At 56.5% G+C, this 91,712-nt stretch carries 72 protein-coding genes, 2 pseudogenes and 1 riboswitch; of the genes and pseudogenes, 60 read left to right on the plus strand and 14 right to left on the minus strand.

Annotation, left to right across the window (positions count from 1 at the left end):
• A pseudogene (locus PEL01S_RS19605) lies at positions 1 to 412 on the plus strand (bifunctional 3-deoxy-7-phosphoheptulonate synthase/chorismate mutase); the annotation flags it as partial.
• Positions 413 to 471: 59 nt separating this feature from the next.
• Here PEL01S_RS19605 and PEL01S_RS19610 read toward each other — a convergent pair.
• Positions 472 to 1,389, minus strand: coding sequence for a LysR family transcriptional regulator (locus tag PEL01S_RS19610; protein ID WP_127461499.1), 918 nt, complete (start codon positions 1,387 to 1,389; stop codon positions 472 to 474).
• A 215-nt stretch (positions 1,390 to 1,604) separates the two neighbouring features.
• Between PEL01S_RS19610 and PEL01S_RS19615 the strand changes: the two genes are divergently transcribed.
• The 8 genes from PEL01S_RS19615 to PEL01S_RS19650 all read left to right on the plus strand — a co-directional run bounded on the left by PEL01S_RS19615 (position 1,605) and on the right by PEL01S_RS19650 (position 15,259).
• Entirely contained in the window at positions 1,605 to 2,519 is a 915-nt protein-coding gene (locus PEL01S_RS19615; protein WP_127461500.1) for an NADP-dependent oxidoreductase, read from the plus strand.
• A 114-nt stretch (positions 2,520 to 2,633) separates the two neighbouring features.
• Complete coding sequence (locus PEL01S_RS19620) at positions 2,634 to 8,024, plus strand: OmpL47-type beta-barrel domain-containing protein (RefSeq protein ID WP_127461501.1); 5,391 nt, start codon at positions 2,634 to 2,636, stop codon at positions 8,022 to 8,024.
• Between the two features lie 364 nt (positions 8,025 to 8,388).
• Positions 8,389 to 9,501, plus strand: a complete 1,113-nt coding sequence (rpoD, locus tag PEL01S_RS19625; RefSeq protein WP_127461502.1) for an RNA polymerase sigma factor RpoD — start codon at positions 8,389 to 8,391, stop codon at positions 9,499 to 9,501.
• A gap of 329 nt (positions 9,502 to 9,830) precedes the next feature.
• Positions 9,831 to 10,874, plus strand: a complete 1,044-nt coding sequence (add, locus tag PEL01S_RS19630) for an adenosine deaminase (protein ID WP_127461503.1) — start codon at positions 9,831 to 9,833, stop codon at positions 10,872 to 10,874.
• Positions 10,875 to 11,118: 244 nt separating this feature from the next.
• On the plus strand, positions 11,119 to 11,886 hold the full coding sequence (locus PEL01S_RS19635; protein ID WP_127461504.1) for a DeoR/GlpR family DNA-binding transcription regulator: 768 nt from the start codon (positions 11,119 to 11,121) through the stop codon (positions 11,884 to 11,886).
• 169 nt (positions 11,887 to 12,055) lie between these two features.
• Positions 12,056 to 12,910, plus strand: coding sequence for a DMT family transporter (locus PEL01S_RS19640; RefSeq protein WP_239551354.1), 855 nt, complete (start codon positions 12,056 to 12,058; stop codon positions 12,908 to 12,910).
• Positions 12,911 to 12,948: 38 nt separating this feature from the next.
• On the plus strand, positions 12,949 to 14,070 hold the full coding sequence (locus tag PEL01S_RS19645; protein ID WP_127461505.1) for a metallophosphoesterase family protein: 1,122 nt from the start codon (positions 12,949 to 12,951) through the stop codon (positions 14,068 to 14,070).
• 172 nt (positions 14,071 to 14,242) lie between these two features.
• Positions 14,243 to 15,259 carry an acyltransferase family protein gene (locus PEL01S_RS19650; RefSeq protein WP_063179366.1) on the plus strand — a complete coding sequence of 339 codons (1,017 nt, stop codon included), beginning with the start codon at positions 14,243 to 14,245 and terminating at the stop codon, positions 15,257 to 15,259.
• 262 nt (positions 15,260 to 15,521) lie between these two features.
• On the opposite strand, the gene PEL01S_RS19655 is transcribed toward PEL01S_RS19650, so the two are convergent.
• A complete protein-coding gene (locus tag PEL01S_RS19655; protein WP_127461506.1) occupies positions 15,522 to 16,589 on the minus strand; it encodes a right-handed parallel beta-helix repeat-containing protein in 1,068 nt (355 codons plus the stop codon).
• A 393-nt stretch (positions 16,590 to 16,982) separates the two neighbouring features.
• Here PEL01S_RS19655 and PEL01S_RS19660 point away from each other — a divergent pair, with 393 nt between their 5' ends.
• From PEL01S_RS19660 to PEL01S_RS19725, 14 genes are all read left to right on the plus strand, one after another.
• Entirely contained in the window at positions 16,983 to 17,873 is an 891-nt protein-coding gene (locus PEL01S_RS19660) for a LysR substrate-binding domain-containing protein (RefSeq protein WP_127461507.1), read from the plus strand.
• A gap of 154 nt (positions 17,874 to 18,027) precedes the next feature.
• Positions 18,028 to 19,041, plus strand: a complete 1,014-nt coding sequence (locus tag PEL01S_RS19665) for an LLM class flavin-dependent oxidoreductase (RefSeq protein WP_063179372.1) — start codon at positions 18,028 to 18,030, stop codon at positions 19,039 to 19,041.
• 26 nt (positions 19,042 to 19,067) lie between these two features.
• Entirely contained in the window at positions 19,068 to 20,417 is a 1,350-nt protein-coding gene (locus PEL01S_RS19670) for an LLM class flavin-dependent oxidoreductase (RefSeq protein WP_127461508.1), read from the plus strand.
• Between the two features lie 83 nt (positions 20,418 to 20,500).
• On the plus strand, positions 20,501 to 22,111 hold the full coding sequence (locus PEL01S_RS19675; RefSeq protein WP_063179376.1) for an ABC transporter substrate-binding protein: 1,611 nt from the start codon (positions 20,501 to 20,503) through the stop codon (positions 22,109 to 22,111).
• Positions 22,112 to 22,132: 21 nt separating this feature from the next.
• Positions 22,133 to 23,059, plus strand: coding sequence for an ABC transporter permease (locus tag PEL01S_RS19680; RefSeq protein WP_063179378.1), 927 nt, complete (start codon positions 22,133 to 22,135; stop codon positions 23,057 to 23,059).
• A gap of 33 nt (positions 23,060 to 23,092) precedes the next feature.
• On the plus strand, positions 23,093 to 23,989 hold the full coding sequence (locus tag PEL01S_RS19685) for an ABC transporter permease (RefSeq protein WP_127461509.1): 897 nt from the start codon (positions 23,093 to 23,095) through the stop codon (positions 23,987 to 23,989).
• 64 nt (positions 23,990 to 24,053) lie between these two features.
• A complete protein-coding gene (locus PEL01S_RS19690) occupies positions 24,054 to 26,105 on the plus strand; it encodes an ABC transporter ATP-binding protein (protein WP_127461510.1) in 2,052 nt (683 codons plus the stop codon).
• A gap of 17 nt (positions 26,106 to 26,122) precedes the next feature.
• Positions 26,123 to 26,608 (plus strand): DinB family protein, encoded by a 486-nt coding sequence (locus PEL01S_RS19695; protein WP_082866860.1) that lies wholly within the window; start codon positions 26,123 to 26,125, stop codon positions 26,606 to 26,608.
• 103 nt (positions 26,609 to 26,711) lie between these two features.
• Positions 26,712 to 27,539 (plus strand): transporter substrate-binding domain-containing protein, encoded by an 828-nt coding sequence (locus PEL01S_RS19700; RefSeq protein ID WP_127461511.1) that lies wholly within the window; start codon positions 26,712 to 26,714, stop codon positions 27,537 to 27,539.
• Positions 27,540 to 27,572: 33 nt separating this feature from the next.
• A complete protein-coding gene (locus PEL01S_RS19705) occupies positions 27,573 to 28,274 on the plus strand; it encodes an amino acid ABC transporter permease (protein ID WP_127461512.1) in 702 nt (233 codons plus the stop codon).
• Positions 28,275 to 28,307: 33 nt separating this feature from the next.
• Positions 28,308 to 29,018, plus strand: coding sequence for an amino acid ABC transporter permease (locus PEL01S_RS19710; protein ID WP_127461513.1), 711 nt, complete (start codon positions 28,308 to 28,310; stop codon positions 29,016 to 29,018).
• Positions 29,015 to 29,767 (plus strand): amino acid ABC transporter ATP-binding protein, encoded by a 753-nt coding sequence (locus PEL01S_RS19715; RefSeq protein ID WP_127461514.1) that lies wholly within the window; start codon positions 29,015 to 29,017, stop codon positions 29,765 to 29,767. The genes PEL01S_RS19710 and PEL01S_RS19715 overlap by 4 nt, the downstream gene beginning before the upstream one ends.
• Before the next feature lie 25 nt (positions 29,768 to 29,792).
• On the plus strand, positions 29,793 to 30,293 hold the full coding sequence (locus PEL01S_RS19720) for a GNAT family N-acetyltransferase (RefSeq protein WP_127461515.1): 501 nt from the start codon (positions 29,793 to 29,795) through the stop codon (positions 30,291 to 30,293).
• Between the two features lie 18 nt (positions 30,294 to 30,311).
• Positions 30,312 to 31,475 (plus strand): amidohydrolase, encoded by a 1,164-nt coding sequence (locus PEL01S_RS19725; protein WP_127461516.1) that lies wholly within the window; start codon positions 30,312 to 30,314, stop codon positions 31,473 to 31,475.
• Here PEL01S_RS19725 and PEL01S_RS19730 read toward each other — a convergent pair.
• Positions 31,472 to 32,332 (minus strand): aldo/keto reductase, encoded by an 861-nt coding sequence (locus tag PEL01S_RS19730; RefSeq protein ID WP_127461517.1) that lies wholly within the window; start codon positions 32,330 to 32,332, stop codon positions 31,472 to 31,474. The two genes, PEL01S_RS19725 and PEL01S_RS19730, sit on opposite strands and share 4 nt — an antisense overlap.
• Before the next feature lie 92 nt (positions 32,333 to 32,424).
• On the opposite strand from PEL01S_RS19730, the gene solA reads away from it, so the two are divergent.
• Positions 32,425 to 33,579, plus strand: a complete 1,155-nt coding sequence (gene solA / locus PEL01S_RS19735; RefSeq protein WP_127461550.1) for an N-methyl-L-tryptophan oxidase — start codon at positions 32,425 to 32,427, stop codon at positions 33,577 to 33,579.
• 671 nt (positions 33,580 to 34,250) lie between these two features.
• Here solA and PEL01S_RS19740 read toward each other — a convergent pair.
• Positions 34,251 to 35,612, minus strand: a complete 1,362-nt coding sequence (locus PEL01S_RS19740; protein WP_127461518.1) for an MFS transporter — start codon at positions 35,610 to 35,612, stop codon at positions 34,251 to 34,253.
• Between the two features lie 314 nt (positions 35,613 to 35,926).
• On the opposite strand from PEL01S_RS19740, the gene PEL01S_RS19750 reads away from it, so the two are divergent.
• From PEL01S_RS19750 to PEL01S_RS19760, 3 genes and pseudogenes are all read left to right on the plus strand, one after another.
• On the plus strand, positions 35,927 to 37,906 hold the full coding sequence (locus tag PEL01S_RS19750) for an elongation factor G (protein WP_127461520.1): 1,980 nt from the start codon (positions 35,927 to 35,929) through the stop codon (positions 37,904 to 37,906).
• Between the two features lie 589 nt (positions 37,907 to 38,495).
• Positions 38,496 to 39,206: a TrkA C-terminal domain-containing protein gene (locus PEL01S_RS19755; RefSeq protein WP_063179402.1), complete on the plus strand. Its 711-nt coding sequence runs from the start codon at positions 38,496 to 38,498 to the stop codon at positions 39,204 to 39,206.
• Between the two features lie 110 nt (positions 39,207 to 39,316).
• A pseudogene (locus PEL01S_RS19760) lies at positions 39,317 to 40,891 on the plus strand (endonuclease); the annotation flags it as partial.
• Between the two features lie 114 nt (positions 40,892 to 41,005).
• Here the strand turns inward: PEL01S_RS19760 and PEL01S_RS19765 are convergent.
• The 4 genes from PEL01S_RS19765 to PEL01S_RS19780 form a co-directional block, all read right to left on the minus strand.
• Entirely contained in the window at positions 41,006 to 41,707 is a 702-nt protein-coding gene (locus PEL01S_RS19765) for a TerC family protein (RefSeq protein WP_127461522.1), read from the minus strand.
• 304 nt (positions 41,708 to 42,011) lie between these two features.
• Positions 42,012 to 42,590, minus strand: a complete 579-nt coding sequence (gene clpP / locus PEL01S_RS19770) for an ATP-dependent Clp endopeptidase proteolytic subunit ClpP (RefSeq protein WP_036681016.1) — start codon at positions 42,588 to 42,590, stop codon at positions 42,012 to 42,014.
• 32 nt (positions 42,591 to 42,622) lie between these two features.
• A complete protein-coding gene (locus PEL01S_RS19775; protein ID WP_127461523.1) occupies positions 42,623 to 42,949 on the minus strand; it encodes a hypothetical protein in 327 nt (108 codons plus the stop codon).
• Positions 42,949 to 43,560: a helix-turn-helix domain-containing protein gene (locus tag PEL01S_RS19780; RefSeq protein WP_164824299.1), complete on the minus strand. Its 612-nt coding sequence runs from the start codon at positions 43,558 to 43,560 to the stop codon at positions 42,949 to 42,951. The genes PEL01S_RS19775 and PEL01S_RS19780 overlap by 1 nt, the downstream gene beginning before the upstream one ends.
• Positions 43,561 to 43,902: 342 nt before the next feature.
• Between PEL01S_RS19780 and PEL01S_RS19785 the strand changes: the two genes are divergently transcribed.
• Genes PEL01S_RS19785 through PEL01S_RS19795 form a run of 3 tightly spaced genes read left to right on the plus strand, consistent with a single transcriptional unit; the run spans position 43,903 to position 47,970 of the window.
• Positions 43,903 to 44,769 (plus strand): helix-turn-helix domain-containing protein, encoded by an 867-nt coding sequence (locus tag PEL01S_RS19785; protein WP_163768015.1) that lies wholly within the window; start codon positions 43,903 to 43,905, stop codon positions 44,767 to 44,769.
• 43 nt (positions 44,770 to 44,812) lie between these two features.
• The gene (locus PEL01S_RS19790) at positions 44,813 to 45,832 is read left to right on the plus strand and encodes a glycoside hydrolase family protein (protein ID WP_127461525.1); all 1,020 of its coding nucleotides are present in this window, start codon (positions 44,813 to 44,815) and stop codon (positions 45,830 to 45,832) included.
• 41 nt (positions 45,833 to 45,873) lie between these two features.
• On the plus strand, positions 45,874 to 47,970 hold the full coding sequence (locus PEL01S_RS19795) for a glycoside hydrolase family 31 protein (RefSeq protein ID WP_127461526.1): 2,097 nt from the start codon (positions 45,874 to 45,876) through the stop codon (positions 47,968 to 47,970).
• Positions 47,971 to 48,008: 38 nt separating this feature from the next.
• Here the strand turns inward: PEL01S_RS19795 and PEL01S_RS19800 are convergent, their stop codons facing one another.
• Positions 48,009 to 48,353: a winged helix-turn-helix transcriptional regulator gene (locus PEL01S_RS19800; protein ID WP_063179423.1), complete on the minus strand. Its 345-nt coding sequence runs from the start codon at positions 48,351 to 48,353 to the stop codon at positions 48,009 to 48,011.
• A 147-nt stretch (positions 48,354 to 48,500) separates the two neighbouring features.
• Here PEL01S_RS19800 and PEL01S_RS19805 point away from each other — a divergent pair, with 147 nt between their 5' ends.
• From PEL01S_RS19805 to PEL01S_RS19845, 9 genes are all read left to right on the plus strand, one after another.
• Positions 48,501 to 49,262 carry a DODA-type extradiol aromatic ring-opening family dioxygenase gene (locus PEL01S_RS19805; protein WP_108530614.1) on the plus strand — a complete coding sequence of 254 codons (762 nt, stop codon included), beginning with the start codon at positions 48,501 to 48,503 and terminating at the stop codon, positions 49,260 to 49,262.
• A 34-nt stretch (positions 49,263 to 49,296) separates the two neighbouring features.
• Complete coding sequence (locus PEL01S_RS19810; RefSeq protein WP_127461527.1) at positions 49,297 to 49,716, plus strand: DoxX family protein; 420 nt, start codon at positions 49,297 to 49,299, stop codon at positions 49,714 to 49,716.
• Positions 49,717 to 49,896: 180 nt separating this feature from the next.
• Entirely contained in the window at positions 49,897 to 52,329 is a 2,433-nt protein-coding gene (locus PEL01S_RS19815) for an EAL domain-containing protein (RefSeq protein ID WP_127461528.1), read from the plus strand.
• A 127-nt stretch (positions 52,330 to 52,456) separates the two neighbouring features.
• Positions 52,457 to 52,540, plus strand: a riboswitch (cyclic di-GMP riboswitch).
• 62 nt (positions 52,541 to 52,602) lie between these two features.
• A complete protein-coding gene (locus tag PEL01S_RS19820) occupies positions 52,603 to 52,998 on the plus strand; it encodes a response regulator (RefSeq protein ID WP_063179582.1) in 396 nt (131 codons plus the stop codon).
• A 136-nt stretch (positions 52,999 to 53,134) separates the two neighbouring features.
• Positions 53,135 to 53,824, plus strand: coding sequence for a metal-dependent hydrolase (locus PEL01S_RS19825; protein ID WP_063179429.1), 690 nt, complete (start codon positions 53,135 to 53,137; stop codon positions 53,822 to 53,824).
• Positions 53,825 to 53,842: 18 nt separating this feature from the next.
• The gene (locus PEL01S_RS19830) at positions 53,843 to 54,286 is read left to right on the plus strand and encodes a GNAT family N-acetyltransferase (RefSeq protein WP_127461529.1); all 444 of its coding nucleotides are present in this window, start codon (positions 53,843 to 53,845) and stop codon (positions 54,284 to 54,286) included.
• Positions 54,287 to 54,417: 131 nt separating this feature from the next.
• On the plus strand, positions 54,418 to 55,500 hold the full coding sequence (locus PEL01S_RS19835) for a VanZ family protein (RefSeq protein WP_127461530.1): 1,083 nt from the start codon (positions 54,418 to 54,420) through the stop codon (positions 55,498 to 55,500).
• Between the two features lie 143 nt (positions 55,501 to 55,643).
• Positions 55,644 to 57,464: an ABC transporter ATP-binding protein gene (locus PEL01S_RS19840; protein WP_371860718.1), complete on the plus strand. Its 1,821-nt coding sequence runs from the start codon at positions 55,644 to 55,646 to the stop codon at positions 57,462 to 57,464.
• Entirely contained in the window at positions 57,461 to 59,224 is a 1,764-nt protein-coding gene (locus tag PEL01S_RS19845; protein WP_127461532.1) for an ABC transporter ATP-binding protein, read from the plus strand. The genes PEL01S_RS19840 and PEL01S_RS19845 overlap by 4 nt, the downstream gene beginning before the upstream one ends.
• Positions 59,225 to 59,718: 494 nt before the next feature.
• On the opposite strand, the gene PEL01S_RS19850 is transcribed toward PEL01S_RS19845, so the two are convergent.
• Positions 59,719 to 61,446: a sulfatase-like hydrolase/transferase gene (locus PEL01S_RS19850; RefSeq protein ID WP_127461533.1), complete on the minus strand. Its 1,728-nt coding sequence runs from the start codon at positions 61,444 to 61,446 to the stop codon at positions 59,719 to 59,721.
• A 316-nt stretch (positions 61,447 to 61,762) separates the two neighbouring features.
• Between PEL01S_RS19850 and PEL01S_RS19855 the strand changes: the two genes are divergently transcribed.
• From PEL01S_RS19855 to PEL01S_RS19910, 12 genes are all read left to right on the plus strand, one after another.
• Entirely contained in the window at positions 61,763 to 61,987 is a 225-nt protein-coding gene (locus PEL01S_RS19855; protein ID WP_127461534.1) for a hypothetical protein, read from the plus strand.
• 49 nt (positions 61,988 to 62,036) lie between these two features.
• On the plus strand, positions 62,037 to 62,762 hold the full coding sequence (locus tag PEL01S_RS19860) for an FHA domain-containing protein (protein WP_174806978.1): 726 nt from the start codon (positions 62,037 to 62,039) through the stop codon (positions 62,760 to 62,762).
• A gap of 29 nt (positions 62,763 to 62,791) precedes the next feature.
• Positions 62,792 to 64,084, plus strand: coding sequence for a UDP-N-acetylglucosamine 1-carboxyvinyltransferase (murA, locus tag PEL01S_RS19865; protein ID WP_127461535.1), 1,293 nt, complete (start codon positions 62,792 to 62,794; stop codon positions 64,082 to 64,084).
• Positions 64,085 to 64,956: 872 nt separating this feature from the next.
• Positions 64,957 to 67,662, plus strand: a complete 2,706-nt coding sequence (gene ppdK / locus PEL01S_RS19870) for a pyruvate, phosphate dikinase (protein ID WP_127461536.1) — start codon at positions 64,957 to 64,959, stop codon at positions 67,660 to 67,662.
• A 185-nt stretch (positions 67,663 to 67,847) separates the two neighbouring features.
• Complete coding sequence (ndk, locus tag PEL01S_RS19875) at positions 67,848 to 68,291, plus strand: nucleoside-diphosphate kinase (RefSeq protein WP_063179443.1); 444 nt, start codon at positions 67,848 to 67,850, stop codon at positions 68,289 to 68,291.
• 145 nt (positions 68,292 to 68,436) lie between these two features.
• Entirely contained in the window at positions 68,437 to 69,552 is a 1,116-nt protein-coding gene (locus PEL01S_RS19880; RefSeq protein WP_108530604.1) for an aminopeptidase, read from the plus strand.
• Positions 69,553 to 69,653: 101 nt separating this feature from the next.
• Entirely contained in the window at positions 69,654 to 70,037 is a 384-nt protein-coding gene (locus tag PEL01S_RS19885; protein WP_127461551.1) for a YmaF family protein, read from the plus strand.
• A gap of 156 nt (positions 70,038 to 70,193) precedes the next feature.
• On the plus strand, positions 70,194 to 71,570 hold the full coding sequence (locus tag PEL01S_RS19890; protein ID WP_127461537.1) for an extracellular solute-binding protein: 1,377 nt from the start codon (positions 70,194 to 70,196) through the stop codon (positions 71,568 to 71,570).
• Positions 71,571 to 71,850: 280 nt separating this feature from the next.
• Positions 71,851 to 73,134 (plus strand): sugar ABC transporter substrate-binding protein, encoded by a 1,284-nt coding sequence (locus PEL01S_RS19895; RefSeq protein ID WP_127461538.1) that lies wholly within the window; start codon positions 71,851 to 71,853, stop codon positions 73,132 to 73,134.
• Between the two features lie 86 nt (positions 73,135 to 73,220).
• Entirely contained in the window at positions 73,221 to 74,153 is a 933-nt protein-coding gene (locus tag PEL01S_RS19900) for a carbohydrate ABC transporter permease (RefSeq protein WP_174806979.1), read from the plus strand.
• A gap of 27 nt (positions 74,154 to 74,180) precedes the next feature.
• Positions 74,181 to 74,993, plus strand: a complete 813-nt coding sequence (locus PEL01S_RS19905) for a carbohydrate ABC transporter permease (RefSeq protein WP_036681062.1) — start codon at positions 74,181 to 74,183, stop codon at positions 74,991 to 74,993.
• Positions 74,994 to 75,034: 41 nt separating this feature from the next.
• Complete coding sequence (locus PEL01S_RS19910) at positions 75,035 to 76,033, plus strand: zinc-dependent alcohol dehydrogenase (protein WP_127461539.1); 999 nt, start codon at positions 75,035 to 75,037, stop codon at positions 76,031 to 76,033.
• Between the two features lie 104 nt (positions 76,034 to 76,137).
• Here PEL01S_RS19910 and PEL01S_RS19915 read toward each other — a convergent pair whose 3' ends face one another.
• The 3 genes from PEL01S_RS19915 to PEL01S_RS19925 all read right to left on the minus strand — a co-directional run bounded on the left by PEL01S_RS19915 (position 76,138) and on the right by PEL01S_RS19925 (position 79,644).
• Positions 76,138 to 77,427 carry a right-handed parallel beta-helix repeat-containing protein gene (locus tag PEL01S_RS19915; protein WP_127461540.1) on the minus strand — a complete coding sequence of 430 codons (1,290 nt, stop codon included), beginning with the start codon at positions 77,425 to 77,427 and terminating at the stop codon, positions 76,138 to 76,140.
• A gap of 193 nt (positions 77,428 to 77,620) precedes the next feature.
• Positions 77,621 to 78,556, minus strand: a complete 936-nt coding sequence (locus PEL01S_RS19920) for an MraY family glycosyltransferase (RefSeq protein WP_063179465.1) — start codon at positions 78,554 to 78,556, stop codon at positions 77,621 to 77,623.
• Positions 78,557 to 78,720: 164 nt separating this feature from the next.
• Entirely contained in the window at positions 78,721 to 79,644 is a 924-nt protein-coding gene (locus PEL01S_RS19925; protein WP_127461541.1) for a DUF2167 domain-containing protein, read from the minus strand.
• Positions 79,645 to 79,858: 214 nt separating this feature from the next.
• Here PEL01S_RS19925 and PEL01S_RS19930 point away from each other — a divergent pair, with 214 nt between their 5' ends.
• Complete coding sequence (locus tag PEL01S_RS19930; protein ID WP_010500805.1) at positions 79,859 to 80,005, plus strand: DUF4023 domain-containing protein; 147 nt, start codon at positions 79,859 to 79,861, stop codon at positions 80,003 to 80,005.
• Between the two features lie 179 nt (positions 80,006 to 80,184).
• A complete protein-coding gene (locus PEL01S_RS19935; protein ID WP_127461542.1) occupies positions 80,185 to 81,801 on the plus strand; it encodes a glycosyl hydrolase family 18 protein in 1,617 nt (538 codons plus the stop codon).
• On the opposite strand, the gene PEL01S_RS19940 is transcribed toward PEL01S_RS19935, so the two are convergent.
• The gene (locus PEL01S_RS19940) at positions 81,730 to 82,044 is read right to left on the minus strand and encodes a hypothetical protein (protein WP_127461543.1); all 315 of its coding nucleotides are present in this window, start codon (positions 82,042 to 82,044) and stop codon (positions 81,730 to 81,732) included. The two genes, PEL01S_RS19935 and PEL01S_RS19940, sit on opposite strands and share 72 nt — an antisense overlap.
• Before the next feature lie 149 nt (positions 82,045 to 82,193).
• Between PEL01S_RS19940 and PEL01S_RS19945 the strand changes: the two genes are divergently transcribed.
• From PEL01S_RS19945 to PEL01S_RS19975, 7 genes are all read left to right on the plus strand, one after another.
• Positions 82,194 to 82,574, plus strand: coding sequence for a DUF2188 domain-containing protein (locus tag PEL01S_RS19945; protein WP_127461544.1), 381 nt, complete (start codon positions 82,194 to 82,196; stop codon positions 82,572 to 82,574).
• Positions 82,575 to 83,048: 474 nt separating this feature from the next.
• A complete protein-coding gene (gene pckA / locus PEL01S_RS19950; RefSeq protein ID WP_127461545.1) occupies positions 83,049 to 84,632 on the plus strand; it encodes a phosphoenolpyruvate carboxykinase (ATP) in 1,584 nt (527 codons plus the stop codon).
• Positions 84,633 to 84,835: 203 nt separating this feature from the next.
• Positions 84,836 to 86,569, plus strand: coding sequence for an efflux RND transporter periplasmic adaptor subunit (locus PEL01S_RS19955; protein WP_127461546.1), 1,734 nt, complete (start codon positions 84,836 to 84,838; stop codon positions 86,567 to 86,569).
• A gap of 22 nt (positions 86,570 to 86,591) precedes the next feature.
• Positions 86,592 to 87,311, plus strand: coding sequence for an ABC transporter ATP-binding protein (locus PEL01S_RS19960; RefSeq protein ID WP_063179479.1), 720 nt, complete (start codon positions 86,592 to 86,594; stop codon positions 87,309 to 87,311).
• A complete protein-coding gene (locus PEL01S_RS19965) occupies positions 87,308 to 88,486 on the plus strand; it encodes an ABC transporter permease (RefSeq protein WP_127461547.1) in 1,179 nt (392 codons plus the stop codon). The genes PEL01S_RS19960 and PEL01S_RS19965 overlap by 4 nt, the downstream gene beginning before the upstream one ends.
• 38 nt (positions 88,487 to 88,524) lie before the next feature.
• Positions 88,525 to 90,882 (plus strand): hypothetical protein, encoded by a 2,358-nt coding sequence (locus PEL01S_RS19970; protein WP_127461548.1) that lies wholly within the window; start codon positions 88,525 to 88,527, stop codon positions 90,880 to 90,882.
• A gap of 312 nt (positions 90,883 to 91,194) precedes the next feature.
• Positions 91,195 to 91,712 (plus strand): chromate transporter (locus PEL01S_RS19975; RefSeq protein ID WP_255320139.1); only part of this gene is annotated, 518 nt, incomplete at its 3' end.

Below are 91,712 nucleotides of genomic sequence, written 5' to 3' on the forward strand. Positions count from 1 at the left end.
GGGCGACGTGCGCAAGCCGATTCTGCTCAAGCGCGGGCTGGCGGCGACGATCGACGAATTCCTGCATGCGGCCGAGTATATTTTGGCTCGCGGCAACACGCAGGTCATGCTCATCGAACGCGGCATTCGCACATACGAAAAGGCGACCCGCAATACGCTCGATATTTCCGCCGTGCCGATCCTAAAGCAGGAAAGCCATTTGCCGGTGCTGGTCGACGTCACGCATTCCACAGGACGCAAAGACATTCTTGCCCCATGCGCGAAAGCGGCTCTAGCTGCCGGTGCCGACGGGGTCATGGTCGAGGTGCATCCGGACCCGGCCACGGCATTGTCCGATGCCGCCCAGCAGCTCAATATTGAGGAGTTCGGGAACTTTTACGCTCAAGTGCGGGAGTCCGGGCTTCTTGGGTAGATGATATCGATTGGTAAAGCAAAACCGTCTGGAGATGTCCGGACGGTTTTTTTCTATCTTTATTTAACGGCGGCTTCCAGCTTGGGTGTCACGACCTGCTTCTGCTGCCCGGTAAAGTAGTCGACGACGAAATCGCGAAAGTTGCGGGCCGCCTTCGATAAATAACGCTTCTCATGCCATGCGAGCTGGAACGTGCGCTGACATACGGGCTGTTCGATATGCAGCAGCGTAAGCGGCACGGAGGTTGCGTTAATGTTGCATCCCCCTGCAAAAGCGACGCCCAACCCGGTGCGTACCAAGCTTGCTACGGCGGCAGGTTCGTCAACCCGGCAGACGAAGTTCGGCGAGATCCCCGCTTCGCGACAGAACGCATCGTTCATCTTTTGGAAAATAAACCCTTCCTTATACCCGATAAACGGCTCATCGGCTACCTCGCTTAACGCAATGCTGCCACGGTGCGCCAGACGGTGCCCCGGAGGCACGGCCAGATACACTTCTTCATGCAGGATAGCCACGGCATCGATGTCCGGCCCTTCGATGGGCATCGCCGAAAAGCAAAAATCGACCTCTCCGGCTTCGAGTAACTGTGCCATTTCATCCATGGAAGCTTGGGTCATGCGAAAGTTCACATTTGGGTAAACCGACAAAAACGCGCTTAAAGGGTCCGTCAGGCGATTCAGCGTGGACATGGCCAAGCTGATGCTTCCCTGCTCGCTGCCGGCCATATCGGCCACTTCCCGACGGCCTTCTTCCAACGCGTTCAGCGCGGTTTCCACTTTGTCCAGAAACGCTTTGCCGAACGAGTTAAGCCGGATTTGCCGGCCCTCGCGGTCGAACAACGGCACGCCCACATCGGCCTCCAGCCGGGAAATCGTTTTGCTGAGCGCCGGCTGTGCGATATGAAGCTCTTGCGCTGCTCTCGTCATATGCTCCAGCTTGGCGACCGTGCGAAAATAATGGAGCTGCAGCAGTTCCATCCTCGTTCACTCCTTTTCATTCCCATTCATTCATATACTCAAGGTTATATAATCTATGAGATAAGATGTATTTTTGTTTATTTATGTTCCAGTATAAAATAAATGCTGCAAGCGGGCAAATTCCGCGGAAAAAGATTTGTGGATAGGCACAAAGAGAAGCTGCGCGGGAACGGACCGTTCCTGCGGGCGGCGATAAAAAAGAGGAGGGGTTTGGTATGAAAGCAGCGGCGTTTTCTTCTCCGGGTACACCGGATGTGCTGCAAACGATGGAATTTGACGATCCTCAAGCGGGAGCGGGGCAGGTGAGGGTGCGCGTCAAGGCGGCTGGCGTGCAGCCGTTCGATCTGGCGCTGCGAAGCGGCTGGAGCCCTCCGCCCGGTATAACGGTACAGTTCCCGCAAATCCCGGGCAACGAATTCGCCGGGGTTGTCGATCAAGTCGGGGAAGGGGTCACCGGTTTTGCCATCGGCAGCGAGGTGATCGGTTACAAAATGCTGACCTGCTATGCCGAGTATGTGACGGTCGATGCCAGTCAAATCGTCGTCAAACCGCAGAGCATGCCTTGGGAGGTGGCGGGCGGCCTGTCCGGGGCAGGACAAGCGGCGTATACCGGGCTGAAGGAGATTGGTGCAGGTCATGGTGACACCGTATTGATCCATGCCGCTGCAGGAGCTGTCGGTACGATCGCCGTGCAGTTGGCCCAGGCTTGGGGAGCGACGGTCATCGGCACCGCCAGCGAGCGCAACCATGACTACCTGCGTTCGCTCGGCGCCATACCCGTCGCCTATGGAGAAGGTCTGGCCGACAGAGTGCGAGCTCTCGCTCCGCATGGAATCGATGCGGTGCTTGACGGGGCCGGAGGCGACGCCCTGCGCGTCTCGGTGGAATGGGTCCGGAACCGGGAGCGCATCGGTACCCTCGTCGGCTTCGACTTGGCCGAGGAATTGGGTATCCGCCCGATTCGCAGCCAGCGGTCGGCTGCCCGGTTGGCGGAACTCGCCGATCTGTACGAGCAGGGCAAGCTGCGCCTCCTCATTCGCAGCACATTCCCTCTGCACCAAGCCGCCGATGCCCACCGCGAAGTCGAAACCGGGCACGGGCGCGGCAAAGTTGTTCTAACGTTCGATTAGGGACGGGGAAAAAGAGGGCGGGCGGATTCCGCAAGTTTTTCCGTTTTTAACCGGTTTTAAACTCTCCGCGTTATGCTGTTAGGGTTAGCTTGATCATTCACAGGCGGAGAGGAGTTGTCGAACACGTTGTTGTCGCAATCATGGAACGGAAGAATACGGGGCCGGCCCGCGGTCATTCTGGCGGCTGCCGGGGTGTTGGTGCTGGCCGGACTGTGCGGCGAACGGCCGGCGATAGCGGCAGAGGGCTACCCGCCCCATCCGCTGCCCAAATACATCGTCACCCAGCTAGACTATACATTGGGGCTTAATCCCGATGGAACGGTGTCCGGTGACGGTCAAGTCCAATCCTTCAAGGTGTGGGGCTGGACGGACGTAGCGTCGCTCGATGCGGGACTGAAGCATGCCGTCGCGGTCACGAAGGACGGAAGGGTGTATGCGGCGGGGAAAAACGATGACACCGCTTGCTACTCCAGCGACGACTTGACCCAAAGAGCGACGCAATGGACGCAGATGAAGTCTGTGGCTGCAGGAGATTGCTTTACGGTGGGGCTGAAAAACGACGGAACCGTCGTCGGCCTCGGCAGGATGAACGGCTACGGCCAAATCAGCGATTTGTCGGAATGGTCCGGCATCAAGCAGATTGCCGCCGGCGATATGTTCACGGTCGGTTTGACCAATAGCGGCAAGGTTGTCATGAAGGGCAACACGGCTTATGGGCAGGGAAATGTCGGCGGCTGGACCAATGTCGTGCAGATCGCTGCCGGCGATACTTTCATTTTGGGGCTTCGAGCCGACGGAACGGTCGTATCGACGGGAGGTCCCGACGTATCCGGATGGAAAGATATCGTATGGATTTCTGGAGGCTCCTCGGTTGCGGCAGGCGTTACGAAGGACGGCAAGGTTGTCACGGCAGGCGATGTGTTCCCCGAAATTCAAGCGGAAATGGATAAGTGGACGGATATCATTCAGGTCTCGATCCGCCGTCAATCTCACGCCGTCGCCGTTCGTAAAAACGGACAGTCGGTGGCTGCCGCCCAAGCGCAAGGCTTCAATTACAAACCGAAGTTGAAATGGGTCTTGAAGCAATATGCGCCACAGACGCCTGGCTCGGTTGCTACTCCGTCGTCCCCTCGAAAAAAAGGGCCTGTCTCGCTGCAGTGGACACCCCCGGAGTGGGGGCTCGGCAGCGACCGCTACTATCAGGTGGAGTTTTACGACGGGAGCGCATGGACGCAAATTGGAGATCGGGTGACCGGTACTGAATTCACCTATGATATACCCGCAAGCGTCAATACCTCCGACGCCAAGTTTCGGGTGCGGGCAGGAACCGAATACGGCTTGTCGGAATATGTGACGACGAATCCGATTGTGATCGACAATCAACCGCCGCAAGCGCCGGTGATCACGGTCAGCTCGGAAGCGTGGAGCGAGCAGCCTATTCAGGTTACGATTGCGGAAAGTCCGGCGGTAAGCGGAGTGGACCGCACGGAATACCGGCTGAACGGCGGCTTGTGGCAGACCTACACGGCGCCGTTCACGATTGAAGCGGACGGAGAGACGAAGGTCGAGGCGAGAACTTGGAACAAGCTGGGGGAAGTCAGCGAAGCAAGTGCCAAGACGGTCCGGATCGACCGGCTTGGACCGGAGCCCCCGGTCGTGACAGCGGATGCTTCCGGCTGGACCCGCGCGGAGCAGGTAACGGTTACCGTGGCGGACGGCGCGGATGCGGGAATCGGCGTATTGCGCTCCGAGGTTCGGCTCGTTGCCTCCGACGGCACCGTCATATCGGATTGGGCCCCTTACGTGTCGCCCCTGACGATCCGGGAAGAAGGACGCTGGACCGTCCGCGCGCGGACGGTCGATAAGCTGAATCATGTAAGCGAGGAGAGCGCCTTCACCGTACTAATCGACCGGACCAAGCCGAGCGCTCCGGTCGTGACCCCGCAAACGTCCGACTGGATTGATGCGCCTGGCGTATCCGTCGCCGTCTATGGCGAGGACGGATTGTCAGGCTTGCAGCGTCTGGAGTATAAGCTCAGCGGCGGAGCGACCGCAGACTGGACGGAATATACCGGTCAGCTTCGGATCGAAGCGGAAGGTGAAATCGAGGTCCGGGTGCGCGCCATAGACAAAGCGGGCAACGTGAGCGACGAATCGTCCGCTATCGTCCGAATCGACCGGTCCGCCCCGGAGGCGCCGACGGTTACGGTCAGCGAATCCGGATGGACCCGCCGGGACGTCAAGGTTGACTTCGCAGGCACGGACCGCCTGAGCGGGCTGCTGAAATACCAAGTTAAGCTGGGGCCGGACAGCCCTTGGCAGGATGTGACTCCCGGCGATTCCGTTACCGTTACCGCCGAAGGCGAAACGACGGTTACGGCACGTGCGATTGACCGGCTGGGCCACGTCAGCGGGGAGGCTGCCGTTCGGGTCCGGATCGATCGTACGGCACCTACGGTTCCGTTCGTTACAACCGATGCACCCGGCTGGACGACCGGGAATGTGACGGTGGCCGTTTACGGAAGCACGGATGCCGTTTCCGGGACAGTCAAGTATCAGTACAAGCTGGGCCCGAACGGCGCATGGACCGATGTTCCGGGAACCGGCTTCACCGTGAGTGCCGAAGGCGAGACGCCCGTCTACGTGAGGGCATCGGACGAAGCGGGCAACGTGAGCGAAGAGGCGTATACTGTCGTTCGGATCGACCGGACGGCTCCGACCGCCCCGGTCTTGGCGCCAAGCGCGACAGGCTGGACAAACGATAAGGTTACCTTTACCGTGAGCGGCGGTGCGGATGCGGGCAGTGGGGTCGCGCGCTTGCAGTATCGAATCGGCCAAGGCGGGAGCTGGACCGATTACACGGGCACCGCGGTGACCGTCGAATCGGAAGGCGAAACGGCCGTTTTCGCCCGGGCCATAGACCGGGTCGGTTTGATCAGCGAAGAGGCTAGCGCGATCATCCGTATCGATCGGACGCCGCCGAACGTGCCGATCTTGTCGCTAAGCGAAAGCGGCTGGACGAACCGTCCCGTCACGTTCGAGGTTTACGGCAGCTCGGATACGGGAAGCGGTCTTGCGAAGTATATGGTGAAGCAAGGCGCGAACGGACCTTGGGCGGAATACCCGGGCACCCCGGTTGAAGTAAGCTCGGATGGAGAGACGCCGGTGTTTGCGCTGGCCGTCGACGCGGCGGGCAACCGGAGCACTGAAGCCCACGCGGTAATCCGGATCGACCGGGGGAAGCCGGTCATTTCGTTAAAAGGGGACAATCCGATGCTGCTGGAAGTTGGCACCCCCTATGCGGAGCCGGGCGCTGAGGCTCTGGATGCGCAGGACGGCGATCTGACCCGGCAAATGACCGTGACGGGTAGCGTCTATTCGGCCAAGCTTGGCACCTATGAGCTCCGGTACCGCGTATCGGACCGGACGGGGAATACCGCGGAAGCGACAAGAATCGTGCACGTTGTCGATACGACGAAGCCTGTAATCACGATCAGGGGAGCGAACCCGGCCATCGTCGCTTTGGGAGACTCCTACACCGATGCCGGCGCGACAGCGATGGACAATTACGACGGCGACTTAACGAGCCGGATGACCGTGACGGGCAGCGTATATACGAAGCAAATGGGAATCTACATGATCCGTTACAGCGTCAGCGACAGCTCCGGCAATGTGGCGGAAGCCGTCCGCACCGTTCATGTCGTGGACAAGGAAAGCCCTTATATCGTGCTGCTTGGCGAAAATCCGCTGGATTGGCAGGCCGGTACGGCCTATGTCGATCCGGGAGCCAAGGCGTTCGATCCGCAGGACGGTGACCTTACGGGCCGGATCGCGGTAACAGGCCATGTCGACGTAACGCGGCTCGGAAGCTACGTGCTCCAATATGATGTGACGGATCGGGCCGGAAATCCGGCGATTCCCGTAACCCGTACGGTACGGGTGAAGGATACGATCCCGCCGGTCATTACGCTGCGAGGAGAGCCGGAGATGTCTATAAGCTACGGCGCCTCCTTCGTCGATCCGGGCGCTGTAGCCATGGATAACTATGACGGGGATATCAGCGGCCGCATTCGGGTGGTCGGGACCATCGATTCCCGCAAGCCCGGAGTTTACGAGCTGCGCTATCAGGTCGAGGATTCGTCCGGCAACCGTGCGCTTGAAGTCGTACGCAAGGTCCGGGTACGTCCGGAAGAGGAAGAGAGCGGAAGCTCCGCTCCAAGTTCGCCGACGCCCGCCACTACGGCGCCAAGCGTTTCGGGACCTGGGCCTGCGGGCCAGCCGGATGCTGCCAGACCAGGCTTGTTCGAAGTCAACAGCCGGGCGGCTGAGCCGGATCTGTGGCTAACCGTCCGCGGAGAGGCATTCGCCGGGGCGCTTGCCCAAGCCCGCGGGACGGACGTAGTGCTGCCAATCGACGCTTCGCATGAAGCGGGCAAACGTTCGATCCGCGTCGATCTGCCTGCGGAATCGATTGTGGCGGCCGCGCAGGCGGCTGGGAAAAGGATCGTACTGCAAGGTGCGGAAGCCGGGTATATTTTACCTCCTGACGCCGTCGATCTGTCGTCGCTCGCCAAGCAGCTCGGGAGCGGTATCAAGGAATTGACGATCTCGGTGACGATGAGGCCGGTCACGGACCCCGATAGGCTGCAGAGCTTCAAACGGCAAGCGTCGGAAGCCGGCTATCGGCTTATAGCCCCGATTATGGATTTCGACGTAAGGGCCCGTACCGGTGGATCTGCCGCGTCGCTGAATGTTTTCTCCGTTTACGTTCCGAGGACGATCACACTTCAGGGAGCGGCAAATCCGGATGAAACGACGGTGATCCGTGTCCTGCCGGACGGTTCGATCAGCTTCGTCCCGGCGGTATTCTCCGGCGGTCAGGCGACCGTATTCAGCCGGATGAACGGCACTTACATGGTGCTTGTCCGGGAGAAAGGGAAGTTTCCCGATATAGCCGGACATTGGGCGGAAAAGGAAATCGACCGGCTAACGGCCAAGCTGCTCGTCCAAGGGATGACGGAAAGTTCCTTTAACCCGAATGCGGAAATCACCCGGGCGCAGTTTGCGGCTTTGTTGACGCGTGCGCTCGGCTTGCAGCCGATACCACCGCAAGGACGGTTCAAAGACGTGGCCGGAGCCGATTGGCATGCCGGAACGATTGAAGCCGCTCTGGAGGCCGGATTGATCGGCGGCTTCGACGACAGCACGTTCCGGCCGGATGCGCCGGTGACGCGGGAGCAAATGGCTGTTATGATTGCCCGGGCGATGACCCTTTCGGGCCTTAAGACGGACGGGTATGCTGACAAGGCTGAGGAGATGCTGCAGGGCTTCCGGGACCGTGAAAGTATCTCTTCATGGGCCCGAGACGGGGTGGCGAGAAATGTGAAGGCAGGCGTCATTACCGGCTTCACCGATACGAGCTATGCTCCGAATCGAAAGGCCAGCAGGGCGGAAGCCGCCGTGATGATCAGCCGCTGGCTTACCCTTGCCCAGTGGATCAATTAACGGAAACAGCAAGCATACGATGGAACAGGAGCGAAGGAGCCCCGCAGATGCGGGGCTCCTTTTTCTCATGGGGAAAGGCTAGACCCGAGACCCGGGCGGGGCCGTTTTCCTCTTGCCGCCGTAAGCCGGAATAAGGCTTCCTGCATCTCCGGTCGGATACGGTAAAAGCAAAAAACCGGCGTCCGCAAGAGCGAACGTCGGTTTCTATAGAAGGAGTTGAATTTCGATGGATTTTGTGTTAGAATGACGGTTAGCAGTTGAAAAAATGTGATATTCATCACTAATATCCAATATTATACTATCACATCTTCACGGCTTTGTCAAGATTTAATAAAGAGTGGGTTCGGAGAAGAGGGGGCAGCATATGGCGAACGATCAGCACAAGGAAGCGGAGACAGAGCTTACCTTAGATCGGGTGAAACAGCAACTCATCGCGCAAGGCAAAGAGCAAGCTTCGCTCACTTACAAAGAAATTACGGAGAAACTCGCTCCGTTCGATCCCGATCCGGAACAAATCAGCGAGTTCGTCGAGAAGCTTATCGAGCTGGGCATCGAGGTAGGCGGGGAACCGGAAGAGGACCCCGCATTCAGACCGGAGCACGAGGAACACGAACTGCTTCACGACGACCTGTCGCTCCCGCCGGGGATCAAGATCAATGACCCTGTGCGTATGTACTTAAAGGAAATCGGACGGGTGCCCTTGCTTTCGGGGGATGATGAAATCGAGCTGGCGGAACGGATTCAGCGCGGAGACGAAGAAGCGAAGCGCAGACTGGCCGAAGCCAACCTCCGTCTGGTCGTCAGTATCGCCAGACGCTATGTCGGCCGGGGCATGCTGTTCCTTGATTTGATACAGGAAGGCAACATGGGGTTAATCAAAGCGGTGGAAAAGTTCGACCACACCAAGGGCTTCAAATTCAGTACGTATGCTACATGGTGGATTCGTCAGGCGATTACGCGTGCGATTGCCGATCAGGCGAGAACGATCCGGATACCGGTACATATGGTGGAAACGATCAATAAGCTCGTACGCGTGTCCAGACAGCTGCTGCAGGAGCTTGGCCGGGAAGCGACCCCGGAAGAAATTGCGAAGGAAATGGATTTGACGCCCGATAAAGTACGGGAAATTATGAAGATCGCGCAGGAGCCCGTTTCGCTCGAAACGCCGATTGGCGAGGAGAACGATTCAAACTTGGGCGACTTCATCGAAGACCAGGAGGCGCTTGCGCCGGCGGACGCGGCGGCTTACGAGCTGCTGAAGGAGCAACTGGAGGATGTGCTTGACACGCTTACGGAGCGGGAGGAGAACGTGCTGCGACTTCGTTTCGGACTCGATGACGGCCGCACGCGAACGTTGGAAGAAGTGGGCAAGGTATTCGGTGTGACCCGGGAGCGTATCCGGCAGATTGAAGCCAAGGCGCTGCGCAAGCTCAGACATCCGAGCCGCAGCAAGCGGCTGAAAGATTTTATGGATTGATCTTTATTCGTGCGGCGAACGCAGGAAGTCGTGCTCTTGGAGCACGGCTTTTTTTGTCCAATGATTTGGGCGAATAAATTCTCATTAAACCTGAGGAGGATGTCATGAGAAGCACGAAGAAAAGCCGGATCGGGAAAGCGTTACTGTAATTGCGATGAGCCTGTCGGTTGCCGACTTTTTAAGTGTTATATAAATGTCAGATTTTTCGAAAAAAATAAGCTGCATGCAATTTATGTAAGTTATATTGACATTCACATAACGCCGACATATAGTATAACTCAATAACTGAACTGAGGAGATAAACAAAGTAAAGGGAAAGGGTGAACGGAATGAAAACGAGCGACCGTATGGAGTGGCTGCGCTTGCTGCCGAAGGTTGACCTGCACTTGCATCTGGACGGCAGCGTCAAGCCGGAGACGGTTCTTGAGCTAGCCGCCGCGGAGGGAATCCGGCTGCCCGCCGATACGCCGGAAGGCCTGATTCCTTACATGCAGGTTGATGAGCCTTGCGACAGCTTGCGGGCGTACCTCGGGAAATTCGAGTTTGTCGGGCGGTTCCTGCATCGGCACGAAGCTCTGGAACGGGTGGCGTTCGAGGTTGTGGAGCAGGCGGCGGTGCACGGGTGCCGCTATATCGAGGTACGATTCGGCCCGCAGCTGCATCGCAATCGCGGCATGACGCTGGATGAAGTCATTGCCCGCGTCATCACCGGGTTGAACCAAGGGGAAGCGCAGTTTGGCGTGAAAGCCAACGGGATCGTCTGCTGTCTGCGGCATCATGGGCAGCTCGATAATATGGAAGTCATCGAAGCCGCTTCGCGTTTCCAAGGCAGAGGGATCGTGGGCGTGGATTTGGCCGGCGACGAAGGGACATACCCTGCCCGGCTTCATCGCGAGCTGTTTGCCCTGGCCCGCCGCAAAGCGCTGCCGGTGACAATCCACGCCGGGGAAGCGGCCGGAGCCGATAGTGTGTACGAAGCGGTCGATTGTCTGGGGGCGGCCCGGATCGGGCATGGCGTCCGAATGAAGGAAGATCCTGCTGTTCTGGAACTGGTCAAGGAGCGGCAGATTCCGCTTGAAATGTGTCCGGTGAGCAACATTCAGACGAGAGCCGTCTCCGGATGGGATGCTTACCCGATCCGCGAATACTTCGATCAAGGAATACCGGTGACGATCAACACCGACAATCTCACGGTATCTGGCACGAATCTCACGAAGGAATATTATATCCTGACGGAAAAGTTCGGGTTTACCCCGGTAGAGATCGGCAAGCTGCTGTTAAACGGGCTGGAAGCGGGCTTCATGGAAGAGGCGGACAGACGCGAGCTGCGCCGGCACTTTCTTCAAGTGTTGACCGAGCTGAATATTGCCTGATAGGCTGCGGCCCGTATGGCGGCGGACTCCCGAGCGGAGACCGCTGCTTTTTTTTGCGTGGAAGGGTAATCCCGTTTGTATCCAGAAACGGATACCGTCATACAAATGCTCTAGGAGGGGCGTTTCCTTCCGTAAGCGGAATGCCGTTCGATGTGCAAATGTTTGTGTTTGCTTTTATTTATGGTAGACTACTTGCATAGAGAAGTGCGGCGTGCCCGTCATTTCACGGAGAGGAGGGAGCGGGTTGTTCGCTGAGCAAAGGCATCAAGCGATTATTCAAAAAATAAACCACGAGAAGTCGATCAAGGCGTCAGACTTGATAGAGCTGTTCGGCGTATCGTTCGAAACGGTCCGGCGCGATCTGGAGCATTTGGAGAAGGCGGGGTACTTGAAGCGCGTCCATGGCGGCGCGATCCTGAAGGAGTGGGATTACCGCGAAGAGATTCCGATGACCGTCCGGGAAAAGGTCCATTTGGACGGGAAAAACGAGCTGTCCGAAATTGCCGCGCGGTATGTGACAGAGGGGCAGTCCATCGCCCTTGACGTTAGCACGACCAATACGCAATTCGTCAAAGCGCTGAAGAAAAAAATCGAACGGTTGACGATCATTACGAATTCGCTGCCGATCGCAAACGAGCTGGTCCATATGCCGGGATATACGATCATTTTGATCGGGGGCGTGATCCGCAACGAAGAGCAGGGCATGATCGGGGATTTGGCCGAGGAGTTCGCTTCCCGGTTCCATGCCGATTTATTTTTTATGAGCATGAGCGGCGTCACGTTGACCGAAGGCGTCACGGACTACGGTCTCGGCGAAGTGCAGATGAAGAAAATCATGCTGAAGAACGCCAAACGGACGATTGCGCTCGCCGACAGCAGCAAGTTCGAGGCGGTTTCGCTGATCAAAGTGTGCGGCTGCGCGGAGATCGAACGGTTCGTGACCGATTCGAACATCGATCCGGCTATCGTGAACAAATATAAAAAGCACGGCGTCGAGATCGTCTATAAATAGACGAAACCGTCCCGGCAAATAAGCAGTAAGCCTGAAGTCCCGGAGCTTGTCCGGGACTTTTTGTTTTGGCTGTGGCGGGTTCGGTTTGTGGAGAAAATAATATAAGTCGTTGTAAATGTGTGTATATGTGTGTTATTATGTTGGAAAAGTTGAAAATCTCGGGAGGTGCTTGAAAATTTTACTTTCATTGCTCCTTGTGATCGGATCGGGCATGTCGCACGCGGTGTGGAATTTGTTCGCCAAGCAAAGCGAGGATAAAAGCGCGTTTCTGTGGGCGATCTTCATGCCTACGACGCTCGGACTTATACCTTACCTTGTTCTTGAGCTTATCCGGACGGGGATTCCGGCCGAAGCCTTTCTTTTCATCGTTGCATCCTTGCTTGCGCAAAGCGCTTACGCTCTGCTGCTGTCCCATACCTACAAGCTGGGGGACTTGTCGCAGGTGTACCCGGTGATGCGGGGAACGTCCACGCTGCTCATTCCCGCGACGGGAGTCCTCTTCTTGGGGGAATCGTTACCGCCCTGGGGGTGGCTGGGGATCGGCTGCATGCTTCTGGGCTTTGTCGTCATGAGCGGGCGGAAGCAGGAAACGGAACGCGGGCCTGCGGTCTGGAAGCCTGTCCTGTTCGCGCTGTCGGTCGGACTCTGCATTACCTGCTACACGCTGATCGACAAGCAAAATTTACAGTATTTGTCGCCACTGTCGCTTCTCGCCGTCTCCAATATCGGATTCGTACTCGGTTTGACCCCGGCCGCTTTGTCTTCCGGGAGATTGAAACGAGCGGTGCGCGGGCAGGGGAAGATCGTGCTGCTCGGATCGCTTTTGTCTCCGGGTTCGTATTTGTTGTTTTTGCTCGCGATGAGGCATGCTCAAGTGTCCTATATTGCGCCGCTGCGGGAAATCGGCATCGTTTTCGGCACGCTGCTGGGCCTGACCGTGCTCAAAGAACGGCAGGGGGCAAGAAGGCTCGCCGCATCGGTCATCGTCGTCGCAGGGATCGTCATGATCGCCAGTTCCGGGTAACCGATATCCTCATTTCGACTTGAAGGGAAGCGCTGGACATGAAAACGAAAACCGTCTACGAAACGAAGATCGGGCCGCAGCTGCCCGATTATATGAACGCCGAAATGGATCGTGTCGTTAAGCGATGGGACGAGCTGCCGCAGGAAGAAGCGCTCCGTCTTCTCTTCGTCACCGATCTTCATCACTGGAAAGGCGGGAACCAGCTTCGCACGGCCCGGGCCATTCAAGAGCTGACGCGCCGGCTGCCGCTTGACGCGGTCGTCTGCGGCGGCGACCACAGCTTGAACGGGCCGCTGGACGATTTTATGGAGTCGCAGCGTGAAATTATGCGCGAGCTGTCGGCAGCGGCATGCCCGGTGCTGCCGCTCAAGGGCAATCACGACGACAATTCGATTCACGACTTCTATCATCATCCGGGGAGCGCGGGTCACGTGGTCTTTCCGGGGGACAGCTTTGACTTATACGTGCAAGAACGGCAGGACGCCGTTACGCTGGACCCGGAGCATCCGCTGGGCTTGTACTATTTCTGCGACATCCCGGAGAAGCGGGTGAGGATTGTCGTGCTGAACATCATCGACATCCCTTACTGCGTGACGGAAAAGGGGAATTTGCAGGTTAACGGCCAGTGGAAGTACGCCTTCTCGGACAGGCAGCTCAACTGGGTGGCGCATAAAGCGTTTGACTTCAGCAGCAAGGCTGATGCGCAGAACTGGCGCGTCGTTTTGTTCTCGCACGCGTCTGCTTTGCAGGAGGGTGTATTCGGGGGCGATCACGGCATCGAGAACGACGAAGCGATGTGGGGTATTATGAAAGCGTTCCGGAACGGTACGGCTTACCGTTCATCCCGCGAAGGGGAGTTCGGTTACGACGTGGAGGCCGATTACTCCCAGCAGGGTCCCGGGGGGCTGATCGCCAGCTTTTTCGGCCATGTGCATTTTGATCAAATGCTGCTCAAAGACGGCATTCGCGTCATCTCCACCTTGAACGCGTATACGAAGCAAGATTTCGAAGAGGCTCCGGCCCGGACGGAGGGGACGGTTAGCGAAACGGCGTTCGATCTGATCACGATTCCGGTACGGGGGAGCGAAGGCAAGGTGTATTTGACCCGCTTCGGCGCAGGCGAGGATCGGGTGGCGGATTATCGGCTGCACGGGCAGTAAAATGAATAAGCCATTCGGATTAGCTTTCTGCGTCTGACTGGGGAGTGGCTTCCGGTGGCTGTCCACATCCCATTCGGAAGACCTACAGTTTTCGACAAATGAACCTATTTTATCCTCCTTCCAAATTTAGTATCGTTTTAGCAGGGTTACGAAACTGGAAGGAGGAACGGTCGTGCAGGAGCGCAGAAAATGGATTGACGTATCCAGGGGGTTAAGTATCATCCTGGTCGTATTGGGGCATTCGGGGAATGAGTTGATCGACGATTATCTCGGTTGGTTCCGTATGCCGTTGTTTTTTCTGGTGAGCGGGCTTTTGTTCAAAAGCGTTATGCCGGACAAGTACATATCGTGGGCGCTGAGACGTATTCGAATGTTCATGATTCCCTATTTCGCCTATGGGATTGTCATTGCAATGCTGGTCGCAGCCAAGCTGAGAGATCCGTTATCCGTTCCCCGCGATATTTGGAATCTCATTTACGGAGGAACGGTGTTAGGCGGATGGTACGGCGTCTTCTGGTTCATCACCTGTTTGCTGCTTGTGCATCTTTTGATGGGGTTTCTTACCCGATATCCGGTTAAGGTACAAGCGGCAGCGGTGCTTATGTCCTATATCGCCGCTCATTTCGTCAGCATGACGCCTTTGGCCGAAGTGGACATCCCTTGGAATGCGGATGTGGCGCTTATGGCGATAGCGTTCTTTTTTCTGGGCTATACCTTTAAGTCCCAGTTGGCTGCCGGATTGGAGGGGGGGATCTGGTTTATTCCAGCGGTGCTCATTTCGGCAGCTGCTATTGTTCTTGATAAAGAACAAATCTTGATTTTCCGAATGGATATGAAGATGAAGCTTTATACCCAGCCGGTGCTGGATCTTATTATTCCGCTGGCGTGCGTCCTTGTCGTGCTTCAATTGTGCTACTGGATATCGCGCTGGCCGGTATCGTCCGCTCTGGCGTTTTTAGGAACCGTGACCATTACGATCATGTACCTGCACATTCCGATCAATATCGTGCTAAAGTACGGCTTAGGCTTGGAGTACGGCTCGTTTGTGTTTACGCTGGCCGGCGTCTTGCTTCCGTTAGGGGCCGCTTGGCTCATGTCCAAATCGTCCTTGCTGACCATGCTTTTCCTGGGTCAACAGGGCTTCGGAAGGAAGGATAAGATCCAAGGCAAGCTGAAGGCGGCAGGTTGAGCTTATCGAGAAAGTGGTCAATGAGGTAATAGAGGTTAGGAGGTGGCGGGGTATCTACTTCCGGTCGCTGCTCCACCCCACAAAGTGAAGTTGAATCGAGGAAGCTTAATCCGATTACTTTGCGGGGACCCCGGGTCCGCGGGAAATTTGATTTGAAGCCGCTTAATAGCGGGTATTTCCCGCAGACAAAGGCGAACGCTATCGCTCCTACAGTAGATACCCGCTCAAGGCCAGCCGAATGGCTGGCCTTTGCTCGTGAATCTTACTGGTACGTATCACCGCCCTCGCCGTTCCAGGTCATCTCTGTGAAGGCGGACGGCGCGACGGTGGTGATCGTGGCGGAGCCCGACGTTTTAAGCCCTCCCGCGACGCCGGTCATCGTATAATCCGAATACAGCTTCGTCGAGCCGAAGTTCGTATGAATCATCGCGCCGCCGAGATTCGAAGCGGTCACGGCTTTGAGCTCAAGATTGCTGCCGTACGATACGCCGTCGGAAGCGGTCATTTTGTTGGCGCGGAAAGCTTGGCCGGTCCCGGCGTTGTTTTTTACTGTCGTACCGATCACCTGCACGTTGTTCGCGCGGATGAACAAGCCGTTGTTTCCTAAGGTGGACTCCAGCACGGTGTTTTTGAAATCGACCGTGCTTCCGATCACCTTGATGTGGTGCGTGCCTTCCTTGAAGTCGAATCCGTCGTTTTTGGTCAGAATGGCCTTGCAGTTCAGGAACGTGATGTAGCCGCTCCGGTCCGCATCCGGCTTCGTCTGCCAGTTCTGATCGGCATCCCCTACGTAGAACCCTTCCCCGAATTTCCCGCTTTGCCCGGTAGATTCCGCCGTGCAGTTTTCGAGAAGCCAGTATTGACTGTTTTTGCGGATTTTAAAAGCCTCGCCCAGCGTATTCTTCACCGTCACCTTCGTAAGATAGCCGTGCGAGGCTTCGATCAGAATACCTTTGTTCGATTTGGCATTCGAGTCAATCGTGATGTTCTCCAGCTTGTAATAGTTGTTTTTAATATGAAAAGCCGCATTGCCCGCAGTTTCGGTAAAGTTGAAGACCGCGCCGCTGCCCGTTCCCCGGATCGTAATATATTTGCCCGCGCTACCGTTGACCGACGTCGCAATCGTGCCGTCCGATACGGCATACGTGCCTGATACTTCAAGGATATCACCCGGCTGGGCGCCGGCCAAATAGCTGCGCAGAGCGGCTACGTCGCCGGGAGGTACGGTTTTGGTCGCAGCCCATGCGATATGCGCGGGCGCTTCGAAAGCGAGAAAGGCAAAGCATACGATAAATGCTAATGAGAGTACTGCGTATTTTCTAACGAACATCAGAACACGTCCTTTCGAATGAATAGCTTTATAGACTGTAAAGCTTTGTCAAAGTTCCGCACCGGCCGGCCGGTTGTGCTGCGGACTTTCGAACCGTCACCCCTTTCGCGAACCGTGCTGCCAAAGACGACACGTCGGAAGCGTTTTCGTTAAACGCCGCCAATTTTCGGATCGAATCCGCCGTTCGGACCGCTTGGAAAAAACAGGCCGCCTTTCCTATAGCTTAACGGATTTGCGCATCTGCCGAAATGGCGGAAACTCAACTACAATTGACGGATATTGCTTTGTTCGTCAATTTCGTTCGAACATAAATTACACTATTCCTAATGGAATACTTGTGATATATTGATTTTTAACAAGTTCGCCAAGAGCTGGAAGGAGGAGGGAGCGCTCGTGAATATTGAGAATCTCGAGGCGTTCGTCTATGTCATTCATTTCAACAGCTTTAACAAAGCGGCCGACGCATTGTTCTTGTCCCAACCGTCCATTACCGCCAGAATCCAGTCGCTGGAGCGCGAATTGGACGTCAAGCTTTTCGATCGGGAGGGCAGACATTTCTCGCTGACGGACAAGGGCAAGCAGTTTTTGCCCTACGCCCAGCAAGTGCTGCAGACCTACAAGAAAGGCAAGCAGCAGCTGCGGCAAATGAACGCCGCGCCTCACGAGCTTCGGATCGGCTGCACCGTATCCGTAGCCAATTATATGATCCCGGAGCTGGTGCCCCTCTTTAAGCAAAAATACCCCGATCTCCAGTTAAAATTAGTGACGGCTTCGAGCGAGTTGATCCTGGAAAAGCTGCTGAACAAGGAAGTGGACGTCGGGCTTGTGCGCAACATTACGCACCCGCATGTGGACTCCGTCCGATTCTACGAGGACCCGATCCGCCTCTTCGTATACCAGGGGCATCCGTTTACGAGTCAGGACCGCATTGCGCTGGAGGAGATCGGGAGCGAGCCGATCGTGTTTTTCGAATGTGGAGCCCTTGATTGGATGAAAATTCACCGGCTGTTCGATACGCTCGACCGCCCGCCGAATATCGAGCTTCAGCTCGACAACCTGGAGACGGCCAAGAAGCTGGTGCTGAAAGAAATGGGAATCAGCTTCCTGCCGGAGCTGTGCGTGCGTAAGGAAGTGAAGGAAGGGCTGCTGTGGCCGGTCGACATTCCTTCCCTCGCCGGCATCACCCTGCGCACCAATCTCGTTTCGCTCAAAGGGGAAGGCTCGGCTCTCGGCAAAATGGTGCTGGAGCTCAGCCGGGAGATCGATTGGAAACGAAATGCTTAAATCGAATTGTTCGATATAAGAATAGAAATCCTCTATTACGTACCCCGTTGACGGACTACAGGGGGCGGTGATAGACTTTTTTTAACCAAATAAAACCGACAAAACCTATTGGATTATATTTAATTCAATAGCCGGATTACAGGAGGGATGGACGATGGGGCTGAAGCTTAGCATCTTGGATCAAAGTCCGTTTGACGAAGGAAAAACGGCAGTCGACGCGTTCCGGCATACGGTGGCTTTGGCGCGCAAAGCGGAGGAGCTCGGCTACCACCGGTTCTGGGTGTCCGAGCATCACGATTCGGCCGCCGTCGCAGGCTCTTCCCCGGAGGTGCTGATCGCTCACTTGCTCGCGCAGACGGAGCGGATTCGTATCGGCTCCGGCGGGGTCATGCTGCAGCACTACAGTCCGTACAAGGTGGCGGAAAATTTCAATGTGCTTGCCTCGCTCGCCCCGGGACGGGTGGACCTCGGCATCGGCCGGGCGCCGGGAGGACTTCCCCGCTCGACGAAGGCGCTCCAGCAGGAGACGGCCGGGCAAAGCAGGCCGCTGGCGGATAAGCTGATCGAGCTGGAGCAGCATTTGACCGATACGATCCCCGGCGATCATCCGCTGCATGGGCTTAAAGCGATTCCGCTGCCGGCCCAGCCCGCGGACTTGTACCTGCTCGGAACGACGCCGGCCAGTGCGGAGCTTGCGGCGAGCCGGGGCATCCCCTACGTCTTCGCGCAGTTTATTAACGGGGACGAGACTGTCGTCCGGCAATCGCTGGACACGTACCGGAACCGGTTTGCTCCCCGAAAGTCCGCCCGACCGGAGGCCATTCTCGCACTGTCGGTCATTGTGGCGGATACGGACGAGGAAGCGAAACGCCTTGCCGCCGACGCCAAGCTCGTGAAAATTCATCTGGAGAGCGGAAGGACGATCACCGTCAAAACCGTAGAGCATGCGGAAGAATTCGGACGGCAAAGCGAGGAGAAATATACGATCGAAGTTAAGGATGCCGACGTCGTGCACGGCTCCAAGGAAACCGTGCGCGCCAAGCTGCTGGACATCCAGCGGAAGTACGGCGTGGACGAACTGATTTTGATCCTCGCCCTGAAGGAATTCGAACAGCGGCTTCAGGCGCTGTCGCAGCTCAAGGAAGCATTCGCCGAAACGGTCGTATAAACGAGGAGAACGAGGGAGGAATCGGTATGACAAGCGCAAGAAAGCTGAAATTGGGCGCAATCATCCACGGCGTCGGGGGGAATATGGCGGCTTGGAGACACCCGGATATTCGGTCTGACGCCAGCGTCAGCTTCGAGTTTTACACGCAGCAAGCCCGCAAGGCCGAAGAAGGCAAGTTCGATCTGGTGTTTATCGCCGACGGCTTGTTCATTAACGAAAAGTCGATTCCGCACTTTCTGAACCGGTTCGAGCCGATTACGATTTTATCCGCGCTCGGCGCGGTCACTTCGAAGATCGGGCTCGTTGGCACCTTGTCGACCTCCTACAGCGAACCGTTTACGGTCGCGAGGCAGTTCGCTTCCCTCGATCATATCAGCGGAGGCCGGGCCGGTTGGAATGTGGTCACCTCTCCGCTGGAAGGCTCCGCCCTCAACTACGGCAAAAAAGAGCATCCTTCGCACGATTTGCGCTACAAGATCGCCGAGGAATTTTTGGAGGTGGCCCGCGGGCTATGGGACTCCTGGGAGGACGACGCGTTCGTGCGGGATAAAGCTTCGGGTGTATTCTTCGATTCGGACAAAATGCACCGGCTCGACCACAAGGGACAATTTTTCTCCGTACAGGGCCCGCTGAACATTGCCCGCTCCAAGCAGGGGCACCCGATCGTATTCCAGGCGGGTTCGTCGGACAGCGGACGCACCTTGGCGGCCAAGACGGCTGACGCGGTATTCACCGGGCACGAGTCGATCGAGGACGCCAAGCGCTTTTACCAGGACGTGAAGACGCGTGCCGCCGCATACGGCCGCAGCGCCGACGATATTCTCATCTTCCCGGGCATCGGGCCGATCGTCGGGCGGACGCAGGAGGAGGCCGAGCGAAAATACGAAGAGATCGCGAACCTCATGACGATCGAGAACGCTCTGAATTACCTGGGCCGCTTCTTCGACCATTTCGACTTCTCGCAATTCCCGCTCGACGAACCTTTCCCGGATTTGGGCGATGTCGGCAGCAACAGCTTCCGCAGCACGACGGACAAAATCAAGCAGACGGCCAAGGAGCAGCGATTGACGCTGCGGCAGGTGGCGCTCCAGACGGCGACGCCGAAAGGCCAGTTTATCGGGACGCCGGAGAAGGTGGCCGACCTCGTTCAGCAGTGGTTCGAGGAGAAGGCGGCCGACGGATTTATTATTCATTCGAGCGTGCCGGGAGGACTTGACGATTTCGTCGAGCTGGTCGTACCGATTTTGCAGGAGCGGGGAATATACCGGGAGGAGTACGAGTCCGACACGCTGCGTGGGAATTTGGGCCTTGCCAAGCCGGAAAACCGCTATACGCTCGCCAGACGAACGCCGCAAGATTTTGTGAAAAGCTGCTGATCGGACTCGATCATCGCTTGCGATTTTATGCTCATGGATTGGAGAGGGTCCCAGTGAAACGGTCACGGTTACTACGGCCATGGATGCTTGCCGCAGCTTTGCTTCTGCTTACGGCAGGCTGCGGAGGCGAATCGGGCGTCAAGCCCTTGTCAGGAGGGCAGGCGGGAGAAACGCAGTCAGGCGGCGAATTGACCTACGGCCTCGCCACGTCGCCATCGGGGCTGGACCCGAACGTCGTGCCGGGGGCCGTCGATTACCGGGTGATGCGGGCGCTGTACGACAGCTTGGTCGTGCAAATGCCCGATCAATCGATCAAGCCGTGGCTGGCGACGGAATGGACGGTCTCCCCGGACGGCAAAAGCTACACCTTCAAGCTGCGCGAGGACGTGAAGTTCCACGACGGCACGCCGTTCAATGCTGCAGCCGTCAAGTACAATTTTGACCGCATCGTCAATCCGGCGACCAAATCCCGGTTTGCGGTGACGCTGATCGGACCTTACGAATCGTCGGAAGTGATCGACGACTATACGGTCAAAGTCAGCTTGAAATCGCCCTACAGCGCTTTTCTGAGCAGCTTGAGCCAAGCGTTTCTCGGTATCGTCTCGCCGGCGGCAGCGGAGAAGCACAAGGACCAGCTGGCCAAGCATCCGGTTGGCACCGGCCCGTTTACATTTACCGGCTGGACGGAGAATGCGGCGATTCGGTTGGAGAAAAACCCCGACTACAAGTGGGGGCCTCCGATTGCCGAACATGCCGGTCCTGCGCGCATCGACAAGCTGACCTTCAAAATCATTCCGGAGGAAGCGACCCGCATCGGCAGCGTGCAGAGCGGGCAGGTGTCGGCCGTCGAGACGGTTCCGCCGCAAAATCTCGTGTCGCTCAAGGGTGATCCGAACGTCAATCTGCTGCAAGCCGAGTCGACGGGCATTCCGTATACGCTCATGCTGAATCAGCAGCACCCCCCATGGAACGAGCTTAAAGCGCGCAAGGCCGTACAACTCGCCATCGACTTCGATGCGATCGTCAAGACACTTTATCTTGGGACATATCCGAGGGCATGGTCTCCGTTGTCGCCGTCTATGCTAGGGTATAATGCTTCGCTCGAACAGGCCGTGAAGCCGGACATCGCCAAAGCGAACGCGCTGCTCGACGAGCTTGGGTGGGCACGCGGAGCGGATGGCATCCGGGCGAAGGACGGCAAGCCGCTCACGCTTCATTACATCGACGGCTCGCCCAACCGGGAGAAGCGCAACGATATCGCCGCCATGATCCAGCAGCAGTTGAAGCAAGTCGGCATTGCCGTCAACGTCGAGCTGCTTCCGGACACGACCCATGCGGTCATGGTCAAGGGGACGAACGATCTGGTCGGCGTCAGCAACGTGTCGGGTGACCCGGACATTTTGCGCAGCTTCTTCCATACGAGCGCCGTTCCGACGCCGGAAAAATGGGGACACAACCATACCCGGCATTCCGACCCGCAGCTGGATCAATGGCTGGAGGAAGGGCTGAGGGAGCAGGACCCGGCGAAGCGCGCGGAAATTTACAAAAAGGTGCAGAGCTATGTCGTGGACAACGCCTACGGGTTCCCGGTTTACGTGTTCCCGTACACGGTGGCTGCCGCCAAATCAGTTCGCGGATTGAAATTCGATTCCCTCGGCTATCCGCTCTTCTATGACGTGACGGTGAAAAAATAACGACGGAAGGAGCCGGTTGCTATGGCTGGGGTGATCGTTCAGCGTCTCTTATCGTCCGTTTTGGTCATTGTCGGAGCGTTGATCCTCGTCTTCTTCATCCTGTACTTGCTGCCGGGCGATCCGGTCCTGATCATGCTCGCCGGGGCGCCAGCCAGCCCGGAAACGGTGCAGAACTTGCGTCACCAGCTCGGGCTCGATCAGCCGGTATGGGTTCAGCTTGGAACGTACCTCTGGGATATGCTTCGCGGAGATTTCGGCCGCTCATTGGTCAGCGACGACCCGGTACTGCCGAAAATTTGGGAGCAGTTTCCCGCTACCGCTCTTTTAACCTTGGTCAGCTCATGCATCGCCGTTGCGTTTGGTGTCATGCTCGGAGTGCTCTCAGCAATCCATAAGGGACGCGCGGTTGATCTGTTCGCCCGGATCGTCAGCCTGTTCGGCATCTCGATGCCAACGTTCTGGTCGGGCATTCTGCTCATTCTGATCTTCTCGGTGCAGCTTCAGTGGTTGCCCGCTATGGGCTCGGAAGGCGTCCGGACGCTGATTTTGCCTGCTCTGACGCTTGGCCTTGTCGGCGCCGGGTTTATCGTACGGATGGTGCGTAACAGCATGCTGGAGGTGCTGGGCGAGCCGTTTATCGTTACGCTGCGCTCCAAGGGACTGCCGGAACAAATCGTCATGTACCGTCACGCGCTGCGCAACGCGCTCATTCCGGCCATCACGATGGTCGGAATTCAGATCGGCGAATTGATGGCGGGGGCCGTCGTGATCGAAACCGTCTTTTCCCGGCAGGGCATCGGGCGCCTGCTGGCGGATGCCATTACGGCCAAAGATTTGCCCGTCGTTCAGGGCGTCGTCTTTTTTACCGCGATTGCGTATGTGGTCGTGAACCTGCTCGTAGATATTTCGTACTCGATCGTCGATCCGAGGGTAAGACGCTCACTTTAAACCGAGTAATCCGGAAGGAAAAGAGGGTTAATTATGAAAAGCGTCGTTTCGGTCGCTAGGCCGGTATTGTCCCACAGAAGACCGCTCGTGTCCGCTCCGAGCCGTCCGAAGCTGTCATCGTCGCTATCCGGACCGTTCTTCTACGGGGCGATATTGGCGGTGCTCTTCATTGCGGCGTGCGCCGTCTTCCCGCAGTGGATCGCTCCTTATTCGCCGACGGACATGCGGGCGGACCGGATTTTGCAGCCGCCGGGAGCGGCCCATCCGTTCGGCACCGATTATTTCGGGCGGGACGTTTTCAGCGTCGTCGTCTACGGAGCCCGAAGCTCGCTGCTCATCGGCGTTGCTTCCGTCCTGCTCGGCGGCTTGGCCGGCAGTCTGCTCGGCGCGCTGTCGGGCTATATCGGCGGTGCGGTCGACACCGTGCTCATGCGGTTCATCGATATTTTGATGGCGATCCCGAGCCTGCTGCTTGCGCTCGCTATTGCCGCCGCCCTCGGCCCGAGTTTGTTCAACGTGGTGCTGGCCGTGAGCGTATCGGCCATTCCGAGATATGCCCGCGTGCTGCGGGGCCAAGTGCTCAGCATCAAGGCGCGCCCTTATGTGGCGGCTTCCCGCTCGGTCGGCGCATCTCATGCGCATATCCTTCTGCGGCATGTGCTACCGGGCTCGTGGTCACCGCTGCTGGTGATGGCGACGATCGGCGTCGGTTCTTCGATCTTGATCGGCGCGTCGCTCAGCTTTTTGGGGCTGGGCGTGCTGCGGGAAATTCCGGATTGGGGCACCTTGCTGTCGCAGGGGCGTGGTTACCTGACCGTCGCTTGGTGGATGGCGACGTTCCCCGGGCTGGCGATTACGTTGTTCGTGCTGGCCGTCAATCTGATCGGCGATCAGCTCCGCGATCGGCTGGACCCGAAGCGGAGCCCGTGAGTAAGAAGCGGAGGGAGCGGAATCCGTACACCAATTTCCCACTACGTCAGGAGGAGGTGCCCGAGTGAAGGCATTGCTTGAGATCGAGCAGCTCACGGTCGATTTCGTCACCCCGGCCGGTTATCTTCCGGCGATCCGGGACGTGTCGCTCCGCATCGGAGCCGGCGAAACGGTATGCTTGGTCGGCGAGTCCGGCAGCGGCAAAACCGTGACGGCCAAAGCCTTGATGCGCTTAATCGACTTCGAGAACGGCGTTATTACGGGCGGCCATGTCCGGATGGACGGCGTGGATTTGACGGCGCTGCCGCAGGAGGAAATCCGGCGCTGGCGCGGCAAACGAATCGCTATGGTGTTTCAGGAGCCGATGGCGGCGTTTGACCCGGTCTTTACGGTCGGCAGTCAAATCGCCGAGTCGATGGTCCGCCATCAAGTAGCTTCCCGGGCCGAAGCTTGGGAGCGCGGCACTGGGCTCCTGCGCAAGGTCGGCATCCCGGAGCCGGAAATCCGGATGAAGCAGTATCCCGGGGAGCTTTCCGGCGGCATGTTGCAGCGCGCGATGATCGCGATGGCGCTGGCCTGCGGTCCGGAGCTGCTCATTGCCGACGAGCCGACGACCGCGCTGGACGTGACGATACAAGCGCAAATACTTCAACTGCTGCAGGAGCTGAAGTCGGAATTCAACATGTCGATTCTGCTCATTACGCACGATATGGGGGTGGCGGCGGAAATCGCGGACCGCATTATCGTCATGTATGCGGGAGAGATCGTGGAGCAGGCGGCCGCAGAGCCATTGTTCCGGGAGCCGCAGCATCCTTACACGAAGGGGCTCCTGCAATCGGTCGCGACGCTGGAGAGCGACCGAGGGGCGAAGCTGTATTCGATCGACGGCTCGATCCCGAGCCTGTCCGAGCTGCCGGGCGGCTGTCGCTTTCATCCGCGCTGCCCGTTTGCCACGGAGGTCTGCGAGGAAGAGCGCCCGCCGCTGGCGGACATCGGCGGCAGACAGGTCGCGTGCTGGCACGCCGGAGCCTTAACGCACTCCGGGCGGTGGGAGACCGCCTTCGCCTCCGGAGCCTCAGAAGCCGCCGCTGCCCGAGTGTCCCGGATCGTCGAGCCGGAGGAGGACGAAGCAGCGCAGCCTGTTACCACCAACCTGATCGAAGCGCACGAGCTGACCAAGCATTTCCCGGTGAAGCAGGGCTTTCTCCGCTTCGGGCGTGCCGGAGCGCACATTCACGCCGTCGATCAAGTATCCTTTTCCATCCGCAAAGGGGAGACGTTCGGACTCGTCGGGGAATCGGGCAGCGGGAAATCGACGCTGGGACGGCTGCTTCTCCAGTTGGACCGTCCGACAAGCGGACGGGTCCGGTTCGACGGGCACGATTTGTCGAAGCTGACCGCCGGAAATTTACGGGAAGTCCGGCGCAACATGCAAATGATTTTCCAAGATCCGTTCGGATCGCTCAATCCGCGTTGGAAGGTCGGCGATCTGATCGGGGAACCGCTGGCGGTGCATGAAGGCTGGAGCGGACGCGCGAAGCGGGAGCGGGTAGAGCCGTTGCTGACCGCCGTGGGGCTGAATCCGGCGTGGTACGACCGGTATCCGCACGAATTTTCCGGCGGACAGCGACAGCGGATCGGTATCGCCCGGGCGATCGCGCTGCGTCCGAAGTTTATTTTGGCCGACGAAGCGGTGTCCGCGCTCGACGTGTCCGTCCAATCGCAGATCGTCAATTTGATGCAGGATTTGCAGCGCCGTCTGGGGCTGACGTATTTGTTTATCGGACACGGCCTTCAGATTGTCCGCTACATTTCCGACCGGATCGGGGTGATGTATCTGGGGAAGCTGGTCGAAATCGCTCCAAGCGAGGAGTTGTTCTACCGGCCGGCGCATCATTACACCAAGGCACTGCTTGCCTCCGTCCCTGTTGCCGACCCTTCCCGCAAAAGAACATGGACCGCCATTCAAGGAGAAATCCCGTCGCCGGCCCATCCGCCCTCGGGCTGCCGCTTTCATCCGCGCTGCCCCGCAGCAACGGCGAGATGCCGGGAGGAGGAGCCGGAGTTAACCGAGGTGGAAGCGGGCCGCTGGGCCGCTTGCCATTACCCCGCATAAAGTCAGGAGGAGACACTGTGAGTCAGAGCGTGATCGATATTGAAGCATATTTGCATACGCATGAGCAGTTGAAGCAAGCGATCGAAGGCTTGTCGGAGAACCAGTTGAAATGGAAGGCGACGCCGGAGCAGTGGAGCGTCACGGAGGTGCTGTCGCATTTGGCCGATCACAACATCGTCGTCTCGTTCCGCATCCGCGAGCTGTTGTCCGGATCGGCGGCGCAGCTGCCCGCCTTCAAGCAGGACCCGTGGGTAAGCTCGGTCCAGGCGAACGAAAGCTCCGCAGACGATATTTTGGACGTGTTCCGGGCGCTGCTCGTCTTCAACAGCCAGTTGTTCCGCCGGTTAACCGGGGAAGATTGGAGCAAGAGCGGCGTTAACTTCAAAGGCGAAACCGTGACGCTGGAGCAGGCGGTTCAAGCCTTTATCAACCACGTGCAGACGCATCTGCGGCAGATCGAGCGAATCAAGCAGGCTCTCCCGCAGAAGGAGACGCCGAAATAAGAATACTTGCAAAAAAAAGAAGCTGATTGGACCGCCAAAAGCTCCTGTTGATTGAAGCAGGGGCTTTTTGTCGCCAATTCATCACGATCATGGGGGTTACCATATGAAAAAACGATTTTTTTCGGCGTCACTGCTCACCGTTCTTCTTCTGGCAGGCTGCGGCACTCAAGCCTCTACGGGAGGGGTGGACAGCTCAAGCGCGGCGGCTTCCAATGGCAGTCAGGCTGTAAAAAAAATCATCGTCGGCACGGGCACGCAGTTTCCGAACATTTGCTTTATCGACAAAGACGGCAAGCTGACTGGCTACGATGTGGAGCTCGTCAAAGAAATCGACAAACGTCTGCCGGAGTATGAGTTCGAGCTGAAAACGATGGAATTCAAAAATTTGCTGCTCAGTCTGGAAACGAAAAAGATCGATTTTATCGCGCATCAAATGGAAGTGAACGAGGAGAGACAGAAGAAATTTTTGTACAACGACGAAGCGTACAACATTTTCCCGAACAAAATCGTCGTGCACAAGGACAATAACGACGTTAAGTCGATTGCGGATTTGAAGGGCAAGAAGCTGATCGCAACCGCGACGAGCAATGCGGCGGCGCTGGCCGAAAAATACAATAAGGAACACGGTAATCCGATCCAGATCGTGTATACCGGCGCAGGCGAAGACACGAGCACGCAAGTCAAAACCGGGCGGGTCGACGCCTTGATCAGCACGCAGTTTGCCATCGATTACTTAAATAAAAGCGCGGACGCCCAGCTCAAAACGGTTGGCGAGACGCTTTCCAATTCGAAAGTGTATTTCATGCTTCGCAAGGACGAAAGCGAGCTGAAAAAGAGGATCGATGAGGCGTTGAAGGAGATCAAGGCCGACGGGACGTTAGCGAAACTGAGCAAGCAGTGGCTGGGCGACGACTACACTGTGGAGAAGTAGACCAAATTTCCTTACAGAAAGGTATGGGTGGGAATGGGGAAATCGTTCGACGCCGCGCTCATATGGGAGTTCCTTCCTATACTGCTGTCTTACCTGCATATTACGCTGTTTATTTTGGCCGCTTCGCTCTTCTTTGGCGTAGTGCTGGGACTGCTGATCGCGCTGCCCCGGCTGTACAACGTTCCGGTGCTGAACCGGATCGCCGCCGTTTACGTCTCGTTTGTCCGCGGAACGCCGATTTTGATCCAATTGTTTCTCGTCTTTTACGGGGTACCTGCGCTGCTGCAGCTCGTAGACTTCGACATGTCGCGGATGAATCCGATCGTATTCGTTATTATTACGTATGCGCTCGGCAGCGCCGCCTCGATTTCCGAGGTGATCCGCGGGGCGGTCAACGCCGTAGACCGTGGCCAGCTTGAAGGCGCGTACGCCGTCGGTATGACGGGGCCGCAGGCCTTTTTCCGGATCGTTCTGCCGCAGGCGTTCGTCATTGCTTTTCCGAACTTTGCGAGCACGGTGATCGGCTTCTTGAAAGATACGTCGCTGGCGTACTCTATCGGGGTCATGGACATGATGGGGCGGGGGCAGACGCTGATTGCGACGACCGCCCACACGCTGGAGGTGTATATCGGTCTGACGATCATTTATTATTTGACCGTGCTCCTGCTGGAGAAGGGCTTTGCGTTGACGGAAATCCGATTGCAGAGGCACGAACAAAGAATTGCGAGCGCATGACCGGTTCCCGGTCCGGGGATGGAGTGAGAACGAATGAGTATCGACATCGGGTTTATCGTTACGGCTTTTTTTGAAATATTGGACGCGCTGCCTCTGACGCTGGTCATCACGATCGTCCCGCTGCTGTTCGGGTTCGTCATCGGCGTGGCGACGGCGCTGATCCGCATGTACAAGGTGAAGGTGCTGCACCGGATCGCCGACGCCTATGTTTCCTTTTTGCGCGGAACGCCGGTCATTTTGCACGTATTCCTCATTTACTGGGGGCTGCCGCTGCTGATCGACAAGCTGTCGACGCATTACGGGTGGGGGATCAAGACGGCTTCGATCCCGATCCTGTCGTTCGTGCTGACGGCGTTCTCCCTGACGGCCGGCGCCTACATGTCCGAGATCATCCGCTCCGGTCTCCTGGCGGTAAACCGCGGTCAGATCGAGGCCGCCTACTCCGTCGGCATGAGCACGCCTCAAGCGCTCAGACGCATCGTGCTGCCGCAGGCGATCGGGGTTATTTTGCCGAATCTGTGCAACTTGTTCGTCGGTTTTTTGCATACGTCGACGTTTGCGTTCACGGTCTCGCAGATGGAACTGCTCGGCAAAGCCAGCGTCGTGGCGTCGAATAATTTAAAGTTTCTGGAAGCCTTTATCGCGGCGGCGCTTATTTATTGGGGAATCACGGTCGTGGCGGAGCGGCTGACGGCTTATTTGGAAAAAAAGGTAACTAAATACAATCGGGGAGGCGTGACATGATCCGACTGACGAACATTCAAAAGTCGTTCGGCAAGCAGGCGGTGCTGAAAGGGATCGACTTGTCGGTGGAAAAAGGGGAGGTCGTCGTCATCCTCGGGCCCAGTGGATCAGGCAAAACGACGCTGCTCCGCTGCGTCAACCTGCTGGAGCGCCCGCAGGACGGGGAGGTGGCGATCGGCGATTTTACGGTCAACTGCAAGCATCCGAGCAAGCGCGACATCTTGATGCTGCGCCGCAAAACGGCGATGGTGTTTCAGCATTACAATTTGTTCAAGCATAAGACGGCGCTGGAAAACGTGATGGAGGGTCTCGTTATTGCGCAGAAAGTGCCCAAGGAAGAGGCGAGGGAGCGAAGTCTTCAGGTGCTGGAGAAGGTCGGCCTCGCGGCAAAAGCCGATGCCTACCCCAGCCGGCTCTCGGGCGGGCAGCAGCAGCGGGTCGGGATCGCCCGCGCTTTGGCGCTCAATCCCGAGGTGATTTTGTTCGACGAGCCGACGTCAGCGCTCGATCCTGAGCTGGTCGGCGAGGTGCTGTCCGTCATTCGTAAAATTGCCCGCGAAGGCATCACGATGATCGTCGTGACGCACGAGATGAGCTTCGCCCGCGAAGTGTCGAACCGCGTGGTGTTTATGGACGAAGGCGTCATCGTCGAGGAGGGCAAGCCGGAGGACATTTTCTCCCGCCCCCAGGAAGAGCGCACCAAGCAGTTCCTGCGGAGAATCACGCCGGAATGGAGTTATGTGATATAATAGCGAAAATCGTGAGGTGAGTTCCGTGAACGAGGTGTATCGTCAAGCGACGTTAGACGATGCCGAGCAGGTTCTGGGCGTGATTCGCAGAGCTTATCGGAGCATCGGGGAGCTTAAAATCGAATTTGCGGCCGTCCATGCGGATTTGGAGATGGTACGGACGAATATTGCCGAGCATGCCAGCTACGTGCTGGAGATCGACCGGAGGATCGTCGCGACCATTTCGCTCCGGTCGCTGCCGGAGGTGACCGATCTGCCGTTCCTGTACAACTTTGCCGTCGATCCGGCATATGCGAACCGTGGTGTCGGCAGTAGGCTTCTGGCCTACGCGGAGGAAGCGGTCGTACGGGATATTCTGCTTTCGCCGGCTGTTGTGCTCGCGACCTCGGCGAAGCATCCCTGGCTGCTGCCGATGTATGAACGGAAAGGCTACGTGCGCTTCTATGAGCGGGAGCTGGGACGGGACGACAAGCTCGTCTTTTTGCGTAAAAATTTGCTGCCTGAAGTCCGCGCCACCACAGGCTAAACCGAGGAGAATCTGCGCATGAACCCTGAACGATTGCTTCAAGAGGCTGAGGAACTGAAGCCCGAATTGGTGCGGCTTCGCCGCGACTTGCACCGCCATCCGGAGCTGTCAATGCAGGAGGTGGAGACGACCCGCAAAATCCGGGAAGCGTTAAGCGGAGCGGGCATCCGGCTGCTGCCGCTCGACCTGCCTGTCGGCGTGCTGGCGGAGGTCGAAGGGGCGGAGCCTGGGCCGACGGTTGCGCTGCGGGCGGATATCGACGCGCTGCCGGTGACGGAGGAAACCGGGCTGCCGTTCGCCTCGGAAATTCCGGGGAAAATGCACGCTTGCGGGCACGATTTTCATACCGCGGCGATTGTGGGTGCGGCGTTGCTGCTCAAGCGGCATGCCGTCGAGCTGAAAGGAACCGTGAAGCTGCTGTTTCAGCCAGCGGAAGAGAAGGGCACGGGTGCGAAAGCGATGATCGGCGCGGGCGCTTTGGAAGGCGTGCAGGCGATCTTCGGCATGCATAACAAGCCCGAGCTGCCGGTCGGCACTGTCGGCTTGGCGCCGGGGCCGCTGATGGCCAGCGTCGACGGCTTCAAGCTGACGGTGACCGGAAAGGGCGGCCATGCGGCCATTCCCGATGCAGCGATCGACCCGATCGTGGCCGCCAGCGCGATCGTAGGCGGCCTCCAGACCGCGGTCAGCCGCAGCATCAGCCCGCTGGACAGCGCGGTTGTCAGCGTATGCAGCTTTCATGCAGGCAGCACGTGGAACGTCATCCCGGACGAAGCGGTCTTGGACGGCACCGTGCGGACGTTCCGCCCGGAGGTCCGGCAGAAGCTGCCGGAACTGCTGCAGCGCATCGCCGGCGGCATCGCTGCGGGCTACGGCGCGGAGGCGCGCCTGACTTGGTTTGCGGGAATTCCGTCCGTAACCAACGATTCGGAAGCGGTGGAGATCGCCCGCGGGGCGGCGCAAGCCTTGAACCTCCATGTGACGGGGGCCCGGCGTTCCACGGGCGGCGAAGATTTTGCGCACTACCAGGAACAGATACCGGGCTGCTTCCTCTGGATGGGCACGAGCGGAACGGAGGAATGGCACCATCCGAAATTTACGCTAAATGAGGATGCGTTAGTGCCGGGAGCGGCTTTATTTGCGCTTACGGCGGTCCGCGCTTTGGACCGTCTGCGGGACTAGTCGCGCCGGTACCATTCGCCGGACATCCACTCGCTCGCTTTCCAGCGCAGCACATCCGGTGTGGCGAGGTGGATGATTTCTTTCAAGAAGTCGAGCTGCTCTGTGTCGGACATCGGGCAGAATCGCTTGGCGATAGCGAGATTTTTCTCCAACTGCTCCATGGTTTCCATCCCGATAATGGTTGTGGCAACGGGCAGCGAGAACGTGTACCGCAGCGCCTGCTCGTACCATGGGGCGAGCTTCCCGAGCGCCATCACCTTCATGCCGATTACCGCGACTCCCTTCTCGACGGCCCGCGGAACAAATTCGTGCGCGAAGCTGTAGATGAAGTGATCGGCGGCGGATAGTGCCACCAAGGCGCTGTCGAAGGGGAACCGTTCGATCGCTTCGAGCTGGACTTCCGGGTTCGTATGCCCGCTGACGCTGATCGCCTTGATGATGCCTTGCTCCTTCGCTTCGAGCATCGCCTCCATCGCCCCGCCTTTGGCGAAGCATTGCTCCAGATCGTCCATCGTGACCAGATTATGCAGACGCCACTCGTCGACATGGTCGGTTTGCAGCCGGTTCAGGCTGGCTTCGAGCAGGCGCCACGAGCCGTCTCTTGTCCGGTCGTGCGTCTTCGTTGCGATCCAGACGTCGCTGCGGCGGTGCCCGAGTGCTTTACCCAGCCGCTCCTCCGACTGCCCGTCAGAATAGCTCGGGGCCGTATCGAAGTAGGTTATGCCTTCGTCGATCGCCCGGTTCACGATGCGAATTGCTTCTTCCTCCGTGCATTGATGCTCGTCCACGATGCGCTGGGCGCCGAAGCCCAGAATCGGAAATTGCTTGTCGGACGCGCCGAAATATCTATGCTCCAAAAAAGTTCACTCCTTCGGAATGTAGGTGGTCATAGTCTGATTATACCTAAATATAAGGCGGTTTAATATACGATTAGGAAGGAGTGATCGTTATCCGTACGTCTTACGATGTCATCGTCATCGGCGCAGGCTCCATGGGCATGAGTGCGGGGGCGCATTTGGCACGGCGAGGGATAAGCACGCTGCTGATCGACGCGTTCGACCCGCCCCATGGGGGAGGCAGCCATCACGGAGAAACGAGGCTGCTCCGTCATGCCTATGCCGGAGGGGGCCCTTACGTGGCCATGGCCGTCCGGGCGCACCAGCTCTGGAGCGAGCTGGAGGAGGAACGCGGCCGGAAGCTGTTCTTTCGCAGCGGCGTGCTGAATATGGCGCCGGCCGGGCATTCGGGGCTCCGCTACAAACTTGAATCGTCGGCCGCGCTTCAATTGCCGGTCGAGCTGCTGCGGTCGCAGGAGATTGCGAAGCGCTGGCCGGGCGTTCAACTGCCGGACGATTACGCGGGGCTGTTCGAGCCGGAGGCCGGCTATTTGCTCAGCGAGCAATGCGTGCAGGCGTATCGCGAAACGGCGCTGGCGCATCGGGCGGCGCTGCTTCCGTATACGCGCGTAACGGAGGTCGTGCCGTGGAACGCGGGCGTCACCGTAAAAACCGGGGTCGGCGACTTCCACGCGGACTGTCTTATTGTAAGCGCGGGCGCCGGAGTCGGCAGCGTGCTGCTTCCGTCGCTTGCGCTGCCCGTGGCGCCGGTCCGCAAAGCAGTCGCCTGGTTTCAGGCCGACGAAGCGCTGTTCGCTTCCGAGCGATTCCCGGGATTCACGCTAAGCACCCCAGACGGCGGCTTTTACGGCTTTCCGAGCATTCAAGGGTCCGGCGTGAAGATCGGCCGGCACGAGACCGGCCTTCCGCTCTCGCCGGTTGAGCAGCCGGCTGAATTCGGGACACTGCCGGAGGACGAGGGCGATGTCCGCCGGGCGCTGGAGACGTATATGCCGGCTGCGGCGGGCGCTCTGCTGCGCGGCGGGGTGTGCAAATACGAGCTGTCGCCGGACGAACATTTCATCATCGACCGGGCGCCGTTCGATTCGAACATTCAGATCGCCTGCGGCTTCTCGGGTCACGGCTTCAAGTTTGCCAGCGTCGTCGGCGAAATTTTGGCCGACCGGATCGAAGGAAAACCGGACGCGTTCGACCTAAGCATGTTCCGGCTGTCCCGCTTTCAGGAACAGCAGGTGGCGATCATTTAAGAGACCACTTTCTCAACACTTGAGCACATACTTATGTGCACAGTAGTAAGGTAGACAAGATAACGGAACTGCCGTGCGCTATTTTTTGTCTGAGATAGCCCGTTTTAAAAATAGCGAACGTACGTTCCTTTATTCATGTCGAAACATAGTTAGTAAGGTTAACATCGGGCATTTAGCGCATCTGAGTTCCTCTGTATTTGCACGAAGAGGTCAAAAAGCCGATTTAGAGGAACTTTTCTGCATCTATTTTGCTGACGCGCGATCCCGCCACAGAAAGCCGGCTCTGCTGCTTACCTCCCCGATGTTTCTGAGGGCTCCCGAAATCGACAGGTCCTCTCGGTACGGGCTCTTGAACAAAACAAAAAAACTCTCCGCAGAGAGGTTAGAGTATCGAGAAATTCCAGGAGTAAAAACTCAGACAAATAAACGTGGATATATCCCTTAAGAGTTTACGCTCGCCTTGAAGCCCGTGAAATTACCGCTAATTCTAATCAGTTTCACGGCTAGATGGGGTCCCCAAGCAAGTATTAGAATATGCTTTTAAGAGTTACATCACTTTCTGGGGAGGGGCAGCGGCTGGAGGGATATACCCCACCGTTGTATGCAGAGAAACTACGAGCATCGGGTTTTACAACAAACAAAGCTCCGGGAAACCCCGGAGCTTTACATCATCACTGACTATTCCGCCTATAAAACATAACGAACAGAGTACCGCCAAACGCCACGAGCGCCATAAAAATCAGCATCATATTGCTGTAAAGCGCAGCCGTTTGGCTCGTTACGGTCCCGACAAGCGGAGAATCCAGCCACGGCTTCGTCAGCAGTCCGCCCACACCGGCAATGCCAATCCCTTCCGCGAGGAAGCAGGCGAAGTTGAGCATGCCCATACCGGAGCCCGCTTCATTCTCTTCCAGCGTACTGGCGACACTTGCGGAAACGGCCGTTTTGACAAACGACAGGCCGCCAAACGTCAGAATCATCGAAGCCCCAATAAACCACGGCGTCCGGTCCGCATAGAACAGGACGACCAGAAAACCGGCGGCAATCATGCTTAATCCGGTTAGCATTGCGGCGATATGACCCCGGCGGTCGGCCAGCATCCCGCCGAGCATCCCGAACAAAATGACGCTCAAGGTGCCGGGGAACAGAATGGCGCTTCCGATGAGGCCGGTTGGCATAGCGTACACCGCTCTCATCAGATAAGGCACCATGGAAATAAAGCCCGCGACCGTGCCTAGAAGCAGGGCGCCTGTGAGCACGCCGGCAAGATACCTTTTCTTCCGAAACAGAAACAGTTCCAAGAACGGCTCCCGGTGCCGGCGTATATGAAGAGCGAGAAGCGCAAACAGAACCAGACTTGCAGTCAGGTAAATCCAATGATACAGCGTCGTGAACAGCGCAAACGACAAAATGCCCGCAGACAACATTATCGCTCCGGTCATGTCGAATGCTTTTGTCTCTGTCGTCTCGTCAGGCAGCGTCCGAAGGACGAACGGCAGGGCCAGCAGCGACAGCAGCGGCAGCGCAAACAACAGCGACCAATGCATATAGCCGGATACCGCGCCTCCGATGACCGGACCGAGCCCCTCACCAAAGGCGACGACAGAGCCGATCAGGCCGAAAGCTTTGCCCTGTTTCCCCGGTTCCACGACCTTGACGATCATCACCATAATGAGCGACGGAATGGCCGAAGCCCCGATTCCCTGCAAAAAACGCGCGACCAGCACGCCCGGATACCAGGCATAACCCAACAGGCCGACGACCGAACCGAAACCGTAGGTTAACATACCGAACAACAACAGCTTTCGCATGCCTGTATGCTCCGATATTTTGCCGTACACAGCGACGCCGATCGCGAAAGAAAGCGAAAAGCAGGTGTTGGTCCAATTGGCCGCCGACGGCGCAATATGGAAATAGGCGGCAATGTCCGGCAACGAAACGTTAAACATGGTTTCGTTCATGACGCTGAAAAATGTCAAAATGCTCAACCACAGGATGAATCGCGACGCTTGAACTTCATTTCGGTGTTGCACTTGAATATAACCCCTTTAAAGGAAGGGGAATCGCAGTTTATAGGGTCAATGATGCGCCTTCCCCTAAATGTTGTACCCTTGCGAAATTGTTTTGCCGCATGATATGCTACGCCTCCAAATTCGTAAAAATGAGAAAATAAACCAATCCGATTATATCATAACCGCTCAAAAGACGTAAGCGTCATTTCATTGGAATAATCCGTAAAATCCGTATATACTGGGGTTAATACAATAGATTGGAGTGATCGGAATGCGGCAACTTAACCACATTCGAAAGGAGAATAATATGAACGGAGAAAAGAGGATTTTAACGCATGCATACGATGAATATAGGGATTCTGGCGCACGTCGACGCCGGAAAGACAAGTCTGGCTGAGCGTATCTTATATGATACGAAGGTCATCGACGAGCTGGGAAGGGTAGATCAAGGAAATACACAGATGGATGCCATGGAATTGGAACGGAAAAGAGGCATCACAATTAAAGCATCTGTCGTTTCTTTTGATCTCCATGGGTTGAAAGTGAATTTGATCGATACGCCGGGCCATGCGGATTTTATCGCGGAAGTGGAGCGGTCGCTGAGCGTACTGGACGGCGTTATATTGGTTGTTTCCGCGGTGGAAGGCGTTCAGGCGCAGACCAAAATTCTGTTTTCCGTCCTGAAGAAAATGGGGCTGCCCATGATCCTGTTCGTAAACAAAATTGATCGTTTGGGCGCGCAATCCGAGATGGCGATTGAACAAATCCGCGAAAAGCTGACACCGAACGCGTTTCCACTGTGTCAGGTCGAACACGCAGGTACGGGGCACGCGTCCGTTGTTGAATCCCGTTTCGATTGGGCGGCGAACCCCGATTTTATGGAACGATGCATCGAGCTTGCGGCAGCGCATGACGAGCGGGTGTTGGAAGCTTATGTTAACGGCGAAGCGGTAACGGAAGAACAAGTAAAAGAGACATTCGGAAAGCAAGTAAAGCAAGCGAACGTCTACCCGGTTTATTTCGGGTCCGCCATGACGGGAGTGGGCGTGTCCGGCCTGCTTGCCGGTGTGGCCCAATGGTTTCCGGTAAATGAAGACGCTGAGGGAGAACCGTTGTCCGGGGTCGTATTTAAGCTCGAAAAAGAACCGTCCGGCGAAAAGATCGCCTATGTCAGGCTGTTCTCAGGCAGCTTAAACATGAGAGAACAAGTGAAGCTGCAGCAGAAAAACGGGCAGGGCGAATTCGAAGCGCGCACCTGCAAAATCAAAAAGCTTTACGCTTTGATTAATGGAAAGGCTGTTTCCGCCGCCAAGGTAACGTCGGGCGATTTAGGCAAAGTATGGGGGCTGGAAGACGTCCGGATCGGGGATGTCGTCGGTGAGCAATCTCATCTAATCAAGCATTTCAGCTTCGCAGTCCCTCAAATGGAAACGCGAATCGAAACGGCGGAGCCGAGCAAGGACCACCTGCTGTACAAGGCGCTTATCAGCCTGTCGGAGGAAGATCCGTTAATCCAAGTGATGAAAGATGATGTTCATCAAGACCTTTATATCCGCATTTTCGGCGAAGTGCAAAAAGAAGTGATCGAAGCGGCCTTGAAGGAACAGTATGATTTGGAAGTCAGGTTTTCGGAGACCAGAACGGTTTGCTTGGAAAAACCGGTTGGAACGGGTCAGGCGTTTGAGATCATCGCGGAAGGCGATAATCCTTTTTATGCGACCGTGGGGTTTAGAGTTGAGCCCGGCTTGCCGGGAAGCGGAGTTTCCTACGCTTTAGAGGTTGAATTGGGCTCGCTGCCGCTGCCCTTTCACAAAGCCATTAAGGAGACGGTCCACCAAACCTTGAAACAAGGGCTGTACGGCTGGGAGGTCACCGATATCGTCGTGACATTGACTCATACCGGTTATTTCAGTCCGGTATCGACAGCGGGCGACTTTAGAAAGCTGGCTCCTCTTGTATTGATGGAGGCGCTGGCGCAGGCGGGTACGGATGTTTATGAGCCTATTCATGCGTTCGAGTTAACGGTGCCCGCCGCTATGATGAGCAAAGCGATCTACAAATTATCCGCGATCCAAGCGGTGGTGCACGAAACGGCTATGTATAACGGGTTGTGTCTCATAACAGGCAGCATTTCTGTAGCCGCAACGGAGAGCTTCAAGAGAAGCTTGCATGCGTTCACCCAAGGGGAAGGCTTCATGCTCGTTGAACCGGCCGGATTCGTAAGGCTCCATGGCGACGTGCCGACAAGAGCGCGGACCGACTACAATCCGTTAAACCGGAATGAATACTTGCTTCACGTGCTGCGCGCTTATTAAGGCTAGTGTTGAACCCGGCAGGAGTTGAAAGCTCCGGCCGGGTTTTTCGCTGGCGACAATCACCTATCGGCAAGTACGGCAGTACTCTGTAAGTATCATGCTTCTACCAGCCGATCGGGCAAGAGTGCGAAAACATTTACAACACGTTCTAGCGTGCAGCGGGCAGTTTGCCCGGTACTGCCGCTGGCCGTCGATGCCGAAGCGCCGCTTCTTTTGCCTCGGGATAGCCGCAGTCCAAGCTGCCGCTTTCCGGGCGAAGGGGCGGCTTGTTTTTATGTACGGATAGAGGAAAGGCGATGCGTTAATCGGAACTTTAACATGATGGTGCTGGCATAGAGGAAGCAGGATGCTTTAAGTGTGTCGAAAAATGTTCATGCTCCCCAAAACGAGACCGATAGCTCATTGCAGATGCGTTATTTTGGCCGGGCCGACGAATATGGAAAGTATAGCGCATCGCAGTTCCTCTAAATTCGCGAACTTCACCGCCGTAGTCAGCGATAAAAAGGCAGCTGGCGCGGGCGGCACGGGGTTCACTGGCGGACAAGCATGGTAATGAAGAGAATAGAACGGATAGAGAGGAGCCGGGGGAATGGGCTTTATTTTCATCTTGATCTATTTTGTCTTGATTTTTATCGTGCTGGAAATTGCCGTCATGCTGCTAATCGTCACCGGTCTCGACAACGAAATCGCACGCTTCCAAGCAGTCTCCATGTTAACCTCCACCGGGTTTACTACCAAGGAGTCGGAGTTGATTCTGCGGCACCCTGTCCGGCGTAAGATCGGCGTATTTCTCATCCTGTTCGGGGTGTTCTCACTCGCAGTGATGATCTCTACCCTCAGCAATCTATTGGCCCAAAGCTTCCGCGTGCCGCAGCTGGCAGGCTTGACGTTATTGTTCGGCGCCGTTTTGCTGGCAACCAAAAACAAGCACATCGTCAACAGCTTGAAGCGGCGGTTCCACAAGCATCTCAAGCAGGAATTCGAGCTGCACGAGCTGCCGATCGAGGAAGTGTTGTATTTTACGGGCAGCGATTTATTTACCCGCATTACGATCTGCAAGGGGTCCGCTATGGCAGGGCGCGGTCTCCGCGAAGTTTGTTGTCCGGAGGAGGACATCCGCGTCTTGTTCGTACAGAGAGGAGAAACGAAAATCCGCAGCGGATGTCTGCAGCTGGCCCTTCAAGAGGGAGATATCCTATTCGTATATGGCGACAAGGAAGCGATCGAACGAAGGTTTCGCGGCGAACTCGAAGCCATGCGTCAAGAGGAAGGGAATGAGGAGCATGTCACCGACTTGTGAACCGCTTTTCGTTTAGCTTTTTTACGAAAAATTAATCTCCTAATCTTTTACAAAATGGTAAAATAGATTTGGGCAGTATGCCCCAATATAGAAAATACTGGAGGTAACTGATGAGATCCTTTAAAACTGTTCTTGCAAAGACGGCACTGGCGCTTTCGCTGCTCCTTCCGCTGCCGGGATGGATAGGGGAGGCGCCGAAGGCGCTGGCGGAAGGGCCGACGGACCCTGCTCCGTTCATTAATCCTACGGTCGTGAACGAGAATGCGGGCAAAAAGATTTTGTTTGATAACACGCACGGCCAGACGGCGGGGGCCGCAGATTGGGTTATTGACGGAGGGTTCTCGGATTTTGCCAATGCGCTCGCGAACAATGGCTATTACGTCAAGGAGCTCCGCAAAACGACGCCGATCACACTGAACGACTTGAGCGGCTACGACGTGTTCGTGATCGGAGAGGCCAACATTCCTTACAAAACAAGCGAGCAGGACGCGATGTCGCAGTATGTTCGGAATGGCGGCAGCATTTTTTTCGTCGCCGACCATTATAACGCGGACCGTAACAAAAATCGCTGGGATGCCTCCGAAGTGATGAACGGCTACCGGCGGGGAGCCTGGACCGATCCGGCGAAAGGCATGAGCGCCGAAGAGCGTGCTTCCGACGCCATGCAGGGAGTGGCCAGCTCGGATTGGCTCGCCACGAATTTTGGCGTCCGTTTCCGGTACAATGCGCTGGGAGACGTTACGGCTAACCAGATCGTTTCGCCTAACCAGGCGTTCGGGATTACCCAAGGCGTCTCGACGGTCGCGATGCATGCCGGTTCGACTCTTGCCATCATCGATCCTCTTAAGGCAAAAGGCATCGTATACCTGCCGCAGACGAACGCCGCTTGGCCGAATGCGGTGGATCAAGGCATATATAACGGCGGCGGGAAGGCGGAAGGGCCGTATGCGGCTGTTGCCAAAGTGGCTGCCGGCAAGGCGGCGTTCATCGGCGATTCGTCGCCGGTTGAGGATGCCACGCCGAAATACCGCCGTGAAGAAACGGGACAAGCCAAAACGACTTACGACGGCTTCAAGGAACAGGACGACGGCAAGCTGCTGGTGAACATCGTAAACTGGCTCTCCAAAAAGGAAAGCTACACGCAGCTGAATCAAGTCCCGAACCTGCAGCTGGACCAACCGACTGCGCTGCTGCCGTTCGAAGATCCGGCAAGCTCGACCGAGCCGAAGCCTGAGCCGTGGGCAACGCCGGCGGCCGGATATAAATGGTGGGACCGTTCGACGTTCAAGTCGGGATCGTACGGCACCGGGTCGGTGGTCGGCAATCCGGCGTACAGCTTCGTCAAGCAGGAGCCGCTCCCGAACGCCCAAGAGTTCCAGATTCGTGTCGTCGTGGACAACCTGGCTCCAGGGACTACGGTATCGGATTTGAGCCTTGGCATTTATGTGACAGGCGGAACCCAAGTGGCGAAAATCCGCAATGCGGACGGCTCGTGGCCGTCGGGCTACGGCTACAGCGCGAATTTCTCGCTTACGGCCAACAGCCAAGGAAAGGCTACGAAAGATTTGACGGTTCAGATCAAGTCGGGAACGAACGGTTCGGCGAACCTCCGGCTCAAACAAGCGGGCAACAACTTGAAGACGGAGGCTGTCACCATCTCGAATGTACCTGCACAGCCGCTGCCTTAAAGCTTGGCGTTCACGCAGCCTAACCGAACGTAACGGTTTCCGATGAAAAAAAGCACTCTTCGTCAGCCGGCGGCGCCATGCGCGTCGTACGGGATGAAGAGTGCTTTTTGGTTAGGAAACGGCGTGCTTTTCCGCTTCTTTTTTGGCGTGTTCGCGTTCCTGCCTCCGGCCCGCCAGCTTGCCGACGACGACAACCACGGCAGCCAGTGCGATTGGCAGCACGTAGTGACCGGCAGGGAAGCTTGTCTCAATCCAATGACCGACGGCTTTGTCGCCAAGCGTCATTTCCCCTGCAGTATAGCCAAGCAGTGCCGCTCCGAGCAGAACGATGAAAGGAAAACGGTTCATGAGGCGCATCAGCAGCTGACTTCCCCAGACAATCAGCGGGATACTGATAGCCAGTCCCACTACGATTAACAGCAGGTTTCCGCCGGCGGCACCTGCTACCGCAAGCACGTTGTCGAGACTCATAACCAGATCGGCAACGATGATCGTCTTGATCGCTTCTCCGATCTTACTGCTGGATTTCAAGGTTTCGGCGTTATCTTCGCCCTTTAACAATTTCACGGCGATATACAGGAGCAGCAGCGCTCCGGCCACTTGCACGAACGGAACTTTCAGCAGCCAGACGGCTACGAAGGTAAGGACGATCCGCAGCAAAATCGCTCCGAAACTCCCCCAGAATATAGCTTTTTTCTGTTGCTCCGCCGGCAAATTGCGGCAGGCCAAAGCGATGACGACGGCATTGTCTCCGCTAAGCACGATGTTGATCAGAATTAATTTTAGCAGCCCGACTAGCAGATCGCCTTCCATTCGCAGACTCCTTCCACATGCCTCAGTTTGCAGTGCTTGAACTTGTCCATCATACTACAAATTTTTTTAACATGAAATGATTTAATATACAAAAGAACAAGCAGCGTCATAAGCCGTTTCCCAAAAACCTGAATAAAAACCAAAAACAGATGAGAATATTCCATGTTCGGGTGTTTCCGTTTCCATATATAATTTAGGCGAGATTTATAAGCCTGCTGCAGAAGAGAGGGGCGGAAGCGATGGGGGCAAATACAAAAAAAGGACCGGGCTTCCTTGAAAGAAGCCCCGATCCTTATTCGCTGCCTTAAGGCTGCATCACCTTGTCGATCAGGCCGTAGGTCACCGCGTCGTCCGCAGACAGGAAGTAATCGCGGTCCATATCCCGCGCCACCTTCTCCAGCGGCTGTCCCGAGCGCTCGGAAACGATCCGGTTCAGCCGGTCCCGGGTATCGAGGATGCGGTCGGCATGAATTTTCATATCGGATGCTTGCCCTTTCATTCCGCCCCATGGCTGATGAATCATGACCTCGGCGTTAGGCAGCGCATACCGCTTGCCTTTGGCTCCGGCGACGAGCAGAACGGCGGCGAAGGAGGCGGCGAAACCGACGCAGATGGTCGACACGTCGGGTTTGATGAACTGCATCGTATCGTAAATCGCGAAGCCTGCAGTGGTCGAACCGCCCGGCGAATTGATGTAGAGATGAATGTCTTTCTCGGGGTCCTCCGCCGACAGCAGCAGCAGTTGAGCGGTGATCGAGTTGGCGACTTGATCGTCGATCTCGCTTCCGAGAAAGACGATGCGGTCTTTCAGCAAGCGGGAATAAATATCGTAGGAACGCTCCCCGCGGCCGGTTTGTTCTACGACGACCGGTACATAGTTCATGCCTGATACCCTCCTTGTGTGGCTTAGACCGCTCAGGCGGCCAGCGCTTGAATAGTTGTGCCTCCACGGCTTAGGCCGCGTTGGCTGCGTGTAGTAAAGCCCGAGGAGACCATGATGAGAACTTCCTCGGCGCCCGGTTCTCCGGTTCGCGAAGGTAGCGGCCAGCGGGTTACGGTCGCTTCCGAGCGATCGTTTCCGGCCTGCCGGTAGTCGTCCAAATGCGTCACTGGCCGGCGGCCTCGTTCGGCTTCCCGGTCCTTTTGCGGCTCGGACCACTGCCACACGACGGCTGGGGAGTTGGCTCCGCCAGCTTCGGTTGCTTCGCTCTGCTTTGTTTCGTGCTCTCGTTCGCGTTCCATTACTCATTCCCTCCCGAGGATTGATCGATTTGCGGATACACGGCCAGCACGACCTGATACGGGTCTGCCGGTTCTGCTTCGTTTGCCGGCTTGCGGTACTTGGCGGTCAACTGCCGGACAAGGGAGGCGTACTCCTCGACAAAAGCGTGCCGCTCCTCCGCATCCCGGAGAGAGATTTGAAACTGCAGCGACGCGCTTGGAATGTCCTGGCCTTCGTCCGAATGCTCCATCAGGAGCAGCGCATCCTGCTTAATGCGCTCTGCCGTTTGAACCAGATGGGACAGCGAGCCTTGGTCCTTGAGACGGCGGACCGTCTCCGGCTTCATTCCCAGTTGATCGGACAGGATGAACGTCTTGGCGACGGCTTGATAAAGCACCTCGACCAGATTGCGTACCTGTCTCGTACCGACCCGGCGCACGAGCCCGGCTTTCTCCAGCGCCTTCAAGTGGTAGTTGATCCGTTGCGGCGCTTCCCCGATCGCCCGGGCCACTTCTGCCGCGGAAGCGGGTGCCGCCAGCCGGGCGGCAATATCCGCCCGCAGCGGATTGAGCAGCGCCATGGCTTGCTCCGGGGCTTCAATCCGCAAGCTTTCCAATATGTCTTCGGTCACAGTGGTTCATCTCCGTAAAACAGTATTTGCTACGTAAAAATATATTATTACGTAACTTGATCGTTGTCAATGGGCCGAAAAAATATCCCTTGGCAGCAGCGGAGCATTGGGATGGCATAGCAAAAGAGCGACACCTGATCTTAAAACTCCGTAATTATTTGCGTTTCGATTCCGGTTAAGATGAGCTTAGAACAAGAGAAAAGTCAAGATGCGCCGAAGCTTTCAAGGAAAGAACCGCCGTGCAAGCATGGCATCGTTGGCGTATTCCCTAGCGATTCGAGAAGAGTCCGGTGTGCGGACCGGCAGCGGGAGCGGTTCGCGCCCAAGCAAAGGAGGGCTTCCATGAACGGGATCGACATGACGCATATCGAGTTGAGGGACGCCGGGCTTCGGGCTACCGGGTTCTACAGCTTCGACGGCGGATGCCATAACGAAGTGCCTTCCGACAGGAAGAACGGCGAGGCTTATTTATTGTTATTGGCATTGAAAGGCCGCGGAGAACTGCGGATGGATGCGGAATCGTTCGTCGTTCTTTCCGGCTACTATTATCTCGTCCCTCCGGAATACGGTTGCAAGCTCGCGTTGTCGACGGAAGGGCGGGCGCTCGGCGTCCGGTTCGAATTGTGCGACGGCGGACTGGAGCGGATCGTCCGGGCCATGCCATGGACGGGAGCTTGCGGTTCGGCCGCGGTGTCCGACATCGAATATTGGCTGCAAGCGGGCGGATTGCCGGGCGATACGGACGATCCCCTGGCGTCCTACCGGATGGATGCGGCAGTCAAGACAGTGCTGCTTACTTTGGCGCGGCTGGGTACGGGGCGGAAGCCGTTGACTCACGAGCTTCGCTCCGAGCAAGCTTTATCCGGCGGCGGTCCGTTTCCGATGGCCGATTACATCCGCAATCATTATGCGGCCAAAGTCACGCTCGACGATATGGCCAAACGCTTCGGATTCCACCCGCATTACATCATACGGTTGTTCAACCGGCGGCTCGGGATGAGCCCGATTCAATATTTGCAGGAAGTGCGGCTGCTCAAAGCGATGGAGCTGCTCGAAACGACGAGCATGACCGTGACGGAAATCAGCGAAAGCGTCGGCTGGACGACGTCCTACTTTTCCCGGCTGTTTCATGAGCGCAAAGGCGAGTCGCCCTCGCAATTCAGGAAAAAGAAAATGAAGTCCGCGGTCTCCGCCATGAAGCATTTTTAACGACTCAAAACAATCTTACTTCGAGAAAAGAGAGGCGAACGGGATGAAATGGGAAATGCTGCCGGCGCCGCGAGATGGCGGCTTTCGGATGGAAGGGTATTGGGTATGGTGCGGTTCCGTCGTGCAAGGAGAGGACGGAAAATATCATATGTTCGCTTCGCGCTGGCCGAAGTCGCTCCCGATGCATCCGGGCTGGCTTCTGCAATCCGAGGTGGTCCGTGCCGTGTCGGATACGCCGGAAGGGCCATATGTTTTTCAGGAAGTCATGCTGCCTGCCCGCGGCGCCCAATATTGGGATGGGCGCAGTACGCACAATCCTCACATCGTGAAGCATAAAGACCGGTATTTGCTGTTTTATATGGGTTCGACGCATCCGCTCAGCGATCCTGATCCGGAAACGTTCGAAGGCCTGAACGATCCTCGGACTATCGTGGCACGAGCGAACAAGCGCATCGGCCTCGCCACGGCAACCAGCGTATTCGGTCCGTGGACCCGGCGGGACGCTCCGATTCTCGACGTGCGGCCCGGCAAGTTCGACAGCTTCCTGACGTCCAATCCGGCGCCGAGCGTCGGCGAGGACGGCTCCGTGCTGCTGATCTATAAAGCGCGGCGGTATGAAGGCAACGTTCACGGCAAAATGACCATCGGCGCGGCTGCGGCCGATCATTACGAAGGCCCGTACCGGGTGCTGCAGGAAACGCCCGTTTTTCCGCCGGAGCGGTTCCACCTCGAAGATCCGTTTATTTGGCGGACCGAGGAGGGCTACGAATTGATTGCCAAAGATATGGACGGCACCGTCTGCGGCGAAAAATACGGCGGCATCCGCGCGCATTCCCGGGACGGGCTGAATTGGGAAGTAAGCGAGGAGCCCCAAGCGTACTCGCGTACCGTTGTCTGGGATGACGGGACGGTGACGACGCTCGGCAATCTGGAGCGGCCGTTTCTGCTTTTTGATGCGAACGGCAAGCCCACGCATCTGTTTGCCGCGGTATCGGACGGCGTAAAGGGCTTTTCGGATTGCAGCAATACTTGGAATCAGGTATTTCCCTTAAAGACGACATAGCCGGGGATATAGGATAAAAATCGGACCAAGGAGAGAAGCAAATGACAGAATCGACATTGAGCTGGCAGGCGGTAGCTCCGGGAATATGGCGGCTGAAGGCGGGACAGCCTACGATACTGTCTCCCGCTTCGGTCATGAACCGGACTCCCAAAACGGCGGCTTTGCAATCGATGGGCGAAGCCGAATTCCCGTTCGATGCGGCGGATGTGAAAATCGAGCGGGTCGGCGGCCGTATCGTCGTGGCACTGCCGCTCGGAAGCGAGGAGTCGCTGTACGGACTGGGCCTGCAGCTGCTGAAGCTGAATCACCGCGGGCGGACGCGTTATTTGCGCGTCAACAGCGACCCGAAGCAGGATACGGGGGAGACGCATGCGCCCGTTCCGTTCTATGTATCCAGCAGAGGCTACGGGGTATATGCGGATACGTCCCGCATCGTGACGCTGTGCTGCGGCTCGTCGGTTCGGTTCGATAGCGGCCTGTCCGGGAACGCGAAGGATCGCAACCGTGATTCGTCGTGGAAAGCGACGCCTGTGAGCGACCGGGTGGAAATTACGGTGGCCGACGAGGGGGTAGACGTTTATGTTTTCGCCGGACCGACGCCGCTGGACGCCGTTCGCCGCTATAACCTGTATTTCGGCGGCGGCGCACTTCCTCCGCGCTGGGGGCTTGGCTTCTGGCACCGGGTGCCCAAAAGCTACACGGCCGACGAGGTGCGCGCGGAAGCGGCGGCATTCCGGGAACGGGGCATTCCGTGCGATGTCATCGGACTGGAGCCGGGCTGGCACACCCGCAGCTACCCGGTAACGTACGAATGGAACCGGGAGCTGTTTCCCGATCCGGAGCAATTTGTCCGGGACCTGGAGAAGGACGGCTTCAAAATCAACCTGTGGGAGCACCCGTACGTGTCGCCGGATGCGGCCATTTACGAGGCGCTTCGGCCGCTTTCCGGCTCCCACACGGTATGGCACGGGCTGGCGCCGGACTATACGCTGCCTGAGGCGCAGGCGATATATACGGAACAACACGAACGCGAGCACGTGAAGATCGGCGTATCCGGCTACAAGCTGGACGAATGCGACGGCAGCGAGCTGACCCGCAATTCGTGGATGTTCCCTGCGCATGCAAGCTTCCCGTCAGGCTGCGACGGCGAGCAACTGCGGCAGCTGTACGGCTTGCTGCTTCAGAAAATGACCGACGATCTGTACCGCTCCCATAACCGTCGGACGTACGGCTTGGTTCGTGCTTCCGCAGGCGTCGCTTCGTCGCTTCCTTATGTGCTTTATTCTGATCTGTACGATCACCGCGACTATGTCCGTGCGTTGTGCAATTCGGGCTTCAGCGGCTTGCTCTGGACGCCCGAGGTGCGAAAAGCGCGGAGCAGCGAGGATTGGGTCCGCCGGATGCAGACCGTGTGCTTCTCGCCGCTTGCCATGCTGAATGCATGGGCTGACGGGACGAAGCCGTGGTCGTTCCCCGAGGTCGAGCCCATCGTTACCCGTTACATTCGCTTGCGCATGCAATTGCTGCCCTATCTGTATTCGACCTTCGCCAGCTATTGGGCGGAGGGCGTGCCTCCGGTGAGGGCCATGGCTCTGGAAGCTGGCGTGTCCGTGCGTGCGCAGGCCGGCAGCGGCCGTTTCGACTCGGATGAATTCGCCTACGGGGGCGCAGCGGATAAAGAATGGGACGACCAATTCATGTTCGGCGATTCGCTGCTTGTCGCTCCGCTGTTTGAAGGGGAAACCGGGCGGACCGTTTATTTGCCGCAAGGCGGTTGGTACGACTTCGATACGGGGGAACGCTTCGAAGGCGGCCGAACGATTTACGTCCAACCGGGGCTTGAGAAGATTCCGGTGTTCGTGAAGGACGGCGCGGTGATTCCGATGATGGCTGCCATGGACCATGCGCCGCGCGCCGGGGAGAAGATCGACCTGGAGCTGCACCATTACGGCACGAGTCCGGGCATGTTCCGGCTGTTCGACGACGACGGGGAAACGTTTGCCTACGAGAGAGGCGAGTACCGCTGGCGCACGGCCGAAGTCACCGTGGATGCCGAAGGCCGCAAAAGCGGCTCTGTCAGCGATACGGAAGCCGGCTGGTCCTCGGCGTTTGGCGATTTCGTGTGGGTGTTTCATTAATGCAAAAAGGCGCCAAAGGGCGCCTTTTTTGCATGCGTTTATTTCGTAAGCGGATCGGCCGCCGGTTCCTCATCGAGCTCTATCCATACGCTCGTCCATTTCTCCATTTCCCGGAAGACAGGAGCCAGAGCACGGCCTTTGTCCGTGAGAGAATACTCGATGCGAACGGGGGTTTCCGGATACACGTCCCGCTTCACAATCCCCTCATGCTCCAACTCTTTTAACCGCTCCGATAGCAATCTACCGCTAATCTGAAGGGCCGTCTCGATGGTGCAGAACCGTTGAGGTCCCTTAAGCAGCTGATGGATAATGAGACCCGCCCATCGCTTGCTGACGATCCGCATGCCTTTTTCGAATCTGGGGCACACTGAAGTCTGATTCATATCCCGTCACCTCGCTATACCTCTATTATACCGTATGATTATCAAAAATAATATAGTTGCAAACAAAAATATAGTTACTTGACATAGATAAATTATCATTATATACTTACTTACATAAAGTAACCTTATTACTTAGGGGGTAGCATGATGATTCCAGCTTTATTTCTAGCGCACGGCTCTCCGATGCTCGCGATCGAGCAGACGCCTTATACCGATTTTTTGGCGAAATTGGGCGAGCAGTACGAACCCCGGGCGATTGTCATCTTTACGGCGCATTGGGAAAGCGAGACGTTGACGATTTCATCGACGGACGATATCTACGATACGATCTACGATTTCGGCGGATTCCCGGATGAACTGTATCAGGTCAAGTACCCGGCCAGAGGGTCCAAAGCGATCGCGGCGATGCTGGAGCAAAAGCTGACGGCAAACGGTATCGATGTCCGCACCGATTCGGTCAGGGGACTCGATCACGGCTCTTGGACGCTGCTCCATCGCATGTATCCGAAGGCGGATATTCCGGTAGTCCAAGTATCAGTGAATCCTTATCTTGACCCTGAGGGGCAATACCGGATCGGCGAGGCGATTCGCGGGCTGGGACGGGAAGGCATCCTGGTGATCGGCAGCGGGGTAACCGTGCACAATCTCCGGATGCTGAATTGGGGCCAGAAGACGCCGGAGCCATGGGCGGTTGCCTTCGACGACTGGCTGCTGGAGAAGCTGCAGTCCGGCGACTTGAATGCGTTGTTCCAGTATGCGGAGCAAGCCCCGTATGCCCGTCAAGCCGTGCCGAGAGCGGAGCATTTCGTGCCGCTGTTCATTGCGATGGGAAGCGGGGAAGGGCAAGCTCAGGTGATCCATCGGAGCTATGATTTAGGCACACTCAGCTATATGTGTTTGCAATTTTAACAATAACTATTTAGGAAATAAGGAGAGAGAACTTTTGAATAAGAAATACGAGGTTAGTCTGCTGTTGATCCGTTTGGTGCTAGGCATTTCTTTTTTGGTTCATGGCGTGGTCAAATTTCAGAGCGGCATTGGCAACATCGCCGGTTGGTTCGAAAGCATAGGTCTTCCGGGCTTCGCCGCTTATGTTGTAGCGATTATCGAGGTGGCCGGAGGAATCGCCCTGATTCTGGGCCTTGGCACTCGGACCGTTTCTACTTTGTTCGCATTGCTCATGATCGGCGCGATCGTGAAGGCGAAATGGGCCGGCGGATTTTTGGGAAGTCCGCAGATGGCCGGGTACGAATTGGATTTGGCGTTCTTCGTCATGGCGCTGGCTTTGGCCATAGCCGGCAGCTCGCTGCTGTCGCTAGGTAGCCTGTTGTCCGCAGGTAACTCGAAACGTGCCGATGCATAAATAACAGAAGCGAAAAAGAAGCAGGTCTGCCGATCTGCTTCTTTTGCATGCTCGAAAAGCAGTCTTTTCGACATCTTTATGATATTCGAGTTATTTCGACAAAAAGATGTAGACGGTATATAGGCCTCGTAGGTATAATATAGAAAAGAAAAGGATCAAATTGGAAAGAAGGTAAAGACTATGCAGCAAATGATCGGCACCTATGACTGGTTTTTGGTCTTTCTTTCCTATGTGATCTCGGTCCTGGCTTCCTATACCGCACTGGATATGGGCGGCAGAATCAATGCGGCACGCGGACGTACCCGGTTAGTATGGCTTTGCGGCGGAGCGACGGCCATGGGGCTTGGGATCTGGTCGATGCATTTTGTTGGAATGCTTGCTTACCGGATGCCGATGGAGGTCCATTACGACGTCTCCCTCGTTCTGCTTTCCATGGTATTTGCCGTCAGCGCTTCGTATATTGCCTTGGCTGCAGTTGGGGGCAGACATTTCGGATGGCGCAATTGGACTGTCGGCGGTCTGTTTATGGCTTTCGGCATCATAGGCATGCACTATACGGGATTGACGTCGATGAAGATGAACGCGGTCATTCAGTACCGTCCTTTGGTCTTGAGCCTATCCGTTGTTATCGCAGTGATCGCGTCCATGGCCGCGATGTGGCTGACCTATTATTTTCGCGATGACATTGGCAGATCACGCATTTACCGTAAAGTCGGCAGCGGCTTTGTAATGGGCGCGGCGATTTCGGGCATGCATTACACGGGCATGGGGGCAGCTCTCTTTATCAGTCTGGATCATATGAATTGGATGAGCAACGAGCTGAGCGTGGAAACGTCGTTGATCGCCTATGTAATCGGCATGATGACGCTATTGGTGCTAGGGATTGCGCTTGTGACATCATTCGTGGACAAAAGGCTGGCGCACCATGCGGCCAAGCTTCACGAAAGCGAGCAGCATTTTCAATCGCTGTTTGATTATAATACGGATGCGGTGTTTTCCATTGATCTGGAAGGGCGATTCATCGCCGCGAATCCGGCGGTCGAGGCGATTACGGGCTATTCGGCGGAGGAGACCGTGGGACGCAGCTTAAGCCGCATTTCGGAGCTTTGGAGTACCGATGAGCTGAACTGGAGGTTTGCGGAATCTGTAAAGGGCATCCCCCAAAAGTTTGAAATGACCATCAAGCATAAACAGGGGAAATCCATAGATCTCAGCGTTACCTGCGTTCCCATTGTCGTGAACCGGGAGGTCACCGGTCTGTTCGGGATATGTCAAGACATCACGGAAAAGAAACAAGCGGAGCGCCGGATTAACGACCTTGCCTATCGGGACGATCTGACAGGGATGCCGAACCGCCGTTATTTGCTGGAAACGCTGAACGGACTGACGGAGGCGGAAGAAGAAATCGAAAGGGCGCTTCTGGTCATCGATATCGACCGCTTCAAGCTGATCAACGACTCCATCGGGCAAAAGCAAGGGGACAAGCTGCTGCGGCAGCTGTCGGACCGTCTGCACCACACCGCTGACGAAGGTAAGGTCATCGCGCGAATCGGCAGCGACGAGTTTGCCGTGCTGCTGTGCGGAATTGAGGGAGGAGAGAGCGAAGCGGCTGCGGAAGCGCTGCAGCTTCACGAACGGCTCCAGCGTCCCTTCACGCTGGGAGCGCACAAAGTACACCTCAGCCTCACCATCGGCTACGCGGTGCAGTCTGTCGCCGCTAACGGGGAAATGCTGCTGAAGCATGCCGATTCCGCGTTGTTTTATTCCAAAAAGCAGGGGCGCAACCGGATACAGGCTTATTCCTCGGAAATGGACGAAGCGTCCGAACAGAAGCTGGCGCTTGAGAACGGCTTGCGCCTTGCGCTGGAGCGGGACGAGTTCGAGGTGCATTATCAGCCGCAGGTGAATATGCAGGGGCAGGTGATCGGGGCCGAGGCGCTCGTGCGCTGGCGGCACCCCGAGCAGGGCCTCGTATCGCCGGGCTTATTCATCCCGGTTGCCGAGGAAAGCGGGCTGATCCATCTGATCGGCGAACGCGTGCTGCGCATGGCCTGCCGGCAAAACAAATTGTGGCAGGAAGCCGGATTCCCGCCGATGCCCGTTTCCGTCAACCTGTCGAACAAGCAGTTCGAGCAGCCGCATTTGATCGAAACGATCCGGGAAGCGCTGCAGGAATCGGGCCTGGAGCCAAAATATCTCGATTTGGAAATTACGGAAAGCATGATGGCCGCGGACGCGAACAATGCGGAAACGACGCTGCGCCGGCTGAAGCAAATCGGCGTACAGGTCAGCATGGACGATTTTGGCACGGGCTACAGCTCGCTCAGCTATTTGAACCGGTTCCCGATCGACAAGCTGAAAATCGATCAATCGTTCGTACGCGACATTGCCCACGAGTCCAGCGGGGCGTCGATTGTCGCTACGATCGTAGCCATGTCGCACCATCTCGGCCTGCAGGTCATCGCGGAAGGCGTGGAGACACAGGAGCAGATCGACTTTTTACGCGACAAAAAATGCGATCTGGTGCAAGGCTACTATTACAGCCCGCCGCTGCCGCCGGATGATTTTGAGCGATATTTGCAAAACATGGCCCGTTCGGCTGAGCCTGCGTAACTCATAAGCCTAAGACCTCTCAATCGTAATTCTTCAACGGCGGGGATGTTGCGAAGAGGTCTTATTTGGCGTTATGCTTGTATTTTTTCTACCAGATGCTTATAATACAATTTACAATCGTTTTTTGTCACAGACATGGCAAACTTGGCGAAAGTCAAGGACGCAAAGCTATAGGGACTAAGGTGTATCACGATGTCAGCCAGCTGCCGAAGGACAAGAGGAAATAGTCGAACACGGCCTCCCTTTTGGCATTTGGGGCGGTCTTATTTTTTTATGTACAAAAACAACGGGTGGGGGCAGTTCGGCGTGAAAAAAATCTTGATCGTGGACGATTCGCTATTCATGCGAATGATACTGAGAAACGTAATTCAGGAATTGGGTTACGAAACGGTAGCCGAGGCGAGCAATGGACTGGAAGCGCTGACATTATACTCTGAATTGAAGCCGGATCTTGTTACGCTTGACATTACGATGCCCGAGATGGATGGGATCACGGCACTGGAAGAGATCAAGAATATGGACCCCGACGCAAAAGTAATCATGGTGTCCGCTATGGGCCAGCAGGCGCTGTTGATTCGGGCCGTCTCGATGGGAGCAAGCGACTTTATCGTCAAGCCGTTCAGCAAGGACCGGGTCCGGGAGGCTTTGAAAAAGGCGTTTGCGAGCTAGGATTGACGATGCATAGGTGCAGCTGCGAAAGGAGCCGTCAGGAACGGCTACCTTTCTTTTTGAGTTTCACGTCTTCTCTTTGGTACAATAGAATTCGTAAAAGCTACTATTCGAATCAAAAGAAGGAGCTGGTCGCATGGAGATTTGGTATCATGGTCATTCCTGTGTTCAATTGACTCACGGAGGGCATTCCTTAATCATCGATCCGTTTATTTCCGGGAACCGTCTGGCGACAACCAAGCCCGAGGATGTGAAGGCGGAATATGTCCTTCTTACCCATGGCCATCCCGACCACATTCTCGATACCGTACCCATCGCCAAAAGCAATCATGCAACGGTCATTGCAACGTTTGAGCTGGCGACTTACATGAGCTGGCAAGGTTTGAACACCTTCGCGATGAATATCGGCGGCAGAACGTCGATCGGATTTGCGGAGATCGAGATGATTCAAGCGTTTCACAGCTCGGGAATCGTGCTGGAAGAAGAAAAAAAGATCATTTATGGCGGCATGCCCGGCGGATATGTGATCAAGTGGGACGGGCTGACGATTCTTCACAGCGGGGACACCGCGTTATTCTCCGATATGAAGCTGATCGGTCAGCGCCACAAAATCGATCTGGCATTCCTGCCGATCGGCGACGTATTTACGATGGGACCGGACGATGCGGCTCAGGCCGCCGAGTGGCTGGGCGCGAAAGCGGTCGTGCCGCTTCATTTCAATACGTTCCCGCCGATCGTTCAGGATGCGGATCGTTTCGCCGCCGGACTTCGGGATAAAGGCATCCAGAGCCAGGTGCTGCAGCCGGGAGAAAAACTTACGTTATAGCTTGGGGGAAAAGACATCATGGATTTGAGCATCGTGCCTGTACATACGGAAGAACAGCTTCGCGACTGCTTTGCCGTGCGTATTCGCGTGTTCGTGGAAGAGCAAGGGGTTTCGCCGGAAGAAGAGATGGACGATTACGATGCTTCGCCTAGCGCGGCAAAGCATTTTCTGATCATGAACGGAAATGAGCCCGCCGCGGCTGCCCGCTGGATCATGTACGACGGGAAGACGGCCAAGCTCCAGCGGATTGCCGTGATGAAGCCGTACCGCGGATACGGGCTCGGACGCCAGATCATTCAGGCGATGGAAGAGGACATCCGAACGCAGGACGTTCCGGTGATCATCCTGGACGCTCAGACCCAGGCAGAGCCGTTTTACGAGAAATTAGGCTACAAAACGGTTTCTACCAAGCCGTTCCTCGACGCAGGAATCTGGCATGTCCGTATGCGCAAGGAGCTGTAAAAAGCAAAATTGCATGACACGCTGATGTTCGGCGTGTTTTTTTGCGTATACAAGGTGACAATAATGTCACTCATATAAGCCGTATTTCCGTTATAATTCTTAGTAAATATTACAGCATGGGTGTGAAGACAATGCTTCAAGCTTATTTGTTTCCAATCGGTTTCGCGCTGCAGACGTTTCCACTGTTGGCGTTCGTCTTTACGCTGCCGTTTTTAATCGTACAGTACCGGAAATACGGCTATGTCAATAAAATACGCGTCATTGTCCTGTATTCATTTCTACTGTATTTATTGTGCGCCCTGTACTTGGTCATCCTGCCGCTGCCGGATACCCGGCATACTTGCACCGGGACGACGGGCTCGTTCAATCAATGGGTGCCGTTCCAGTTTGTCCGCGATTTTCTGCGGGAAACGGGCCTGCAGTGGAACAATCCGGCAACCTATCTTAAGGTGTTCGGGGAACGGGGATTTCTGCAAGTAGCGTTCAATGTGCTGCTGCTTGTCCCTTTGGGCGTGTTTTTGCGCTATTATTTCCGGCGCCGCATTGTGCGGACGACGGTGACGACGTTTCTGGTGTCGCTGTTTTTTGAAGTGACGCAGGGAACGGGGCTGTACGGCATTTACGATTGCCCCTACCGTCTGTTCGACGTGGACGATCTGATGCTTAATACGACAGGCGGGCTGGTCGGTTATGCGATAGCTCCATGGCTGACGGCTTTTATGCCCAAAAGCGAGACGCTGGATGAGGGGGTCGATCTGTCCGTTACGCGCGTCAGCTACACCCGCCGTTTTGTTGCGTGGCTGATCGATTGGGCGGTATTGTCGCCGTTCGTTCTGTTTTTCCTGGGGCGGCATATGCTGCTTCCGCTCGCTGGTGCGGTCCTCTTCTATTTTGTCGTCGTGCCCTACTTGGCCGAAGGCAGGACGCTGGGTAAGCGGGTCGTGCGCATTCGCCTGGACGGAAGGGATGGCGGGTTGACGCTGCACGCGCTTTTGGTCCGCTGCGTTTCGTTGTATTTTGGGGTTGGCGGTCCCAATGTGCTGTTTATCAGCGGTGAAATGAACCATCTCCCTTCGATGGTGATGATCCCGCTGCTGCTCGTCGCCGGGCTGCTTAACCTTGTCTTCGGCATCCATGCGCTGCTCTGCTTCGTACGGCGGGACCGGATGCTGTTCTACGAGCGGTGGAGCGAGACGAAGCATTCGATCACGTAGGAAACCGGGTTTTGAAGATGGCTTGTGGCGTCGTTGTTAAATACGGCACCGCGGCCGTCTTTTTCGTTTGGGGCTTATCGAACGCTGTGGCTGCCGATGGGTTTGGAAATTTGGTTATAATTGTTTTTTTCTTTTGGAAATGGATGGCCGAACAAGTGTTTCCTGTGGTAGAATGTTTGTACGATAAAGGAGGGACGGAGAGGTTGAGGAAAGCCATACGAAAAATACCGGTTCGTGAATACGCCCTCTTGCTGAGCCGCTACTTGAAGTCCCAGCGCAAAAGTATGATTTTGCTAGCCGTACTGCTCGTAAGCGGCATTGCCATGCAGTTGGCGAACCCGCAAATTATCCGTTATTTCATCGATACGGCGCAGTCCCAGTCAAGCACCAGACCCTTGCTTATCGCAGGCGGTCTGTTCATTGTCGTCACCCTGATTCAGCAGGTTGTTGCCGTGGCCGCAACGTATGTAGGCGCGAATGTCGGATGGCAGGCAACCAATCAGCTGCGCGGCGATGTGGCGGATCATTGCTTAAAGCTTGATATGACGTTTCATAAGTCGCAAACATCCGGCGCGATCATTGAGCGGGTGGACGGGGATATCAACAATTTGTCCAATTTTTTCTCCAGTTTCGTCATTACGCTGCTGAGTAATCTCGTGCTGGTGGCGGGGATGCTGGTGCTGCTCTTCCGGGAAGGATGGCTGATCGGCGTCGGCATGCTCTTTTTTGTCGTGTTCGCGATAGTCGCCATCCAATATATCCGGAAGTTTGCGGTGCCTCATTGGGGGAAGCTGAGACAGGTGAGCGCGAAGTTTTACGGCTTCTTGGGCGAGCATCTGGAAGGGACGGAGGATACACGGGCCAACGGCGCAACCGGGTATGTGATGCGTCGGTATCACGAGCTGCTGCGCGAATGGCTGCCGGTCCGCGTGCGTGCGTTTTTCGGTTGGGCGTCGATGTGGATCACGACCCTGATCGTGTTTGCGATCGGCAACGCGGTTGCGTTTGTGTTGAGCTTTTATTTGTGGAAAAAGGGCTCGATTACGCTCGGTACCGTGTACATGATCTTTTACTATACCGAGCTGATGGCCAAGCCGATCGAACAAATCCGCACGCAGATGGAGGATTTGCAAAAAGCGGACGCCAGCATCGTCCGGGTGAAGGAGCTGCTGGAGACACAGTCGGTGATTCAGGACGGACCGGGTACGCCTGTGCCGCAGGGAGCGCTGTCCGTGGCGTTCGAGGGTGTTCGCTTCGGCTACGAGGCGGATAATCCGACGCTGCAGGACGTGAGCTTCCGCTTGGAGCCGGGGCAGGTGCTGGGCTTGCTCGGCCGGACGGGTAGCGGTAAAACGACGCTGGCGCGCCTGCTGCTGCGTTTCTACGATCCGGGAGAAGGACGGATTGTTCTCGGGGAGACGGATATTCGGGAGGCGAAGCTGCAGCAGCTGCGCGGCCGGGTAGGGATGGTGACCCAGTCGATCGAGCTGTTCCAAGGGACGGTGCGCGACAACCTGACGTTTTTTGACGAGACGATCTCCGACGAACGGGTGGAACAGGTGCTTCGGGAGCTGGGGATGGAGTCGTGGCTTCGCTCGCTGCCGGGCGGCTTGGATACGATGCTGGAGTCCGGGGGCGGCGGATTGTCCGCAGGCGAGGCGCAGCTGCTGTCGTTCGCACGGGTGTTCTTGTCCGATCCGGGACTCGTCATTCTCGACGAGGCTTCTTCGCGTCTGGACCCGGCGACCGAGCAGCGGATCGAGCGGGCAATGAACCGGCTGCTGCAAGGCCGGACCTGCATTATTATCGCCCACCGGCTGGCGACCATCCAGCGGGCGGACCGCATTCTTATTCTCGACAACGGTCGTATCGCTGAGGAAGGAGACCGGGCAAGGCTCGGGGCCGACCCGGATTCCCGCTACAGCCGGATGCTGAAGGTCGGAATGGAGGAAATGCTGGTATGACGACCTTTTCTTTTTTATGGCGGCTGACGCGTTACCGGTTGGGGCTTTACATTTTGAACGCGCTCGCTTGGTCTTTGATTTATTTGGCCCCGATCGTTCCCGGACTTGTGACGAAAGCGTTTTTCGACGAGCTGTCGGGTCATTCCGCCTACAGCTTCAGCATTTGGACGTTGGTTCTCTTTCTGCTGATGGCGGCGCTGGCGCGGGTTGTGCTGATCTTGTTCGGCTTTATCACGGACGTCCAGTTCCGATTTCGCGTCGCGGCGCTGCTGCGCCGGAACCTGCTGCGGCATGTGCTCAAGGAACCGGGAGCGCGGGCGATTCCGATCTCGCCGGGCGAGGCGATCAGCTCGTTCCGGGACGATGTCGAGCAGGTGGAGGAAACGGTCAGCTGGTCGGTGGACTCGTTCGGGATGACGCTGTTCGCTGCGGTATCGTGCTACATTCTTATCCGCATTAACGCAGAGATGACGCTGTGGGTGTTTTTGCCATTAGTCGTCGTTGTGACGATCGCTCAATTGTCGACGACAATGCTGCAAAAATACCGGGCGGCGAGCCGGGAAGCGACAAGCCAGGTCACCGGAGCAATTAGCGAAATGTTCTCTACGGTGCAGTCGATTCAGGTGGCAGGCGCGGAAGATCGGGTCATCGACCGTTTCAAGCGGTTGAACGACCAGCGCCGGGAAGCGATGCTGAAGGACCGGTTGCTGAGCACGACGCTCGAATCGATTTTCTCCAACGCGGTTAATTTCGGCACCGGATTGATTTTGCTGCTGGCCGCGCAATCGATGCGGGACGGCAGCTTTACGGTTGGCGATTTCGCACTGTTCGTTTATTACCTCACGTTCGTGACGCAGTTCATCCAAAACTTCGGGAAGTTCATGACTTACTTTAAACAAAGCACGGTTTCGAAAGACCGTCTGGTGACGCTGCTGCAAGGGGCGGACGAGGAAAGGCTGACGGAATACCATCCGCTGCATTTGCGGGGAAGCTTGCCGGAAATGAATGAAGGGACTGCGGCTCCCGGCAGCAAGACCTTGGAGACGCTGGAAGTACGCGGCTTGACATACCGCTATCCCGAAACAGGCCGGGGGATTGAAGGGATCGACCTGACGCTGCCGCGCGGTTCGTTCACCGTCATTACGGGACGAGTCGGCTCCGGCAAGACGACGCTGGCGCGCACGCTGCTCGGGCTGCTGCCTATGCAGGCGGGAGCTATTCGTTGGAACGGGGAGCCGGTGGCGAAACCGGACGACTTTTTCATTCCGCCGCGCAGCGCCTATACGCCGCAAATCCCGCGGCTGTACAGCGACACGCTGGAGAACAATATTTTGCTCGGCATGCATGCCGAGCCGGAGCAGCTCCAGCGGGCGATCCGCTCTGCTGTGCTGGAGCAGGATCTGGGGTATTTGCCGCATGGCCTCGACACGGTCATCGGGCCGCGCGGCGTGAAGCTGTCAGGCGGGCAAGCCCAACGCACCGCAGCCGCCCGGATGTTCGTACGCGACGCGGAGCTGCTCGTCTTCGACGATCTGTCAAGCGCGCTCGACGTCGATACCGAGGGCAAGCTGTGGGAGCGGCTCGAAGAATTGCGGCAAGGCGCGACCTGCCTGGTCATCTCCCACCGCAAAGCGGCGCTGGCTCGAGCGGACCGAATCGTCGTCCTGAAGGACGGACGCGTCGATGCCCAAGGCACACTGGAAGAACTGCTGGAATCGAATGCGGAGCTGCAGCGGCTATGGCACCGCGGCGAGGCATAAGAGGGGCCGGTTGTTGGGGCGGCTAGATGCTTGTTTGGGAGGCTGCTGTGCTTCGTCCATTTCCCGGGCAAGCGCAGGAGTCGACAGGCTTCTACAGTGTGGAAGGTTATGAAATCGTCAGGACCATCGTGGTGTCCGGGCGGTTAAACTGCGGCGAAACCGATGTGTTTTTTAGAGCATCGGCTTCGCTTTTTTTTTCTACAGCGGATGGAAATAGAGCATCTCATTTCCACTAATGGCCGGCGGGGAGAAGTGTTCTGGGAAATAAAGGAACTCAGATGCGCTATGTGCTCCGTTTGGAAGGTGGATGAGAAATTTCGACAAAAGTAGAGCATCTGAGTTCCGCTAAGATTTTGAGATGGCTCGATTTGCCACTGATAGAGCATTTCAGGTGCGCAATTATATGTGGGCTATTTCAGGTGAATGATTTCAGGAGAGAATAAATGATCGTCTGATTAAGAAAGCCGAAGAAGGGATGCCGCATCTTCGGCTTTTTAATGCTTCTTCTCTAGCACCGGCACCTTTACGATTCGCGAGGCGGCCAGCACCCGATTCTTGGAATCGAGGACGCGTACTTGAACGTCCAGCGTTGCGGCATTAGTCGTCAGTGACTTCGGCAGGTTCACGCTAAGCGAGGATTCGCTCTGCCAAGTCGTCTGCTGCGGTTCGCCGTTAATGAAGATGGTGCTGCCAAGGCCGTATCTTCCGCCATGTACGGTAAGCTGCGATCTTCCGAAAACATCGCCCCCGACGGTTAAGGTATCAGGGCTTACCCGTTCGATCAGCGGTTCGCCGTAGCCGAGGATAAACGGCGGCGTTCCTTTCATTGTGCCGCCAGTTGCGCCAGTATCGATCGCTGAGTTACTATCACTACTGCCCGCCGCGTCACTTGTGCTGCTGTCGACCGTCCCGGCCATGCCAGTCGCGCTATTCCTGTCGCCGCTGTCCGCGCCGTCGCTACCCGCCACGCTGTCACCGCTGTCCGCTGCGTCAACACCAGCCACGCTTGCACTTCCGCCGCTTGCGGCCGCCTGCTTCTCCAACTTCAGGATGGCCTTCTGCCGATCCTCGTACTGCTGCACCAGATTCACGTCGATGTTCATCGCTTCATAGTACGTTTTCGGCGGCAGCACCGGCATTTTTCGGTACAGGTCGGACAAAAAGTCTGTGTATGGACTGCCCGGCCGCTTCGCCAGATTCAAAATGTATGGCCCGAGAAACGACGGGCTCATATGTAGCTCCTCTTTCGCTTCCTTCGGCAAATAGTTGCTCCAAACGACAACGGGAGTGTTATGCATTTTCTCCAAGAAGTCGGGGTCGTCCTCGCCGCTGATGTATTTCGATTCCTTATAAACCAACAGCTTTTCCAGGGAAGGGAGATGATCGCCGAAAAAAACAATGATCGTCGGCTCCTTCACCCTGCTGAAATGCATAATCAGCTCCTGCAGCGCCCGGTCGGCGCCCGACAAACCTTGTGCATACGTCTCGGCAATGCCTGTGACCGCGTTGGACATATTGCTTTTCACTTCGATATGGTTCTTTTTAAACTTGCCTGGCCAGTAATGATAATGGTTTTCCATCGTGTTGGCAAAAATGAAGTCTGGGCCGGGATTTCGTTCGCTCTCCTCGATGATGCGCCGCACGACGGCGTGATCTCCGATGTATGGGCCGACATACTCGTCAGGATTGAAATATTCCAGACTGATGAAGCGCGAAAATCCGAGATGCTTGTATACCTCCGAGCTGTTGAAAAACCAATGGTAAAACGGACTGATCGCCGTCGTATTGTAGCCTTGTCCCGCTAACAAGCTGGCCAGCGAAGCGGTCGGCTGCTTGATGTATTGCTCGTACGGAGTGGAATCCTCCGGGAAAAAGCGCATCGAATGCCCGGTCAGCACTTCCAGCTCGACATTGGCCGTACCGCCGCCGAACATCGGGGAAAGCAGCGTGCCGTGGGTGAATTTCTCCTGCAGCGCATGGAACATCGGCGCCGGGTCCTCGCTGAATTGCAGGCTTTTGATTTGAGTGATGTCCCAAAATGCTTCGCTCAGCAGGATGATGATGTTCGGGGGCTTTTGCAGCTCTTCGGGCGACCACTCGGTTTGAATTTCAATCTCGGGCGGCGGCAGAGGGACGGGAGGTCGAATATAGCCCGAAGCTTGCAAAAGAATAAGAAGAAACAAGCCGCAGGTTAAAGCCGTAAGGCGAAAAAACAAAGGCATAGGCGGATCTCCCGTTTGAATACGTTTTCGTTAAAGTAGTGCCATTATACCACGGACCTTCGTCTTGTAGATAGAGAGGCGCATCAAGGTGTTTTAGAGCTGAATGATTTATTTTAAGCTGTGATTGGTAGGCCGGAACGAGCAGGCGAAGGAACTGATGAACAACAGCATATGGAAAAACATCCCTGAAGTTAAAAAGGCCAGGTCCACGAAGTGACCACCGATGTCTGGATGACCTTCGGTCTTCCGGCCTACGAGAAAATATGAACGACGTGCTGCAAGCGTTGGCGAAACATAAGCAAAGGAGAGGTTTGGCATGATGGAAACACGTCCAGGTATAGCCAGCTACTACGGTTCGCAAGCGGCGGACGATCAATTAATTCAACGGGGAGCCGGTACCGAAGGAAATTATTATGGAACTGTTGTTACTAATCGTTCGGCGAAGCGGGCTTTTTTATGTCCGTTTCTCCCTGACAGGTTCGTATTACCGAAATATAACTGTTGCGTCAGCGAAGTCTATTTTCCTTCAAGGCTGAAATAGGCTATGATGATAGGAGGTCAAATTATTTTTATCGACCGCACAACGATGCATGACCGCTGTGCAGCACTCGGAGGGAACGAAACTGGATACTTTCGCTTGTCTTTATGTGATTCGCGGAGAACCTTTCCGCTCGGGTACGTGCTTGAATCTGACCGCCGCCGAAACGGTAATCGGGAGGGCTTCGAACTCGTATTCTCCGGACTTCGCTTTTTCGAACGCGTTTATTTCCCGTAAACATATAGTGATCCGCAAAGAAGAGGAGCGTGCGGTCCTGTACGATCTGGGCAGCACGCACGGCACGGAAATCAACGGTGTGATCGTCGAACCGAATCAACCGTATCCGCTGAAATCGTTTGATATCGTCAAGCTGGCCAAAGGGATGACGGTGTTGCATTTTTCGTATCTTTTCGCTGATCAGACGCTGGAGTTCGAGCCGCTTAGCATTACGCAGCGATGGGATGAGCCTCACGGCCCGCTGACGATCCATTGGGAAAAACGGGAATGCGTAGTGGACGGTAAGCGAATTGCGATGTCCGAGAAAGAATTTTTGCTTATTCAGCTGTTGTACGATCATGCCAACCGGCTCGTGCCGATTGCCGAAATCAAGCAAGCCGTATGGCCGGAGCGCTCGGTCGGCGAAGACGGGGTTCCGGATGTAACGATGGACGAATTGAATGCGCTGGTGTACCGGATTCGCAAAAAATACGGCAAAGACACCTTCCTCATCAGTGCGGTTCGCGGCAGCGGATACGTGCTGGAGCTTCATAACAAATAACGACATCATCGGAAAGTGGGTAAGGGTCAATGAGATGGATTGAAGTGGAACCTGCCGGCCCGCTGAACGGCTGCGTACATATTCCCGGTTCTAAAAACAGCTCGCTCGCCTTGTTGGCCGCCGCCTCACTGGCGGACGGTCTGGTGACGCTGGAGGGCATTCCAAATATCGACGATGTGAAATTGATCGCCCAGATCGGCAAAGACATCGGTCTGACAATCACCCGCCGCCCATCCGGCGAACTTGTGCTGGACCCGCGTTACATCCACAGCGCGATCATCGATCCGGGCAAGGCGTCCGCTTACCGGGCGTCCTACTATTTTGCCGGTGCTCTGCTGGCCAAATTCGGGCGGGTGACGGTCGGGTTTCCGGGGGGAGACAACTTTGTCTCCAGACCGATCGACCAGCATATGAAGGCGTTCCAAGCGCTGGGTGCGACGGTGGAGTTCCGCGAGGATCACTATATTGTTGAAGCCAAAACGCTGCGCGGGGCGGACATCTACTTCGACACTGTGACATCGGGCGCCACGATCAACGCGATTCTGGCGGCGGTCCGCGCTCAGGGCCGGACGAATCTGTATCATGCCGCAGTCGATCCGGAGGTCGTCGATACGGCGGCGTTCCTGAACGGTCTGGGCGCGCGCATTTACGGCGCAGGGACGGACCGCATACGGATCGAGGGCGTGCCTTATTTGAACGGGGGAAGGCATACCGTAATTCCCGACCGGCTCGTCGCCGGGGCATTCTTGATGAGTGCGGGCATCACCGGTGGTACCGTGACCGTGAAGGATGTCATTCCCGAGCACCTTGGGGCGTGTATCGCCAAGCTGAGCGAGGCCGGGCTGGAGATGGAATGGGACGAAAACAGCATTACCGCCCGCAGCACGGGTCAGATTCGTGCAACCCGGGTCCGCGCAACGATGTATCCGGGCTTCGCTACGGACCTGCAGCAGCCGATGACGGCTTTGCTGACACAGGCCAAAGGCAAAAGCATCATCACGGAACGGGTGTACCCGAACCGGTTCAATCACGTTCCGCAGCTTCGGCGCATGGGAGCGGAGATCGAGGTCCGCGGAGAGAGTGCTTTTATCCAGGGCGGCCGGCCGCTTGTCGGCGATTGGGTGCATGCCACCGATGTACGCGCAGGCACGTGTCTGGTGCTCGCCGGACTCGCAGCCGAAGGCTGCACGCGCATTACGGGCGTGGAGCATCTGGAACGTGGCTATGAGGACGTTATCGGCAGCTTCCACGCGCTGGGCGCGAAACTGTCGCTGTATGAGCGGGAGATGGAGCAGGATAGCCGGGCTGCCGGGATGGCGTGACAAGATCATAGAAACGGATGGGCAAGCTTTAAAATGCCGCAATATTGTGACGTTGTAACCTCTCTTCGGAGAGGTTTTTTGCTGTTTGCGAACTTGTGCCGATAAGATCTGTCGATAACGGGAAGGCAGAAGTGAGCCGCCAGGAGCCACCAGAAGCTGCTATGAACCCAGACGGAGATCCTTCACTATGGCCGGATCGAGCGCGAGACAAAAATAGAGGCGGAAAAGTTCCTCTAACCCGTCGTTTTGACCTCCTTCTGCAATTATAAAGGAACTCAGATGCGCTAAATGCCCGATTTTAACCTTGCTATAAATGTTTCGACATAAATAAAGGAACGTATGTTCTTTATTCTGGGAACAGGCCATCTAAGACAAAAAATAACGCACGTCAGTTCCGTTGTCTTGTGAGAAGAAACAAAACCATCAGACTCCGTACAATAAGTTTTAGACTGACTCTGGAAATCGAAACAGCGACAACCGTTGACGAGAAAAGGTCCAAGATTTTCCCCGTATATTAAACGAACGTTCCCCTTACCTCAACGAAGCAAGCTTCGTCATTTATACGTCATTCGTGACCAGAGCTATTGCGAATCCATCGTACCCTTAAACGAAATTTTAATTAATATTTCAAATCTATAAAAATATATTATCAAATGCATTGGCTTTGAATGGACGCCATCATTTTCCCTCACGGGTCCGGGAACCACAGATGCCGCGATAAATAGTGTGTAATAAATATAAATAATACACACTATTTACAATGTAATAAAGCTATGATATGTTTTATACATCATTAAACATCCACAACGTTCCATATGTGTACTCGCGGTCTGCGTACCGTAGGTTCTAAAATGACGGGAGGATTATCAATCATGCAAAGTGTAGTGCCGTTTCATTCGGGGCATGCTGGCTTGAAGCAGCTCCTTGGCGGTAAAGGGGCGAATCTTGCAGAGATGACGAACGCCGGTTTGCCGGTACCGCCGGGGTTTACCATTACAACAGACGTGTGCCGCTCCTATTATGAAGCGGGCATGCAGCTTCCGGCGGGGCTGATGGAGCAGGTCCACCAAGCGATGCGGGAGCTGGAGCAGGCGAAGAGCCAAGGCTTCGGCGATCCAGCCAAGCCGCTGCTCGTGTCTGTCCGGTCGGGCTCGGTGACTTCGATGCCCGGTATGATGGATACAATTCTCAACCTGGGCTTGAACGACGAAACGGTGCAAGGGCTTGCGGCATTGACCGGCAATCCGAGATTTGCGTTCGATTGTTACCGCCGTTTGATCCAAATGTTCGGTAACGTCGTGTTCGACATCGAAACATATCAATTCGAACGGCTGCTGCACCGCCTTAAGCAGCGATTCAATGTAAGTCAGGACAGCGAAGTGAGTGCCGAGGGCTGGACGGAGCTGATCGGAGAGTATAAGGCGGTGATCCGCAAGGAAGCGGGACGCGAGTTTCCGCAGCAGGTGGAGGAGCAGCTCGCTCTGGCCGTTGAAGCGGTATTCCGTTCGTGGAACAATGCGCGGGCGAAGGTTTACCGCAAGGTGCACCAGATTCCCGACGAGCAAGGGACGGCCGTCAACATTCAGACGATGGTGTTCGGCAACATGGGCAGCGACTGCGGGACAGGCGTCGTGTTCACGCGAAATCCGTCTACCGGAGAGCCCGTGCTGTACGGCGAATACTTGATGAACGCGCAAGGGGAAGACGTCGTGGCCGGCGTGCGGACGCCCGTTCCGATTGCGAAGCTCGGCGAGGAAATGCCGCTTGTTTTTGACCAGCTCGTGCGGACGGCGGAGAAGCTGGAGCGGCATTACACGGACATGCAGGATATCGAATTTACGGTCGAGCAGGGCAAGCTTTATCTGCTGCAAACGCGAGACGGCAAGCGGACGGCCCAAGCCGCGGTCAAAATCGCCGTCGATCTGGTGCGTGAGGGCGTGATCGATACCGGCGAAGCGGTCAATCGCATCGAGCCGTTTCATCTGGATCAGCTGCTGCACCGCGCGATCGATACCGACAAGCCGCTGCATGTGCTGGCGGCCGGCCTGCCGGCGTCGCCGGGAGCCGCTTCCGGTGTCGCGGTGTTCGACGCGGATACGGCCGAGGCATGGGCCCGCACAGGGCGCAAAGTCATCCTCGTGCGCTCGGAGACAACGCCGGAGGATATTCACGGCGTGCTGGCAGCCGAAGGCGTGCTGACCAGCCGGGGCGGCATGACCAGCCATGCGGCAGTCGTTGCCCGTGGGATGGGCAAGCCTTGCGTCTGCGGCTGCGAAGCGCTGCGCTTGACAGACCGCGCTTTTGCCGTTACGACCGCTGACGGAGAAGCCGTCACGGTACGGGAAGGCGATGCGTTGTCCATCGACGGCGCGACCGGACGGGTGATCCTCGGCGAAGTCAGCTTGCGCGAGCCCGAGCTGACGGGCGAGCTGCAGCAGCTGCTCGCCTGGGCGGACGAGATTCGCACGCTTGAGGTGTACACGAACGCCGATACGCCGGAGGATGCGGCCAAGGCGCGCAGCTTTGGCGCCGAAGGCATCGGGCTGTGCCGGACGGAGCATATGTTCATGAGCGCCGAGCGGGTACCGGTCGTGCAGGCGATGATTTTGGCGGAGACGGCGGAAGAGCGGGCGGAAGCGCTGGCGAAGCTGCTGCCGATGCAGCAGGAGGACTTCGAGGGCATTTTCCGGGCGATGGACGGGCTGCCGGTAACGATTCGCCTGCTTGACCCGCCGCTGCACGAATTTTTGCCGAACATGGAGCAGTTGGTCGTCGAGCGGGAGCGCTTGAACGGTCAGCCGGACGCAGAACCGGAACGCAAGGAGCGCCTGGAGAAGCTGCTGCGCAAAGTCAGGGCGCTGCATGAGATGAACCCGATGCTCGGCACCCGGGGCTGCCGTCTCGGACTCGTGCTGCCGGACATTTACGAGATGCAGATTGAGGCCGTCTTCCGCGCCGTGCTCAGTTGCCTGCGCGAGCAGCTCGACGTCCGGCCGGATATTATGATTCCGCTGGTCGGCCATAGCAACGAGCTGCAGCGGATGCGCGAGCTCGTGACCCGCAAGGTGGAGGAGGTGCTTGGCGAGTTTGCCCGCACGTTCCGCTACCGCGTCGGCACGATGATCGAAGTGCCGCGGGCTGCCGTTACGGCAGGGGACATTGCGCAGCACGCCGATTTCTTCTCGTTCGGCACGAACGATCTGACGCAGATGACGTTCGGCTACAGCCGGGACGACGCCGAGGGCAAATTTTTGACGCATTACGTGGAGACGAAGCTGCTTCCCGACAATCCGTTCCAAGTGCTGGACCGGGACGGCGTCGGAACGTTGATCGAATGGGCGGTCGAGCGCGGACGCGCCGTGAAGCCGCAGCTCAAGACCGGCATTTGCGGCGAGCACGGAGGCGACAAGCAGTCGATCTTCTTCTGCCACGGGGTAGGGCTGGATTATGTCAGCTGCTCGCCGTACCGGGTACCGCTCGCCAGAATCGCCGCTGCGCAAGCACAGCTGGCGTTGGGCAACCCCGATGCTCGGGAGACGGCTGCGGAAGAACCCGTCACGTCCGGCCGGAGCGCTTAAGCAGCAAAGGTTCGTCGTACGTTGTCACACGCCGCCTGCATAGGCAAGGGTGCAGGCGGCGCTCTTGTGTCTTGTTCCGGAACCCCTTCAGGCATGGAAAATGCAGGAAGCGGGTATACTGGGATGCACACAGCTTCAGGTGTAAGATTAGCAATCTATCATTTTAAAAACGGAGTGGAATGATAATGGAAAAAACATTTTTGATGATTAAACCGGACGGCGTACAGCGGGGGTTGATCGGCAAGCTGGTTCAGCGCTTTGAGGATAAGGGCTTTCAATTGGTCGGCTCCAAATTGATGGTGATCACGAAGGAGCAAGCGGAAACCCACTATGCCGAGCATAAGGAAAAACCGTTTTTCGGCGAACTGGTTCAGTTTATTACCTCCGGTCCGGTCTTTGCGATGGTATGGCAGGGCGATAACGTCATTGCGCTGTCCCGCGCCATGATGGGCAAGACGAATCCGCTGGATGCGGCGCCAGGAACGATCCGCGGCGATTATGCGGTTCATACCGGCAACAATATTATTCACGGCTCCGATTCTCCAGAAAGCGCAGAACGGGAAATCGCCAACTTTTTCAAGCCGGAAGAGCTTCTTGCTTACGACCGGGCGCTGCAAAGCTGGATCTAGCCGTCCGGCAATCGGTTTCCTCAAAATGTAAAAATAATTGCAATCTTTTATCCGAAAACCTTCATTAGGGGTTTGAACTTTCCGTGAAAATTTGGTACGTTGAGAAGGTGAGTTCAAGATGCTGTCCCCAAAGGAGAGAAAGAAGATGCGAGATCCACGTTTGCAGCAGTTTGCGAGAAACCTGGTACGGTATTCCGTCGACCTTCAGCCGGGTGAGAATATCCTGATTGAAATGATCGGCCTTCGCGATCAGGAATTGACCAAGTGTTTAATAGAAGAGGTGTACGCGGCTGGCGGGCATCCGTTCATCGAGTTCCGTTATCCCGAAGTTACGCGCAAGCTGATGCTTGGCGGCAACCAGGAGCTGTACGAGCGGATGGCGGCCATCGAGCTGAACCGCATGAAGCAAATGCAAGCGTACATTGCCGTTCGCAGCGGCGACAACATTACCGAAACGTCCGATGTGCCTGAGGATAAGCTGCGCTTGTTCATGAAGGTGTACCAGCGTCCGGTCGTCGATCAACGGGTCAATCATACCAAATGGTGCGTAATGCGTTATCCGAACCCATCGATGGCGCAGCAGGCGAATACGAGCACCGAAGCGTTCGAAGATTTTTATTTCCAAGTGTGCAACCTCGATTACAGCAAAATGTCCGGGGCCATGGACTCGCTTGTCGAGCTGATGAACAAGACGGACAAAGTGCGGCTTGTCGGACCGGGTACTGATCTCAGCTTTTCGATCAAGGACATTCCGGCGATCAAATGCGCAGGCCAGAACAATATTCCGGACGGCGAAGTGTTCACTGCTCCGGTGAAGGATTCGGTCAACGGCGTTATCTCTTATAACACTCCGACGATCTATATGGGAACTTCGTTCGAGAACGTCACGCTCCGCTTCGATAACGGCCAGATCGTCGAGGCAACGGCGAACAATACCGCCAAGCTGAACGAAATTTTGGATACCGACGACGGTGCCCGCTTTGTTGGCGAGTTTGCGATTGGCGTCAATCCGTACATACAGCAGCCGATGAAAGACATTTTGTTCGACGAGAAAATCGACGGCAGCATCCACTTCACGCCGGGTAACGCTTACACGGATGCGGATAACGGCAACCGGTCCTCGGTTCACTGGGATATGGTGCTGATCCAGCGTCCGGAATACGGCGGCGGCGAAATTTATTTTGACGATCGTCTGATCCGCAAGGACGGCCGCTTTGTCGTGCCGGAGCTGGAGAAGCTGAATCCCGAGCATCTGAAATAGGCGGGCAGCGAGCGGTTCACTTTTAAACGAACGCCCATACGGCCCAAGCTCTCTTCACATACGATGGGGTATTACCCATCATGGAGAAGAGGTTGGTGCTTATGGATATCCCCGTTACGGGATTCGTGGTTCATTCCGGCGGTGAAGATGATCCCAATCATGCCCACAGGCTTTATATTACGTCGTGGGATGGCCGGCCGGTTCACGTCCATCCTTTCTCGGGAACGACTTCGTACGATGTTGGGCATCGGCATCATTATGCCGGCATGACCGAACCGGCGCCCAGCGGGGTTCAGCATGTTCACGGCTATTACGCTGTCACTTCGTTTGACGCCGGCCATAGCCACATCATTCGCGGGACGACTGGCCCGGCCATCCCGCTGTCCTGCGGAGGACATTACCATTATTTTGAAGGTCGTACGACTGTAAACGGCAGTACACCTCACACTCACAGCTATGGTGGCAACACTGGCAACGAGGTATAACGTCCGTACCCCAAAACGCATGTTCCGGCTCAGCACGGAGCAGGCGTTTTTTTTGGTGCATATAAACTAGTAAATCCAGCGTGCATTGACATCGAACTCGCCATTATATAAACTAGATGAGAACCAGTTTATTCGACAGGCAGGAGGGACATTGCGATGCCGAAAAAGCCCAGCCGCACGACGTTTCATAAGCGTCTGGATCATATGGTCGCCCAGCTCAGGGAAGATATCGTCAGCGGCAAGCTCTCCGTCGGAGAACACCTGCCGTCCGAGGTGGAGCTCGGCAAGCAGTACCAGCTCAGCAAAAATTCGGTCCGCAAAGGACTGGAAATGCTGGTGGACGAGCAGTTGATCGAGAAGGTGCCGAGAGTCGGCAACCGGGTCAGCAGCCCCGCGGTCCAGGGCAGCGTTACGATCAAGCTGGGCTATTACACCTCTGTCATGGAGCAGATGGACTTGAACCGGCTGCTGTCGGATTTTCATGTTGCCTATCCGCATATCCGGGTGCAGACGGTAGCCCTTCCTTACGATAATTACGCGCAGGCGATCGAAGAATACATGAAGGGCGGTATGGTCGACGTATTTACGATCAACCATACCGATTATCAGCTTGTGGTGGACAGCGGCCGGCAGGAGTGGCTGGAGCCCATGAACCCGCCAGCCGGACAGTACCCGTTTCTGCAGAACGCGTTCAAACACCGCGACCGGTGCTTGGCGCTGCCGTTCGCCTTTTCCCCGGTTGTGCTGTGCTATAACCGCGATCATTTTGCCGACAAAGGGCTGGAGGAACCGGACAGCGGCTGGACGTGGGACGATTTGACCGAAACGGCGCAGAAGCTCGCGGATGAGCGGGGGCGGTTCGGGTTTTATTTTTATTTCCTGTCGCAGAACCGGTGGCCGGTATTTTTGCTGCAAAGCGGGGACGTGGTCCGCTACGACGCGCAGGGGCGTCCGTCGTTTTGCGGGACGAAGCTGATGGAAGGGCTGCGCAAATGCCGCGAGCTGGTCTACACGGAAGGCATGTTCCCGCGGTTTGCGGCGGAGAATGATGCCGACGCGGAAGCGCTGTTCCTGCAGGAAAAAGTGTCGATGATCATGACGACCTATTTCAGCTTGAACGATATCCGGGAGGCGGGGTTTTCTTTCGACGTGGCGCCACTGCCGTACCTGAACGAGCCGAGGACGCTGCTGCTTTCGGTTGCGCTCGGGATGAACCGTCATTCGGAGCAAAAGGAAGCGGCGCGAACGCTGGTTGATTACCTGCTGGGAGAAGCGGCCCAGCTGACGCTGCGTCAGAACACCTTCAGCATTCCAAGCCTGAAGAAGGCCGCGGAATGGCGCGGGAAGGGAACGGTCAAGCATCCGTCGCGCTACCCCATGTACCGCGAAATTATTCCGTCGTTCCGCTGGACGACGGACATTCATCTGAACGCGAGACAGGTGGAGGCGATGCACCGGGAGCTGAAGTGGTTCTGGTCCCGGATGGAAGAGGAAGATACGATTTGCCGTCGGCTGGAGGAGGCGCTGTCCTGAGGCCGGACGGCTTTTCTTTTTTTTCTGGGGCTGTGGAATTTTTTGCGGACGGTTGACAGCGCTTTCTGATGTCGTTATAGTATAAATAAATACCAGATATGATCTAGAATGTGGTTGAAATTGATTTTCTAAGAACTGGATCATTATTGGTTCTCATGGCTGAAAGGGGGACGGCCCGTCCGTCAAAAGAAAGCAGCGTCAACTGTCGATCAAAGTCCGGTGGGTCCGAAACAAGTCATGGATTCGTCAGTTCAGTCTACAAGCGAGGAGGGTCACATCTATGACCAAACGTGCATTATCGATGATGCTGCCGGCTGTGCTTTCGCTCGGCATCGTATTGTCCGGCTGCAGCTCGGATGCGGGCAGTACTGACAACGCAGCCGCTCCGGGCGCGCCCGGGGATAAGGTGGCCGGAGAAATTACCGTATGGGGGCATCCTTATGTCGGTGACGATAAGAAGGAGCAGCTCAAGGCGTTCTGGAACGACACGATCGCCGCGTTCAAGCAGAAGTATCCCGACGTGAAAGTGAACTACGAAGAGATTCCGTGGAAAAACCGGGAGCAAAAAATATTGACGGCGCTCGCTGCCGGGTCCGGTCCGGACGTCTTCTATCAGCTTCCGGATCAAATTCCACAGTTTGCCGGCAATAATGCCCTGGAGCCGCTTGACGCCTACGCTAAGGACATCCGTACGGACGATTTCAGCAAGGGAGCGTTAGCCGGCGCAACTTATCAGGGTAAATTGTATGCGCTTCCGATTCTGCAGGAGGTCCAGACGCTGATCTACAACCCGGACGTAATCAAGGCGATCGGCGAAGATACGGCGAAGCTGCCGACGACCTGGGACGAATTTGACCGCTGGGCCGAGAAAGCGAAAGCCAAAGGCTATTACGCACGCAACTTCGAAGGCGGCGCGGGCTGCTGCAATGCCACGCTGTACCCCTTGCTGTGGCAGAGTGGCGGCAACGTGACGGACGACGGAGGCGGCATTATTTTGAACAATGACAAAGGCGTGCAGACGTTCGAGTATGTGAAGAAAATGTACGACAACGGCTGGATTCCGAAGGACTCGATCTCTAACGACAACCAGTTCCCCGAATTTTTGTCCGGCAAAATGCTGGCGGTCTGGGGGCAAGGCTCGACGCTGGCAACGCTGAAAGCGCAGAAAAAACCATATGTGATCGGGCCGCCGCTGAAAAAGGAGAAGCAGGCGAGCTTCGGCACGGTAGGCATGTTCGTCGTCTCGAAAACGAGTAAAAATAAAGCCGCTGCCGTCGAATTCGCCAAATTCCTCACGAATACAGATACGGCCAAAGCGTTCAATAAATTGACCGGCTATTTGCCTGTCCGCAAATCGGCGGGCGACATTTATAACGACGACCAAGACATGAAGGAATTTATGAAGTACGCGGATCTGACGATCCCTGGTATCTCCCATCCGGCCGCCCGCGGATTTATGCCCAAGATTCAAGCGGAGATCGGCGCGATGCTGGAAGGCAAGAAGACGCCGAAGCAAGCGGCCGATGCCGCCGCCGAAGCGCTTAAGCTCGACGCGAAAAAGTAATTCGAAAACTAAAGTGGCGGGGAGGGGCAGCGACTGCCGCCGCCTCTCTCTGCGCCTCGGACCTGCAGGAGGTGACGATTCGCCGTATGGAATCCGTACGAAACTTGCATATTGAACAGCACAGTAGGCTATCCGGCCGGATCGCGCTGAGCTGGAAAAAGAACGCCATCATCTACGTTTTTCTGGTGCCGGTGCTGCTGCATTTTGTCGTATTTCAGTTCGCTCCGCTCGTCTTCAGCTTCGTGCTGACTTTCATGGATTGGCCGATGATCGGCGAGCCGTCCTTCGCGGGTCTCGGCAATTGGGAACGGTTCCTGCAGGATAAGCTGGCCTGGCGGTCGATCTGGAACACGGTGCTTTTCTCGGTCTATTATATCGTGCCGACGATGGCACTCGGCTTGATTTTGGCGCTGCTCGTCTACTCCAGAGTCAAGCTGGTCGGACTGTTCAAAGGGATGTTCTTCCTTCCGGTCGTCACGTCGTTCGTCATCTTGTCTGGCATCTGGGCCTGGCTGTTCAAAGGAACGGACTACGGGGTGGTCAACCATCTGCTCAGCTATGTGGGGATCGAACCGCAGCTCTTTTTCTCCGATTCGAAGCAGGCGCTGCCGGTGCTGGCCGCTTTGAGCATTTTCAAAGTATGCGGCAGCACGATGGTATATTATTACGCCGGGCTGCAGTCGATTCCAGGGCACCTGTACGAAGCGGCGAAGATGGACGGCGCGACGGGCTGGCGAACGTTCTGGAGCGTCACGTTTCCGCTGCTGCTGCCGATTCATTTTTACGTGGCGATCATTACGACCATCGGTTCGTTTCAAATTTTCGACTCCGCGTTTCTATTGACGGGAGGCGGCCCGGATTATTCGACGACGACGATCGTGTATTACTTGTATCAGGAAGGCTTCACGTCGCTGCGCTTCGGCTACGGCAGCGTGCTGGCGTACGTGCTTTTTTTCATCATTTTCACGATCTCGCTCGTGCAGCGCAAATTTCTCGGCAAAGACGTGTCCTACCATTAAACTTCGCGGAGAAAGGAGGCGAATGGCATGACAGCTGGACGAAAAGCGCTGGTCTATATCCCGCTCGTGTTGGCGGGCATCGCGTTCATGTTCCCGTTTGTCGTCATGGTGCTCGGATCGTTCAAAAAGCTGGATGTGGCGCTCGCCGATCCTTCCTTTTGGATTCCCGACCGGCCGACCTGGTACAACTACGGTTACATTTTCAACAGTGGCAGCATGATGCGCTGGCTATTCAACTCGCTCGTTATAACTTTGGTACCGGTGGCGACGCAGATGTTTTTCGCCGGCGTGCTCGGATATATTTTCGCCAAAAAGCAGTTTCGGTTTAAAGAAACGATCTTCTGGTGCTTTATGGCGATGGTCATGATCCCGAACCAGATGTTAATTATCCCCAAGTACATCATGTTCAGCAAAATGCATTGGATCAACACGTATTCCGCCATTATCGTGCCGGAGCTGTGGGCGATCATGGGCGTATTCCTGGTGCGGCAGTTCATGCAGACGATCCCGAAGGATCTGGAAGAAGCGGCTTATCTCGACGGGGCCGGAGATTTCAAAATCTTGTTCCGGCTCATGGTGCCGCTGGCCAAGCCGGCGCTGGCGACCGTTGGAACGTTTGCGTTCATCTCATGCTGGAACGACTTGTTCACGCCGCTTATTTTTACGACGTCCGAGAAAATGTTCCCGCTTACCGTGGGTCTCGCCTCCTTGTTGACCAAGGAGGGCAACTTCGGCTTCGAAATGGCCGGTGCAGTCATTTCGTTCGTTCCAACGTTTTTGATCTTTTTGTTTTTCCAGCGTTACTTCACAGAGGGCATTACGATGTCCGGCTTAAAATAATGGATTTAGATTCGGTTGGGAAAGAGAGAGGGGAGACCATCATGAGGGCAGTAGTCGCCATCAACGGAGAGGCGGAGGTCAGACAAGTGCCCGAGCCGGTCGTGGAGCCGAATCGGATTCTGGTTCGCACCATATGTTCGGCGATCAGTCCGGGCACCGAGATCGCAATGAAAGAGCGGGCCGGCGCGAGTCCGGTCTCGCTTGGCTACAGTGCGGTCGGCACGGTGCTCCAAACCGGCGAAGGGGTGACGCATGTCCGTCCGGGCGACCGGGTTGCCTGCTATGGAGCCCCGTACGTGAAGCACGCGGAGCTGCTCGCCGTGCCGAAAGCACTTGCCATTCCGCTCCCGGACTCGTTGTCGGCCGAAGAGGCGGCATTCGTCGGTCTCGGAGCGATTGCGATTCACGGGCTTCGGCAAGCAGGGCTGCAATTCGGAAGCAAAGTAGCGGTGGTCGGGCTGGGCATTCTCGGTCAGCTCACCTGTCAGATTGCGGAAGCGGCGGGATACCGGGTGTACGCGCTGGACTTGCTGGAGGAGCGGTGCTCGATGCTCCGGCGTTCCGGGCTCCAAACGGTGTTTGCTTCTTACGAAGAGTTGGAGGCTTCGCTGCGGGCGGATTATTTGGTCGAAGGCGCGGATGCGGTCGTCTTGTGCGCCGGCGGCGGGGGCGCGGAGCTGTTGAACCGGTCACTGGGCTGGCTGCGGGACCGGGGCCGGATTGTCATTGTAGGGGACATGCATGCGGAGCTGTCCCGGGAGCTTATGTTTGCCAAAGAAGCGGAGCTGCACATCGCGCGTGCGGGCGGACCGGGGCGGTACGACACCGCTTACGAGCAGGATGGCGTCGATTACCCGGTCGGCTTCGTGCGCTGGACGGAAGGGCGCAACATGTATGAATATATCCGCTTGCTTGGCGAGCGGAAGATCGACGTCATGCCGCTCATTTCCAAGAAGCTTCCGGTGGACCGGGCGGGAGAGGCGTACGAAGGGTACTTGCGCGCCCCGAAAGAAACGCTTGGCGTGCTGCTTACGTATTGACCTAAACATAGCGAAGTGGGCGGCATGAGCAAATCCGGTTACGGGCTCTTCCAAAAAAGAAGAAGCCTGTAACCGGATTTGGCGTTATTCAGAAGGATTATTGATTATTGATAGGCTACGCTTTTCCATACCTCGCCGTTCCAGATTTCGAGCATCCCGGTAGTAATATTAAAATATTGAACACCGACTCCCATATGCCCATGATTCGGCCGGTCTTCCGTCGATCCCATCGCGTTAAGCGGCTCGAAGCGGATATTATATTTTTGATCTCCGGCCTTGTTCACAATCTTGTATGTCTTGGCACTCAGATGACAATTGATAATATGCGTTTCTTTGAATACTTCAATGCAGGTCGGGTTAGTTCCCGTATACCCGTCGATGATCGAGTCTTGAATCATCGTCCGATAGCCTCCCCCAGAAACGGCGACCGCATTATCCGAGCACGTAAAGGCGCAGCGGTAAAATCCGTTAAGTGACTGATTGTCGCCGAACTCGATCTTTACTTTGGCCAACCTGCCGGCGACGATGTCGCAATTCCAAAATACGTTTCGGTATCCCGTCTTGATGAGAACTCCGTAATTGGCGGTTGTGCCTCTTTCGATAATGCATTTATCGAACTCGTTGCCGGTGGATTGATTATGGAAAGCATTTTTGCCGTAACCGGTTAAGGACTTATTCGAATCAAACAAGATCCCTACGTCTCCGGGATCGTTAATCTCGCAGCGGTAGAAGGCGTTATTGCCAGCCCCATTGAGCAGGACGATGCCTTGTGTACAGCGTTCAATGTTCACGGACACGAACGTATTGTTTTGAGATGAATCCATTCGTATGGCCGGACCGAGTACATTTTCGATTTGAACGGCTTGAAATAATCGCTCCACGACGACAAAGGCCAGTTCGAGTCCGATTGTCGCAATCTGATTGCCATTGATGTACAATCCGGACATTTCTCCGTACCGATTTCCGTACTCGCTTGTGCCTTGGCTTGCAAATGTAAACATGCTTATAGGGGCTGCCGCTCTAATTTCGGAGGCATGTCCTACACCGTAAAAGCTGACATGCAATGGAACGCTGATCGTGTTTTTTATAAGATAGGTTCCGCCCGGGAAAAATACGGCTTTGCCGTTTTGACCAGCATAGGCAAAAGCATCGTTGATCGCCTTCGAGCTATCGTTTTTTCCGGTAGGATCGGCTCCGAAAGGAGCGTCCGTGACACTTACGAAATTTGAACTTGGGACATTGAGCGCAGCAGAGCCGTAAACGGCATTTGTAACGGAGTTTCCGTATACTTTGTCTACGCCACTTAAAAGACTGGCTCCAGCGGCGCCGACTCCGAGCGTTCCCAAGGAAGCGAGCAGTTTTCTTCTGCTGATTTGTTTGTTATCGTTATTCATGATCTGACCTCCATTTACTATACAATTCGTATCTATTATACGATTTTCCTTGAAATCGAGATACGTTTAGTATATAAAGAATCGTTAATATTAAGATTATTTAAGGTAGAGATGATTTTCACAATAAAAAAACAAGCCTTTCCGCAATTGCGCGGCAGGCTTGTTTTGCAATTCCTATAAATGACGCGATAGATTATACCGTAAGCAAAAGTAAAATGATCGAGGTTAAACTGAAGCACGTATTGATCAAGCAAAGAAACAGCACGACTTGCTTCGGATTCAAGCCGCTGCGCAGCAGCCGGTAATGCGCTTGGCTGGCGTCGGCCTGATAGATCGGCTTGCCGTTCATCATCCGTTTGAACACGACGAACAGGTTGTCGAAGATCGGTACGCCGAGCGCCAAGATCGGAACGAGCAGCGACAGCACGGTCGCGCCTTTGAACGCCCCGTCCAAGGCGATGACGCCGAGCAGAAAGCCGAATAGCGTCGCGCCCGCGTCGCCCATGAACACTTTGGCCGGGGGTTTGTTGTATTTCAAGTAGGCTAGCGCCGCTCCGACCAGGATGATGGCGAGCATCGCCGAATCGGACTGCGCTTTGGCCAGCGCGACAACGAACAGCGTGACCGCCGAAATCGCCGATAAACCGCCGGCCAGCCCATCCATGCCATCCGTAAAGTTAATGACTGTCGTCACCCCGAAAATCCACATGACCGTCAGAAAAAATTGCAGCCAGACCGGCAGAATGACGTCGCTTCCGGTGAACGGATTATGGAACCCGTAAAAGACGACGCCGGAGCTGTACACGATGACGGCTGCGGACAGCTGTACGATCAGCTTCGGCCAAGCGGCGAGTTCCTTGCCGTGGGTTTTATACCAGTCGTCCACCATGCCGATGACGAGAATCAGCAGCGATCCGGCCAGGATGGCGGCGGACTGCTTCCAATCGTCCCGTACGAAGCACAGGTAGGTGATCACAAACCCCACAAAGATGGCAAGTCCGGCCGTCAAGGGGATAGGTTCCCTATGTATTTTCCTTTCGTTGTCGACTTTGGGCTTATCGACAAAATCGATGCGAAACGCCAGGCGGCGCAGCGGGGGGATGAGCAAGAATACGATCGTAAATGACATAAGAAACGCGGCCACGTAAAGAATAAAAATCCCTCCACATTCCGTCAATAATCGAGTGGCTATGATTTCCCATTATACCACACGGCTTATCCGAGACAAAGCGCAGTCATCGGTTTATCAGGATTGCGTCAGGCAGCTTGGGCGGCTGAAGCTGTGATCGGTTGCTATGGCTGCGGGTTTGAGTTGTCTTCCTTGGCCGTCGTCTCCTGCGGAGCGGGTTGATCATTTTGCCGCGAACGCCTCATTCTGGATTTGATCCATGTCCAGCCGCCGGCAAGCAGGGCCACCACAATAACCCATCCTTTTTTCAAAAAGAGCGCAATCATGGCCAGCAGTCCGACTTTTTTGGCAACGGCCAGCCCGGCACCGCCCAAGATAAGGCCCGATAGACCGTATTCCGCTATTTTGTCCTTCGATGCGTCGAAGTCCTCGTACCGCTGGCCTTGTTTTGCGGCAATTTTGGGAATGATCTGACTGGCCAGCAGCTCCTGGTCCTTCGCGCGATGCGCCGGGTCGGAGATGAGAACAACTGAGATGTAGCCCGTTCGGGTCAGCATGCGGACGTTATAGTTCACAAGCGCTTCCTTCTGCGCATTCTGGGCGGCAATCGACCAGGTAAGGTTGTGCGTCTTCTCGTCGTAAAAAGGCTTCACGTCCCATCCGGTCACTTGCAGCTTGTTCTCATCCGGCACCTGCTTATTCTGTTCTTCCGTTCCTTCCCGGTAGCTCTTGAGAATCGCATCGGCGTTCAAATCTTTTTTTTCTTCATCTTTAATATGTCCGGTATCGATATATTCCAGAATGACTTCCCACTGCTCCTGCTCGTTGACGGGGAAGATGCTGCCGATTTCTTTGCCTGACGGAATATCCTTCGAATCCTTCAACAGCTTGCGGGTGTCGTCCCCGTTCAGAAAAACGAACGGAGCGCCTAAATCCAAGGTGGCCACCGTCCCGAGGTCGACCTTGGTCCCCCCTTGAATCCAGCGGTAGCTGCTGGTCCCTTTTGCTCCTTCGCCCTCAGCCGACGCTTGTCCGGCGACAAGCCCCAGCGAAAGCAGAAAAATCAAAGCAAGACGTAATGTTTTCAATCCAATCCCTTCCTTTTGTCGGTTCTTTGTTAGGACATACTTTCCTTTTATCGGATCGGTGAACAATAAATTAATAAATCTAAAAGAAATTTAATAATAAAATATTTATCCGCTATGGTATCGCGCAGGCCCACTCGATTCTCAACCTGGCGTTTGCCCCATATTTTTCGGCGGCAAGGGCATAATAGCGTCGACGAAAGGAGGGATAGCATAGATGAGAGACGACTTGACCGGCGATACGGAAGCCTGGCTGAACAAGCTGCACGAAACGCAGGAGAAGGATGAGAAAAACCGGGAGCATCAGGGGAAAGGCCATCCCGGGAAGCAGCTGCCGACAAAGCGGAAAAGCAACCAAGACTGATTCCGTACCTAAAGCCCGCCGGAAGCAACGCTCCGTCGGGCTTTGCGCTATCGTGGCGTATGGCATGGACATCAGCTTGGTATCAGGCAGTTGTCAGACAGCCATCAGCCGGTCCGAGCGCAACCTCCTCTCTCTTCGTGGCGTATAATTTTACGCTACCATAGAGAGGGGAAGACGGAATGATGAAGAAAATGGCGCTGCTTGCGGCAGGAATGCTGTTGGCGGCTGCGGGAACGGCTTCCGCTTATGAAGCGCAGTTGAAGCCGTTTGCGGATCTGGCGCCCAAGGACTGGTCCGAGGACGCCGTATACTCCTTGTCGGCGCTCGGGGTGATCGAGGGCTACGAAGACCTGACGTACCGCCCGAACGATTCGTTGTCCCGGGAAGCGTTCGTCAAGCTGCTCGTGAACGCGGCACGCCCGGATGGCGGGAGCGTTCAGGGCGAAGGGGGCTTGAAGCTAAAGGATGTGCCGGCGGAGCGATGGTCTTATCCTTACATTACCGCGGCGCTGAACAAGCAGTGGATCGATTTTATGCCGGATGCGTCAGGTGCGCTTCGTCCGGAACTTGCGGTGAAGCGGGAGGAAGTGGCCGCCGCCATCGGAAAATATTTGCTGAGCCTGGAAGCATCGGATGTCGCGAAGCGCTGGACGGAAGGTGAATGGACGAAGGAGCGGGAGCTGCGGCGCTTTTCCGATGATGGGGCGATAAATCAGAGTCTGGCGCCCTACGTTTATTTTGCCGTCCGCCAAGGGATTATGGAAGGCGATGCGAACGGGTTTCGTCCCGCCAGCTCTTTGACGCGCAAGGAAGCCGCCGCGACGATGTACCGGCTGCTGAATGCCGGAATCGCGCAGCGAAAGCTTGAGGTGACCGGCTTCTATGCGATTCGTTCATACTCTGCCATCCAGCGGATGCCGCTGCTCGATCGCGTCGCGTTCGGCTGGTCCCGTTTATCCTACGAGGGTGCCGGAAGCGCGAAGCTGGATACGAAGTCGACGGAGTATCGGTTTCCGGACGGCTGGCAGGAGCCCGTCGATGCCGCTACCCGGGCGAAGCTCGGCAAGGAGCTGATGATCTTCGCAACCGAGCCGCGCGACCGCGTGAAGGAGTTTCTCCAGGATGCCGCGGCGCGGAAAAGCTTCATCGAATCGCTGAAATCCGTGCTGTCTGAATCGGGAGAGGCGTTCACGGGAATTAGCCTCGACCTGGAAGGGCTGAAGGAAGCGGACGCTGCCGCGGACTATGTGGCGTTTTTGCGTGAAGTGAAGGCGGGACTCGGGAGCAAAACGTTAACGGTGGCCGTACCGCCGACGTATTACTATAAAGGGTACGACCTGCGTGGAATCGGCGAAGTGGCGGATAGCGTCATTTTGATGGCTTACGATTTCACCCATCAAGATTCTGGGCTGCCTTCGGCTCCGCTGCCGTTGGTTAGCGATACGGTGAAGCAAGCGCTCCTTTCCGTTCCTAAAGAGAAGCTGGTGCTGGGCATTTCGAAGCAGGCGAATCAGTGGGTCACGGCGGGAGGGAAGGTGACGCTGGCGCAGCCGGATATCGCGGAGGTGGAGAAGCGGATCGCTTCCCCGGGCATAGCGTTGAACCGCACTTATCCTTATTTTCTGAAGCAAATTGCCTTTCAAGACGAGCGAGGCAGCCATACGATCTATTACGAGGATGCGGACAGCATCGCCAAGAAGCTGTGGTTGGCCAAGTATTACGGGCTAAAAGGCGTCTCGCTGTGGCACATGGGGAATGTGACCGCAGCCGATTGGGACACGATAGCGAAGCGATAAGCAAGGCGCAATAAGGCAAAAGGCTGCACGCCTGACGGATCGTCGGGCGGCAGCCTTTTTGGCTTGCGTGCGGTTAGAGCCGAGCCGGGAGAAGCTTTCCGTCCTGGCACCGAGATCGACCGCCCGTGCACCGGTATTCAAAGCGCCGTGCGCTTCCAGCCAATTGGCCAGCCTCGCAGGCAGCTCGTCGCGGTAACGGGCGTAGTCCTGCGAGAGGTTTCCGAAATTCACTTGTTCTTTCATTATATATATCGCCTCCTGAACACAGTCGGCCGAATAAGGAATAACAGGGGTGTTCTCCGAGTCGGTGGGAAGATCGGGGTGCTTGTTTCGCTACAGGCTCGGCGGGTAAGTAAAGAACGTAAGGCCAGTCAGGAGAGGAGGTTGTTTCCGTGCCGTGGAACAAACGAGATTATCCGGTCTCCATGAAAAACCTGGAGCCTCGAGTGAGGGAGAAGGCCGTCGACATCGCGAATGCGCTGCTAGATGAAGGATATGATGAAGGGCGGGCGATTGCCATCGCGACCGCCAAAGCGAAGGAATGGAACGAGGAGCATCCGGAGCATCGGTCGAAGAAGCGCCGCCCCAAGCTCCATGTCGTCCCGCATGAGGACGGCTGGGCCGTGAAGGAAGAAGGCGGTGCGGTGCGTTATCAAGCAGGCACCAAGCTGGAGGCTGTGGACCGGGCGAAGGAATGGGCTTCCGACGCGAATACGAGCGCGATCGTGCACCGCAGAGACGGTACCGTAGAGACGTCGCATAATTATTCCTAGCCTTTCAGGCTAGGCCGAATACATCGAAATTCCTGGTGATTCAGGGCGATGCCGGGGATGAGACGTTCTGCCGGGAAAACGTAAAGCGGAACGTCGAGACCTTCGGCGGGCTGGACATTGTGGAGAACAATAGGGGTGAGCATCTCCGCAGCATCGCCTCGACGACATCTCGCAGAAGCAGCTTGATGAGGAGAAGGTGGCGAAATTTGACATCGCCTCGCCGATGAAGCGGCCCGGACAGCCTGAAGAGCTCGGAACGGCCTATGCGTTTCATAACATGCGTATAACCTGAGAGGGATTATCCGGCGTTCGGTTCGGATAAACCCTCTTTTTTTACCCCATCCTTAGATTGGTTATGTTTGCGGAATTATTAGTATAAACCGTGAACATTATGATCAAATAGTATACAATATATAAATGAATAGTGTACAATAAATGAGAATGACATGAAGACAGAAAGGGTTGGGGCATTACATGAAAACGACGGAGTACAGCTTCGATACGGCGGCGCTTCTTGCCGGGGGGAACGTTCATTATAATTTGCCGGTTCCTGTTTTGGTTCAAGCCGCGTTGAAGCGGCAGGAGGGGGAGCTTGCATCCAGTGGGGCGCTGCGGGCCTTTACCGGAAAATTTACGGGCCGTTCGCCCAAGGATAAATATATCGTGCAGGAGGCTTCCGTCGACGGCCACATCGCTTGGGGAGCCGTCAACCAGCCGATGGCGGAGCAGCACTTCGATCGTTTATTAGCCAAAGCGGCACAATATATGAAGGAACGCGAACTGTACGTGTTTGACGGCTTCGCCGGTGCGGATGAAGAATACCGGCTGCCGATTCGCGTTGTGAACGAATATGCGTGGCACAATCTGTTCGTGCGTCAGCTGTTTATTCGCCCGACGGCGGAGGAATTGAAGGAGCACCGTGCGGAATTTACGGTGATTGCGCTGCCCGGCTTGCAGGCCGACCCTGCCACAGACGGGACGAAATCAGGCACATTCATCGCTGTTTCGATGGAGAAGCGCATCGTGCTGATCGGCGGAACGGAATATGCAGGCGAGATGAAAAAGTCGATTTTCAGCGTGCTGAACTATTTGCTGCCTTTCCGCGGCGTGTTTCCGATGCACTGCTCGGCCAACGTCGGAGACAAGGGCGACGTGGCGCTGTTCTTCGGACTGTCCGGCACGGGTAAAACGACGCTGTCCGCCGACCCGAACCGCCGCTTGATTGGCGACGACGAGCACGGCTGGTCGGACCGCGGCGTGTTCAACTTCGAGGGCGGCTGCTACGCCAAATGCATCGGGCTTACCGAAGAGAAGGAGCCGCAAATTTGGAATGCGATCCGGTTCGGAGCCGTGCTGGAAAATGTAGTGCTGCGGCCGGGCACACAGGAAGCGGATTACAACGACGGTTCCCGCACGGAAAATACGCGGGCCGCTTACCCGCTTGAATCGATCGCGAACGCGGTGATCCCCGGTACGGCGGGACATCCGGAGACGATTGTCTTCCTGACGGCCGACGCGTTCGGGGTGCTCCCTCCGATTGCGAAGCTGACGAAGGAGCAGGCGATGTATCATTTTCTGTCCGGCTATACATCCAAGCTCGCCGGAACGGAGCGCGGCGTGACGGAGCCGGAAACGACGTTCTCCGCTTGCTTCGGGTCGCCGTTCCTACCGCTGAGTCCGAGCGTTTACGCGGAGATGCTTGGACGCAAGATCGACGAGCACGAAGCCCGCGTCTACCTGGTGAACACCGGCTGGTCCGGAGGACCTTATGGGGTAGGAAAGCGGATGAATTTGGCGTACACCCGCGCGATGGTCACGGCGGCCTTGGAAGGCAAGCTGGAGCATGGGGAATTTACCCCGGACCCGGTATTCGGCGTGCTGGTGCCAAGCCACGTTCCCGGCGTACCGGATGAAGTGCTGCAGCCGCGCAGCACGTGGGAGGACAAACAAGCTTACGACGCTAAAGCTCGGGAGCTTGCCGAACGATTCGTCAGCAACTTCGGGAAGTTCGCAGATGCGCCTGAGGCGGTTCGCGCCGCTGGTCCTCGTTTGAGTTAAGCTTAATTTGGAATACGTCAGCACCAGCCTGCAACAACGATTTTATCGTTGCTGCGGGCTTTTTGGCGTTCCTTCGTCGCAGCACCGGACGGCCGCTCTTACTTTAAGTTGGGATTAAGCGACATTTCACTTTTTTTTCACAAACGGGTGCTACATTGAAAGGGGTAATCGAGCTACATCGAGTTTAGAAAGGAGATACGCGGATGGCGTGGCTGCGCTACAAAAAATGGATCATCGGCGTCCTCGGCCTCTTGGTGGTCGGAGCCGGAACGTATGTGTATTTGCAACAGAAACCGAAAAAGTCGGCCGCCAGCGTACAGGAAAAGACGGTCGAGGTTAAAAAAGGGGGAATCCGGTCAACGGTTTCCGGTACTTCTCAATTCGAGGCAAGGGACATGCAGAACATTATCGCTCCCGCGGACGGAACGATCAAGACGATGAACCTGACCCGGAACCAGCCGGTTAAAAAAGGCGACGTGCTGGTGGAAATCGCCGATCCGACGCTTGAAACGAACCTGCAGGAAGCACGAACGAGTCTTCAGCAGACGGAAAATGATTTGAACGATCTGCGGAACCAGCAGGGGAATATGCGGATTACCGCTCCGATCAGCGGCAAGCTGACGTTGTCCGGCAACCTGGACGCGGGCTCGAACACGACCAAATCGAGCCGCGTGGGGACGATTGCGGATCTGTCCTCGTTGACGGTGAAGCTGCCGTTTTTGCTGGAGGATGCGACGCAGTTGAAGAAGGGCGACACGCTCGATCTCGCTCCCGACGGCTTCCTGCTGACGAAGACGGGAACGATCACATCGGTAGGGACATTGACGAGGTCGGACAGCACCGGCAGCAAGCTGGTCGATGTCGAAGTGACCGTAGCGAACGACGGAACGCTGGATGCCGGAATGAAAGTGAAAGGGACGGCGACGATTGGCGGACGCAGCGTCGACTCGCAGGAGAAGGCTGCGCTGGATTACATAAAAACCGAGACGGTGTTCGCTGGGGCGAACGGAAGCATCCGCGAACTGAAAGTCAAGTCCGGAAGCCATGTAGACAAAGGCGATCTGATCGCTGTGATCGGTAGCGACACCCTAAACGGCGATATTTTGAACAAGCAGGCGACGATCGAGCGTCAGAAGGCGACGATTACGAGCCTGGAGGACAAGTTAAACCAATTGACGCTCAAGGCGCCATTTGACGGGGTATTTTCCACGGATTTTGCCAACAAGAAAACGAATGTACTGGCGAGCTATCCGGTAGGGGCCAAAGTCGAAGGGACGACCTTGTTCGGCGCGGTGGCCAGCCTCGATTTCATGCAGCTTCCCATTCAGGTCGACGAGCTCGATCTGCCGAGCGTGAAGAGCGGGATGAAGGCAGAAGTGACCGTCGATTCGCTGCCAGGGCGCAAATTTGAAGGAGAAGTGACCCAGGTGTCCACGGTCGGAACGACGACCAACGGGGTGACGTTCTACGACGCGGTGGTGGCGGTCAAAAATACGGGCGACCTGCGCTACGGTATGACGGGAACCGCGAACATTTTGATCCAGGATAAAAAGGACATTCTCGTCCTGCCGATGGAGGCGCTCCAGCAGCAAAAAGGCAAACGGTTCGTTACCGTGGAAGGGCCCGACGGCAAGCAGGAAGAGAAGGAGATTAAGATCGGCATCCGCAGCAAAACGGATGTGGAGGTTACCGAAGGGCTCAAGGAAGGCGACAAAGTCGTCGTGCCCGTGCGGCAGCAGCGGCAAAATTTAAGCCAGGCCGATATCGACAGGCTGCGTCAGCAGTTCCAGGGCGGCCAAGGCGGCGGATTTCCGGGCGGCGGCAATTTCCAGTTCGCTCCGGGCGGTGGCGGCGCAGGAGGCGCGGGCGGCTCAGGCGGCGGGAATACCGGCGGCGGAAGTCGTTCCAACGGAGGCGGCGGCCAATCCGGCAGATAACGGCGAAAGGAGGAATCCCGGCATGGAACCGATGATTGAGCTGAAGCACATTACGAAGGAATATGAACGGGGCGCGGAAAAGCTGCGCATATTGAACGACCTGTCGCTCACGGTGGAGCGGGGGGACTTCGTTGCTATCGTCGGGCCGAGCGGCTCCGGGAAGTCGACCCTGATGAACACGATCGGCTTGCTGGACGTGCCGACCTCCGGCTCCTACAAGCTGGACGGCGTGGCGACCGAGAAGATGACGGACAACCAGCTCGCAGAGCTGCGGAATAAAAAAATCGGCTTTATTTTTCAACAGTTCAACCTGCTTCCCAAGCTTACGGCGCTGGAAAACGTGGAATTGCCCTTGCTTTACTCGGGCGTACCGGCCAGGAAGCGCCGTGAGACGGCGCTTCAGATGCTGGAGCTGCTGGGTATGGGCCAGCGCGGCCATCATAAACCGAGCGAGCTGTCCGGGGGACAGCAGCAGCGGGTAGCAATTGCGCGCGCGCTGGCGGTGTCGCCGTCGCTGATGCTGGCCGACGAGCCGACGGGAGCGCTCGATTCCAAGACCGGCAAGGAAGTGCTGGAGCTGATTATCCGGCTTAACGAACAGGGCAATACGATCGTGCTGATCACGCACGATCTGCATATCGCCGAGAACGCCAAACGCGTGGTGTCGATCCGGGACGGCCTGATCGTGCGTGACGAGAGACTGGCTGAGATTCCGGCCGGAGCGGCGGGTGTAACGGCATGAGAACGACGGAACTAATCACCATGGCGCTGCGGACGGTGCTGTCCAATCCGATGCGCACGATGCTCACCATGCTCGGCGTGATTATCGGCGTCAGCTCGGTCGTCACGCTTGTTGCGATCGGACGTGGCACGTCGGACCAAATCGAGAAGCAGTACGAGAACCTGGGCACGAACATGCTCGTCGTCAACGTGCTGGGGACGGGGCGGGCGCAGCAGCTCGACTACAACGATCTGATGCAGCTGGAGCAGCTGCCGGAGTTTTCCTCGATCGCCCCGACGATCAATAAAGCGAACTCCAATATCAAGTACGACCGGACGCAGGAGAAATATACGGTGACCGGTACGAACGACCGCTATCTCAGCATTATGAAGGGCCAGCTGGAGACCGGACGCTTCATCGTCGACGCCGATCTTGAATTCCGCAACCCGGTGGCTGTGCTCGGCAGCGAGGTGTCGAAAACGTATTTCGGCACGCTCGACCCGATGGGCGAGCAGATCAACATTGACGGCGTCGTCTTCACGGTGGTCGGCAAGCTGAAAAGCAAAGGCACCGGGGCGGGCGGCACATCGATGGACAATGCGGTCTTCGTCCCGCTCACGACGGCGCAGCGCACTTTCAAGCTCGGCAATATCCGGACGACCTATATCGATACGCCGACGAAGGAAGACATCTACAAAGCGCAGGATACGATGAAGCAGTATTTGACCTATAAATTCAAAAGCGATCAAGGCTTCAATCTCATCAATCAGGATGAGCTGATGAACGCGCGGGTCGCCGCATCGAGCACGCTGACGAATCAGCTGATCAGCGTGGCCTGCATCTCGCTGCTGGTCGGCGGCATCGGCATTATGAATATTATGCTGGTCACGGTAAGCGAGCGGACGCGGGAAATCGGCATCCGCAAGTCGATCGGGGCGAAGCGGCGCAACATCCTGATGCAGTTTCTCGTCGAGGCGACGGTCATCAGCGGCATCGGCGGCCTCATCGGGCTGCTGCTCGGCAGCGGTCTGGCGCTTGTCTGGCCGATGATCAATCCGAGCCAGACGACCAAGCTGTCGATGGATATCGGATTGTATGCGTTCCTGTTCTCCGTGCTTGTCGGCGTCGTGTTCGGCCTGTACCCGGCGAACAAAGCGTCCAAGCTTCGTCCGATCGATGCGCTCCGCTTCGATTAAGTTTGACATCCGGTTTTTACCAAAGGAGGAAGCAGCTTTTGAAAAGCTTAAACATGTTAACGAAACCGTCCCGTACGGCTTGGCTCGGAGCGCTCGCGATAAGCGCTGTATGCCTGTCGGCTTCCGTGCCGGCTGCTTATGCGGGAAAACCGGGCGTTTTTGTAGCGAACGACACTTACTTTACACTGGAGAACGCATCGCTTGCCCCAGGCGGTGATTCGCCGCTGATGCAGTTCTCGCTGAAGCTTCATAACGGCGGCAGCGGCGCTGTCGATTTCAACGGATACGGCGTCCGGGTGGTGGATGAGGCGGGGAACCGCTATCCGGCGCGCTTGGGCAGCAAGCAAAGCGCCCGTGTCCAGGCAGGCAAGGAGCAGACGTTCGATTTTTACTCCCAGCTTGCGCCGGGCGTCAAGGTCGAGGGGCTGAAGGTGGACCTGTATGCCTGGGACGGCAGCGGGGCCGATCAGACGCGCGACATTGGCGCGCTGCCCGTGGCGGGATCGCTTCCCGGAGGGGTATCGACGGCTTCGCAGACCGTTGTGCGGCTCAAAGACGCAGATCCTGCAGCCAAAGAGGATGTATTCCTTACGTTCGTGCAGGGGGACGGCTTCCGCGTCGTCGAGAACGGCAAGCCGTATCTGTATATGAATCTGTATGTGACCAACAGCGGCAAAACGGAAGCAACGCTTCCGTCAGGCCTTCAATACCGGCTGCTGACGTCCGACGGGCGAACGCTTGCCGCCGCCCTTTCCGGCTCGGACAGCTCTTCGCTGCTGCCGAATGAAACTGTTCAGCGGACCGTGAAGGCCGAGCTCTCCGAACAGTCCGTCGGCCCGTTGACCTTGCAGTTGGTGACGTCGGATGCGGGCGAGGACAAAGTGCTTGGCGGCCTGCCGCTTGGCGAGCTTCCGCCGGCAATCAAGCTCGGCAGCGAGAAGCCGCTGGCCCGTTACGGAACGGGCAGCGGACTGACGGTTGTCGCCGAGAAAGCGACGGCAATCCGTCAGGAAGACGGCATGCTCGTGCAGTCGACCGTGACGGTGCGCAATGATAGCGACCGGATGATCGCGGTACCCGCGTTGACCGGAGCTTACCAGTTCGGCAAAGACGGCTTCACAACGGCTTCGGAAGCCCGTTCCTCGCGCGACGCTTATTTGGCGCCGAAAGCCGCGGTATCGTTCAGCTACACGGCGCTGCTCCCGTCCGGCGTTGAGCCGGACGCAGCGGAGCTTGTGGTCCGCGTGAAGGAGGACACGGCTGCGACGGGGTCAAGCGCCGGCTCGGGCACGACAGCGTCCGCCAGCGGCGGGAGCGCGTCCACCGGCGCGAATACGGCTAACAGTGGAACCGCCGGAAGTGCTGCCAGCACGGGAACAAGCGCATCCGGCACAACATCCGGCTCGTCAGCAGGCGGTTCTGCTTCGGGCTCGTCCTCTGCGGCAGGAAGCACTAGCGGCACCAGTGCTGCAAGCGGCACGAGCGGACAGACGAAGACAGGGACGAGCGGAAGCGGTGCAACAAGCTCCTCGTCCGGCACGAAGACGGACGGGCGGCCGGTGATGGTCGTCGGCCTCCAAGGCATTGCGCAGCAGTACAACCCGACGATGGCGGCCAAAAATTACGAGTACGGTACGCCGCTGCCCCTTGCGGCAAGCAGCCTGATCGACTCGAAGCTGGACATGTCGCTTGTCGAGCTGCATTTGCACGAAAATACCGATTACGGATACAAAACGGCCATTGCCAAAGTGAAGTACACGAACCGCGGAAGCTCGGTCCTGACGCTTCCGGACATCGGCACGGAGCTGCTGAACTCGCAAGGGCTGGCTTTCCCTGGCGTCCGGCAGACGACGGCGGCTTCCACCATCATGCCCGGAACGAGCTATGTCGTCGCATATTCGTTCATGGTGCCGGCGGACGAAAAAGGGGACAATATCGCCTTCCGCGTGACGGACCCGAAAGCGATCGCGCCGGCCAAGCTGGATCTCGGCACGTTCCGCATCGCCGCGCAGCGGGAAGAGGAGTACGGTAAAATCAGCTTCTATCCGTTCGACGTTACCATCGATGCGAACAATCTGGCGACGACCTACAGCACATCGACCGGCTATTCGTATCATCTGAACTTGTCGCTAACGATCGAGCAGCGGGAACCGGTCATCATCGACCAGAACTTTTCGAAGATGGAGTTCGAGCTTGTCGATGGGCTCGGCCGGGTGCTCGGCTCGCAATCTGCCGGTTTTACCGGCACGCAGAAGCTCATCACCGGCACGCAGCGCATTTCGTTCACGAACGTCAAGACGGAGCAGATCGAATCGGGCGTGACGATCCGCGTATACGAGACGATCGATACGCCGAACGGACCGGCCAAACGTCTGGTCCGGGAGTTCCAACCGTAAATGGAGCCCCCTCTGTCAAACAGAGGGACAGCAAAAGAAGGCATCCCCGGCCGTGCTTGCCACGGGCGGAGGATGCCTTCTTTTTCAGCGGTTGAGCCCGCAGAGGACCGGTTTATAAAAAAATTACAAAAAATTACTTGAATCGAACCGGAAAATCTGTTTTGATGAAAAAGTGACTACCAAATATAACCTTCGCTTACAAAAAAGGAGTGTTTTCGACACGTGCCTGTAAGTCCGAACGATACATCCGCTCCGCCACGGAATGAAGAAGATATAAACTCCGCCGGATCGTCCCGGCCCCGGAACGGATTTGTGCGGTTACTGGAAATCGGCGCCGCTTCCGCCAAGCTGGGGCTGACCTCCTTTGGAGGACCTGTGGCGCATCTCGGTTATTTCCGGGACGAGTATGTCGTCAAGCGCAAGTGGCTGGACGAGCGGGGCTACGCCGATCTGGTCGCTTTGTGCCAGTTTTTGCCCGGACCGGCCAGCAGTCAGGTCGGTATCGGGCTTGGCATCATCCGCTCCGGCTTGTTTGGAGGGGTGGTCGCCTGGCTCGGCTTCACGCTCCCGTCCGCTCTCGCGATGGCTCTGTTTGCGCTCGCGCTGCATGGGACGCCCGTCGCCCAGGCCGGGTGGCTCCACGGGCTGAAGCTTGTCGCCGTCGCCATCGTCGCGCAGGCGGTGCTTGGCATGGGCCGTAGTCTGGCGTCCGACCGGCCCCGCGCCACGCTGGCCGTTGCGGCGGCCACGTTCGCCCTGCTGGCCCCTAGCGCCGTGACGCAAGTGGCCTTGATCGCCGCCGCCGGCCTGTTCGGGGCCTGGCGGTTTCG

The sequence above is a fragment of the Paenibacillus elgii NBRC 100335 genome (genome assembly GCF_004000865.1).
GTDB classification, from domain to species: domain Bacteria; phylum Bacillota; class Bacilli; order Paenibacillales; family NBRC-103111; genus Paenibacillus_G; species Paenibacillus_G elgii.

Bases quoted from the DNA above. Each gene is read 5' to 3' on its own strand.
- PEL01S_RS19610 (WP_127461499.1), bottom strand. From the start codon at position 1,389: ATGGAACTGCTGCAGCTCCATTATTTTCGCACGGTCGCCAAGCTGGAG.
- PEL01S_RS19615 (WP_127461500.1), top strand. From the start codon at position 1,605: ATGAAAGCAGCGGCGTTTTCTTCTCCGGGTACACCGGATGTGCTGCAA.
- rpoD (WP_127461502.1), top strand. From the start codon at position 8,389: ATGGCGAACGATCAGCACAAGGAAGCGGAGACAGAGCTTACCTTAGAT.
- add (WP_127461503.1), top strand. From the start codon at position 9,831: ATGAAAACGAGCGACCGTATGGAGTGGCTGCGCTTGCTGCCGAAGGTT.
- PEL01S_RS19645 (WP_127461505.1), top strand. From the start codon at position 12,949: ATGAAAACGAAAACCGTCTACGAAACGAAGATCGGGCCGCAGCTGCCC.
- PEL01S_RS19655 (WP_127461506.1), bottom strand. From the start codon at position 16,589: ATGTTCGTTAGAAAATACGCAGTACTCTCATTAGCATTTATCGTATGC.
- PEL01S_RS19665 (WP_063179372.1), top strand. From the start codon at position 18,028: ATGGGGCTGAAGCTTAGCATCTTGGATCAAAGTCCGTTTGACGAAGGA.
- PEL01S_RS19670 (WP_127461508.1), top strand. From the start codon at position 19,068: ATGACAAGCGCAAGAAAGCTGAAATTGGGCGCAATCATCCACGGCGTC.
- PEL01S_RS19675 (WP_063179376.1), top strand. From the start codon at position 20,501: ATGCTTGCCGCAGCTTTGCTTCTGCTTACGGCAGGCTGCGGAGGCGAA.
- PEL01S_RS19680 (WP_063179378.1), top strand. From the start codon at position 22,133: ATGGCTGGGGTGATCGTTCAGCGTCTCTTATCGTCCGTTTTGGTCATT.
- PEL01S_RS19685 (WP_127461509.1), top strand. From the start codon at position 23,093: ATGAAAAGCGTCGTTTCGGTCGCTAGGCCGGTATTGTCCCACAGAAGA.
- PEL01S_RS19700 (WP_127461511.1), top strand. From the start codon at position 26,712: ATGAAAAAACGATTTTTTTCGGCGTCACTGCTCACCGTTCTTCTTCTG.
- PEL01S_RS19705 (WP_127461512.1), top strand. From the start codon at position 27,573: ATGGGGAAATCGTTCGACGCCGCGCTCATATGGGAGTTCCTTCCTATA.
- PEL01S_RS19710 (WP_127461513.1), top strand. From the start codon at position 28,308: ATGAGTATCGACATCGGGTTTATCGTTACGGCTTTTTTTGAAATATTG.
- PEL01S_RS19715 (WP_127461514.1), top strand. From the start codon at position 29,015: ATGATCCGACTGACGAACATTCAAAAGTCGTTCGGCAAGCAGGCGGTG.
- PEL01S_RS19725 (WP_127461516.1), top strand. From the start codon at position 30,312: ATGAACCCTGAACGATTGCTTCAAGAGGCTGAGGAACTGAAGCCCGAA.
- PEL01S_RS19750 (WP_127461520.1), top strand. From the start codon at position 35,927: ATGCATACGATGAATATAGGGATTCTGGCGCACGTCGACGCCGGAAAG.
- PEL01S_RS19755 (WP_063179402.1), top strand. From the start codon at position 38,496: ATGGGCTTTATTTTCATCTTGATCTATTTTGTCTTGATTTTTATCGTG.
- PEL01S_RS19765 (WP_127461522.1), bottom strand. From the start codon at position 41,707: ATGGAAGGCGATCTGCTAGTCGGGCTGCTAAAATTAATTCTGATCAAC.
- clpP (WP_036681016.1), bottom strand. From the start codon at position 42,590: ATGAACTATGTACCGGTCGTCGTAGAACAAACCGGCCGCGGGGAGCGT.
- PEL01S_RS19775 (WP_127461523.1), bottom strand. From the start codon at position 42,949: ATGGAACGCGAACGAGAGCACGAAACAAAGCAGAGCGAAGCAACCGAA.
- PEL01S_RS19785 (WP_163768015.1), top strand. From the start codon at position 43,903: ATGAACGGGATCGACATGACGCATATCGAGTTGAGGGACGCCGGGCTT.
- PEL01S_RS19790 (WP_127461525.1), top strand. From the start codon at position 44,813: ATGAAATGGGAAATGCTGCCGGCGCCGCGAGATGGCGGCTTTCGGATG.
- PEL01S_RS19795 (WP_127461526.1), top strand. From the start codon at position 45,874: ATGACAGAATCGACATTGAGCTGGCAGGCGGTAGCTCCGGGAATATGG.
- PEL01S_RS19800 (WP_063179423.1), bottom strand. From the start codon at position 48,353: ATGAATCAGACTTCAGTGTGCCCCAGATTCGAAAAAGGCATGCGGATC.
- PEL01S_RS19805 (WP_108530614.1), top strand. From the start codon at position 48,501: ATGATTCCAGCTTTATTTCTAGCGCACGGCTCTCCGATGCTCGCGATC.
- PEL01S_RS19815 (WP_127461528.1), top strand. From the start codon at position 49,897: ATGCAGCAAATGATCGGCACCTATGACTGGTTTTTGGTCTTTCTTTCC.
- PEL01S_RS19820 (WP_063179582.1), top strand. From the start codon at position 52,603: ATGTACAAAAACAACGGGTGGGGGCAGTTCGGCGTGAAAAAAATCTTG.
- PEL01S_RS19825 (WP_063179429.1), top strand. From the start codon at position 53,135: ATGGAGATTTGGTATCATGGTCATTCCTGTGTTCAATTGACTCACGGA.
- PEL01S_RS19830 (WP_127461529.1), top strand. From the start codon at position 53,843: ATGGATTTGAGCATCGTGCCTGTACATACGGAAGAACAGCTTCGCGAC.
- PEL01S_RS19835 (WP_127461530.1), top strand. From the start codon at position 54,418: ATGCTTCAAGCTTATTTGTTTCCAATCGGTTTCGCGCTGCAGACGTTT.
- PEL01S_RS19840 (WP_371860718.1), top strand. From the start codon at position 55,644: ATGGCCGAACAAGTGTTTCCTGTGGTAGAATGTTTGTACGATAAAGGA.
- PEL01S_RS19845 (WP_127461532.1), top strand. From the start codon at position 57,461: ATGACGACCTTTTCTTTTTTATGGCGGCTGACGCGTTACCGGTTGGGG.
- PEL01S_RS19850 (WP_127461533.1), bottom strand. From the start codon at position 61,446: ATGCCTTTGTTTTTTCGCCTTACGGCTTTAACCTGCGGCTTGTTTCTT.
- PEL01S_RS19855 (WP_127461534.1), top strand. From the start codon at position 61,763: ATGATGGAAACACGTCCAGGTATAGCCAGCTACTACGGTTCGCAAGCG.
- PEL01S_RS19860 (WP_174806978.1), top strand. From the start codon at position 62,037: ATGACCGCTGTGCAGCACTCGGAGGGAACGAAACTGGATACTTTCGCT.
- murA (WP_127461535.1), top strand. From the start codon at position 62,792: ATGAGATGGATTGAAGTGGAACCTGCCGGCCCGCTGAACGGCTGCGTA.
- ppdK (WP_127461536.1), top strand. From the start codon at position 64,957: ATGCAAAGTGTAGTGCCGTTTCATTCGGGGCATGCTGGCTTGAAGCAG.
- ndk (WP_063179443.1), top strand. From the start codon at position 67,848: ATGGAAAAAACATTTTTGATGATTAAACCGGACGGCGTACAGCGGGGG.
- PEL01S_RS19880 (WP_108530604.1), top strand. From the start codon at position 68,437: ATGCGAGATCCACGTTTGCAGCAGTTTGCGAGAAACCTGGTACGGTAT.
- PEL01S_RS19885 (WP_127461551.1), top strand. From the start codon at position 69,654: ATGGATATCCCCGTTACGGGATTCGTGGTTCATTCCGGCGGTGAAGAT.
- PEL01S_RS19890 (WP_127461537.1), top strand. From the start codon at position 70,194: ATGCCGAAAAAGCCCAGCCGCACGACGTTTCATAAGCGTCTGGATCAT.
- PEL01S_RS19895 (WP_127461538.1), top strand. From the start codon at position 71,851: ATGACCAAACGTGCATTATCGATGATGCTGCCGGCTGTGCTTTCGCTC.
- PEL01S_RS19900 (WP_174806979.1), top strand. From the start codon at position 73,221: ATGGAATCCGTACGAAACTTGCATATTGAACAGCACAGTAGGCTATCC.
- PEL01S_RS19905 (WP_036681062.1), top strand. From the start codon at position 74,181: ATGACAGCTGGACGAAAAGCGCTGGTCTATATCCCGCTCGTGTTGGCG.
- PEL01S_RS19910 (WP_127461539.1), top strand. From the start codon at position 75,035: ATGAGGGCAGTAGTCGCCATCAACGGAGAGGCGGAGGTCAGACAAGTG.
- PEL01S_RS19915 (WP_127461540.1), bottom strand. From the start codon at position 77,427: ATGAATAACGATAACAAACAAATCAGCAGAAGAAAACTGCTCGCTTCC.
- PEL01S_RS19920 (WP_063179465.1), bottom strand. From the start codon at position 78,556: ATGTCATTTACGATCGTATTCTTGCTCATCCCCCCGCTGCGCCGCCTG.
- PEL01S_RS19930 (WP_010500805.1), top strand. From the start codon at position 79,859: ATGAGAGACGACTTGACCGGCGATACGGAAGCCTGGCTGAACAAGCTG.
- PEL01S_RS19935 (WP_127461542.1), top strand. From the start codon at position 80,185: ATGATGAAGAAAATGGCGCTGCTTGCGGCAGGAATGCTGTTGGCGGCT.
- PEL01S_RS19940 (WP_127461543.1), bottom strand. From the start codon at position 82,044: ATGAAAGAACAAGTGAATTTCGGAAACCTCTCGCAGGACTACGCCCGT.
- pckA (WP_127461545.1), top strand. From the start codon at position 83,049: ATGAAAACGACGGAGTACAGCTTCGATACGGCGGCGCTTCTTGCCGGG.
- PEL01S_RS19955 (WP_127461546.1), top strand. From the start codon at position 84,836: ATGGCGTGGCTGCGCTACAAAAAATGGATCATCGGCGTCCTCGGCCTC.
- PEL01S_RS19960 (WP_063179479.1), top strand. From the start codon at position 86,592: ATGGAACCGATGATTGAGCTGAAGCACATTACGAAGGAATATGAACGG.
- PEL01S_RS19965 (WP_127461547.1), top strand. From the start codon at position 87,308: ATGAGAACGACGGAACTAATCACCATGGCGCTGCGGACGGTGCTGTCC.